Source organism: Mesorhizobium sp. M9A.F.Ca.ET.002.03.1.2 (assembly GCF_003952365.1).
Classification (GTDB): Bacteria; Pseudomonadota; Alphaproteobacteria; order Rhizobiales; family Rhizobiaceae; genus Mesorhizobium.
This window is the reverse complement of sequence record NZ_CP034443.1, coordinates 57,672-168,121: the sequence shown is the minus strand read 5'-3', so window position 1 is coordinate 168,121 and position 110,450 is coordinate 57,672. Positions and strand designations below refer to the sequence as shown.

The 110,450-nt window shown below is 63.2% G+C and carries 115 protein-coding genes and 1 pseudogene (2 of these 116 cut by a window edge); 52 read left to right on the top strand and 64 right to left on the bottom strand.

Translation table 11 applies throughout. From position 1 onward, the window contains the following. From corA to EJ066_RS00855, 6 genes are all read right to left on the bottom strand, one after another. On the bottom strand, positions 1–807 hold the 5' portion of the coding sequence (gene corA / locus EJ066_RS00880) for a magnesium/cobalt transporter CorA (RefSeq protein ID WP_126034383.1). The gene continues 168 nt to the left of window position 1, outside the view; the window shows 807 of its 975 coding nt (coding positions 1–807); its start codon is at positions 805–807; its stop codon lies beyond the left edge, outside the window. Between the two features lie 224 nt (positions 808–1,031). Continuing rightward, a complete protein-coding gene (gene ychF, locus EJ066_RS00875) occupies positions 1,032–2,135 on the bottom strand; it encodes a redox-regulated ATPase YchF (RefSeq protein ID WP_126034382.1) in 1,104 nt (367 codons plus the stop codon). A gap of 77 nt (positions 2,136–2,212) precedes the next feature. Continuing rightward, entirely contained in the window at positions 2,213–2,752 is a 540-nt protein-coding gene (locus EJ066_RS00870; protein ID WP_126034381.1) for a hypothetical protein, read from the bottom strand. Positions 2,753–2,779: 27 nt separating this feature from the next. Beyond that, complete coding sequence (gene pth, locus EJ066_RS00865; RefSeq protein ID WP_126034380.1) at positions 2,780–3,511, bottom strand: aminoacyl-tRNA hydrolase; 732 nt, start codon at positions 3,509–3,511, stop codon at positions 2,780–2,782. Positions 3,512–3,696: 185 nt separating this feature from the next. Beyond that, positions 3,697–4,341 carry a 50S ribosomal protein L25/general stress protein Ctc gene (locus tag EJ066_RS00860; RefSeq protein WP_126034379.1) on the bottom strand — a complete coding sequence of 215 codons (645 nt, stop codon included), beginning with the start codon at positions 4,339–4,341 and terminating at the stop codon, positions 3,697–3,699. A gap of 337 nt (positions 4,342–4,678) precedes the next feature. After that, complete coding sequence (locus EJ066_RS00855; RefSeq protein ID WP_189644410.1) at positions 4,679–5,935, bottom strand: MFS transporter; 1,257 nt, start codon at positions 5,933–5,935, stop codon at positions 4,679–4,681. 110 nt (positions 5,936–6,045) lie between these two features. Here EJ066_RS00855 and EJ066_RS00850 point away from each other — a divergent pair, with 110 nt between their 5' ends. Continuing rightward, a complete protein-coding gene (locus tag EJ066_RS00850) occupies positions 6,046–6,894 on the top strand; it encodes a helix-turn-helix transcriptional regulator (protein WP_126034377.1) in 849 nt (282 codons plus the stop codon). A 7-nt stretch (positions 6,895–6,901) separates the two neighbouring features. On the opposite strand, the gene EJ066_RS00845 is transcribed toward EJ066_RS00850, so the two are convergent. From EJ066_RS00845 to lgt, 6 genes are all read right to left on the bottom strand, one after another. After that, entirely contained in the window at positions 6,902–7,837 is a 936-nt protein-coding gene (locus tag EJ066_RS00845) for a ribose-phosphate pyrophosphokinase (RefSeq protein ID WP_006202540.1), read from the bottom strand. A gap of 164 nt (positions 7,838–8,001) precedes the next feature. After that, entirely contained in the window at positions 8,002–8,622 is a 621-nt protein-coding gene (locus EJ066_RS00840) for a hypothetical protein (RefSeq protein WP_126034376.1), read from the bottom strand. Between the two features lie 53 nt (positions 8,623–8,675). Next, on the bottom strand, positions 8,676–9,827 hold the full coding sequence (locus EJ066_RS00835; protein WP_126034375.1) for a Xaa-Pro peptidase family protein: 1,152 nt from the start codon (positions 9,825–9,827) through the stop codon (positions 8,676–8,678). Next, complete coding sequence (pgeF, locus tag EJ066_RS00830; RefSeq protein WP_126034374.1) at positions 9,827–10,621, bottom strand: peptidoglycan editing factor PgeF; 795 nt, start codon at positions 10,619–10,621, stop codon at positions 9,827–9,829. Before pgeF ends, EJ066_RS00835 begins: the two co-directional genes overlap by 1 nt. A gap of 119 nt (positions 10,622–10,740) precedes the next feature. Further along, the gene (locus EJ066_RS00825; RefSeq protein WP_126034373.1) at positions 10,741–11,829 is read right to left on the bottom strand and encodes a class I SAM-dependent methyltransferase; all 1,089 of its coding nucleotides are present in this window, start codon (positions 11,827–11,829) and stop codon (positions 10,741–10,743) included. 72 nt (positions 11,830–11,901) lie between these two features. Further along, on the bottom strand, positions 11,902–12,777 hold the full coding sequence (gene lgt, locus EJ066_RS00820; RefSeq protein ID WP_126034372.1) for a prolipoprotein diacylglyceryl transferase: 876 nt from the start codon (positions 12,775–12,777) through the stop codon (positions 11,902–11,904). 131 nt (positions 12,778–12,908) lie between these two features. Here lgt and EJ066_RS00815 point away from each other — a divergent pair, with 131 nt between their 5' ends. From EJ066_RS00815 to EJ066_RS00805, 3 genes are all read left to right on the top strand, one after another. Next, positions 12,909–13,211, top strand: a complete 303-nt coding sequence (locus EJ066_RS00815; protein ID WP_126043701.1) for an accessory factor UbiK family protein — start codon at positions 12,909–12,911, stop codon at positions 13,209–13,211. Between the two features lie 317 nt (positions 13,212–13,528). Then, complete coding sequence (locus tag EJ066_RS00810) at positions 13,529–14,029, top strand: YbjN domain-containing protein (protein WP_126034371.1); 501 nt, start codon at positions 13,529–13,531, stop codon at positions 14,027–14,029. An 18-nt stretch (positions 14,030–14,047) separates the two neighbouring features. After that, positions 14,048–14,407: a tRNA-binding protein gene (locus EJ066_RS00805; protein WP_126034370.1), complete on the top strand. Its 360-nt coding sequence runs from the start codon at positions 14,048–14,050 to the stop codon at positions 14,405–14,407. A 59-nt stretch (positions 14,408–14,466) separates the two neighbouring features. Here the strand turns inward: EJ066_RS00805 and EJ066_RS00800 are convergent, their stop codons facing one another. From EJ066_RS00800 to EJ066_RS00785, 4 genes are all read right to left on the bottom strand, one after another. Continuing rightward, positions 14,467–15,552 carry a glycosyltransferase family 1 protein gene (locus tag EJ066_RS00800; protein ID WP_245455054.1) on the bottom strand — a complete coding sequence of 362 codons (1,086 nt, stop codon included), beginning with the start codon at positions 15,550–15,552 and terminating at the stop codon, positions 14,467–14,469. Between the two features lie 279 nt (positions 15,553–15,831). After that, positions 15,832–17,244, bottom strand: a complete 1,413-nt coding sequence (locus EJ066_RS00795) for an ATP-binding protein (RefSeq protein ID WP_126034369.1) — start codon at positions 17,242–17,244, stop codon at positions 15,832–15,834. 52 nt (positions 17,245–17,296) lie between these two features. Continuing rightward, a complete protein-coding gene (locus EJ066_RS00790; RefSeq protein ID WP_095491594.1) occupies positions 17,297–18,016 on the bottom strand; it encodes a response regulator transcription factor in 720 nt (239 codons plus the stop codon). Then, positions 18,003–18,536, bottom strand: a complete 534-nt coding sequence (locus tag EJ066_RS00785) for a MarR family transcriptional regulator (protein ID WP_126034368.1) — start codon at positions 18,534–18,536, stop codon at positions 18,003–18,005. Before EJ066_RS00785 ends, EJ066_RS00790 begins: the two co-directional genes overlap by 14 nt. 241 nt (positions 18,537–18,777) lie before the next feature. On the opposite strand from EJ066_RS00785, the gene EJ066_RS00780 reads away from it, so the two are divergent. The 3 genes from EJ066_RS00780 to EJ066_RS00770 all read left to right on the top strand — a co-directional run bounded on the left by EJ066_RS00780 (position 18,778) and on the right by EJ066_RS00770 (position 20,973). After that, a complete protein-coding gene (locus EJ066_RS00780) occupies positions 18,778–19,671 on the top strand; it encodes a branched-chain amino acid aminotransferase (protein ID WP_126034367.1) in 894 nt (297 codons plus the stop codon). A 146-nt stretch (positions 19,672–19,817) separates the two neighbouring features. After that, positions 19,818–20,135: a hypothetical protein gene (locus EJ066_RS00775; RefSeq protein ID WP_126034366.1), complete on the top strand. Its 318-nt coding sequence runs from the start codon at positions 19,818–19,820 to the stop codon at positions 20,133–20,135. Between the two features lie 196 nt (positions 20,136–20,331). Continuing rightward, on the top strand, positions 20,332–20,973 hold the full coding sequence (locus tag EJ066_RS00770) for an MBL fold metallo-hydrolase (protein ID WP_126034365.1): 642 nt from the start codon (positions 20,332–20,334) through the stop codon (positions 20,971–20,973). Positions 20,974–21,141: 168 nt separating this feature from the next. On the opposite strand, the gene EJ066_RS00765 is transcribed toward EJ066_RS00770, so the two are convergent. The 3 genes from EJ066_RS00765 to EJ066_RS00755 form a co-directional block, all read right to left on the bottom strand. After that, positions 21,142–21,561: a BA14K family protein gene (locus EJ066_RS00765; RefSeq protein WP_126034364.1), complete on the bottom strand. Its 420-nt coding sequence runs from the start codon at positions 21,559–21,561 to the stop codon at positions 21,142–21,144. A 220-nt stretch (positions 21,562–21,781) separates the two neighbouring features. Further along, positions 21,782–21,994, bottom strand: a complete 213-nt coding sequence (locus EJ066_RS00760; protein WP_006202521.1) for a cold-shock protein — start codon at positions 21,992–21,994, stop codon at positions 21,782–21,784. A gap of 258 nt (positions 21,995–22,252) precedes the next feature. Next, entirely contained in the window at positions 22,253–22,465 is a 213-nt protein-coding gene (locus EJ066_RS00755; protein WP_023799871.1) for a cold-shock protein, read from the bottom strand. Positions 22,466–22,990: 525 nt separating this feature from the next. On the opposite strand from EJ066_RS00755, the gene EJ066_RS00750 reads away from it, so the two are divergent. Then, positions 22,991–23,392, top strand: a complete 402-nt coding sequence (locus EJ066_RS00750) for a Kazal-type serine protease inhibitor (protein ID WP_126034363.1) — start codon at positions 22,991–22,993, stop codon at positions 23,390–23,392. A 110-nt stretch (positions 23,393–23,502) separates the two neighbouring features. On the opposite strand, the gene EJ066_RS31220 is transcribed toward EJ066_RS00750, so the two are convergent. Next, positions 23,503–23,790 (bottom strand): hypothetical protein, encoded by a 288-nt coding sequence (locus EJ066_RS31220; RefSeq protein ID WP_189644586.1) that lies wholly within the window; start codon positions 23,788–23,790, stop codon positions 23,503–23,505. 96 nt (positions 23,791–23,886) lie between these two features. Here EJ066_RS31220 and EJ066_RS00740 point away from each other — a divergent pair, with 96 nt between their 5' ends. Next, a complete protein-coding gene (locus EJ066_RS00740) occupies positions 23,887–25,521 on the top strand; it encodes a sulfotransferase (protein ID WP_126034362.1) in 1,635 nt (544 codons plus the stop codon). A 294-nt stretch (positions 25,522–25,815) separates the two neighbouring features. Here EJ066_RS00740 and EJ066_RS00735 read toward each other — a convergent pair whose 3' ends face one another. The 6 genes from EJ066_RS00735 to EJ066_RS00705 all read right to left on the bottom strand — a co-directional run bounded on the left by EJ066_RS00735 (position 25,816) and on the right by EJ066_RS00705 (position 33,633). Continuing rightward, a complete protein-coding gene (locus EJ066_RS00735; protein ID WP_126034361.1) occupies positions 25,816–26,169 on the bottom strand; it encodes a DUF1428 family protein in 354 nt (117 codons plus the stop codon). A gap of 10 nt (positions 26,170–26,179) precedes the next feature. Then, on the bottom strand, positions 26,180–26,608 hold the full coding sequence (locus tag EJ066_RS00730; protein ID WP_126034360.1) for a glyoxalase/bleomycin resistance/extradiol dioxygenase family protein: 429 nt from the start codon (positions 26,606–26,608) through the stop codon (positions 26,180–26,182). Positions 26,609–26,727: 119 nt separating this feature from the next. Further along, positions 26,728–26,913 carry a hypothetical protein gene (locus tag EJ066_RS00725; RefSeq protein ID WP_126034359.1) on the bottom strand — a complete coding sequence of 62 codons (186 nt, stop codon included), beginning with the start codon at positions 26,911–26,913 and terminating at the stop codon, positions 26,728–26,730. Positions 26,914–27,040: 127 nt separating this feature from the next. Then, entirely contained in the window at positions 27,041–28,570 is a 1,530-nt protein-coding gene (locus EJ066_RS00720) for an ABC-F family ATP-binding cassette domain-containing protein (RefSeq protein ID WP_126034358.1), read from the bottom strand. Between the two features lie 544 nt (positions 28,571–29,114). Then, a complete protein-coding gene (uvrB, locus tag EJ066_RS00710; protein ID WP_126034357.1) occupies positions 29,115–32,267 on the bottom strand; it encodes an excinuclease ABC subunit UvrB in 3,153 nt (1,050 codons plus the stop codon). 112 nt (positions 32,268–32,379) lie between these two features. After that, positions 32,380–33,633, bottom strand: a complete 1,254-nt coding sequence (locus EJ066_RS00705) for a hypothetical protein (RefSeq protein WP_126034356.1) — start codon at positions 33,631–33,633, stop codon at positions 32,380–32,382. Between the two features lie 318 nt (positions 33,634–33,951). On the opposite strand from EJ066_RS00705, the gene EJ066_RS00700 reads away from it, so the two are divergent. The 3 genes from EJ066_RS00700 to EJ066_RS00690 all read left to right on the top strand — a co-directional run bounded on the left by EJ066_RS00700 (position 33,952) and on the right by EJ066_RS00690 (position 37,724). Continuing rightward, entirely contained in the window at positions 33,952–35,001 is a 1,050-nt protein-coding gene (locus EJ066_RS00700; RefSeq protein WP_126034355.1) for a CapA family protein, read from the top strand. Positions 35,002–35,090: 89 nt separating this feature from the next. After that, positions 35,091–36,062 carry a DUF3137 domain-containing protein gene (locus EJ066_RS00695; protein WP_126034354.1) on the top strand — a complete coding sequence of 324 codons (972 nt, stop codon included), beginning with the start codon at positions 35,091–35,093 and terminating at the stop codon, positions 36,060–36,062. A gap of 42 nt (positions 36,063–36,104) precedes the next feature. Continuing rightward, the gene (locus EJ066_RS00690; protein ID WP_245455053.1) at positions 36,105–37,724 is read left to right on the top strand and encodes an FAD-binding oxidoreductase; all 1,620 of its coding nucleotides are present in this window, start codon (positions 36,105–36,107) and stop codon (positions 37,722–37,724) included. 7 nt (positions 37,725–37,731) lie between these two features. On the opposite strand, the gene EJ066_RS00685 is transcribed toward EJ066_RS00690, so the two are convergent. The 3 genes from EJ066_RS00685 to EJ066_RS00675 form a co-directional block, all read right to left on the bottom strand. Then, the gene (locus EJ066_RS00685; RefSeq protein WP_126034353.1) at positions 37,732–38,238 is read right to left on the bottom strand and encodes a hypothetical protein; all 507 of its coding nucleotides are present in this window, start codon (positions 38,236–38,238) and stop codon (positions 37,732–37,734) included. 166 nt (positions 38,239–38,404) lie between these two features. Beyond that, on the bottom strand, positions 38,405–39,535 hold the full coding sequence (locus tag EJ066_RS00680; protein WP_126034352.1) for a hypothetical protein: 1,131 nt from the start codon (positions 39,533–39,535) through the stop codon (positions 38,405–38,407). A 6-nt stretch (positions 39,536–39,541) separates the two neighbouring features. Then, positions 39,542–39,976 (bottom strand): DUF4383 domain-containing protein, encoded by a 435-nt coding sequence (locus EJ066_RS00675; RefSeq protein WP_126034351.1) that lies wholly within the window; start codon positions 39,974–39,976, stop codon positions 39,542–39,544. A gap of 752 nt (positions 39,977–40,728) precedes the next feature. Between EJ066_RS00675 and EJ066_RS00670 the strand changes: the two genes are divergently transcribed. Further along, positions 40,729–41,667 (top strand): diacylglycerol kinase family protein, encoded by a 939-nt coding sequence (locus EJ066_RS00670; RefSeq protein WP_126034350.1) that lies wholly within the window; start codon positions 40,729–40,731, stop codon positions 41,665–41,667. Positions 41,668–41,817: 150 nt separating this feature from the next. On the opposite strand, the gene EJ066_RS00665 is transcribed toward EJ066_RS00670, so the two are convergent. From EJ066_RS00665 to EJ066_RS00655, 3 genes are all read right to left on the bottom strand, one after another. Continuing rightward, positions 41,818–43,029, bottom strand: a complete 1,212-nt coding sequence (locus tag EJ066_RS00665; protein WP_126034349.1) for a mandelate racemase/muconate lactonizing enzyme family protein — start codon at positions 43,027–43,029, stop codon at positions 41,818–41,820. Next, positions 43,026–44,642: a GMC family oxidoreductase N-terminal domain-containing protein gene (locus EJ066_RS00660; RefSeq protein WP_126034348.1), complete on the bottom strand. Its 1,617-nt coding sequence runs from the start codon at positions 44,640–44,642 to the stop codon at positions 43,026–43,028. The genes EJ066_RS00665 and EJ066_RS00660 overlap by 4 nt, the downstream gene beginning before the upstream one ends. A gap of 163 nt (positions 44,643–44,805) precedes the next feature. Then, positions 44,806–45,234 carry a nuclear transport factor 2 family protein gene (locus EJ066_RS00655; RefSeq protein ID WP_126034347.1) on the bottom strand — a complete coding sequence of 143 codons (429 nt, stop codon included), beginning with the start codon at positions 45,232–45,234 and terminating at the stop codon, positions 44,806–44,808. 432 nt (positions 45,235–45,666) lie between these two features. On the opposite strand from EJ066_RS00655, the gene EJ066_RS00650 reads away from it, so the two are divergent. Beyond that, entirely contained in the window at positions 45,667–46,062 is a 396-nt protein-coding gene (locus EJ066_RS00650) for an acyl-CoA thioesterase (protein ID WP_126034346.1), read from the top strand. 445 nt (positions 46,063–46,507) lie between these two features. Here the strand turns inward: EJ066_RS00650 and EJ066_RS00645 are convergent, their stop codons facing one another. Beyond that, positions 46,508–46,876, bottom strand: coding sequence for a helix-turn-helix domain-containing protein (locus EJ066_RS00645; protein WP_189644501.1), 369 nt, complete (start codon positions 46,874–46,876; stop codon positions 46,508–46,510). 92 nt (positions 46,877–46,968) lie between these two features. Here EJ066_RS00645 and EJ066_RS00640 point away from each other — a divergent pair, with 92 nt between their 5' ends. The 5 genes and pseudogenes from EJ066_RS00640 to EJ066_RS00620 all read left to right on the top strand — a co-directional run. Continuing rightward, positions 46,969–47,574 carry an NAD(P)H-dependent oxidoreductase gene (locus tag EJ066_RS00640; protein ID WP_126034344.1) on the top strand — a complete coding sequence of 202 codons (606 nt, stop codon included), beginning with the start codon at positions 46,969–46,971 and terminating at the stop codon, positions 47,572–47,574. A 230-nt stretch (positions 47,575–47,804) separates the two neighbouring features. Next, the gene (locus tag EJ066_RS00635) at positions 47,805–48,626 is read left to right on the top strand and encodes an N-formylglutamate amidohydrolase (RefSeq protein ID WP_245455052.1); all 822 of its coding nucleotides are present in this window, start codon (positions 47,805–47,807) and stop codon (positions 48,624–48,626) included. Continuing rightward, positions 48,623–50,491 carry a flavohemoglobin expression-modulating QEGLA motif protein gene (locus EJ066_RS00630; protein WP_126034342.1) on the top strand — a complete coding sequence of 623 codons (1,869 nt, stop codon included), beginning with the start codon at positions 48,623–48,625 and terminating at the stop codon, positions 50,489–50,491. The genes EJ066_RS00635 and EJ066_RS00630 overlap by 4 nt, the downstream gene beginning before the upstream one ends. A gap of 13 nt (positions 50,492–50,504) precedes the next feature. Then, complete coding sequence (locus tag EJ066_RS00625) at positions 50,505–51,551, top strand: glutathione synthetase (RefSeq protein WP_126034341.1); 1,047 nt, start codon at positions 50,505–50,507, stop codon at positions 51,549–51,551. Between the two features lie 196 nt (positions 51,552–51,747). Further along, positions 51,748–52,044, top strand: a pseudogene (locus tag EJ066_RS00620) (NADPH-dependent FMN reductase); the annotation flags it as partial. 284 nt (positions 52,045–52,328) lie between these two features. Here the strand turns inward: EJ066_RS00620 and EJ066_RS00615 are convergent. The 5 genes from EJ066_RS00615 to EJ066_RS00595 form a co-directional block, all read right to left on the bottom strand. Continuing rightward, a complete protein-coding gene (locus EJ066_RS00615) occupies positions 52,329–52,709 on the bottom strand; it encodes a RidA family protein (protein ID WP_126034340.1) in 381 nt (126 codons plus the stop codon). 274 nt (positions 52,710–52,983) lie between these two features. Beyond that, positions 52,984–54,297, bottom strand: coding sequence for a hemolysin family protein (locus EJ066_RS00610; protein ID WP_126034339.1), 1,314 nt, complete (start codon positions 54,295–54,297; stop codon positions 52,984–52,986). Between the two features lie 66 nt (positions 54,298–54,363). After that, positions 54,364–55,071: an LssY C-terminal domain-containing protein gene (locus EJ066_RS00605; protein WP_126034338.1), complete on the bottom strand. Its 708-nt coding sequence runs from the start codon at positions 55,069–55,071 to the stop codon at positions 54,364–54,366. An 89-nt stretch (positions 55,072–55,160) separates the two neighbouring features. Further along, positions 55,161–55,976 carry an extensin family protein gene (locus EJ066_RS00600; RefSeq protein WP_126034337.1) on the bottom strand — a complete coding sequence of 272 codons (816 nt, stop codon included), beginning with the start codon at positions 55,974–55,976 and terminating at the stop codon, positions 55,161–55,163. A gap of 192 nt (positions 55,977–56,168) precedes the next feature. Then, on the bottom strand, positions 56,169–57,056 hold the full coding sequence (locus tag EJ066_RS00595; RefSeq protein WP_245455051.1) for an extensin family protein: 888 nt from the start codon (positions 57,054–57,056) through the stop codon (positions 56,169–56,171). On the opposite strand from EJ066_RS00595, the gene EJ066_RS31680 reads away from it, so the two are divergent. Further along, positions 57,049–57,189 carry a hypothetical protein gene (locus EJ066_RS31680; RefSeq protein WP_245455050.1) on the top strand — a complete coding sequence of 47 codons (141 nt, stop codon included), beginning with the start codon at positions 57,049–57,051 and terminating at the stop codon, positions 57,187–57,189. The two genes, EJ066_RS00595 and EJ066_RS31680, sit on opposite strands and share 8 nt — an antisense overlap. A 65-nt stretch (positions 57,190–57,254) precedes the next feature. Here the strand turns inward: EJ066_RS31680 and EJ066_RS00590 are convergent, their stop codons facing one another. Then, positions 57,255–57,680 (bottom strand): DUF3775 domain-containing protein, encoded by a 426-nt coding sequence (locus tag EJ066_RS00590; RefSeq protein ID WP_126034335.1) that lies wholly within the window; start codon positions 57,678–57,680, stop codon positions 57,255–57,257. Between the two features lie 199 nt (positions 57,681–57,879). Between EJ066_RS00590 and EJ066_RS00585 the strand changes: the two genes are divergently transcribed. Together EJ066_RS00585 and greA are read left to right on the top strand one after the other, a co-directional pair. Next, positions 57,880–58,434, top strand: coding sequence for a tetratricopeptide repeat protein (locus tag EJ066_RS00585; protein ID WP_126034334.1), 555 nt, complete (start codon positions 57,880–57,882; stop codon positions 58,432–58,434). A 282-nt stretch (positions 58,435–58,716) separates the two neighbouring features. Next, positions 58,717–59,190, top strand: coding sequence for a transcription elongation factor GreA (gene greA / locus EJ066_RS00580; protein WP_126034333.1), 474 nt, complete (start codon positions 58,717–58,719; stop codon positions 59,188–59,190). A 263-nt stretch (positions 59,191–59,453) separates the two neighbouring features. On the opposite strand, the gene waaC is transcribed toward greA, so the two are convergent. Genes waaC through rfaD form a run of 4 tightly spaced genes read right to left on the bottom strand, consistent with a single transcriptional unit; the run spans position 59,454 to position 62,405 of the window. Beyond that, positions 59,454–60,479, bottom strand: coding sequence for a lipopolysaccharide heptosyltransferase I (gene waaC / locus EJ066_RS00570; protein ID WP_126034332.1), 1,026 nt, complete (start codon positions 60,477–60,479; stop codon positions 59,454–59,456). After that, positions 60,476–61,000, bottom strand: a complete 525-nt coding sequence (waaF, locus tag EJ066_RS32330; protein WP_281035447.1) for a lipopolysaccharide heptosyltransferase II — start codon at positions 60,998–61,000, stop codon at positions 60,476–60,478. The genes waaC and waaF (EJ066_RS32330) overlap by 4 nt, the downstream gene beginning before the upstream one ends. Next, the gene (gene waaF, locus EJ066_RS32325) at positions 60,955–61,482 is read right to left on the bottom strand and encodes a lipopolysaccharide heptosyltransferase II (protein WP_281035446.1); all 528 of its coding nucleotides are present in this window, start codon (positions 61,480–61,482) and stop codon (positions 60,955–60,957) included. The genes waaF (EJ066_RS32330) and waaF (EJ066_RS32325) overlap by 46 nt, the downstream gene beginning before the upstream one ends. Then, positions 61,455–62,405, bottom strand: a complete 951-nt coding sequence (gene rfaD / locus EJ066_RS00560) for an ADP-glyceromanno-heptose 6-epimerase (RefSeq protein WP_126034331.1) — start codon at positions 62,403–62,405, stop codon at positions 61,455–61,457. Before rfaD ends, waaF (EJ066_RS32325) begins: the two co-directional genes overlap by 28 nt. A gap of 873 nt (positions 62,406–63,278) precedes the next feature. On the opposite strand from rfaD, the gene EJ066_RS00550 reads away from it, so the two are divergent. The 6 genes from EJ066_RS00550 to EJ066_RS00525 all read left to right on the top strand — a co-directional run bounded on the left by EJ066_RS00550 (position 63,279) and on the right by EJ066_RS00525 (position 68,233). Then, positions 63,279–63,707, top strand: a complete 429-nt coding sequence (locus tag EJ066_RS00550; RefSeq protein ID WP_126034330.1) for a thioesterase family protein — start codon at positions 63,279–63,281, stop codon at positions 63,705–63,707. After that, on the top strand, positions 63,700–64,581 hold the full coding sequence (locus EJ066_RS00545; RefSeq protein ID WP_126034329.1) for an alpha/beta hydrolase: 882 nt from the start codon (positions 63,700–63,702) through the stop codon (positions 64,579–64,581). Before EJ066_RS00550 ends, EJ066_RS00545 begins: the two co-directional genes overlap by 8 nt. A gap of 130 nt (positions 64,582–64,711) precedes the next feature. After that, complete coding sequence (locus EJ066_RS00540) at positions 64,712–65,359, top strand: LysE family translocator (protein WP_126034328.1); 648 nt, start codon at positions 64,712–64,714, stop codon at positions 65,357–65,359. Between the two features lie 151 nt (positions 65,360–65,510). Next, positions 65,511–67,001 (top strand): D-glycero-beta-D-manno-heptose-7-phosphate kinase, encoded by a 1,491-nt coding sequence (gene rfaE1, locus EJ066_RS00535; protein WP_126034327.1) that lies wholly within the window; start codon positions 65,511–65,513, stop codon positions 66,999–67,001. A gap of 7 nt (positions 67,002–67,008) precedes the next feature. Then, on the top strand, positions 67,009–67,581 hold the full coding sequence (locus EJ066_RS00530) for an SIS domain-containing protein (RefSeq protein ID WP_126034326.1): 573 nt from the start codon (positions 67,009–67,011) through the stop codon (positions 67,579–67,581). After that, positions 67,574–68,233 carry an HAD family hydrolase gene (locus tag EJ066_RS00525; protein WP_126034325.1) on the top strand — a complete coding sequence of 220 codons (660 nt, stop codon included), beginning with the start codon at positions 67,574–67,576 and terminating at the stop codon, positions 68,231–68,233. The genes EJ066_RS00530 and EJ066_RS00525 overlap by 8 nt, the downstream gene beginning before the upstream one ends. A gap of 1 nt (position 68,234) precedes the next feature. Here the strand turns inward: EJ066_RS00525 and EJ066_RS00520 are convergent, their stop codons facing one another. Beyond that, positions 68,235–68,720: an Lrp/AsnC family transcriptional regulator gene (locus tag EJ066_RS00520; protein WP_126034324.1), complete on the bottom strand. Its 486-nt coding sequence runs from the start codon at positions 68,718–68,720 to the stop codon at positions 68,235–68,237. 261 nt (positions 68,721–68,981) lie between these two features. Between EJ066_RS00520 and trxB the strand changes: the two genes are divergently transcribed. Both trxB and EJ066_RS00510 read left to right on the top strand, forming a co-directional pair. Then, the gene (gene trxB / locus EJ066_RS00515) at positions 68,982–69,956 is read left to right on the top strand and encodes a thioredoxin-disulfide reductase (protein WP_126034323.1); all 975 of its coding nucleotides are present in this window, start codon (positions 68,982–68,984) and stop codon (positions 69,954–69,956) included. A gap of 74 nt (positions 69,957–70,030) precedes the next feature. Continuing rightward, positions 70,031–70,927 (top strand): LysR family transcriptional regulator, encoded by an 897-nt coding sequence (locus EJ066_RS00510; RefSeq protein ID WP_126034322.1) that lies wholly within the window; start codon positions 70,031–70,033, stop codon positions 70,925–70,927. A gap of 52 nt (positions 70,928–70,979) precedes the next feature. On the opposite strand, the gene EJ066_RS00505 is transcribed toward EJ066_RS00510, so the two are convergent. Together EJ066_RS00505 and EJ066_RS00500 are read right to left on the bottom strand one after the other, a co-directional pair. Further along, a complete protein-coding gene (locus tag EJ066_RS00505; RefSeq protein ID WP_126034321.1) occupies positions 70,980–71,477 on the bottom strand; it encodes an isoprenylcysteine carboxylmethyltransferase family protein in 498 nt (165 codons plus the stop codon). Between the two features lie 842 nt (positions 71,478–72,319). Continuing rightward, positions 72,320–74,371: an elongation factor G gene (locus EJ066_RS00500; protein WP_126034320.1), complete on the bottom strand. Its 2,052-nt coding sequence runs from the start codon at positions 74,369–74,371 to the stop codon at positions 72,320–72,322. Between the two features lie 352 nt (positions 74,372–74,723). Here EJ066_RS00500 and EJ066_RS00495 point away from each other — a divergent pair, with 352 nt between their 5' ends. Both EJ066_RS00495 and EJ066_RS00490 read left to right on the top strand, forming a co-directional pair. Then, entirely contained in the window at positions 74,724–75,119 is a 396-nt protein-coding gene (locus EJ066_RS00495) for a cupin domain-containing protein (RefSeq protein ID WP_126034319.1), read from the top strand. A gap of 94 nt (positions 75,120–75,213) precedes the next feature. Then, positions 75,214–76,731: a DHA2 family efflux MFS transporter permease subunit gene (locus EJ066_RS00490; protein WP_126034318.1), complete on the top strand. Its 1,518-nt coding sequence runs from the start codon at positions 75,214–75,216 to the stop codon at positions 76,729–76,731. Between the two features lie 131 nt (positions 76,732–76,862). On the opposite strand, the gene EJ066_RS00480 is transcribed toward EJ066_RS00490, so the two are convergent. After that, a complete protein-coding gene (locus EJ066_RS00480; RefSeq protein ID WP_126034316.1) occupies positions 76,863–78,065 on the bottom strand; it encodes a pyridoxal phosphate-dependent aminotransferase in 1,203 nt (400 codons plus the stop codon). A gap of 220 nt (positions 78,066–78,285) precedes the next feature. Here EJ066_RS00480 and EJ066_RS00475 point away from each other — a divergent pair, with 220 nt between their 5' ends. The 3 genes from EJ066_RS00475 to EJ066_RS00465 all read left to right on the top strand — a co-directional run bounded on the left by EJ066_RS00475 (position 78,286) and on the right by EJ066_RS00465 (position 80,781). Beyond that, positions 78,286–79,179 (top strand): EAL domain-containing protein, encoded by an 894-nt coding sequence (locus EJ066_RS00475; RefSeq protein WP_126034315.1) that lies wholly within the window; start codon positions 78,286–78,288, stop codon positions 79,177–79,179. Next, a complete protein-coding gene (locus tag EJ066_RS00470) occupies positions 79,176–80,045 on the top strand; it encodes an EAL domain-containing protein (protein ID WP_126034314.1) in 870 nt (289 codons plus the stop codon). The genes EJ066_RS00475 and EJ066_RS00470 overlap by 4 nt, the downstream gene beginning before the upstream one ends. Before the next feature lie 124 nt (positions 80,046–80,169). Further along, positions 80,170–80,781: a glutathione S-transferase family protein gene (locus EJ066_RS00465; protein ID WP_126034313.1), complete on the top strand. Its 612-nt coding sequence runs from the start codon at positions 80,170–80,172 to the stop codon at positions 80,779–80,781. A gap of 251 nt (positions 80,782–81,032) precedes the next feature. Here the strand turns inward: EJ066_RS00465 and EJ066_RS00460 are convergent, their stop codons facing one another. Continuing rightward, on the bottom strand, positions 81,033–81,245 hold the full coding sequence (locus EJ066_RS00460) for a cold-shock protein (protein WP_023678332.1): 213 nt from the start codon (positions 81,243–81,245) through the stop codon (positions 81,033–81,035). Positions 81,246–81,640: 395 nt separating this feature from the next. Here EJ066_RS00460 and EJ066_RS00455 point away from each other — a divergent pair, with 395 nt between their 5' ends. Then, positions 81,641–81,967 carry a hypothetical protein gene (locus EJ066_RS00455; protein WP_126034312.1) on the top strand — a complete coding sequence of 109 codons (327 nt, stop codon included), beginning with the start codon at positions 81,641–81,643 and terminating at the stop codon, positions 81,965–81,967. Positions 81,968–82,080: 113 nt separating this feature from the next. Here EJ066_RS00455 and EJ066_RS00450 read toward each other — a convergent pair whose 3' ends face one another. Beyond that, on the bottom strand, positions 82,081–82,650 hold the full coding sequence (locus EJ066_RS00450; protein ID WP_126034311.1) for a methylated-DNA--[protein]-cysteine S-methyltransferase: 570 nt from the start codon (positions 82,648–82,650) through the stop codon (positions 82,081–82,083). A 181-nt stretch (positions 82,651–82,831) separates the two neighbouring features. Between EJ066_RS00450 and EJ066_RS00445 the strand changes: the two genes are divergently transcribed. From EJ066_RS00445 to EJ066_RS00430, 4 genes are all read left to right on the top strand, one after another. Then, entirely contained in the window at positions 82,832–83,647 is an 816-nt protein-coding gene (locus EJ066_RS00445; RefSeq protein WP_126034310.1) for a lytic transglycosylase domain-containing protein, read from the top strand. Beyond that, positions 83,640–84,128 (top strand): GNAT family N-acetyltransferase, encoded by a 489-nt coding sequence (locus EJ066_RS00440; RefSeq protein WP_126043699.1) that lies wholly within the window; start codon positions 83,640–83,642, stop codon positions 84,126–84,128. Before EJ066_RS00445 ends, EJ066_RS00440 begins: the two co-directional genes overlap by 8 nt. Before the next feature lie 129 nt (positions 84,129–84,257). Next, positions 84,258–85,001, top strand: a complete 744-nt coding sequence (locus EJ066_RS00435) for a DUF899 family protein (protein WP_126043698.1) — start codon at positions 84,258–84,260, stop codon at positions 84,999–85,001. A 95-nt stretch (positions 85,002–85,096) separates the two neighbouring features. After that, positions 85,097–85,639: a DUF4142 domain-containing protein gene (locus tag EJ066_RS00430; RefSeq protein WP_126034309.1), complete on the top strand. Its 543-nt coding sequence runs from the start codon at positions 85,097–85,099 to the stop codon at positions 85,637–85,639. Between the two features lie 32 nt (positions 85,640–85,671). On the opposite strand, the gene EJ066_RS00425 is transcribed toward EJ066_RS00430, so the two are convergent. Continuing rightward, entirely contained in the window at positions 85,672–85,992 is a 321-nt protein-coding gene (locus EJ066_RS00425) for a DUF1476 domain-containing protein (RefSeq protein ID WP_126034308.1), read from the bottom strand. Between the two features lie 628 nt (positions 85,993–86,620). On the opposite strand from EJ066_RS00425, the gene EJ066_RS00420 reads away from it, so the two are divergent. Then, complete coding sequence (locus EJ066_RS00420; RefSeq protein WP_126034307.1) at positions 86,621–87,010, top strand: DUF6152 family protein; 390 nt, start codon at positions 86,621–86,623, stop codon at positions 87,008–87,010. Then, on the top strand, positions 87,011–87,478 hold the full coding sequence (locus tag EJ066_RS00415; RefSeq protein ID WP_126034306.1) for a DUF6644 family protein: 468 nt from the start codon (positions 87,011–87,013) through the stop codon (positions 87,476–87,478). Between the two features lie 357 nt (positions 87,479–87,835). Here EJ066_RS00415 and EJ066_RS00410 read toward each other — a convergent pair whose 3' ends face one another. The 5 genes from EJ066_RS00410 to EJ066_RS00390 all read right to left on the bottom strand — a co-directional run bounded on the left by EJ066_RS00410 (position 87,836) and on the right by EJ066_RS00390 (position 94,220). Beyond that, positions 87,836–88,144 (bottom strand): hypothetical protein, encoded by a 309-nt coding sequence (locus EJ066_RS00410; RefSeq protein ID WP_126034305.1) that lies wholly within the window; start codon positions 88,142–88,144, stop codon positions 87,836–87,838. Continuing rightward, entirely contained in the window at positions 88,141–88,935 is a 795-nt protein-coding gene (locus tag EJ066_RS00405; protein ID WP_126034304.1) for a hypothetical protein, read from the bottom strand. Before EJ066_RS00405 ends, EJ066_RS00410 begins: the two co-directional genes overlap by 4 nt. Before the next feature lie 53 nt (positions 88,936–88,988). Further along, entirely contained in the window at positions 88,989–89,534 is a 546-nt protein-coding gene (locus EJ066_RS00400) for an HD domain-containing protein (protein ID WP_126034303.1), read from the bottom strand. A gap of 120 nt (positions 89,535–89,654) precedes the next feature. Further along, complete coding sequence (gene carB, locus EJ066_RS00395; protein WP_126034302.1) at positions 89,655–93,152, bottom strand: carbamoyl-phosphate synthase large subunit; 3,498 nt, start codon at positions 93,150–93,152, stop codon at positions 89,655–89,657. Between the two features lie 204 nt (positions 93,153–93,356). Continuing rightward, positions 93,357–94,220 carry an SH3 domain-containing protein gene (locus tag EJ066_RS00390; protein ID WP_348629280.1) on the bottom strand — a complete coding sequence of 288 codons (864 nt, stop codon included), beginning with the start codon at positions 94,218–94,220 and terminating at the stop codon, positions 93,357–93,359. Between the two features lie 412 nt (positions 94,221–94,632). On the opposite strand from EJ066_RS00390, the gene EJ066_RS00385 reads away from it, so the two are divergent. Continuing rightward, the gene (locus EJ066_RS00385; protein WP_126034301.1) at positions 94,633–94,863 is read left to right on the top strand and encodes a hypothetical protein; all 231 of its coding nucleotides are present in this window, start codon (positions 94,633–94,635) and stop codon (positions 94,861–94,863) included. On the opposite strand, the gene EJ066_RS00380 is transcribed toward EJ066_RS00385, so the two are convergent. After that, positions 94,830–95,588: a metallophosphoesterase family protein gene (locus EJ066_RS00380; protein WP_126034300.1), complete on the bottom strand. Its 759-nt coding sequence runs from the start codon at positions 95,586–95,588 to the stop codon at positions 94,830–94,832. The genes EJ066_RS00385 and EJ066_RS00380 overlap by 34 nt on opposite strands. 59 nt (positions 95,589–95,647) lie before the next feature. Then, a complete protein-coding gene (locus EJ066_RS00375) occupies positions 95,648–96,004 on the bottom strand; it encodes a helix-turn-helix transcriptional regulator (RefSeq protein WP_126034299.1) in 357 nt (118 codons plus the stop codon). Between the two features lie 193 nt (positions 96,005–96,197). On the opposite strand from EJ066_RS00375, the gene EJ066_RS00370 reads away from it, so the two are divergent. Next, positions 96,198–97,376, top strand: a complete 1,179-nt coding sequence (locus EJ066_RS00370) for an MFS transporter (protein ID WP_126034298.1) — start codon at positions 96,198–96,200, stop codon at positions 97,374–97,376. Positions 97,377–97,405: 29 nt separating this feature from the next. On the opposite strand, the gene EJ066_RS00365 is transcribed toward EJ066_RS00370, so the two are convergent. After that, positions 97,406–97,864, bottom strand: a complete 459-nt coding sequence (locus tag EJ066_RS00365; RefSeq protein ID WP_126034297.1) for a MarR family winged helix-turn-helix transcriptional regulator — start codon at positions 97,862–97,864, stop codon at positions 97,406–97,408. Between the two features lie 215 nt (positions 97,865–98,079). On the opposite strand from EJ066_RS00365, the gene EJ066_RS00360 reads away from it, so the two are divergent. Then, positions 98,080–98,874, top strand: coding sequence for an SDR family oxidoreductase (locus EJ066_RS00360; RefSeq protein ID WP_126034296.1), 795 nt, complete (start codon positions 98,080–98,082; stop codon positions 98,872–98,874). A 22-nt stretch (positions 98,875–98,896) separates the two neighbouring features. Here EJ066_RS00360 and EJ066_RS00355 read toward each other — a convergent pair whose 3' ends face one another. Further along, the gene (locus tag EJ066_RS00355; protein WP_126034295.1) at positions 98,897–99,496 is read right to left on the bottom strand and encodes a LysE family translocator; all 600 of its coding nucleotides are present in this window, start codon (positions 99,494–99,496) and stop codon (positions 98,897–98,899) included. Between the two features lie 97 nt (positions 99,497–99,593). Here EJ066_RS00355 and EJ066_RS00350 point away from each other — a divergent pair, with 97 nt between their 5' ends. Further along, complete coding sequence (locus EJ066_RS00350) at positions 99,594–100,463, top strand: LysR substrate-binding domain-containing protein (protein WP_126043696.1); 870 nt, start codon at positions 99,594–99,596, stop codon at positions 100,461–100,463. 64 nt (positions 100,464–100,527) lie between these two features. On the opposite strand, the gene EJ066_RS00345 is transcribed toward EJ066_RS00350, so the two are convergent. From EJ066_RS00345 to EJ066_RS00335, 3 genes are all read right to left on the bottom strand, one after another. Then, complete coding sequence (locus EJ066_RS00345) at positions 100,528–101,181, bottom strand: dihydrofolate reductase family protein (RefSeq protein WP_126034294.1); 654 nt, start codon at positions 101,179–101,181, stop codon at positions 100,528–100,530. Positions 101,182–101,328: 147 nt separating this feature from the next. Next, positions 101,329–102,171 (bottom strand): protein-L-isoaspartate O-methyltransferase, encoded by an 843-nt coding sequence (locus tag EJ066_RS00340; protein ID WP_189644499.1) that lies wholly within the window; start codon positions 102,169–102,171, stop codon positions 101,329–101,331. 84 nt (positions 102,172–102,255) lie between these two features. Then, entirely contained in the window at positions 102,256–103,623 is a 1,368-nt protein-coding gene (locus tag EJ066_RS00335) for an Nramp family divalent metal transporter (RefSeq protein ID WP_126034293.1), read from the bottom strand. Between the two features lie 242 nt (positions 103,624–103,865). Here EJ066_RS00335 and mntR point away from each other — a divergent pair, with 242 nt between their 5' ends. The 4 genes from mntR to EJ066_RS00315 all read left to right on the top strand — a co-directional run bounded on the left by mntR (position 103,866) and on the right by EJ066_RS00315 (position 107,294). Beyond that, positions 103,866–104,321 carry a manganese-binding transcriptional regulator MntR gene (mntR, locus tag EJ066_RS00330; RefSeq protein WP_189644408.1) on the top strand — a complete coding sequence of 152 codons (456 nt, stop codon included), beginning with the start codon at positions 103,866–103,868 and terminating at the stop codon, positions 104,319–104,321. A 96-nt stretch (positions 104,322–104,417) separates the two neighbouring features. Further along, positions 104,418–104,606, top strand: coding sequence for a hypothetical protein (locus tag EJ066_RS00325; protein ID WP_126034291.1), 189 nt, complete (start codon positions 104,418–104,420; stop codon positions 104,604–104,606). A gap of 312 nt (positions 104,607–104,918) precedes the next feature. Beyond that, positions 104,919–105,857 carry a neutral zinc metallopeptidase gene (locus EJ066_RS00320; RefSeq protein ID WP_126034290.1) on the top strand — a complete coding sequence of 313 codons (939 nt, stop codon included), beginning with the start codon at positions 104,919–104,921 and terminating at the stop codon, positions 105,855–105,857. A gap of 189 nt (positions 105,858–106,046) precedes the next feature. Further along, on the top strand, positions 106,047–107,294 hold the full coding sequence (locus EJ066_RS00315; protein WP_126034289.1) for a TCR/Tet family MFS transporter: 1,248 nt from the start codon (positions 106,047–106,049) through the stop codon (positions 107,292–107,294). A 7-nt stretch (positions 107,295–107,301) separates the two neighbouring features. Here EJ066_RS00315 and carA read toward each other — a convergent pair whose 3' ends face one another. Next, positions 107,302–108,507 carry a glutamine-hydrolyzing carbamoyl-phosphate synthase small subunit gene (carA, locus tag EJ066_RS00310; RefSeq protein ID WP_126034288.1) on the bottom strand — a complete coding sequence of 402 codons (1,206 nt, stop codon included), beginning with the start codon at positions 108,505–108,507 and terminating at the stop codon, positions 107,302–107,304. A 280-nt stretch (positions 108,508–108,787) separates the two neighbouring features. Between carA and EJ066_RS00305 the strand changes: the two genes are divergently transcribed. Both EJ066_RS00305 and EJ066_RS00300 read left to right on the top strand, forming a co-directional pair. Beyond that, positions 108,788–109,237: a GatB/YqeY domain-containing protein gene (locus EJ066_RS00305; RefSeq protein ID WP_126034287.1), complete on the top strand. Its 450-nt coding sequence runs from the start codon at positions 108,788–108,790 to the stop codon at positions 109,235–109,237. Between the two features lie 50 nt (positions 109,238–109,287). Next, the gene (locus EJ066_RS00300; RefSeq protein ID WP_126034286.1) at positions 109,288–109,845 is read left to right on the top strand and encodes a GNAT family N-acetyltransferase; all 558 of its coding nucleotides are present in this window, start codon (positions 109,288–109,290) and stop codon (positions 109,843–109,845) included. A 9-nt stretch (positions 109,846–109,854) separates the two neighbouring features. Here EJ066_RS00300 and EJ066_RS00295 read toward each other — a convergent pair whose 3' ends face one another. Then, on the bottom strand, positions 109,855–110,450 hold the 3' portion of the coding sequence (locus EJ066_RS00295; RefSeq protein WP_126034285.1) for an MFS transporter. 586 nt of this gene lie beyond the right edge of the window; the window shows 596 of its 1,182 coding nt (coding positions 587–1,182); the start codon falls outside the window, past its right edge — the gene reads right to left on this strand; the stop codon is at positions 109,855–109,857.

Sequence of the window (110,450 nt, the reverse complement as noted above, 5' to 3'; positions counted from 1 at the left end):
GACGGAAAAGATCTTGATGATGGCGTTCTGCTCGATCGAGATCATGCCGAGCGTCGCGTCGAGCAGGAAGTTGATCTTCTGCGACAGGAAGGTGGCGTGGTCGGCGAGCGACAGAACATCGCGCGACAAGGTCTTGATGCGCGCGCGGAGGTCCTTGCTCATCCTGGTCTGGGTCGAGGCGTGGGCGAGGAAGCCGGCGAGCCGCTGCAGCGAGATCAGGCTGTCGCGGATCGAGGAGGCGATGTCCTCCTTGCGGCCGATGGCCTTCAGCAATTCCTGGAAGTCGCGGTTGCGCTTGGAAGCCTTGGTCGAGCTTGCTTCGAAGATGTCGCGCGAGATCGTCTCGATGTCGCGGCCGGCGCGCTCCAGAATGTCGGCGAGGCGGTCGACGATCGCCTCCAGCAGACCGATCAGGATGGTGTCGCCGCTGGTGCAGCCGGTCGCTACCTTCTCGGCGCGCAGCGGAAAGGTCTTGAAGGCCTTCGGCTCATGGTAGCGCACGGTGATCAGCCTGTTGCCGGCCAGCACGAAGGTGACCGGCGACATCAGGGGATCGTCGGCCTCGGTCTGGGCCGGCAGAATGGCGGTCATGAAATAGGCGCCGTCCTCGATATAGAGGCGGCTCGAAATCTCGATCTCCTCCATCTCCTCGCGCGTCGGAATGGCGACACCGAGCCAGGCCTCGATGGCCGCTTCCTCCTCCTTGGTCGGGCTCAGAAGGTCGGCCCAGACGACCTTGTCGCTGCTTTCCAAGAGATCGTCGGCGAGGCGCAGGCGATCATTGTCCACGACGAATGCCTTGATCATCGCCGGGTCTCCCTTGCTGTGGCCAAAGAGCGGTATGTTCGGTAGCGATGCGTCGTTTCGGATTGCACGGGACAGGCGCTTTCGATGAAAGCCCGAGCCGGTGCAGACGCCCCTTAGACCGGGCATTGCGGGCAGTCAAGCCGCGCGGAAAGGGCTCGTGCATGGTGCACGAGGCTGTGGTCGCGCCGACGGCCATGACGGCTGCCGACGCGCCGTCGGTCGGGTCAGGTGTTGAACTTGAACAGCATGATGTCGCCGTCCTGGACGACATACTCCTTGCCTTCGTCGCGCGCCTTGCCGGCTTCCTTGGCCGCCACTTCGCCGCCCAGGGTGATGAAGTCGTTGTAGGCGATGGTCTGGGCGCGGATGAAGCCGCGCTCGAAATCGGTATGGATGACGCCCGCCGCCTGCGGCGCCTTGGCGCCCTTGTGCACGGTCCAGGCGCGTGTCTCCTTCGGCCCGACGGTGAAATAAGTGATGAGCTGCAAAAGCTCGTAGCCGGCGCGGATCACCTTGTTAAGGCCGGGTTCCTCGAGGCCCATCGTTGCGAGGAATTCCATTTCCTCCGCATCGCTGAGCTGCGCGACCTCGGCTTCGATGGCCGCGGAAATCACCACGGTGCGGGCACCTTGCGCGGCAGCCATCTGTTCGACCGCTTTGGTGTGCGCGTTGCCGGTGGCGGCGTCGGCCTCGGCGACATTGCAGACATAGAGCACGGGGTGCGACGTCAGCAGATTCAGCCCCTGCAGGATGCGCAGATCCTCGGGCGCGATGCCGTTGAGCAGGATGCGGGCGGGCTTGCCGGCCTGCAGGAGTTCGAGAGCGGCTTCCATCATTGGAAGCACGGTCATCGCCTCCTTGTCCTTGCCGGAAGCGCGCTTGCGGAACTGCACGATGCGGCGCTCGAGGCTGTCGAGGTCGGCGAGCATCAGCTCGGTCTCGACGGTCTCGGCGTCGGCGACGGGATCGATGCGGCCCTCGACATGGGTGATGTCGTCATCCTCGAAGCAGCGCAGCACATGGACGATGGCGTCGACCTCGCGGATGTTGGCCAGGAACTGGTTGCCCAGCCCCTCGCCCTTCGAGGCGCCGCGCACCAGGCCGGCGATGTCGACGAAGGAGATGCGGGTCGGGATGATCTCCTTCGACTTGCCGATCGCCGCGATCTTCTGCAGGCGCGGGTCGGGCACCGCCACCTCGCCGGTGTTCGGCTCGATGGTGCAGAACGGATAGTTGGCGGCCTGCGCCGCCGCCGTCCTGGTCAGCGCGTTGAAAAGCGTCGACTTGCCGACGTTGGGCAAGCCAACGATGCCGCATTTGAAACCCATTTTTGTCCGGTCCTATCGGGAAATCGAAATTTGATGAGGGCTATGGGCGAAAGCGCCGACGATCGTCAAGGCGCAATTCAGTTCAGGGGCTGCGCAATGTCGTCGGTGCCTATGGCCAACGAGCGGACGCCGGACCTGCTCAATACCTGTAGGAGATGCCAGAACGCGTCGGCCTCGGCGGTTCCGAAATCAACCGTCAGCTGCCCATCGAGCAATTGCGTGCTGTGAATGATGTTTCCGACGACCTCAATCGTTTCACGCTCGCCATCGATATCGAACCAAGTGCGAAACCATTCATCGAAGAGATCGTCGTCAAGGTCCTTTGTATCGAACTTGAAATGGACGTCGTCCCACTTGAACGGTGATATGAAAACGTCCATTCCGCCGATCTCGGCGCGAATATCCGGAGAGAATTTCAGATAGGTATCGCTATTGATGAATTGCGGATTGGGCTGTCCGTCATTGGCAACGAAATCAACTGCGATGAAATTTCGATAGAAGGAATCGACGTTCGAGAACTTGACTTCGGTCGCATGCGATCCTTGGCTGCTGGCAGCAAGTTCGCCGACAGCTGAGACGAAGTGATCGACATATTTCTGCCTGACGCGGCGGACCAATTCCTGAACGTCATCCGTATTCATGACTCAATCCTTGCCGCCGAAGAGCTTCTTCAGCATGGCGGCCATCGGGCCGGTTTCAGGCAGCTTGATCGCCGGCTGCTGCGGCCGCGCCTGACGGACGTGGCTCTGTTGTTTTGGGCCCTGTTGTTTCGGGGTGGGCTTTTCGGACTCGGGCGCGGCACCGGTCTTGCCCTGAACGGCGAGGCTGAGCTTGTTCATGAAGCCGGATTCGTCGCCCCTGACGATCATTTCGGCATGAGCACCGATGGCATCGAGCAGCGGCTCCAGCCATTCGCGATCGGCCTTGGCGAAATCGCCGATCACGTGATGCTGAACGAACTCCTTGACGCCGGGGTGGCCGACACCGATGCGTACGCGACGGTAAGCGTTGCCGACGTGGCCGTCGATCGAGCGGATGCCGTTGTGGCCGCCGGCGCCACCGCCGGTCTTCACGCGGACCTTACCGTCGGCGAGGTCGATCTCGTCATAGAAAACGGTGAGCGCCGAGGGAGCAAGCTTGTAGAAGCGCAGCGCTTCGCCGATCGACTGGCCGGAATTGTTCATGAAGGTCTGCGGCTTGATCAGGATGATCTTTTCGCCGCCAAGCGTGCCTTCGGCGATCAGGCCCTGGAACTTCTTCGACCAGGGCGAAAAGGAATGGCGGCGGGCAATCGCGTCCGCCGCCATGAAGCCGACATTGTGCCTGTTGTCAGCGTATTTCGCGCCCGGATTGCCGAGGCCTGCAAACAGCAGCATCGTCACCTCTAGTGTGGTGGATTTGAATTTCCTGCCACTTTGACGGCATCAGCGGCCAGGAACTTCAAATCCAAAAACCACACTAGAACGTCACGGTTGCTAGTGTGGCCTTAGGTTCCGAAATTCGCCCGGTGCGGCTCCAAAATGATGGGAATTTCGGATTCGCCACACTAGGGCGGAAAGGATTACTTCTCTTCGTCGGCAGGAGCCGCCTCTTCGGTCTCAGCCTCTTCGACCGCCTCTTCCGTCTCCGGCTTCATCGCCGCGGAGCCGGCAATGGTCGCGACGGTGAAGTCGCGGTCGGAGATCACCGGCTTGACGCCGGCTGGTAGCTTGACCGCCGAGATGTGGATCGAATCGCCGATGTCGGTGCCGGCGAGATCGACGGTGATGAATTCCGGGATCGCATTGGCCGGGCAGTGGAACTCGACCTCGTGACGCACGATGTTGAGCACGCCGCCGCGCTTGATGCCGGGCGACTTGTCCTCGTTGATGAAGTGGACCGGCACGTCGACATTGACTTCTGTGTCCTTGCCGATGCGCAGGAAGTCGACATGGACAGGGAAGTCCTTGACCGGGTCGAGCTGGAAGTCCTTGGGCAGGACCTGGATTTTCTTGCCGTCGACATCGATCGTGGCGACCGTGGTCAGAAACCCGCCGCCATGGATCTTGTAGTAGATGTCCTTGTAGGTGAGGGCAATCGCCAGGGGAGGCTGCTTGTCACCGTAGATTACTGCAGGCACTTTACCGTTACGGCGAACTGCACGGGCGGACCCCTTACCGACCTGTTCGCGCGCTTCGGCCTTGAGCTCGTAAGAACCGTGGCTCATGGCATTTCCTTTCGCGTTGTTCTGGAGCGTTCGCGGCCGGCGAAGATGCCTGGGCCGTAAACGTCGAAAGCCGCCATGGCTATGCATGATCTGGTCCAAAATCTTTTGGGATCACGCAGGCCGGACAGCCTTCCGCCGCGTTGCCTCCAAGGGTGTCTACGCGGGTGGCGGCTCTATAGCGGAAGGCGGAGCGCGGTGCAAGGTGGGCGGACAGTATGGCGGCTTCCGCTCGGTAGCGCGATTCAAGCCAGCGCAATGGCGTCAACGTAGAAGTTCGAATCCTGCATGCCCCGCCTGGCGAGATTCGAACTGCAACGCGAAGGTCAAAAGCCGAAATCTAAACTGAGGCCTCACCTGTGGCGGTCCCAGTCGCCACCTCTCTCGCCTGCTTCATGTTCGGCAGGAACACCGTCAACAGGCCAAGCAGCGGCAAATACGAGCAGACCTGAAAGACGAAGTCGATGCCTTTCATGTCGGCGACGATGCCGAGCACGGCTGCGGCGATGCCGCCCATGCCGAAGGCGAAGCCGAAGAAGATGCCGGCGATCATGCCGACGCGGCCGGGCACCAGTTCCTGCGCGAAGACGACGATGTTGGAGAAGGCCGAGGACAGGATCAGGCCGATCAGCACCGTCAGGATCATCGTCCATTCGAGATTGGCGTAGGGCAGGGCCAGCGTGAAGGGCAGCACGCCGACGATCGAGAACCAGATCATCGCCTTCTGCCCGTAGCGGTCGCCGAACGGGCCGCCGAGCAGGATGCCCAGCGCCGAGGCGCCGAGGAACAGGAACAGCATGACTTGCGACATCTGCACCGAAACGCCGAATTTATCGATGGCATAGAAGGTGTAATAGCTGGCGAGGCTGGCGACGTAGGCATTCTTGCTCAGCACCAGCAAGGTCAGCACCGCCAGCGCGCCCATCACCCTGCGGCGCGGGAAGGGCGAGACGAACCCTGCCGCCTTGCGGTTGGCGAGCGAGGCGCGCAGGCGGCTGTACCAGCCGCCCACCCGCCACAGCACGATGATGCCGATCAGCGAGCCGACGGCGAACCACGCGATGCTGGCCTGGCCGAGCGGCACGACGATGAAGGCAGCCAGCAACGGCCCGATGGCCTGGCCGAGATTGCCGCCGACCTGGAACAGCGATTGCGCCAGGCCGAACCTGCCGCCCGAGGCGAAGCGGGCGATGCGCGAGGATTCCGGATGGAAGATCGCCGAGCCGATGCCGATCAGCGAGGCGCCGATCAGCAGCAGCGAATAGTGTCCGGCATAGGCCAGCACGATCAGGCCGATCAGCGAGGAGGCCATGCCGTAGGGCAGCGAATAGGGCATCGGGCGCTTGTCGGTGATCATGCCGATCAGCGGCTGCAGCAATGACGCCGTCACCTGGAAGGTGAAGGTCAAAAGGCCGATCTGCCAGAAATCGAGACCGTAATTGTCCTTCAGCAGTGGATAGATGGCCGATAGCAGCGACTGCATGGTGTCGTTGACACAATGGCAGAAGCTCACCGCCAGAATGACGGTGAAGGCCGTCGCCTGCGCCGAAGCGTGGCTGGCTGACGTGGCCGGGGCTGTCGCTGTGGTATCGGTCAAGGCAGGCTCCGTGTCTTTTGGCAGGCGATGCCGCGGGAGCGCTTATAGTCCCGTTGCGAAGCGACTTCTTTCGTGGTTTGGTCCAATAGTTTCGCAAGTGGGCCACGACCATGGCAGAATTGATATCGTTTCTGGAGGCGCCGCCCAGCGATCTCGGCCGGTTGCACCGTGAGCGGCTGGCCTGGCTGGAGGGGACCAGCGGCCCGATCGTGGCGCTGCCGTCGGAATATCCGGACGGCTACAACGTGCCCAACCATCATCACAGCCGCAGCCAGTTGCTGCACGCGCTGCGCGGCGTCGTGCTGGTGACGACGCAGCAAGGCCGCTGGATGGTGCCGCCCGACCATGCCATGTGGATACCGGCGGGCATCGAACATTCGGTCGAAATGCTGGGCAATGTCAGCATGCGCTCGGTCTATGTCACGCCCGATGCGATAGAAGGCCTGCCCACAGGGCTGCGCGTGGTCGGCATGACGGACCTGATGCGCAGCCTGATCATCGAGGCGGTGACGCTGCCGGCCGAACCGCGGTCAACCGGTCGGACGGGCCTGGTGCTCGGCCTTTTGCTGCACGAGATACCGAACCTGCCCGAACAACCGCTCGGGTTGCCGTTCCCGTCCGACCCCAGGCTGGCAGCGCTTTGCCGGCGTTTCGTCGCGGCACCCTCGCCGCATGCGACGATCAACGAGTGGGCCGATATCGTCGGCATGAGCCGCCGCTCCTTCACCCGCGCCTTTCATCGCCAGACCGGACTGTCGCTGTCGACATGGCGCCAGCAGGCCTGCCTGTTCGCGGCCTTGCCGAGGCTGGCGGATGGCGAGCCGATCACAAGGGTGGCGCTCGACCTCGGCTATGACAGCGTGCCGGCCTTCACCACCATGTTCAGGCGCATGCTGGGAACCTCGCCGCGCGGCTATATGCGCGGGTCAAGGGACAACATCGTGGCGTCGAAGAGGTAGCGAGATTTCAGTCGAACAGGCTCGACACCGATTCCTCGGTCGCGGTGCGCGAAATCGCCTCGCCCATCAGGTCGGCGATGGAGATGACGCGGATGTTGGGGGCGTCGAGCACGCCTTGCGTCGGCTGGATGGAATCGGTGATGACCAGCTCCTGCAGCTTCGAGCCGCTGATGCGGGCAACGGCGCCGCCCGACAACACACCATGGGTGATATAGGCGGTGACGCTGGTGGCACCGTTGGCAAGCAGGGCATCGGCGGCGTTGCACAGCGTGCCGCCCGAATCGACGATATCGTCGATCAACAGGCAATCCTTGCCGGCGACCGCGCCGATGATGTTCATGACTTCCGATTCGCCGGGGCGCTCGCGGCGCTTATCGACGATGGCGAGTTGCGCATCGAAGCGCTTGGCGAGCGCGCGAGCCCGGACCACGCCGCCAATGTCGGGCGATACGACGACGACATTGGCAAGCTGCTTGTACTTTGCCTTCACGTCGCGGGCCATGACCGGCACGGAGAACAGATTGTCGGTCGGAATGTCGAAAAAACCCTGGATCTGGCCGGCATGGAGATCCAGCGTCAATACGCGATCGACGCCCGCCCGCGTGATCATGTTGGCGACCAGCTTGGCCGAGATCGGTGTGCGGCCCGAGGCGCGGCGGTCTTGCCTGGCATAGCCGAAATAGGGAATGACCGCCGTGATGCGCTTGGCCGACGAGCGCATGAAGGCATCGATCATGATGAGCAGTTCCATCAGGTGATCGTTGGTCGGGAACGAGGTGGACTGCAGGATGAAGACATCCTCGCCGCGCACATTCTCCTGGATCTCGACGAAGATCTCCTGATCGGCGAAGCGCCTGACGCTGGCTTTGCCCAGCGGGATGTTGAGATAGCGGGCGACCGCTTCGGCCAGCACCCTGTTGGAATTGCCCGCGAAGAGCTTCATGCACCGTTCCTGGTGAAGGATGGAGTCTGACAGACTCTCTTGAGCCTCTCAGTCGGGCTTTTAGCGGCCCGTGCCGGTATTGCAAGCGTCGTGATCGGGAATCCGCCGGCTAATCTCAATAAACGTTTTCGGCGAGGGAAGCCGGCAACATGTCAGCCCGCCTGTCAGCCCGCTTGACCGCCAAGCCATGTGGCAAACTGGTCGATCGTCTGGTCGGCGATCGTCTGCATGGTCTCCGGCGCGACCGCGGCCCAGCCTTCGCCACCATTGGCCGAGGGCGCCTTCTGCTGGCCGTTGATGCGATGCAGCCGGTTGCCTGCCGGGTCATAGACGTCCCAGACATAGATGACGGTGGTGTCCTTGCCTTCCGACATCGTCGAAAAATAGCCTTTCAGCACGTGCGTGGGGGTCTGGCCGGCGCTGCCGGCCAAGGTGATGCCGCGTTGCTTGGCTCGGGTCTGAAGCTCCGCGGTCAGTGGTGTCGCGGCTTCCACCGAGGCGCCGACGATCGGCGCCACCTGCAGGCGGGTCCGTGCGATGACGGCTGCGCTCGTTGCGGGCGTTGTTGCAGGCTGCGCAGGGGCGGAAGGTTGTGCCGTTGCGGAAGGCTGGGCAGTCGTTGCGGGTGGGGTGTTCGTTGCAGTCGCGTCGGTCCCGGCCGTGGTCACGGCCTGTGTCGACTGCGGGGCGATGGCCGAGGGTTCGAGAACGTCCTTCGCACTGGTGCAGGCGGCCAGCGTCAGCGCCGCGAGCAGTGACACGGTCGTCACATGCGATCGCCTCATTGCCTCAAAACTCCCTGGCGATGAACGCCCCTTGCATTCTTGCCATTATGGATTCACCGTACGATCAAGTCGAGATCATGGCGGGACAGCGGCTTCGGCTGCGACTCGGTCGTCAGATAGGTGCGGCCAAGCGTCATCGCGGTCTCGGTTTCGGAATCCATGATGATCATGTGGGCGAACAGCGTCATGTTCGGCGCGATGGGTTCGGGATTGCCCTGATAGAACATCGGCATGTCCATCCAGGACGGGGTGAAGCGGGCGCCGAGCGAATAGCCGCAGGCATTGAGCCGGTGCTTGGTCAAATTGTGCGCCTCGAGCGTGCGGGCATGCTCGTCGAACACGTCGCCGAAGGTATTTCCGGGCGTCATCGCCTTTTCGACGGCCAGAAGTGCGGCGCGCGCGGCATCGAACAGTTCCTGGTGACGTTTCGACACCTTGCCGGTCAGCACCGTGCGCATCATCGCCGCATGGTAGTGATGGAAGACGCCGGCCCATTCGAGCGTCAGCTGATCGTTCTTGGTCAGCTTGCGGCGCCCGGCCTTGTAACGGCAAAGCAGTGCGTCCACCCCTGAGCCGATGATGAACTCGTTGGCCGGATAGTCGCCGCCGCCGGCAAAGATCGCGCCCTGCATGGCGGCAAGGATCAAGGCTTCGTCGCCACCCTGCTTGATCAGTGGCAGGGCCGCGTCCAGCGCGTCGTCGGCGAGATTCGCGGCCTTTTCCGCCTTGGCGATCTCGGCCGGGCTCTTGAACAGACGCAGCCGGTTGATGATGCCGGAGGCGTCGGCGATCTGGCCAAAGGTCTGCAATTGCTCGTCCAGGCGTCGGCCATTGTAGGCGGTCAGGCCGTGGGTATCGTATTCGACGCCGATGCGGGCGCCGAGCAGGTCGAGGTCGTTGAGCAGATTGCGCAGGTCGATCGCCGGATTGGCGCCGTCGCGATCGGTCCACAGCACGATGTTGTCGATGATCGAGGTGTGGCGCGCCTGGCGCAGATCGGCCGAGCGCGTGAGCAGTATCATCGAACCGTCCGCCTTCACCACCAGGCACTGGAAGAAGCAGAAGCCGAACGTATCGTAGCCGGTCAGCCAGTACATGCTCTCCTGCGCAAACAGCAGGACGGCATCGAGCTTCTTCTCGGCGATCTCGATCATCAGCCGATCGCGCCGTGCGTCAAATTCCGACCGTTCGAAATGCAGCGCCATTATTCCGTCTCCAAAACGATTGCCGAAATCTGCCGTCCGTAATCCGGCTCCTTGCGATGCACGGTACGCCGATAGGAATAGAACAGATCCTCCTCGGCGTAGGTGCAGCGGCCGAGCCCGTCGGCGGTCACACCCGCCCGGGTCAGTCGATCGACCGTATAGAGGTTGAGGTCGAACATTGCATGTCCCGGCTTCGCGGAAGCCGCGAAATAGCGGATGTTGTCAGCACCGGCCTCGACGAAGCGGGCGACGAATTCCGGCCCGACTTCGTAGTTTTCGGGGCCGATGGAAGGACCGAGAACCGCAACGATGCGCTCGCGCCGGGCGCCAAGGCCTTCCATCGCCGCAATGGTGTTTTCCAGCACGCCTGACAAGGCGCCCTTCCAGCCGGCATGGGCAGCGCCGATGACGCGCGCCTCGGCATCGGCGAACAGGACCGGTCCGCAATCGGCGGTCGAGGCGCCGATGGCGATGCCCGGCCGGTCGGTGACGATGGCGTCGGCTTTCGGCCGCTCACCGGAAAAAGGCTCCCTGGCGATGACGACGTCGGGCGAATGGATCTGATGGGCGGTCAAGAGATGGGTTGGAGGCACGCCCATCCAGTCGGCGACGCGGCGGCGGTTCTCGGCTACCTGAGTCTGGTCGTCACTCGAGCCGGTGCCGATGTTGAGGCCCTGATAGATGCCGCCGGAGACGCCGCCGATGCGGGTGAAGTAGCCGTGGCGAATGCCTTGCGCCCGCGCCTTTTCCAGAAAGAGCGACCGAACGGGATCCGGTTTGGTCTGATTCAGCATGGCGGCGTTGTTGTCCGTGTGGGCGATTTCGTCAAGCTACAGTCCAAAGATCGATCGGCGACAGTCTAAGATCGGCGACGGTCGAAAGTCGGGAGAGTGGGAGAGGCGGCAGCGAAAAGTCAATCCGCCGTTGCAAAGGGCTGAACGGTGACGCCGGCGGGCAGGACGGCAAGCACCTTGAAGAGGTCACCCATGGCCTGCGGGCCGGCGAGGCGTTCGACCTCGCCCGCAATCTTTTCGCGGGTCGCCTCATTGGCATTGGCGCCGAGCTGGCCGGCGCGTTCGAGAAGCCCCATTCCAACCAGGAATTCGCCTTGCGTGGAGAGATGGGCATCGAGGCCATGCGCCCGCACAATCGCGGCAAGGGCGGCGAAGTCGACATGGGCGGTGAGATCGGCTTCGCCCGGATTGGCCAGCACGTCTTCGTGATCGTGCTTGCGCAGGGCCTGCAACGTGTCGCCGACTCCCGGTCGGAGGTAGCCATAGTCGAGGAACAGGCCGGCGCCACCGCGCCCAGCCAACCGCTCGGTGATGGCCGCCATCAGCGCGGCCCGGGCCGGCGCGACCTCGACGATCGCGCCCTGTGGCGCGCCTTCGGCATCGTTCGGCAACAGCGTCGGATCGACCGAGCCCGCGCCGGCGAAGAAGCGCAATTCGTCCGCGCCGTCGAGGCCGATCGTCCGTTCGCGCCAGTCTGGTCCGGCGCGGACGAACTGGCGGATGGGCACCGCGTCGAACAATTCGTTGCCGACGATGAAAAGCGGGGTCTGCGGCAGCGTGTCGATGGTCTCGTGCCAGCCGACCTTGCCCGGCATGGCGGCCAGCGTTTGCTTCTGGACATCGGCCAGCCGCGGGCTGGTCTCGATCATGGCGAAGGAGGCGCCGGCGGTCAGCGCCGGATCGAGCTTTGAAAACGTGCGCAGCATGTCCTTCATCAGCGTGCCGCGGCCGGGGCCGATCTCGGCGATGATGACCGGCATCGGCCGGCCGCTCGCCAGCCAGGCTCCGTAGAGCCAGACAGCGACCAGCTCGCCGAACATCTGACTGATCTCCGGCGCGGTGACGAAGTCGCCGGCAGCCCCGAACGGCTCGCGCGTCTTATAGTAGCCGTCCCGCGGATCGAACAGGCAAAGCGCCATGTATTGGTTGACGGGGATCGGCCCCGCCGCACCGATCAGCTCGACGATGCGGGTTTTCAGCCGAGTCATACCGGCTGCGATTTTGTCACCGGGCGAGGGCGACGCGCGTCCATTTGGAAAGTACGCTCTAGCACTATGATTTTACGCATCGTGCTTCCCCAAAATCGATTCCGGTTTTTGGGTCGATGCGGTCGCCGTCGCCATCGCCCAGATGCCGGCCAGCAGCATCGGCAGCGACAGCACCATGCCCATCGTCAGCCAGCCGGTGCCGAGGAGGTAACCGAGCTGTTGGTCGGGCTCGCGGAAGAATTCGACGAAGATGCGCGAGAGGCCGTAACCGGCGATGAAGGCGCCGCCGACGAAGCGCGGCGTCTTCAGCTTGAGCCTGGAATGGGTGAGGAAGCGCAGGATCAGGAACAGCACCAGGCCTTCGAGCAGCGCCTCGTAGACCTGGCTCGGATGGCGCGCAAATGGGCCACCATTGGGGAATTCGACCGCCCACGGCACGTCGGCCGGCCTGCCCCAGAGTTCGGAGTTGATGAAATTCGCCATGCGGACGAGGCCGAGCCCCACCGGCACGCCTGCCGCCACCACGTCGAACAGCGACCACGTGCGGATGCCGCGAGACCAGGAAAACAGCGTCATGGCGAGAATGACGCCGAGCAGCCCGCCATGGAACGACATGCCGCCCTGCCAGACGGCAAGGATATCGAGCGGATGGGCGATGTAGCGCGGCAGGTCGTAAAACAGCACGTAGCCAGTGCGCCCGCCAAGCACCACGCCGATGGCCGCCCAGACGATGAAGTCGTCGAGATCCTCGGGCTTCATCGGCAAGGCGCCGTCGGGCCAGAGCCTTGCATTGGTGACGAGCCGCTTGGCATACCACCAGGCGAAGAGAATGCCGACGATGTAGCCGACGCCATACCAATGCACCGCCAGCGGCCCGATCTGGACGATGACCGGGTCGATCTTGGGGAAGGGCAGGGCGGCCAGCGGCAGCATAAGATACTCGCTCAACAGGATCTCCCGGTTGCGATCGCGTTTGGGCGCGGACCATGCGGCAGGGTTTTGGCGGGGTCAAGGCGACGTGGATGCTTGCATTCCGCGTCGTGCGCCACTACGTCAAATCGACCAAGCGAGGATTTGCCATGTCGACCGGACCGAACCGCATTCTCGATGAATTCGCCAAGCTGATGACCGACGCCGCGGGCGCCGCGCAAGGGGTGCGACGCGAGGTGGAAACCGCCTTCAAGGGGCAGGCCGAGCGCGTTCTCAACTCGATGGACCTGGTGCAGCGCGAAGAATTCGAGGCCGCCCGCGACATGGCTGTGAAGGCCAGGGAAGAGAACACCCGTCTCGCGGCGCGCATCGAGGCACTCGAGGCGAAGCTCGCTGAATTGGCCGGGCAGGCCGCACCTGCGGCTGCGGCAAAGCCCAGATCAAAAAAATAATCGTTAAACTTTTCCACAAAGCACGATCGCAAAAAGCGCTTTGTCGTGAATCGCTTACCGGCATTGCGTGAATCTTTGTGACAGCGGCTTTCCACATGCGAATGACGCAGTGCGAAAAATTGGGCTGGTCACGCGACTCCCGATCAATAGACTGAATTTGTTGCATGATTCGGAGCAGGGTCATGCGCCGGGCGGTGGGGTCCGGTCTGGGTCTTTGCGTTGACGAAGTCCCGGCCGTCCGAGTTTCTAGACAAGATTGTTCGTCGTGTGTGCCCCGCGGAGCGTGTGGCGCTCCCCTGAACGACAGGAAGCATTCCATGGAACTTCTCGAACTCGAATTCTCGCGCGAAATCCATCCGGTGGATGTTATCGAGCAGGTAGCCCACAACAACGACTGGTCCTTCGAACGGGCCGGCGACGATGAGATTTCGATTTCGGTTGCCGGAAGCTGGACCGACTACCACGTCTCATTTTCCTGGATGGAGGATTTCGAGGCGCTGCATCTGGCCTGCGCTTTCGACATCAAGGTGCCGGAGGGGCGCGCTCTCGAAGTGATGCGGCTGCTATCCCTGATCAACGAGCAGATGCTGTTCGGCCATTTCGACCTCTGGGAGCAGGAAGGCGCGATCATGTTTCGTCAGTCGCTGCTCTTGGCCGGCGGGGTAGAACCGTCGAGCCAGCAGGTCGAGGTGCTGCTGTCATCGGCGCTGGAGGCCTGCGAATGCTATTTCCAGGCATTCCAGTTCGTCGTCTGGTCGGGAACCTCGGCCAAGGACGCGCTGGCCGGCGTCCTGTTCGAAACCTATGGAAACGCCTGAGTCAGGTCCCGACCCTCAATGAGTTCGAGCAGCCAGCGCAAGCCCGAGATCAGCTTCGCCGATTTCGACCGTGTCGATATCCGCGCCGGCACGATCGTCGAGGCCGAACCTTTTCCCGAGGCGCGAAAGCCGGCATTCAAGCTGAAGATCGATTTCGGTCCGGCGATCGGGGTGAAGAAATCGTCGGCGCAGATCACCAAATATTATGCGCCCGAGACGCTGATCGGCCGGCAGGTGTTCGCGGTGGTCAATTTCCCGTCGCGGCAGATCGGACCGTTCATGTCGGAAGTGCTGACGCTTGGCTTTCCCGACGAGGAGGGCGCCGTCGTACTCGGCGCCATCGAACGCAGGGTGCCCGACGGCGGCCGCTTGTTTTAGCTTCGTGCGGCTCGTCGCCTCAACCCAACAAGTTCTTCACCGAAGGGGTTGCTCGCAGGTCACGGAATGGATCCTCGGGTCTGCGCGTCGGCTTCGCCGCCGCTTCGCCCGTGGAAGACGAAAGGTGGTGCCAACTTCCGCGTCGCGCCGATCGCTTCCTCGACCGTGTCGAGAAACATTTCCGCGCAGGCCCTCCAGCTATAGCGCATGGCGCGCTCGCGCGCCTCGGCGCGGTCGACGTGGAGCGCGGCAAGCGCGGCCTCACGCAAATCGCTGGACACCGCTCCGCCAACGCCGTCGCCGACAATGTCGATCGGCCCTGTCACCGGATAGGCCGCGACCGGCGTGCCGCTGGCCAGCGCCTCGATGATGACATTGCCGAACGTGTCGGTGCGGCTGGGGAAGACGAAGACATCGGCAGAAGCGTAGATTTCGGCCAGTTCGTCGTTCGGGCGGTGGCCAAGGAAATGGGCATCGGGGTATCTGGCCTTGAGCCTGGCCAGTTCTGGCCCCTCGCCGACGATCACCTTGCTGCCGGGCAGGTCGAGGTCGAGGAAGGCTGTCAGGTTCTTTTCGATCGCGACGCGGCCGACGCAGAGGAAGATCGGTCCCTTGAGCCCCAGATCCTTCCTCTTGTCAGGCCGGAAATGGCCGGTGTTGACGCCGCGCGTCCATGGCCTGAGCTTGGTGAAGCCGCGCGCCGACAGATCGTCCGCCAGCGACTGGGTGGCGACCAGCGTGCCTCGTCCGGAATTGTGGAAATCGCGAAGCCAGCGATAAGCCCAGGCTTCCGGTATCGGCAGCCGCGCGCTCAGATATTCGGGAAAACGCGTGTGATAGCTTGTCGTGAACGGCCGGCCCGCCTTGCGGCAGTAGCGCCGCGCCATGATGCCGAGCGGCCCTTCGGTGACGATATGGATATGATCGGCGTTGCGCGCCGCGATCAGGCGCGCGACATGGCCTGGCGTCGTCAGCGCCAGCCGGATGTCCGGGTAGGTCGGCAGAGGCAAGGTGCGAAAGATGTTCGGCGTCAGGAAACCCGTCTCGACGTCGAAGGATTTCAGGGTTTCCGAAAGCCGTTCCAGCGTGTGGACGACGCCATTGACTTGCGGGCGCCAGGCGTCGGTGACCATCAGGATGCGCATAGCAGCCCTTTGCTTGAAAGGTCGTCGGTTTCCTTGATGCGAGGCCGCAAGGCCGAATCAATCAGGATCGCGCGCTTCATGCGCGCTCTTCAGCATGGTTTCATGACGGGCCGATGAAGGCGTAGGCCGGTGGCCGTCCGCAACCACCAAAAGCAGACGCATCGGCCCGAAAATCGAATTCGATTTTTGCTGCGCTGACCTTCGGTTCGGAAAGCACGATACGTAGGTTCAACGTGTTAGGGCCACTTTGTGCGTCCAATTGGACGCACGTCGCTCTAATCAGGCCGGAACCTTGATGACGGCGCGCAAGCCGCCGAGCGGGCTCTTGTCCAGCATGATGTCGCCACCATGGCTGCGGGCGATGTCGCGTGCGATGGAAAGGCCAAGGCCGGTGCCGCTGGCGTCGAGGTTGCGGGCCTCGTCAAGCCGCACGAAAGGCTTGAACACGTCCTCGCGCTTTTCAGGCGGGATGCCTGGACCGTCGTCGTCGATCGTGACGAGCAGCGTGCCGCGGCCATGGTTGGCGTTGATCTCAACCGTCTTGGCGTAACGGAAGGCGTTGCCGACGACATTGGAAAGCAGCCGGGCAAAAGCATGGGGCCGCACATGCAGGTGCGGATCGCCGGTGAGCGTGGTCGACAGTTTGCGCTTGCGCAGCGTGGCCTCCTCGCCGAGCTTCTCGAAATAGGCTTCAAGATTGAAACGGCCGGCGTCTTCCGCCGCTTCGCCGCGGGCAAAGGCGAGGTAGCCTTCCAGCATCGACTGCATGTCGTCGATGTCCTGGCCGAGCGCCTCGGCGTCGGCCTTGGTCCCGGTCAGCGCGAGCTGCAGCTTGAAGCGGGTGAGGATGGTTCTCAAATCGTGACTGACGCCCGTCAGCATGGCGGTGCGCTGCTCGAGCTGGCGTTCGATACGTTCACGCATCTGGATGAAGGCAAAGCCGGCGCGGCGAACCTCGTCGGCGCCGCGCGGACGGAAATCGCGCGGCATCGGCCGGCCCTTGCCGAAACTTTCGGCGGCCTCGGCCAGCGTCAGGATCGGCCGAATCTGGTTGCGCAGGAAGGGGATGGCGATCATCAGCAGCACCAGCGACGTGCCGACCATCCAGATCAGGAAAATATGCGTGTTCGAGGCATAGGCCTGGCTGCGGCGCACGAAGGCGCGCAGCACCTTGCCCTCGAGCTGGACGCGGACCTCGATGATGTTGGAATTGCCGACCGTATCGATCCAGAACGGACGGTTGATCTGATGGGTGATCTCGGACGAGAGGATCTCGTCGAGGATCGAGAAGAACGGCTTTGGTCCGGGCGGCGGCAGCGGCTCGGGCGGCAGCAAGTCGATCTTCAGCTGCATGCGATCCTGCGCGATGCGGATGACGTTGGCGTAGTCGGCGTCGTTCGGATAGGTTTCCACCAGGTCGACGATCGCGGCGATGTCGCGGACCGTGGCCTGCGACAGGCGCTGCGTCACGGTCTGCCAGTGGCGTTCCATGAAGACAAAGGCGAGGACCGATTGCAGCAGGATCATCGGCGCGATGACGATGATCAGCGAGCGGGCATAGAGCCGCTTCGGCATGTAAAGCGAAACGAGGCGCCAGAACCGTTTCCAGGCACGCGGCACGGCCTTCAGCGCCCGCGTGGCGCGAGCGCTGAAGCCGCGATCTCCCGGCCGTTCCAGTTGCGTGGTCGCCATTCGCCCTTCTTGCTCATCTGCAGCCACTCAACAAGGGGCCGCGGGCGGCAGTCTATTCCACGCTGAGCCGATACCCAATACCGCGCACGGTCTGCAGCCAGACCGGATTGGACGGATCGCGTTCGATCTTGCGGCGCAGCCTGTTGATCTGGACGTCGATGGTGCGCTCGCCGACCTCGGACTCGTCGCCGACAAGTTCATGGCGCGGTATCGTCTCACCGGCCCGCGCCGCGAAGATCGCCAGGATCTCCTGCTCGCGGTCGGTCAGCTTCAGAGCCTCGCCGCCGCGCTTGAGCTCCCGCCTGGCGATCTGGAACGTGTAGGGGCCGAAGACCAGTTGCTCGACCTTGGGCGTCGTTGCCGGACCGCCGCGGCGCAGGATGTTGTTGATGCGCAGGATCAATTCGCGGGGATCGAAAGGCTTCGGCAGATAGTCGTCGGCGCCAGCCTCGAGCCCGGTGATCCGGCTGTCGGTTTCGGAAAGCGCGGTGAGCATCAGGATCGGCACGTTCTTGCTTGCCCGCAGCGCCTTGGCGAGGTCGACGCCGGTTTCGCCCGGCATCATGATATCGAGCACGAGCAGATCGAAATCGAGGCCAGCGAGCTTGCGCCGCGCTTCGCCGGAATTTCCGGCAACGGTGACGCGAAAGCCGTTTTCGGTCAGATATTGTTTGAGAAGATTGCGGATACGGGTATCGTCATCGATCACCAGCAGATGCGGCGCATCGTCGTCCGGTGCTGCCGGTCGATCAACCCTTTCAATGGTCTCCATGGCTTTTCCCTGACATTTTTGTTGGCACAGTTTCGATCTGCGCCCTTAGTTCCGGATTGACCATCGCTTCCAGGAAACGTTCGATCAAGGCGCGTTCGGTGGCTCCGGAATCTTCCAATGCAGCATGGATGCGGCGCGACTGTGGCCGTGCCAGCGCTAGGGCCAGGGCGCGACCTTTGGCCGTCGGATAGAGTTCGCGCTGGCGGCGGTCGCGCGGACCCTGCAACTGGACGACATGGTCGGTGTCGATCAGTTGCTTGAGCACGCGCGCCAGGCTCTGCTTGGTGATCTTCAGCACATCGAGGAGTTCGGCGACCGTCAGGCCCGGCCTGCGGTTGACGAAATGCAGAACCCGATGATGGGCGCGGCCGAAGCCATAATCGGACAGGATCTGGTCCGGATCGGAGGTAAAATCGCGATAGGCGAAGAAGAACAATTCGATGATGGCAAAGTCGATGCCATCCTCGTCGGAGATCGCCGTCCTGATCGGTTTTCCGGCTGGGTGGCTACGATCGGTCATCTTTTCTCCGTGCGAAAGGGAAATTATGTCAGCACTATTGACGTAATTTTCCACCGATGGTAATTTTTGGCAAGCTTTTCGGCGGATTGCGAACGAAAAGGCAAGGGAAAGCCGTTTTTCCGGAACTTCCTGTGTTTGCCAGAGCTTTAATATCCGCCTACGCTTCAAGATACCGGTCGCACGGTGCGGCTGACACGCAACGACACAATAATATGCGGGCGGCCGCCCGCGGGAGGTTACCATGACATCCGTTCCCTTTGACCAAATGGATGGCTTTATCTGGATGAACGGCGAGTTCGTCGAATGGGCCAACGCCAAGATCCACGTGCTGACCCATGGTCTGCACTACGCCAGCGCGGTGTTCGAGGGCGAGCGCGCCTATGGCGGCGAAATTTTCAAACTAACCGACCACAGCGAGCGCCTGCATGAATCGGCACGCCTGCTCGGCTTCAAGATTCCCTATTCGGTCGCCGAGATCGACGACGCCTGCCGTACGCTGTTGAAAAAACAGGGGTTCCAGGATGCCTATGTCCGGCCGATCGCCTGGCGCGGCAGCGAACAGATGGGCGTTTCGGCGCAAAACAACCGGATCAACTGCGCCATCGCCATCTGGCAGTGGCCGAGCTATTTCGATCCGGCACAGAAGCTGAAGGGCATCCGTCTCGATCTGGCCGAATGGCGCCGCCCCGATCCGCGCACCGCGCCGTCGAAATCGAAGGCTGCCGGCCTCTACATGATCTGCACCATGTCCAAGCATGCGGCCGAAGCCAAGGGCTATGCCGACGCCATGATGCTCGACTGGCGTGGCCAGGTTGCGGAAGCGACGGGCGCCAACATCTTCTTCGTCAAGGACGGCAAGATCCACACACCCACGCCCGATTGCTTCCTCGACGGCATCACCCGCCGTGCGGTCATCGGTCTTGCCAAGGATCGCGGCTTCGAGGTGATCGAGCGCGCCATCATGCCGGAAGAGCTCGAAGGCTTCCAGCAGTGCTTCCTCACCGGGACGGCGGCCGAGGTGACGCCGGTTTCCGAGATCGGCCCGTACCGATTCGAGGTGGGTGAAATCGCCAAGACATTGATGAACGACTATTCTGCGGCCGTTCAACCCAACCACGCGATCGCCGCAGAATAACGAAAGTCACAGCTTTTTTTAACAAGCAGGGGCGGTTTTCGGGCCGCCCCTTTTATTTAAGCACTTCTGCATTTGACTTTCGCCCAATTCCGCGTCTCATCTTGGTGTCGGCCCGGGAGGCTGGCAGCTAAGGAGGGACTGGTAATATGGACATGAACACGCTTCTTCCGATCATTATTCAGGTGATTACGGGTATCATCGGTGGTCAGGCGGTGGGCGCGGCGCTGAAGACAGCGGCAATGGGTCAGCTCACCAAAATCCTGGGCGGCGCCGTTGGCGGTGTTGGCGGTGCGGCCATCCTCGGCAGCCTGCTCGGCGGTGGCGCGGTCGATCCGGCTGCGGCCGCAGCGGCAACGAGCGGGTTGGGCAGCGCGCTGAATCTGCAAAACATCATCGGCGGTGCCGGTGGTGGCGCCATTCTGACGGCCATCATCGGCGCGGTCATGAATGCGATGAAGAAGTAAGCTTGGCGGTTTTGGGTTTTTCGCATGGGCGGCTTCGGCCGCCCATTTCGTTTTTGCCATTGCCGCGACCGGTTTGTTCGAGCATTGGATTTTCCAAACCGGCTCCCGCCCACGGGGCAGGCCTTGGGCGCTCGGCGACGGTGGACGCTGTAGGCATGAGCCTCTACATCAAGGGCGACACAGCGAAAGGACGATCATGGGTCAGCTCAATGCCGGTATCGTGCCGGTCACGGCCTTCCAGCAAAACTGCACCATCCTCTTCGACATGGACGACAGACAAGGCGTCGTCGTCGATCCGGGCGGCGACATCGACAAGGTGCTGGCAGCGCTGAAGGACAATGCGATCGACGCCGGCGCGATCTGGATCACGCATGGTCATATCGACCATGCCGGCGGCGCGATGGAGTTGAAGGAGGCGCTTGGCATCGAAATCATCGGCCCGCACGAAGCCGATCGTCCATTGCTCGCCAATCTCGAGAACCAGGCGAAACGCTACGGCATCACCGATCCCGTGCGCAACTGCGTGCCCGACCGCTTTCTCAGCGAAGGCGAGACCGTCTCGTTCGGCCAGCACGCGTTCGAGGTCTTTCATTGCCCCGGCCACGCGCCCGGCCATGTCGTCTACTACAATCGTGCCGCGAAGTTCGCCCATGTCGGCGACGTATTGTTCCGCGGCTCAGTCGGGCGCACCGATCTGCCGGGTGGCGACCACGCCGCGCTGATCGCCTCGATCAAGGACAAGCACTTGCCGCTCGGCGACGACATCGGCTTCATCTGCGGCCATGGTCCCGGCGGCCGCTTCGGCGAGGAGCGCCGGACCAATCCATTTCTCATCTGAAGCCGGCCCGGCTGCAGCGCAAAATTGATCGCGAAGAAAAAAGCGCTGGTCTTTCGGACAGCGCTTTTGGTTGGGGCAGGGGAGCTTTAAAGCGCTTCGCGCTTTAAAGTCTTGTCCTGGTGCATGTCGTTATCCCAAAACCGCTATGCACTTTTGGGCGACATGCATCTAGTTGGCGGTGCAGAAATGCTGTTCGCCGTCATAGCCGGTGAACGTGCCGGTGCGGGCATTGAACGTGCGATAGCGGTCCGAACAGTATTCATACCAGCCACGGGTCCAAGGCTCGGCGTAGCCGTCATTGTAGACGACCCGCGGTTGGGCGTAGTAGCGGCGCACCGGGGCCTGCCGCGGGTAGCGATTGTAATCGTCATAGCCGGGATCGTAGTAGCTGGGCTGCGGGTTGTTGAGCGCGCCAACGATCAGGGCGCCGGCCGCGAGGCCAAGGACGCCTGCCGCGATCGCGTCGCCATTGCCACGATGGTGGTGCCGGTGGTGGCGCCACTCACCAGCGCTGGCCGCCGGCAAGGTCGCAAGCGTGGTCGCGACAATCGCGGCTGACAGGATAGCGGTCTTGAAAATTCGGTTCATGTCGGTCTCCTTCGTTCCGGCCCGCGTAATCTGGGGATGCGGTCCGGCTTTACCGAAGACTAATAGGCGACCGTGGCTGAACGGGGGCTGAACGAAATTGGCAGGTTGAGACCAGTCGACATTCATCGATCAGGCACGGCGCGACCAACAAATACCCGCACGCTCACCAAGGAGCGGACCTGCCCCGCAAGGGCCTGTCCGATGCTGTCTCGAGTTCGGCTTAGCCGATCGACAGGTTGACGGCTTTCGGACCCTTGCCGCGCTTGTCCGGCTCGGTGTCGAATGTTACCTTCTGCCCATCCTCAAGACCGGGAAGACCCGACGCCTGCACGGCCGAAATATGGACGAAGACATCCTTCGCGCCATCATCCGGCGTGATGAAGCCGAAGCCTTTGGCATGATTGAAGAATTTGACGGTGCCGGTCTGCGGCATGGGAAGCTCCTTTGATCCCATCAAGTCCAGTCTCGGGCCGGCAAATGCCCGAGTGGAAATTTGTCCTTTATTTTAGCGTCATCGGCAAGAGAAAGTTTTTGCGAACATTGGCTTGCCTCCCGGGCACGAAAAAGGCGCGACGAAAACCGCCGCGCCTTCGAAAACTCGGATCCGGCGCTGAAAGCCGGTTCAAGGCGTTTGGAGCGCCCTCGGATACGTTCCTGCGCACGCTCGAGTGGACATGCGCGAGCCGACGGCTCAGTCCGCGCGGAGATTGACCGCCTTCGGTCCCTTGCCCATGCGGTCGGGCTCGACGTCGAAGGTGACCTTCTGGCCATCGACGAGCGTGCGCAGGCCCGAAGCCTCGATCGCGGAGATGTGGACGAACACGTCCTTGGCGCCGTCATCTGGCGTGATGAAGCCGAAGCCTTTGGTAGCGTTGAAGAATTTAACGGTGCCGGTCTGGGCCATTGGGGAAACTCCTTCACCCGTGTCAGTCTTGTGGTTTGCCCGCCGCCTGGCGCCGTGGGCAAGTCCCGGTGGTTGCTTCGGCAGTCATGCATTGGCGCATGATCAAAACCCCTCGCCGAAAAACGGGGCCGTCAGAGATTCACAATGTATCGGGGAAAGGTCGTCCAAAACGTTCCGCTCTCCGGGTCGCAAATGCCCGAACGCAAAATTTATCGCACGGAAACGTGGTGGTTGCAAGGTAGCGCCGCGGGCCGCCTTATAGGCGCACTCCGACGCACGGTATCGATAGACTTGGGTCCTTGCCCGGTCATCGGCCAAAGCCCGGCCACGCATGGTCCAGCGCGCTGGGGCGGCTTGCAAACAGGGGTTGCATTTGGCGGTGGAATAGCGAGGATCGGCGTGGAGGGGCGTTTTGCACTTTCTTGTGCATGTCGTTATCCCAACCGCTGCGCACCCTCGGGTCGGGCCCGCGGGCGTGCTTTTGGGTGACATGCATTGGAGCGGGGGCTCGAGGGAGCTATAGTCATGAAGTTTCTTGCGGCAATCTTCTCGCGGCAGGGTTTTACCATCCTGTTGCTGTCGGCAGTTCTTGCAGCTTGTACCGCGGTGGTGGTGGATGAAGGACCGGGGTACCGCCCGCCAAGGCCCGGGCCGCAATACTGCACCAGGCAGTATGATCCGGTCTGCGCCCGGCGCGGTGGCGACCGCCAGACCTTCGCCAATGCCTGCCTTGCCGAGCGGGCTGGGTACCGCATCATCCGCGGCGGCCAGTGCCGCGACGACGGCGGTTATGGCGAGGAGCAGACGTTCTGCACGCGCGAGTATGCCCCGGTCTGTGCAAGCCGCCGGGGCCGGCTGCGCACCTTCCCCAACGCATGCGAGGCCCGCGCCGCCGACTATCGCATCGTCGACAATGGTCCCTGCTGAGAGGCTGGGGTCCCTGCTGAGGGGCTGGTTTCCTCTCCGTTTCCGGACGGGGGTCTCCGGACGGGGAGGGGCGGGCAGATGAGGTGACGCTTGCGCGGCGCCTCAGGGCGCTAGCCCTTGGACTTCGGCTTCAAACCGGCTTCCGCCTGCTTGACGGCCGAGCCGAAGGGCGAGGCCGGCTTTGCCACCGCCTTGTCCTTCTTGGGCTTGCGTGTCTCGCGGTTGCTCAGCGCGTTCGATGCGGAGCGTTCGTCGATCCAGGATGTTGCGCGGAAGCCTATTCGCACGGTCTCAAGAACATGTATGTGCTGACCCAGGCCGATTTCCGGTAAGCTGGCCTGCGAACCCTTGAACCTGACGCGCCAATGGCCTAGATCGCGGCAGGCGGACAAAAACACGGCAGGTTTCCCATCAACAGAGATCAGAGAAGACCGGCAGGCGCTGGCGCTAAATTCGGCTCAGGCGGACAGCCGCCGCTGGGGCTCGACCAGCGCGTGCAGCAGGCGCTGCAACTGCATCAGGCCGGGCGCCGGCAGGAAGCCGAGATGCTCTACCGGCAGGTGCTTGCGCAAAAGGCCAATCACGCGGCGGCGGCGCATTTCCTCGGGCTTCTGCTGCACCAGACCGGGCGCAGCGCCGAAGGGCTCGATCTCCTCGAACAGTCGGTGCGCCTGCAACCCAAGAATCCGGATTTCCTCAACAATTTCGGCACAGTTATGCGCGATCTCGGCCGCGTCGCGGCGGCCATCGATTTCTTCCGCGGCGCGGTGGATATCCGGCCGGACCAGCTCGCGGCGCGCGACAATCTCAGCTCCTCGCTGAAGCAAATGGGACAGTTCGAGGGCGCGGAGGAGATCTATCGCGGCACCATCGGCCGCAATCCGTTCCATGTCCGCGCCCGCATCGGGCTTGCCGAAACGCTGCAGGAGGCCGGGCGGCTCGACGAGGCGCTCACCGTCTTCCGCGAAGCATTGGCGATCCGGCCGAAGGACGCCGATTTGCTGCACGGGCTGGGCGTCGGACTGATGGAGAAGGGCAGCCTCGCTGAAGCTGCGGAGCATTTCCGCCAGGCGCTGGCGGTCGATCCCGGCATGGCCAGGGCCTGGCTGATGCTCACTCAGGTCAAGCGCCAGCAGGAGCGCGACGCTGAGCTTGCCGGGATGGAGGCGCAGCACGCCAAGGCGCCCGAAGGCAGCCTGGCGCGGATGCAGCTTTCGTTCGGCCTCGGCAAGGCCAATGACGATCTGAAGGATTATGGCCGTGCCTTCGACTATTTCTCCGAAGGCAATGCGATCCGCCGCAAGGGCATCGACTATGATGCGGGCAGGACGCGCGCCGAGTTCGAAGCGATGAAGGCGGTGTTCGACAAGGCGTTCTTCGACGAGCACAGACCGAGCGGGATAGCCGACGACACACCGATCTTCGTCGTCGGCATGCCGCGCTCCGGCACCACGCTGGTCGAACAGATCATAGCCAGCCATCCCCAGGTCTATGGTGCGGGCGAGCTCGGCATATTGAAGACGGCGGTGGGAAAACAGTTTCCGCCGGGCATGAAGGGCGGCTTTCCCCAGGGGATCGCCGACATGTCCGACAAGGTCTATGCCGAGGCCGGCCAAGCCTATCTAGACCTGCTGCACGCCCGCTATCCGGGTTTCCGGCACGTCACCGACAAGATGCCCGGCAATTTCCTTTTGGTCGGCTTCATCCACCTGATGCTGCCCAAGGCCAAGATCATCCACTGCGCGCGCGATGCGGCGGCGACGTGCCTGTCGATCTACAAGGTGCATTTCCGCGGCGACAGCCACCGCTATGGCTACGACCTCGGCGAGCTCGCCGATTTTCACAATCTCTACACCGACATCATGGCGCATTGGCATTCCGTCTTGCCTGGTGTCGTGCACGATGTGCGCTACGAGGATTTCGTCGCCGACCAGGAAGGGCAGACGCGGGCGCTGCTCGCCCATCTCGGTCTGCCATGGGACGATGCGGTGCTGTCGTTCCACGAGACCAACCGGCCGGTGCGCACGGCCTCGGCGGCGCAGGTGCGCCAGCCGATGTATAAGGGCTCGGTCGATCTGTGGAAACGCTATGGCGACCGGCTCAAGCCGCTGCTGGACAGGCTGAACTAGCACACAGGTCGCCAATTGGCCGAAGCGCCAGAACTCGTCATCCACGGGCGGAGCGGCCGCGAAGCGGCGTCGCGAAGACCCGAGGATCCATGCCGTGACCTCGCGCGAAGGGTAAAGGCGGCGCAGAACAGAGGTCGTTCTGCACCGCCGTGACGCTTATAGATAACGGCATGGATCCTATGGTCTGCGCCGTGTCGCTTCGCTCCTTGCTTCGCCATAGGATGACGACATCACGAGCGTTTCGGCCAGTCGCAAAGGGTTGCAATCTGCCAACCCTGTTGTTGCGCCAGCTCCTCAAAGCTCCATGAACGGCTGAAAGCCGCCGAAGATCATGCGCTTGGCGTCGAACGGCATCGCCGACCAGTCGGAGTCCATGCGTGGGTCGGCCATCACCTTGGCCATTACCGCATCGCGGCTCTGCCGCGATTCATAGACGACCCATGAGAAGACGACGATTTCGTCGTCCTTGGCCTGCACGGCGCGCGGGAACGAGGTCAGTTCGCCGTAGGGCACGTCGTCGCCGATGCATTCGACATAGGCGAGCGCGCCATGCTCCATCCAGACAGTGCCGCCTGTCTGCGCCATTTTCTTGTAGGCATCGAGATTTGCCTTGGGTACGGCGAGAACGAAACCATCGACATAGGACATTGTGCTTCTCCTATGCCTTTTTCACCGGCGCGTTCATCGCCCACTCGACGCCGAACGGATCGGTCAGCTGACCCCAGCGGTCGCCCCAGAACATCACCTGCAGCGGCGTGCCGACTTTGCAGCCGGCGTCGACGGCCCGCTGCCACCAGGCGTCGATATCGTCGCTGCGCAGATGCAGCTGCATGGTGAAGCCCTGCGGCTTCACCGCGGCCATTCCGTGCTCGGGATAGAAGTCGGAAATCATCAAGGTCGAACCGTTGATGTGGAGATGGATGTGCATCGTCCGCCCCTTCTCATCCGGCGGGTAGAAGAAGACCTGCTCGGCGCCGAAGGCCTTCTGATAGAATTCTGAAGCCTTGAACGCGCCGTCCAGTTGAAGGTAGGGCGTCAATCCGCCGAGGACTTTCGCGGCAGGCTGGGTTTGGGGCTGATCGTTCATCTCTGTTCCTCCTTGATACCGGGTTTTGCCGTTGCGGCCATTCGCAGGACGAATGAGGCGGCGGCGATCCTACACCGTCGACGCGCTTTTTTAATGCCGGGACCAGATGCGCCGGGCCGTTATCTTGCCTCGGACAAGGAGATTGCGATCCGGGGGCTGTTTTGCGCGTCGACGACGATTTCCGGCCAGCCGATGTCCTTGCGCAATTCGATCGGCAATGAAAGGAGCGCGCGCTCGCTGCGGTAACGGGCGCGGGCCGCCGAGTAACGGGTCGCGATGCGACCTATGGATGACAGAATAGACATGATGCTCTCTCCTCGATTGGCGCCGGCATCACCGTGTCGGCAACCCAAGGACGTGGCGCGCGGCCATGATCCGACAGGCCGGCGAATTTTTTTGCCGCAAGACTGGCGGACCGGCGTTCGCAACTGTTCAGCCACCCGTCCCGGCGACCTCCCGGAAAAAATCCTCCGGGTCGTCGACCTCGGTCAGCCGCCGCCTTTCGATCAGCCAGAAGCGGTTGCCGATCGCCCTGATGAAGGAGCGGTCGTGCGAGGCGAGCACGCAGCTTGCCTCATGAGCGAGCAGTTCCGTTTCCAGCGCTTCCTGGCCGTCAATGTCGAGATGGTTGGTCGGCTCGTCGAGCAGGTAGAAATTGGGATTGGCGAGCCTGAGCGCCAGCATCATCAGCCGCGCCTTCTGCCCGCCCGACAGCACGCCGATCCTGCGACCCTGCATCTCGACGCTGACGCCAGCACCGGCCAGCAGTGAACGGGCGCGCTGCTCGCCGACATCGAATCTGCGCGAGAGCATCGCCAGCGGCGTGTCGTCGCCGCTGATGCCCGACAGCGCCTGGTCGCTGTAGCCGAGCACCGTCGACGGCGTCACCTTCACGCGGTGCGCCGCCCTGTCCGGTTCGACGATGGCGTTCCTGATCAGGCCGATCAGCCATGACTTGCCGACGCCGTTGCGGCCGAGCAGCACGATGCGGTCGCCCTGGCAGATGTGGCGCTTGCCGGTCCTGAACAGCAGCATGCCATCGGGCGTTTCAACCGCCACATCGTCGAGCGTGATCAGCACCTTCGCATGGGTGCCGCGATTGGCGAGCTTGATCGCGCCCGCTGATTTCTCGCGGTGCGCGGCTGCTGCTGCTTCTTCCAGCCGCTCCGCCCGCTGGTTGAGCTGCTTGGTCTTGACCGTCAGGAGGTCGCTGCCCGAATTGATGCCGATGTTGTTGAGCTTGGCCGCCTGCCGGCGCAATTGCTGCGCCACCTTCATGTCGCGCTGGAACTTGCGCTCCGTCGAGGCGTCGACTTCGCTCAACGCATCGCGTGCCCGCGAATAGGGCAGCGAGAACACCGGCGACTGTTCCGGGCGCAGGAACAGCGTCCGGTTGGTCGTCGCGTCGAGGAATGCCCGGTCGTGGCTGGCGACTACCACCGGCACCTCGCGCGGCAGCGCGTTCAGCCAGGTTTCGAGCTGACCGATCTTGGCGAGGTCGAGATGGTTGGTCGGCTCGTCGAGAAGCAGGACGTCGGGATCGGTGACCCAGACGCGGGCGATCAGCGCCAGCCTTTGCCAGCCGCCGCTCAAGGCCCGCATCGGCCGTTCACGCATCGGCTCAGGTACGTCGAGGGAGTCGAGCACCACGTCGACGCGCCACAGCTCGCTTTCGACTTGCTCGGCCGGCAAGGCGTCGGCCACCACCTGATGGAAGCTGCGTTCGGCCAGTTCAGCGGGAACGGCTTGCTCGACATGGCCGACGCGCAGGCCGCGCGTGCGGATGATGTCGCCTGATGTCGGCTCCATTTCGCCGGTCAGGCACTTCAGCAAAGTGGACTTGCCGCGGCCGTTGGCGGCGACGATGCCGAGCCGGTCGCCGGCGCCGATGGTGAGGTCGAGGTTGGAGAAGAGCGGCGCACTCATGGTGACGCCGAGGGACTTCAGGCTGATCATTGCCATTTGGATTTCTCTGGTCTTGCCGGAGCCCGGCTCAATGCACTTTGACGGTGCGCGTGCTGGCCACCAGGCTAAGCGTTGCGGCACCACGAAGGGCAGACCAAAAAATCGAAGCGGGAAAAACCCGGACCGTCCCTGGTCAGCCCTGCAGGCAAGCTCGCAGGGCAGGGACAGGGCCGCGCTGACGGTGGTGGTCGAAAGTCACGCAGCCCTCCTTTCAAGACGTTCGAGTTGGGGAATTGGCTACACCAGGGAGGGGCCGATAGCAAGTGCCACACCCCTCCCGTCCGGGCAGTCGCTTCAGACAGATAACAACCCATGCGTGGAGGCAATTGACCATCAATGTCGGTGCTGCCCCTCATCTGCCTGCCGGCATCTTCTCCCCGTATAGAGACGGGGAGAAGGGCGCCTTCGCTGACGGTTTCGCCAATCTCCAGCGTTGCGGAAAGGGTGCCGAGGTTGCGGCCAGCGGGCTTCTCCCCGTTTACGGGGAGAAGGTGCCGGCAGGCGGATGAGGGGCAGCGCGACCTGAAGCGATTGCCCGGTCCTACCGTCCAGGCCGCCCTGTCTTGCCGGGACGGCGCTTCTCACGGCGGGCGTCGGCCGGATCCTCGTAGGAGCCGATACCACTGCGCTGGCGGACGATTGGCTTCGCGGAATCGTCGCGTTCCTTCGCGCCCCCCTCTGTCCTGCCCTCTTTGCCACCACTTGGCATCTGCCCCACAATGGGGAAGATCGGCTGTGGCTTGGCCGGCACTTTTCCCTCAACAGGCTTTTCGGTCCGGCGCACCGTCATCTCGTCGAGCGAGTTCTTCTTGAACAGGCGCTTGGTCGGCTCTCCGGGAATGCCGAAATCGGAACCGTGCGCCTCCTCGGCTGATTGTTTCTTGAACAGCGAGCGCGATACCGCCCCGGCTGGAGTCTGCATATCGGTGCCCGGACCCATGGCGTCGAGCGAGGGTTTGGCGAAGAGCGGCTTCTTGACCGGCACGGCGCCGTCGGCGCCCATCTCGTCGAGATGCGGCTTGCGGAAGAGACTCTTGCCGTCATCGTCGACCGTCCGGTGCACCGCGCGGCCCTTGTTGTGCTTGCCCTTTTCGCGGCCCGAAACCGGGCTTTCCATGTCGGCATATTTGGCCAGTGGGTCGTCGGAGATGGACAGTTCCATCTCGCGCAGCCGCTTGATCTCGTCGCGGATGCGGGCGGCCTTCTCGAAGTCGAGATTGGCGGCGGCGTCGCGCATCTGCTTGTCCATCGCGTCGAGATGGGCTTTCAGATTGTTGCCCATCATCGCGCCGGCGCTGTCGGTGAACTGCGAGATGTCGGCGCGGACATGGTCCTTCTCGTAGACCGAGTCGAGGATGTCGGAGATGCGCGACTTGACCGATTCCGGGGTGATGCCGTTGGCCGCGTTCCATTCCATCTGCTTTTCGCGACGGCGGTTGGTCTCGGCCATCGCCCGCTCCATCGAGCCGGTGACCTGGTCGGCATAGAGGATGACCTTGCCATCGACATTGCGCGCGGCGCGGCCGATGGTCTGGATCAGCGAGGTTTCGGAGCGCAGGAAGCCCTCCTTGTCGGCATCGAGGATGGCGACGAAACCGCATTCGGGGATGTCGAGGCCTTCGCGCAGCAAATTGATGCCGACCAGCACGTCGAAGGCGCCGAGGCGCAGGTCGCGCAGGATCTCGATGCGCTCCAGCGTGTCGATGTCGGAATGCATGTAGCGGACGCGGATGCCCTGCTCGTGCAGGTACTCGGTCAAATCCTCGGCCATGCGCTTGGTCAGCACGGTGACCAGCGTGCGGTAGCCGGCTTTTGTCGTGTCGCGGATTTCGCCGACGACATCGTCGACCTGGGTCTTGGCCGGGCGCACCTCGACCGGCGGGTCGATCAGGCCGGTCGGGCGGATGACCTGCTCGGCGAAGACGCCGCCGGACTGTTCCATCTCCCAGCCGCCGGGCGTCGCCGAAACCGCGATGGAAAGCGGGCGCATGGCGTCCCATTCCTCGAAGCGCAGCGGCCGGTTGTCCATGCAGGACGGCAGGCGGAAGCCGTATTCCGCCAGCGTCGCCTTGCGGCGAAAGTCGCCGCGGTACATGCCGCCGATCTGCGGTACGGTGACATGGCTTTCGTCGACGAAGACCAGCGCGTTATCGGGGATGTACTCGAACAGCGTCGGCGGCGGATCGCCCGGCTGGCGGCCGGTGAGATAGCGCGAATAGTTCTCGATGCCGGCGCAGGAGCCGGTCGCTTCCAGCATCTCCAGGTCGAAGCGGGTGCGCTGTTCCAGCCGCTGCGCCTCGAGCAGGCGGCCGGCCCGTTCGAGCTCCTGCAGGCGATGCTTCAGCTCTTCCCTGATCGACTTGATGGCCTGGTTCAGCGTCGGGCGCGGCGTGACATAGTGCGAATTGGCGTAGATCTTGACGCTTTTCAGCTCGCCGGTCTTCTGGCCGGTGAGCGGGTCGAACTCGGTGATCGCCTCGATCTCGTCGCCGAACAGCGAGATGCGCCAGGCGCGGTCCTCAAGGTGGGCCGGAAAAATCTCGATCGTGTCGCCGCGCACGCGGAACGAGCCGCGGACGAAGTTGACGTCCTGCCGCTTGTATTGCTGCGCGACGAGGTCGGCGAGCAGCGCGCGCTGGTCGAGCCGGTCGCCGATCTGCATCTGGAAGGTCATCGCCGTGTAGGTCTCGACCGAGCCGATACCGTAGATGCAGGACACCGAGGCAACGATGATGACGTCGTCGCGCTCCAGCAGCGAGCGCGTCGCCGAATGGCGCATGCGGTCGATCTGCTCGTTGATCGAGGATTCCTTCTCGATGAAGGTATCGGTACGGGGCACATAGGCTTCCGGCTGATAGTAGTCGTAGTAGGAGACGAAATACTCGACGGCGTTTTCCGGAAAGAATTTCTTGAACTCGGAATAGAGCTGCGCGGCGAGCGTCTTGTTGGGGGCGAGGATCAAGGCGGGGCGCTGCGTCTCCTCGATCACCTTGGCCATGGTGAAGGTCTTTCCCGAGCCGGTGACGCCGAGCAGCACCTGAGTGCGGTCGTTGTCGTCGACGCCTTCGACCAGATCCTTGATTGCCGTCGGCTGGTCGCCCGCCGGCTCGAAATCAGACACCATCCTGATGGCGATGCCGCCTTCGGATTTTTCCGGCCGGGCCGGGCGGTGCGGCGTCCACAGCACGCCGTCCTTGTGCAGCGGATTGCCGGATTCGATCAGCGCCGACAGCGCGGCGACGGTGGCGGTGACGCCGCCGGAGGCCATGGTCTCGGCTTCTTCCAACGAGATATCGAGGCCGGCGACCGGGTTGAGGCCCGCCGCGGTGCGCTCCCTGGCCGACGCCGCGCCACCCATCGAGGTGCCGCGTGCCGTGCGGCCGGGGGAGGCGGAGCGCCCGGGGATTTTTTTCGCCGCCTTCGGCGATTTGCCGCCGTCCTTGCCACCATTCTTGTCGGAAACGACTTGGCGTCCTTCCTTCTCGGCTTCCTGCTCGATCTGCTCGGCCCAATCGGCGATCGAACCGGTCAGCGGCGCGCCGGAGAATTCGGCCTGCGGCGCCTCGGCGAAGCCGCCCTTGTGCAGCGGCTCGGACGCATCGAGGAAATCGGTCAGCGGGCTGCGCCGCTTGGGCGGCGAAGCGCGATCGTCACGCGCCGGTGGCGGCGTGTTTTTATCGGGAAGTTTGGCCATGCCCCGAATATGGGAGGTATCGGCCAAAATGGAAAGAGCGGAGTGGCGAGGGACGCGGGACGAAAAGAAGCTGCTGACACAAGGGTGTCAGGAGCGATGTCGAAACACGCCCTCAGTTGAACCACAGCGCAAAGGTCAAGAATCCGGCACCGCCGAACTGGCGCTGGATCTGGTCGAGCTCCTCGCCGGTGAGGATCTTTCCGCTCTCGAGATAGGGCGCGATGGCCGGGCCGGTGATCGACAGCACCAGGTCGAAAGGTTTTGGTTCGTCGAAGAAGCGCTTCATGTCGATGCCTTTGTCGGCGATGCGGAAATGCGGCAGCAAGGTGCGGCCTTCGAGCAGATCCTCGGCCATATCAAGCGCGGCGTGCCAGGCCTGGACCTGCTCTTCGCCGACTTCCAGGCCGGTGAGCGGGCTGGCGCCTTTCTGCTGCGGGCCGGGCAGCCATTCACGGTCGTTGTCGGTCTCGGCGCGGATCGCCTTCCAGTCCTCACGCGACAGCCGGATCATTTCCATGAGATGGCGGCGCGCCGCCTGCCGGCGCTCCGGCTCGACCACTGGCCAGTTGACAAGATGAACCAGCGAAATGAAGTCGGCGATGCGCCATTCGGCCGACAGCATGCCGCCACCCATGCCGCCGTCCGGCGGAACGAGCGTGTCCTGCAGCGGCAGCTTGGCGCGCGGGAACAGCATGTGGAACGAGCCGTCGAAGGCGTTCCTGAAATCATGCGCCAGCCAGAAATCCGCTTGCGCCATCAGGAATTCGGCATAGCCCTGCAGCCAGTAGCCATCGGCGCGGTCGAAGCGGAAGGTGAGGGCGGGCGCGGCGGCGTCCGGCGTGACCCCTCCACCTGACAGAGACGCCATGATCGCGGCCGCACTTTCGTCCGGCGCGATCTGGCCGTCCTCGTTGAGATCGATGCCGACACGGGTGAGGTCGACCTCCATGCCAATATCGGCATCGGCAGGCACGGACCCAAGCGTGGCGGCGGACTTTTCCAGCCGGTCGCGGAAGGCGACCAGGATAGCGCGGAAGCCGTCATAGGTCAGCGGTTGAGGATCGGGATTTTCCGGCACCGGCAGCCGCATCAGCGGCAGCACCAGGGATTGCGGGCTTTCGAAACCATGGCGGTGAAGGCCGCCGGCCAGGATTTCCAGCGCGGTGAAGAACTCACCGGCGCCGGCGGCATAGGCGGCCGCGGGGTCACCGGGCGCGGCGGCCTCGAGCGCGGTGAGCGTGCTGTCGCGCTCCGCCACGGTTCTTGCCTCGAACAGGGCGGCCGGTTCGGGGGCTGCGGCACCGGCGGAAGCAACCGGCAGCAGCAGAATAAGGGCGGATGCCAGCAGGCTCGAAAATCGCGTCATCTAGGTCTTCCTCCAGTATTCCACGCCGACCATGCATGCATTTCTGCATGGCGCCTGTGGGTTATTTGTGGCCCTGCCATGAGCCCTCGAACGGTTTGATATGCCAAGGTGAAGGTGCGCAAGCCTGCTGTTCATCGCCTTGTGAAGGAATAGCGCCGAAGCCTGAAATGAAAAACCCGCCTCGACGGGCGGGTCGTTGGCGCAAATCAGCACCATGAATAAATTCCTAGCATAACTGCCGTCACCTGTCAAGTTGAAACTCTTCGCTATGGCAGGCACATCGTCTACCTTGGCCGTTCATTCCGGTACAGGTTGCGCGTGTCGAACTATCCGCTCTCCTACAAATTGTCGTGGCTGCCGCGCTTCCTCCGGCCTTCGCTCGGCGGCGATCGACAAGGCTTTGCGCCGGCGGCCGCAGCGACGATGGAGCCGCCGGCCAGCGCGGTGCGACTGGCCTTTGTCGGCGATATCTCCGCGGTGGCCAATCGCAGAGCGCCGGAGTGCGATCCGGCGATCAAGGCGCTGCTCGGCTCCGCCGACCTGGTGATCGGCAATTGCGAAAGCCCGGTGGTGGAGCGACCGAGCGCGGCGATGGGCACGACGCTCGGCACCCATCATGCCATGACAGAGCGGTTTCTCGCCGAGGCGCTGGCCGCCGTCGGCATCCCGCATGAGAAACTGGTTTTGTCGCTCGCCAACAATCATGTGCTCGACCAGGGCGTCGAGGGGTTCGACGAGACGGTTGCGGCGCTGAAACGGCTCGGCATCCGCACCATCGGTACCGCCGCCGACGGTCCGGTCGAGCGCCTTGCGGTCGGGCCGCTGACGATAGGCTTTGCCGCCTTCACGCTGTGGCGCAATGCCGACGCGGCGGCGTTCGCGAGCCGGGCGTCGATGCAGGGCGACCCGGCTCAATGGCCGCGCGGCGCCGCCGACGGTGTCGATCTCGTCTGCGCGGTGCCGCATTGGGACTGGGAGTTCCGGCATTTTCCGCGAGGCGAGACGCGGGCACTGGCACGGCGTTTGGCCGCGCAAGGCGTCGGGCTGATCGCCGGCCATCATGCCCATGTCGTGCAGCCGGTGGAACGGATCGGCAAGGCGCTCGTCGCCTATGGGCTCGGCGATTTCCTCGGCACGGCCTTTGCGCGCCAGCCATGGCCCGGCCGCATCGGGGGCATCCTGACCGTCGATATCAGCGCCGACGCCGGCACGCGGGGCGCCATTGCCGCCTACCGGCTGCACGCCTTCATGCGGCTGCGGGAGGGCGGGCATGAGCGGCTGGTTCCGGTTGAGGCGCTGAAAAGCCGAATGCGCGGCAAGGTCGAGGGTCGGTTGAAAGCGATCTTCCCACAAGAGGAGAACGGATAGCCAACGCCGGCGCCCATCCGACAGGCGACTTTCCCGCAAAAGCAGCTATCATACCTGACGCGGCCAGGTTTTCGACGGCGGGGGTGGCGATGGAAACAGCGGATTTCATGCCTGATGAAGCTGACATCGCCGGCATCAAGAGAAATCTCGAGGCCTATGAGGCCGGGAGGGCTTTGGCCTACCGGCAAGTCCGCTGGCGGGTGCCGCTGTTCGTCGGGCTGGTGCTGGTGTTCGTGGCGCTGGTCGCCTGGCTCTTCAACACGGTCGCCGATCCCAACGAGCAATGGGTCTCGACGCCGCATGTGTTGCTCTATGTCGTCGGGTTCGTAGCGGCGATCCTGCTCTATTTCCAGGCGATCAAGCCAGCGAGCAAATTGCAGCAATCGTACCGCAAGACCCTGCTGCCGATCGCCTTCGGCTTCATCAGGGATATTCGCTACGAGCATGACGTGACGCCGAATTCGTTCGGCCGGCTGCCGCGCGAGACGATCGGCACGTTCAACACCAAGCGCTTCGACGACATCGTGTCCGGCCGCTACGAGGGATTTCCGTTCGAGCTTTACGAAGCCGATCTCCGGCAAGGCACCGGCAAGAGCGAAACGACCGCGTTCAAGGGCGTCGTCGTCGCCTTCGAGACCATCGTGCCGTTCCCCGGCATATTGGTGGCGACGCGCCGGACAAATGCGGTCGTCGGCTTTTTCCGCGGCATCTTCGCCGGCAAGATGCAGGAACTGTCATGCGGCGTGCCGGAACTCGATGCGGCCTACGACTTCCGCACCGACAATGTCGAGGCGGCGCAGCCGCTGGTGAGCGGCCGGCTGGCGCAGGCTCTGACATGGCTAGGCGAGACATGGCCTGATGATCCGGCGCGGGTTGCGCTCAACGGCAGCGACGGTTTTCTGCTGTTGCCGCAGACGAAGAATTTCTTCGGGCTGCCTGATATCTCCGTGCCGATCGACTACGCCAAGCATGTCGCGCCGATGATATCAGACATGGGCGCGATCCTGGCGACGGCGGCGCTGGTGCGCAAGATCGGGGCGAAGGACGAGGCGGCGGGTTAGCCGGATCGAGGCGTCACCCTTGGGATGGGCAGTGGGAGCATCATGATAGAGCAAAAAGGATTTCGCCTGTCGCGGCGGCTGCTGCTTGGTGCGGCCGTCGTCGGCGGCGCCATGCTGTGGGGCGGGACGACGGTGGCGCGGCTGGCGCGCGGCCCGTCGGGGCAGAAGAATGCTGGACGCATCGCCGACATAGACGGCATTTCCTTGCCGCTGAGGCCGCTGGAGAACGCGCCGGCCCATGATCCATCGCTGCCATGGTCGGCCAAAGGCGGCGACATCAACGATGCCAGCGGCCTGTCGATGACGCCGGTCTATGGCGTGGTCGAAGTGCGCGAGGAAGACCACGTCGCCAAGGCATTGGCCTTCGCCCGCGCCAACGGCTTGAAAGTGTCGGTGGCCGCGGTGCGCCATTCGATGGGCGGCCACGCCTTCGACGACAATGCGCTGGTGCTCGACATGCGCGCCTTCAACAAGGTGACGGTCGACACGGCGGCGAAGACGATGACCCTGCAGCCGGGTGCGTGCTGGCACGATATCCAGAACCTGCTGCATCCGCGCTTCGCGGTGAAGGCGATGCAGTCGACCGACATCTTTTCGGTCGGCGGATCGCTGTCGGTCAACGCGCATGGAATGGACCATCAGTCCGGCTCGGTGGCGAGCTCGATCCGCTCGATGCGGGTGATGCTGGCCGACGGGTCGGTGACGAGTTGCACGCCGACCGAGAATGCCGAACTGTTCCGCCATGTCGTCGGTGGTTACGGCCTGTTCGGCGTGGTGCTGGAGGCGACGCTCGACATCGTCGACAACGCCGTCTACCGGACCTCGCGCGAGATCATCAAATCGGATGATTTCCCGAAATTCTTCGCCGAGGTGCTGGAGCCGAACAAGGATATCGGCCTGTTCTACGGGCACCTGTCGACGGCGCCGGGCAATTTCCTCGAGGACATGATCGTCTACCGCTACGACAAGGTGGCCGACCAGCCGCCGGCCGGGCAGCCGGTCCTCGGCGAACCCGGATCAGTCGAGTTGAAACGGGTGATTATGAACCTGGCGAAATGGGGAGACCTGTTCCAGGAGCTGAAGTGGTTTACCGAAAAGACGCTGGAGCCGAAATTCGAGAGCTGCACGGTGGCGCGGACGGCAGCGATGGGAGAAGGCGAGGCCTGCCTGGTCACGCGCAACAACCCGATGCACGATTCAGTGCCCTATCTGTTCAACGATCTCGTAGACGAAACAGACATATTGCACGAGTATTTCATCCCACGCGCAGCCTACACTCCGTTCATCGCGGAAGCCCGGGAGATCCTGCGCAACCAGTCATTACCGGTGCTCAACGCCTCGGTGCGCATCGTCCACAAGGAGGATGTGGCGCTGAATTACGCGCCGGAACCGGCCTATTCGCTGGTGCTCTACATCAACCAGCCGACAGATGCCGGCGGCAATGCGAAGATGCGCGCACTGACACGGGCGCTGATCGACGTGACGACCAGGCATGGCGGGCGGTTTTTCCTGCCCTACCAGCTGCATTATACGGGCAAGGAACTGCTGGCTTCCTATCCGGAACTGCCGGCCTTCCTGGCGAAGAAGCGGGAGTACGATCCGGAGGAGCTGTTTTCGTCGACCTTCCACCGTGCGATCAAGGCGTTGAGCGGGATGGCCTGAAGGTCACTCACAGACCATCCGGCATCTTCGCCGCCAGCCAACTCGCCGACCGCTTGGCCATGCCGATCGTTGCGGATGCGGCGCGGCCAAGGTCGGTCCTGACCACGGCGTAACCGCTCTGCGTGCGATACAGCACCGCGCGTTCGCCATCGGCCACGGATTCATAGGCGACGGGCAGGGCAGCTTCCGGTTCCGTCGCCGTTGCCTGCGACCCGACAGCGACGCTGGGCCGACGGCTCAATTCCGAGGGAAGCGGGCCGGTCGCGGTCTGCATCGCCGTCGTCAATTCAGGATCGGTCGCGGCAAGCTGCGACGACTGCGTTTGCGTCGTGCGGCAGATGCCGGAGACAAGCGGGTAGTTGAAATTGCGCTCGTGCAACATCTGGCTTTTCATCGCCGCTTCGCAATCGGCGATGGTCGACCACTTGGCCGGCGTCTCGCCGATATATTCGCAAAGCCTGGCGTCGCAGTCGCAGCCGACGATGGTCATGGCGACAAGGGCGTTCTTGATCACGGTCTTGTCCTTCGAGCTACAGCGTTCCTCGCGCGACGGAAAAGATGCGCGGCGCTGGAACGTCTTCAATCGCCGTGGAACAAGGCGGGATTTGGCCGCGATTGCGGAATGAGCGTGGCGAAGCGTTACGGAATGTTTTGGGAGCACCGGCTGTGGCCGAAAAGCCTCAATAGTCGTAGACGTGCTCCAGCCTGGCGCCTGCCTTGGTCAGCGCCGGCAGAGCTGTGTGCAGCTTGCGCACGGCCACGGTCAGGCCGGTGCGGCGCGTGGCTGGCTCTGCCGGAACCTCGTAGCTGAACAGGGCGCGGGCGCCATCGGGAACGGCGATCTCGTCATTGGAGAGCATGGTGACCATGATCTCGTCATTGCCGCCGATCTCGACGAAGGAGACGCCCTTGCCGATCAGGCGCGGGATCATCTGCGTGAACACCTGGTAGCGCCTGGTGACGAAGATCGCGCCGTCGGCACCGTAGTCGCGTTCGAGCAAGGTGTCCGGCTCGTTGCGCGTCGCTTCGCCGACCGGGCCCTTGGCCCAGACGTGGATGTCGAGCATGGCCGGGTCGGACGTGGCGGCCAGCGCCTGTTTGATCAGGTCGGCATAGCCCTGCTTGATCGTATCGGCGAGGCCGAAGGCGAGCTTGCGTTCGCCAGTGCGGACGGCGCCGTCGCCCGGTGCCGGCTCGACGGCAAACAGGCCGGCGCGCTTTTCGGCGTAGGGAAACTCGTACCACGGCACCTGGTCGAGAAAGCCGGCATATTCGCTCGCCACCTTGGCCTGATAGATGTCGACGGCGGCGCGCTTGCCTGATGTCGCCTCGGTGATGCGGCCGACCGTGTTCTCATAGGCCCACTGGATGGCGTGCTCGATCGTATGGCTGATGCCGATGACCGTCAGCATCTGGTGGTTGGCGAGGTTGAATTCGTAGTCGGAGGTGGCGCGGAGGACCATCGCATAGTCCTGCCAGTAGCGGCCGATATACGACCAGTACGGGAAGCCGCTCGGCTGGTTCCTGTCGACGAAACCGGCATAGTCGCGGGCGGCGTAGACGATCGCCCATTCCGGATAGGTGAGCCAGGTCGATTCCTCCGGCCGCTGGTAGCCGGGAATCTCGGCGCGCACCTTGTCGGCCAGCTTCGCCGGCGGGGCGCCGTCGGCGATACCTAGCAGCGGTGCCGTGTCCTGCGACGGCGTGGTCAGGAAGCCATAGGCCAGCCCGGCGATCGGGATGAACACGACGATGACGACCAGCCAGAGGATCGCCTTGACGATGCGCTTTACCAGGCGGAACACGAACATGGCCGGTCAGGCCGCGGCAAAATGGTCGTGCACGCGCTTCGACAGCCGGAAGCCGACATAGACGGCGAAGCCGCCGATGACGAGATGCGGCAGGTTGGCGAAGAAGCGGGCCGGGAATTCGATGTCGTCAAGTGAGCGGAAGCCGTTGATGAAGATGCCGGCGTCGAGGCAGCCGGAACCGGTGATCAGGCCGAGCACGCCGTCGAACAGATAGACCGAGCCGAACAGCTTGAAATAGAACACCGCCTGGCGGTGCGAGATGAAGGCGGCGGCCAGCGCCCAGACGCCGGAGAAGGCGTGCAGAAGATCGTCGTACCATTGCAGCGAGAACAGGCCGAACAGATTGCCGCCGGGGTCGTTGAATGCCGGGATGTAGCCGATGGCGACGACGCCGAAGAACAGCAAGGCATAGGCGACGGCAAGCTTCTGGATCAACGTCATGAAGTATCCCCCTCCAAGTGACGCTAAACGTTAGCTGATTTTGCTGCCAGTTGCAGCCCCAACCGGAAAGACCGTAAAAATTGTGGGGGAATGCCAGGTCAGGGATTCATGACCGAAAAGACAGTCGGCGCCGGGATTTCTCCCAGCGCCTCCCTGTCAGATCAGGACACGGTTGCGGCAGCAACTTCCGTAAAGACGTCGCGCCTTGCCAGCCTTGATGTTGACGGTCCTGCCAGCCACCGCCCAAGGGCAGCGTCCGTTCGGGACCACGCCAGTCTCCACCCTTGCGAGCTTCTTCCAGCGTGCCATCGAAGGTTTTCGCCGTCCTTCATGGCAGCATCGGTCCGCCGTTGGCGTTCGCACGCTTTCCGCGGCCCCGTAGGTCTCGGCGTCCCTCCTCAAACAGGCAAGCCTGCTGTCATTGGGGCCGTACGGGCCTCAGGAAATCCGCCGTTTCGCTTTGCCTTTCGGCTTGGCGATTGGTAGCCGCCTGAGATGGGTTGAATATACGCCGGATAAGCTTTTGGCGAAACAGCCGCGGGCCTGTGGATAGCGGGATTATCGGGGACCAAGTTCGGCGGCGGAGCATTTTTCTCGACCAGACGCCGCCGCGGGCGCTGGCACGGCCCATACCATTTCTGTGGCGAACCGAGATTGCCGGACAATCGACCTTGCCCCGCCGGCCGGCGCGGGTTTCAATGCCGGCAAAGGATCCAGGGCGGCGTGGCTTGGTTCCCTGGGGGAGGATGTGCTTGAAGGTCGGGGTGGTTCTCAATCCGATTGCCGGTGGCGGCCGGCTCAAACGACATTGGCCTGAGGTCGGTGCTTCGCTGAAAAAGCATTTTGGCGATTTCGAACTGCGCGAGACGCAAGCCGAGGGCGACGCCGAACGGCTGGCGCTCGACCTTGCCGCCAGCGGCTTCGACCTGGTGATCGCGGCCGGCGGTGACGGCACCGCCAGCGAAGTGGCCGACGGGCTGTTGCAGGCGTTTGGAGAAAGCGGCCGGACGGCCGCGCTCGGCGTGCTGCCTTGCGGCACCGGCATCGATTTCGCCCGCGGGCTCGGCCTGCCTGATGAGGTCGACCTGACGCTGAAGCGCATCGCCGGGGCCAAGGCCCGGAAGGTCGATGCCGGCCGCGTCTGCTATGTCGACGACCATGGCGCGCTGGCCAGCCGCCACTTCATCAACATCGCCAGCCTCGGTCTTTCGGGCGCCACCGACCGCGCGGTCAACGCCGACAAGCGCAAGGGCAAGGTGTCGGCCAAGGCGCTGTTCTATTGGCGCACCGTGTGGGAGTTCATCCGCTACCGGTTCCAGGACGTCAGGATATCAGTCGACGACGGCGCTCCGGTCGAGGCGCGCACGGCGCTGGTGGCGGTGGCCAACGGAAAGTTCTTCGGCGGCGGCATGATGATCGCGCCCGATGCCGAACTGGACGACGGGCAGTTCGACATCATCATCCTGCGGGCGGCGGGCAAGCTGAAACTGATCTGGGATATCAGGCTGCTCTATGGCGGGCGGCACCGCAACCATCCGGCAATCACCATTTTGCGCGGCAAGAAGGTGGTTGTCGAACCGCTCGGCGATGTGGCAGAGAACGGCGCGCTGGTCGACATAGACGGCGAGTCGCCGGGGCGCATACCAGCGACCTTCGAGATCCTGCCCGGCGCGCTGACGCTCAGATATTGAATCAAGGTGTTGAGAGACTGATTCAAGTCCCTTCGGATGTGATTCGAGCGATCCGGCCAATATGCTGAAATCGCGTGATAATTGCCCGATGTCAGATATCTGGCCTGGCTGGGAAACCGGGCGAACGAAGGTCGGCCAAGCGCGGCGCGCTCACGGCGTCAACGGCGTCTGCATCATCTGCAGATGCAAGTCCTTGCCGGTCCAGGGATGCGCCTCGCAGACGGCTTCGTTCAGCTCGACGCCGAGGCCAGGCTCCTTCGACGGAATGACGTTGCCGTCCTGCCACTCGATTTTCTTCTTCAGCAGCTTCTCGTGAAAGCCGTCCCACTGCTTCAGCGATTCCAGGATGAGGAAGTTGGGCAGGGTCACGGCAAGCTGGATGTTGGCCGCACCGACGATCGGCCCGCAATAGCAGTGCGGGGCGATCTGTATGTGATAGGCTTCGGCCATGGCGGCGATCTTCTTGGTTTCGAAAATGCCGCCGGAGCGGCCGAGGTCGGGCTGCAAAATGGTCGCGGCGCGGTTCTCGATGACACGGGCGAATTCGAACTTGGTCGTCAGCCGTTCGCCGGTGGCGATGGGGATGGAGGTCGCGCGGGCGACCTGCGCCATGACTTCTGGCATGTCGGGCGGCACCGGTTCTTCGAACCACAGCGGATCGTAAGGCTCGATGGCGCGGGCCATGCGCAGCGCTCCCGATGCGGTGAACTGGCCATGCGTGCCGAACAGGATGTCGGCCCTTGTGCCGACCGCCTCGCGGATCGCCCTGATCATGCGGGCGGAGAGGTCGATGTCGACGAGGCGCGGCTGGTGGCCGTCAAAGGCGGTGTAGGGACCGGCCGGGTCGAGCTTGACGGCGTTAAAACCCTGCTCGACATATTCGAGCGCGCATTCGGCCGCCAGGTCGGGATCGTTGTAGACGTTCTTGCCGCGCGCGTCCTCCGAATGGACGCTGCCGGTATGCGGGTAGAGATAGGTATAGGAACGCAACGTTTCGTTCACCTGGCCACCGAGCAGCTTGTAGACCGGCTTGCCGGCCTCCTTGCCGATGATGTCCCAGCAGGCCATTTCGAGCGCCGAGAAACAGCCCATGCCGGAAACATCGGGGCGCTGGGTGAAGCCGGAGGAATAGGCGCGGCGGAAGAAATTCTCGATGTCGTGCGGATCGCGGCCGACGAGATAGCGCTCGGCCATGTCCTCGACCATCTTCGCGGTGACATGAGCGGAGAAGGTGGCGTTGTAGGCCTCGCCATAGCCAATGACGCCGCCGTCGGTGGTGAGCTTGACGAAGATGAAATACTTGCCGCCGATGCCGGGCGGTGGATTGCCGACAACCCAGGTTTTTACGTCGGTGATTTTCATTTCTGATCCTCCAGAACCAATTCCGCGCCCTTCCATCCGGTCATGATCGCGGCGGCGTTGGTGTTGCCGGTGATATTATCGGGAAAGATCGAAGCGTCGATGACGCGCAAGCCGGCGAACCCGTGAACTCGCAGGCGTGGGTCGACGACGGCGCGGGCGGCGTCCGGCCCCATGCGGCAGGTCGAGACCGGGTGATAGACGGTGCCCGAGCGCTTCCTGAAATCCTGGATCAGATCGGCGTCGGAGGTGATCGATGGACCAGGCAAAACCTCTTCCTCGATGATGTCGGCCATTGCCGGCATCGAGGCGATCTTGCGAACGAACTTCACTGCCGCCAGCATTTCGGCGACATCCGCTTCGGTCGAGTAGGCGTTGGCGACGATCCGGGGATAGTCGCGCGGATTCTTCGAGCGGATCATGATCTCGCCACGGCTCGACGGACGGCAGTTCGACAGGCCGATGGAAAAGCCCGGCCACGGGTCGGGCGTCAGGATCGGACGCTCGCCGCTCTTGGGGATGACGGTCGAGAACGCCTGGAAATAGAGCTGCATATTGGGCCGCGAAAGCGCCGGGTCGGTGCGGAAAAAGCCGCCGGCGTTGTTCATCGACAGCGACAGCGGGCCGGAGCGCATCAGCATGTATTGCATGCCGACCATGAGCTTGCCCCACCACGGGCGCAGGATCTGGTTGAGCGTCGGCAGCCTGCCCTTGAACGTGTAGTTGATGCCGACATGGTCCTGCAGGTTCGCCCCGACATTCTCGTTGGCGTGAATGACGGGAATGCCGAGAGCGCCGAGCAGCGCCGAGGGACCGACGCCGGAGAGCTGGAGCAGTTGCGGCGAATTGATCGAGCCGCCCGACAGGATCACTTCGCGGCCGGCGCGGGCGGTCCTGGTCTCGCCGTTCTGCAGATATTCGATGCCGACGGCGCGCTTGCCCTCGAACAGGACCCTGGTCGCCAGCGCATTCATCTCGACACGGACATTTTTTCGCTGCATCGCCGGACGCAGGAAGGCGCGGGCGGCCGACATGCGGCGGCCGTTCCTGGTGGTGATCTGGTATATGCCGACGCCCTCCTGGGACGCACCGTTGAAATCCGGGTTGAGCGGCAGGCCGGCCTGGGTGGCGGCCGCGAGATAGAGCTTGGTCAGCGGGTGGACGGCGTTCGAGCAGTCGGTGATGTGCAACGGACCGCCGACACCGCGCCAGCGGTCGGCTCCGGCTTCATTGTCCTCGAGCGCCTTGAAGGCGGGCAGGAGATCGTCAAAACCCCAGCCGGGGTTGCCGGCCGCCGCCCAGGCGTCGAAATCCTCGCGCGCGCCCCGGATCCAGACCATGGCGTTGATCGAACTGGAGCCGCCGAGCAGTTTGCCGCGCGGCCAGTGGTCGACATTGTTGCTGAGCCCCGGGTCCGGCTCGGCCTTGTAGTTCCAGTTGACCGCAGGGTCGAAGAAGGTCTTGCCGTAGCCTAGCGGCATCTGCACGTAGAAGCGGCGGTCGGTGCCGCCGGCTTCGAGCACCAGGACCGAGAAGCGGCCCGAGGCCGACAGTCTTTCGGCCAGAACCGAGCCGGCCGAGCCGGAGCCGACGACGATGAAATCATAGGTCTGCATGGTGGATGCGGCCGGCTCCGGAATTCTGGTTCTACCCTAGACGGCGCACGCCTCTGACGTCACTGAGCCTTCCGGCATCCCTTGTGAAAAAAGCGACTGGCCCTCAAGTCCAGGCGTGTAGAAACGACATCAAAATCCTCTCTCGAACGTCGTTCCAGCGACGCTATGGGGTCAAGTCCAGGACTGCTGTCCCGCTCCGCATGTCGACGGGGAGGGAAACGTGCTCGTGCGTGATGGTCCATCTGTCTCCAGATCGACGAAATGCATTGCTCACGCGCACCCAGTAGTCGACATTCGCGCCGGTTTTCAGCGTGCCATGCGCTCGGATAAGCATCCATGCGGCGGCAACCGCGTCGCCGGCTGCAACATCCAGTTGGCCAAGCTCCTGGCCAATCGGACCAGACCAGCGGGGAAACCAATCCAGGAACCGCTCGCGAAGGGCGTTGGATCCCACATAACGAAGCGGCGGCACGAGGTCGAAATAGGCTATGTCGTCGGCGTAAAGGGACATAAGCCACTCGATGTCCTTGGCGGCCATGGCAGCCGATCTATTCTCCAGCAGTTCCCTGATCGCGGCTTCAACGCCTGGCATCGTCTCCTCCGATCTCAGTATTTCTCCCGCTTGCCGGGCATGAGGCTGTCCTCCCACATTGTCATCAAGATAATGCCGATGTGCTCCCCGACAACCAGCGTTCACCACCAGGCAATTGCGGTGGACGTCATAACGGCCGAAGCCCCCAACCTCGTCATCACCCTAAACGCAAGGCTCCGAGACGCTACCATTCCTCAGAGTTGATGACGAAGCGACGGGCGTTTCCGCTAATCGCCAAGGCATCCGTCAACGCAAGCCCATCCGGTCGTCAAATTCCATGCCGAGGAACTAATGCGATACCGGGCAAGGAAGGTCAGTTCCCCACCCCTGGCCGAATTTCAAACCCCGCCATCACCCGGCTGGCGGCGCGTTGACGCATTGGTGCCATAACGGTACGGGATCAGGACTACCGATCTCGAAGGGATTTGGCGCATGGTGCATTACGCGGATGGACGGCCGATCGGCGATCTGACGCTCAGGACGCTGGCCATGCCTTCGGACGCCAATGCGGCGGGCGATATCTTCGGCGGCTGGGTGATGGCGCAGATGGACCTTGCCTGCGGCATCCGCGCCGCCGAGCGCGCCAAGGGCCGCGTGGTGACGGCGGCGGTGAAGGAAATGTCGTTCGCCAAGCCGATGAAGGTCGGCGACACGCTGTGCATCTATACGCATGTCGAGCGCGTCGGCCGCACCTCGATGACGCTCAAGGTCGAGGCCTGGGCGCAACGCTACCTCTCCGACCTGATGGAGAAGGTCACCCACGCCGACTTCGTCATGGTGGCGCTGGACAGCGAAGGCAGGCCGAAAGCGATTCCGGCGGAGGGCTGACTGGCCCGGTTTCCGAGGTCCTGAATTGACTTTCCGTCCCTAGTAGCTTTGCACAGGGATTTGACGGGTTGCAGGCCTGTTGGCAGCCAAGATGTCATCGTTCGTGTTGGTGGACCATCACAGACATTCGAGATTGGCCGAAGCCTCCCCAACTTCGTCATCCCAGGGCGAAGCAGGAGCGAAGCTCCGTCGCGCAGACCCTGGGATCCATGCCGTAACCTTAGCCGAAGAGTGCAGCGGAACAGAATTCTGCACCGCAGCAGCGCTCTGAAGTCGCGGCATGGATCCTGGGGTCTGCGCCGCGTCGCTTCGCTCCTTGCTTCGCCCCAGGATGACGAAGCGATGGGCGTCTGCGCTAATCGCCAAGGCATGCGGTTCGTCAACGCAAGCACATCCGACACGTCAAAACTCCCGTGCTGCCCTGAACCCTTGCAAATCAAGGGTTTCAAGCGTGCATACTGTCGAATTTTTCGCGTGCCACCTTGACCCGTTCGGTGTTCTTGCGCGCCCACTCGCCGAGTGCGCCGACCGGCACCAGAAGCTCGTAGCCCAGATCGGTCAGCTCATAGTCGACGCGCGGCGGGATGGTCGGGAACACGGTGCGGGTGACGAAGCCGTCGCGCTCCAGCCCGCGCAAGGTGGTGGTCAGCATCTTTTGCGAGATGCCGCCGACGGCACTGCGCAATTCGTTGAAACGCATCGACCCGTCGCCGAGCTTGCCGACGACGAGCACCGTCCATTTGTCGCCGACGCGCTGCAGGATTTCCGAGATGGCGCGGCAGTCCTCGGTGCGGTGCGGGTGCCTTGGTATCAAAAAGGTGCCTCCTTGCGCCTCGTGCGCGTAGTCACTCATATAGCTCAGGTATCCAAACGATACCAGAAATTTGCCTAAAGGAGAGCCCCTCTATGTCCAAACCCAAAATCGCCATCGTCATCGGTTCGACCCGCGCCGCGCGCTTCGCCGACATCCCCGCCGGATGGATCGCCAAGATCGCCAAGTCACACGCCGACATCGACGTGGAAGTGGTCGACCTGCGCGACTTCCCGATGCCGTTCTTCGACGAGGTCGCATCGTCCGCCTGGGTGCCGTCGCAGAACGAAGTGGCGCTGCGCTGGCAGAAGAAGGTCGCCGAGTTCGATGGCTTCATCTTCACCGCCGCCGAATACAATCATGGCCCGACGGCGGTGCTGAAGAACGCCATCGACTACGCCGCCAACGAATGGAACAAGAAGCCGGCCGGCTTCGTCGGCTATGGCGCCGTCGGCGGCGCGCGTGCCGTCGAGCAGCTCCGGATGCATGCCGTCGAGTTGCAGATGGCGCCGGTCAAGTCCGCCGTCCACATTTCGTGGGGCGACTTCCTCGCCGTCAGGCAAGGCGAAAAGAAGCTCGACGAGATCGAGCACCTGAACCAGTCTGCCACCGCCCTCATCAACGACGTCGCGTGGTGGGCGAAGGCATTGAAGGCAGCGCGTCAGGCCGACGCGATCAATGAAGAAGTCAAGGCGGCCTGAACCGCCGGTTCGAAATCATCCTCCCAAGGATCCGGGGCGGCGCTTGCGTCGCCCTTTTTCAATTTCTGGAAGCCGGTTGCATGTTCTGTGCCTGTTTTGGCCCGACGACGCAATCGGCTGCACGATCCAGCTCGTTCAGCCCGTCCGCATGGTGCTGGCCCCATTCGCAGGGCGCCAGGCTCGTGCGATGAACCGGAACCGCCCGCCCCCTCCGTGCATTTCGGTGGATCGTGAACAAGACCACTTTCAACAATGCTCCGGGCGGGTCACCGGCAGGCTGGACAATCAAGCTCGGTGATTCCCCCGTCATTGGCACGGCGATCCACAGCGGTTCCGACGTCGGACGCGCTTGCCAATCGCTCCTGTGCATCGCCGACCCTGACCGGCTGCGGGAGGAGGACCCCTTCACCGAGCACTTTATCGCCGATTTTCCAACCCAGATCATCGTTCACAGATCGCGCTTTCAAGTCGATCTGAACCGCGCGCGCGAGGCTGCGGTCTATCGGTCGCCGGACCAGTCCTGGGGTCTGAACGTATGGCGAGAGCCTCCGGCCGAGGACATTGTGAACGAGTCTCTCGCCTTTCACGACGCATTCTACGGCGAGCTCAAGCGAGTGCTGGCCGATGTCGAGAAGCGTTTCGGCAGGTTCGTCCTTGTCGACGTCCATAGCTACAACCACCGGCGCCAAGGGCCGAAAGCAGTGCCTGCGTCGCAAGATGTCGCGCCCGACATCAATATCGGCACATCCTCGATGGACCGCGCGCGCTGGGCGGCGGCCGTCGACGCCTTCATGGAGGCGCTGCGCGGCCAGCGTTTCAACGGCGAGCTGATCGACGTGCGCGAGAATGTGTCTTTCCAGGGGAAGGGCGAACAGACCCGTTTCGTCCATGCCAATTTCCCCGAGACCGGCTGTGCCATCGCGGTCGAGTTCAAGAAGATCTTCATGGACGAATGGAGCGGCGACCCCGACTGGGCGGCAATCGAACGGCTGCGCGCCATGCTGGCGTCCACGGTGCCTGTTCTCGAGGCCGCGCTGCGGGGCATGACATGAAGCCGAAACTGATTGAGGCTGCGTCTCCGCTGACCGACATCGAGGCGGACCTGGACGGGCTCTTGCGGGACGGCAAGCCGATCCGCCGCGAGTTCGGCGACGGCAACCGCTTGCACATCGATCGGCCGCTGCCCTTTCTCTGCGTCCATGCCGGGTCGCATCAGGATGCGGCGTTCCACGTTGTCTCCGCCAACGCATCCTATCTGATCGTGGCCGATATCGGCTTCGCCGGCGTGGTTGCGCGGTTGGTGGCGCGAAGGATGCGCGAGCATTGCGGCGCATTCCTCGTGCTCGACATCGGTGAGTTGGCCGAAGACCGGTTCCTGACCGAGGACGTACCGTTTCTGCCGCCTTTCGAGATTGCACTGGCCAGCGGCGACACGGCGGCGGAGAAGGCGGCGCTCAAGCGCTTTGCCGCCGCCGCATCCGGACGCGAAGCAAAGTACCGCACGCCCCGCGTGGAAGAATTTAATCCCACGACACGCGCCCAAGCACGGCTTTCGGATGATCTCGGTGATGTGGCGGGCCTTACGGTGCGCTTCGCGCCGATCTACAGGGTGCCCGGCACGGAGCGCGTCTATCCTGAATTGCGAGACCTTATCGTCGCCAACATGGTGGATTCCGCGCTTCAGGCCGTCAGCGCCTTTCTGAAGGCATCAAAGCTGGAACAGCCGGCAACCCATCGTTCGCTGGGGCGGCGAGCCTACATCGACGCTGTCGTGCGGGCCGACCGGGCAATCGACAGCGTCGCGTCGACATTCGATTTTCTGCTTGCCGTCACACCGATCAACGCCGAACCAGCCTGGCGGGAATTCCGGGCAGGCAGCTTCGAGCATGTGCCCAGACTGCTCTACAGGCCGCTCGAGTTCGAGGTCGCCGCCCAAAAGCGGAAGCTCTATTCGATCTCGCTCGATCATCTGGAAGATCCGCTGCTGACCAAACTGCTTTCCGAAAAGCAGCAGGAACTCGATCTCCAGCTGTCGATGCTCGCGGCACGCGAAACCCCCAGTTTCGTCGAACTCGGACGAGCACTCTATGGCAGCGTCGAACCGAACCTGGCGGCGAGGGCACACATCATTCTTGAAAAGACGCCTCGCGGTGCGTCGGCGGTCCAGCAGGGGGGCCTAGGCGCCGACGCTGTCGCCGCGGCCGCGCGAGACATGATCGCCGGATACCGTGCCACCTACTCCGATTTCGACGCTTCCGTGGAGATCCGCGGCGACCTGCCTGCCGGCCTCCTCGTCTCCCGAAACCAGCTGCTGGTTTCGCGCGATACCAACCTCCCATCGGGGCGTCTGACCGCGCTGCTCAGTCATGAGATCGGTGTTCATCTGCTGACCTATTTCAACGGCGACGCGCAGGGGCTCGCCATCTTCCGCAGCGGGCTCGCCGGCTACGAGGGCATGCAGGAGGGACTGGCGGTGCTGGCGGAATATCTGGTCGGCGGCATGACCGCAGCGCGGCTGCGGCTGATCGCGGCCAGGGTCCTTGCGTGTCGGGCAATGCTCGACGGCGCAACGTTCGAGGAAACCTTCCGCATTCTCCATGGGGATTTCGGTATCGATGATCGCAGCGCCTTCAACGTCGTTCTGCGCGTCTTTCGAGGTGGCGGCCTTGCAAAAGACGCTATCTATCTACGCGGCGTGGCGCAAGTCCTCGATCATCTGAAAAACGGCGGCAGCCTCACGCCGTTCTGGATCGGCAAGATCTCCGCCTCGCATTTTAGCGCGATCCAGGAACTCAATGCGCGCGGCTTGCTGCGGGCGCCGCGCCTCGAACCCGCGTTTCTCGCTTCCGACGCAGCGCGTTCGCGCCTCAAGAAAGCGATGGCGGGAATCGATCCGATCGATATGGTTGAGACTTGAGCGGAGCTCCCCAATGCGCATTGCGTTCTTCGTCAATTCGATTGAGAGCGAGACGCCAGACTACACGACGACAACGCTGGCGCTGAGTGCAACCCAGCGCGGCCATTCCGTTGTCTATGTTGAACCAGGCGACTTCATACTGCGTCCGGACGACAGTCTGGCTGTCAGCGTCGCGGTTCTGCCGGACGCTCCCTACAAGACGAACGACAAGGTGTATGCTGCGCTGAAGGAGGCCGCGAAGCAGAAAAAGACCTTCGCGATAAGCGATATCGACATTTTGTTTCTGCGCAACGATCCGTCACTCGACGCCACCGATCGACCATGGGCCGCCAACGCAGGCCTCATGTTCGGGCGGCTCGCGGCGCAACGCGGCGTGATAGTCGTCAACGATCCGGACGGTCTGGCGCAGGCACAAAGCAAGCTCTACCTTCAGAGCTTTCCCGAGGCGGTCAGGCCAGCGACCCTGATATCGCGCAGCGTCGCCGAGATACGCGCGTTCATCGACAAACACTCGAAGGGTTGCATCGTCAAACCACTCCAAGGGTCGAGAGGCAGGAACGTTTTCCACATTGCGACGCCTACCGATTCCAACCTCAACCAGATTTTCGAGGCGGCCAGCGGTGACGGCTATCTCATCGCGCAGGTCTATATTCCCGAGGCCAAGGCTGGCGACGTGCGTCTTTTCCTGATGAACGGCCTGCCGCTGGTGCGCGATGGCAGTTACGCCGCGTTTCGCCGCGTCCCAGCCAAGGGCGATGTTCGCTCCAACATTCACGCCGCCGGAACCGCCCGCAAGGTCAAGGTAACCGACACGATGCTAAGCATTGCCGAGATGGTACGCCCCAAGCTGGTCGACGACGGCATGTTTCTGGTTGGGCTCGACATCGTCGGCGACAAACTTCTGGAGATCAATGTCTTCACACCAGGCGGCCTGACACGGCTCGCCGCCATGTACGAGACGGATTTTGCCACACGTGTCATCGTTGCGCTGGAGGAGAAGCTGACGCTGCGCCGGGCCTATGGAAAAACCATGCCGAATTCGCGGCTGGCGACGCTTTGAGGAACGCAGGCAAGTCGGCCGTCGGAGCAGCCGGTGCGGCAAGCGGCCGGCTTGGCGGGCGGGTGGCGATGAAACTTGTCGATGCGGCGGCCGTCAGGCCGACCATCTCGAAGCGCCAGCCCTGCGCATGGATCAGCATCATGGGCTAGTCATCCACGCGATGTATAGTTGGATACAATTCTGCCTGATGCGGCTGCGCTGGCAGAAGAAGGTCGCCGAGTTCGACGGCTTCATCTTCACCGCCGCAGAATACAATCACGGCCCGACGGCCGTGCTGAAGAACGCCATCGACTACGCCGCCAACGAATGGAACAAGAAGCCGGCCGGCTTCGTCGGCTATGGCGCCGTCGGCGGCGCGCGTGCCGTCGAGCAGCTCCGGATGCATGCCGTCGAGTTGCAGATGGCGCCGGTCAAGTCCGCCGTCCACATTTCGTGGGGCGACTTCCTCGCCGTCAGGCAAGGCGAAAAGAAGCTCGACGAGATCGAGCACCTGCCGTGATTGGCCGACGGGAATCGGCGCGGGCACTACCGCTCGGGGGCCGTAAACGGACCGGCGGCTTTGCTAGAGGGCAGCAAGAACAGCAGACAGGTTCTTGCGTCAAAAACTGAGGGGAGGTTCGAAATCTCGACAGGCGCGCCAATCCATCGCAAGACAGTCTTGTGATCGATATGGTGCTGCAAGCGCGACTTCTGTGGAGAAAGCTGACACCGCAGACCGGCTCGAAAGCCTCGTAGCCAAGCGCGGCGTCCAACGCCGCCGCTATTGCAAGGCTGTGCTCATGCCTCGGCGATCATTGCTATCGAGACTTTCATTTCCGGAATGCGCACCGGCATCTTGGCGCCCTGTCGGGCAGGTGGATTGCGTGGAAACCACTTAAGCCATTCCTCATTGGCACCTGCGAAGTCTTCCTCGTCGGCCACAATCAGCGTCGCACTGACCGCCTTCTCCAAACTGCTCCCTGCGGCTTCCAGAATAGCGGAGATGTTGCGAAGACATTGTGCGACCTGCGCCTGCACCGGCCCCCTCACAACCTGCCCTGTTGACGGGTCGATCGGCGCAGTCCCTGACACGAAAACCAATCCTGCGGCCTTGACGGCTTGGCTGTAGGAAGCTGGCGCCGCTGGTGCGGCCGGGGTGGTGATTATCGTGCGCGACATGAAGCTTATTCAGTGAGATTTTGATCTAGGCCGACTAAGCTCGGCCAAACAGGGCCAAAGTCAAGCATCAGAATCCAAAGCTGGATGGAGCGGCCCGTTTTCAGTCGCAATAGACCGCCGCCATTAATCAACCGGATATCCGCTTGTGGAGTGCAGCCGCGGTCAGCTGTACGACCGAGATGAGGGCGCAAAGCAGTCGTCCACGTTGCAGCAGAGGTTGTCGCCTTCGGGGTCCGAGACCCGACACCCGAACAGCCCACACGTCGCGTGCTTGTCACCGCACCACTTCGCGGTGGCCGCCGGGCAGGCGGGTGGCGATGAGCTTGTCGATGCGCCGGCCGTCGAGGTCGACGACCTCGAAGCGCCAGCCCTGCGCATCGACGCTTTCGCCGGTCGTCGGCAGATGGTGCATGTGCGACAGCACGTAGCCGGCGACGGTCTCGTAGTCGCGGTTCTCGGGCAGGTCGATGCCGAGAACGTCCGCCATCTCGTCGGCCTGCATATAGCCGGCGAGCAGCCATGACCCGTCCTCGCGTTTGACGGCGTTTTCCTCCTCGTCGCCGGCGTCGAGGTCCGCCCGGAAGACGCCGGTGATGGCTTCCAGTATGTCCGCCGGGGTGACGATGCCCTCGAAATGGCCATATTCGTCATGGACCAGCGCCATCGGCACGTCGGATTCCCTAAGCGTCGAAAGGACATCCAGCGCGTCGGCCTGGTCATGGACGATGGGAGCGGTGCGCACATGCCGGCGCGGGTCGAGCGCGCGGCCGCCAAGCATCGCGGCCAGCACGTCGCGGGTCTGGACGACGCCGATCATGGCGTCGACGCTGCCATCGCCGGCCGGCAGGCGCGAATGCTGGGTCTCCATCAGGAGCTTGCGGGTCGCCGCGTCGTCGGACTGCAGGTTGATCCAGTCGACCTCGGTGCGCGGCGTCATCACCGCGCGCACGGCGCGGTCGCCGAGCCGCATGACGCCGGCGATCATGCGCCGCTCGTCCGATTCGATGGTGCCGTGATGCTCGGCCTCGGCAACCAGCATCTTGATCTCCTCGTCGGTGACCTTCTCCTCGCTTTCACCGTGCTGGCCGAGCAGCCACAGCATTGCGCGGCCGGAGATGTCGAGCAGGAACACCAGGGGCGCCGAGACGGTGGCAAGGATGGTCATCGCCGGAGCAACCCTGGCCGCGACGCGTTCGGGATCGCGCAGCGCGATCTGCTTGGGCACAAGTTCGCCGATGATCAGCGAGCCATAGGTGATGAGGGCGACGACGATGCCGACGCCGATCGGGTCGGCAAGGCTTTCGCGGACGCCGGTCGATGCCAGGAACGCCGACAGCCGCTCGCCAAGCGTGGCGCCGGAAAAGGCGCCTGATAAAACACCGACCAGGGTGATGCCGATCTGCACCGACGACAGGAACTTGCCGGGATTGGCGCCGAGCGCCAGGGCGCGGCCGGCGCCCTTGACGCCGCGGTCGATCATCCCCTTGAGGCGGGCCGGCCGCGACGAGACGATGGCAAGTTCGGACATTGCCAGAAGGCCGTTCACGCAGATGAGGACGACCACGATGGCGATTTCAACGTAAAGCATGCGGGGTCAATAGCATTGCGGGTGCATGCTCGAAAGGCCTGCGAGCAATCTTCGCCGCGATCGGGCCTATGGCAATTGCAGCAGCACGCCGACGACCGCCTTGCCGTCGGTGAAATAGGGGTCGCCACCGCCATTGCGCCCGGTCCTGGTCGCGCCGATGCCTGATATCTCGCTGGTCGAGACCAGCATGCCGGCGGCTGACAGGTCGCGGATCAGGAAGTCGCGCTCGGCGTCGATGTCGGGAGCGATATGGTGGGTGATCGCGCCGGTGTCGTGGCTGAGGCCGACACCGCGATCGAAGCTCGCCGAACCCAGCCACAGCGGCCGGCCGTCGTCTCCGGTCGCATCGGTCTGCCAGAAGCGGACGTGATGACGCCGGTCGGCGCTGATGCCGACCGGTTTTTCGAACGCCATGTCCTGCGCACGCCCATCGAACAGGAGACGGCTGACCGGCGCGTCGGGATAGGGGCGGCCGAACAGCACGCTTTCGCCGATCTCGATGGCGGTCTTCAGCGTGACGGCGTCGGCCGTGTCCCATCCGGCGATGGCGAAGGCGTGGACCAGCTCTTTTTCGGTGCCGACGAGGCCGACATTGATCGGGTCGCCAGGAATGCCTTGCGGCGTGTGCGTCACCATCTCGAAGCGCTGCGTGCGGAAGTTGCGGTTTCGCAGGCTCCAGAATTCCGGCGCGGCGAAATAGGCGAGCACGAGATAGCCGGCGCAAAACGCCGCCAGCCAGATCGTTGCGCGTCGTCGAAGGCTTCGTCGGCTCACGAGATACCACCCAAGCGATATGGCACCACTTCATGTGGCGTCATTCTACGCGGCGCCACGGACCTTGGGCAGAGGGCAACCGCCACGGCTCAGCGGCAGGCGCGGTAGCCGTTCTTGCGGTTCTTGACGTCGAAATGGAAATGGTTGCGGTGGTCGTAATTGTAGCCGGGACCAAGCACGGTGGTGAAATACTGGCAGCCGTCGGCGCGCACGGTGTTGAGGAAGCCGCGCGTGCGGAAGGCGAACAGGCCGGGCTTGCGCACGTCGATATCGTTGCCGTTGTTGAGCTCTATGCTCATGATGTCGAGGGCGTTGCCCTTGCCGTGCTCCGACAGCACGCCTTCGCCGGCGATCCTGCGGCAGGAATAGCTCGAACCCTGGCGGATGGTCTTGACGCCGGAGAAATAACGCCAGCGGGCGGACGGGATGAGTTCGTTCCTGGTCCAGCCGGCGAAAGTGGCGGCCATGTCGCAGGTCAGCGTCGCGGCCGGCTTCATCCCGATGCTGCCGATGGACGAGACCTTGACCGGATAGTCGATGCCGCATTGGCCTTCACGGATCGGCGCAAGGTCGGTGTAGACGACGCCGAGGCGTTTCAACTCCTTGCGGCAGTCGACCTCGCTGGCAGGCATCTGTTCGGTCGGAGCCATCGGCTCGTCCATGCGCGGATAGGCGGCGGTCATATACGGGTTGGACGGGACGAGGGTCTGCATGCCAGTATATTTTGGGCCGGAATATTGCGGCACTGCAGCTGTCTGGGATCCGACGTCGACGGCCGGCTGCAGCGACAGCACGCTGCCGGTGTTGCAGGCCGAAACCGCAGCGAGAGCAAGGCCGGCGGCAACGGTGCGCGCGCGTTTCGTTTGCCGCACGGCGACAGACGCGGCGCGAAATATCCCGGCCATAGGCAGGTTCCCTGTCCCCGAACCTGATCCCGATCAGGTTCTGCCTGTTTGTTTGACCATGATCTTTTCCGAAAACCGGTTCCCACTTTTCGGAATCATGATCGGATGGCAGGCATTTTAACGATCAAGGGTAAAGGAAAACTCAGCGCCGGCGTTCAGGCCTGCGGCCAAATTGCGGCAACTTGATCAGGATCACTGGCAGAAGGTGCCGCCGTTGCGGCGCGGTGCGAGATCGAGATGGAAATGCAGCGAATGATCCGCATCGCTGCCCGGGCCGAGCACGGTCCTGAACGGTCCGCAGGCTGCCTTGCGCAGTGCGTTCAGGAATTTTGCGTCCTTTTCCGGCGGTGCCGGGCCGATGTCGATCCTTTTCCCGTCCGAAAGCGTGAAGCTGGCGATGTCGAGCGCGTTGCCGAAGGCATGCTCCGACAGTTTCCCTCCGCCATTGCGCTGTCGGCAGACGAAAGCGGATGCCTGGCCGACCGACTTGAGATCGGCGCCGAACTCGGCCTTGGCCGCCGGCTGGATGATATCAGTGGCAAAGCGCGCGGCGGCCTCGGCCATCTGGCAGTTCAGCTCGGTTTCGGGGCTGATATCCAATGACTTGCCCAGCGTCTTCAGCGCGATCGGATAGGGGATCGAGCAGCCGACCGCCGCATCGTGCTCGGCCTTGCGTTCCTCGAAGTCGACGCCCATCGACTTCAGCCGCCTGCGGCAGGCAAGTTCCTCCTCCGGCAGTTTTTCCTGCGGCACGGAGGCCGAGCGCGGGTCGGGGGGGATTTCTTTCTCCTGCGTTTGCGTCGGCTTCTCCGGTGGTTTCGGGGCGGTGGCCGGCGGCTCCGCCTCAGCGGGCTTTTCGGCCGGCTTTGGAGCGACTGCCGGCGGCTCCGGCCTGGCTTCCCCGTGCTGATCGGGTTTCTGCTGGTCCGGTTTGTCGGTCGCGGGTTGATCAGGCGTTGGCGCATCCGCCGGACGCGACTCGGGGACCGGCACGTCGGCAGGCGCGGCTTTCTGCGCTGGTTGCGATCGATTGAGCTGCGGGACGGGCACGGTTTCAGGCAATTTTGGAGCCTTGGCCAAGGCCGCTCCTGCGCACAGCATGGCCGCCGCCAAAGGCAGCACCAATCCGCTCGATCTGGCCAATCCGGGCAATCTGATCGATCGGGTCAATCTGATCAATCGGGGAAGGGTCAGCGCCGCCATTCGCCCTTAACGGCGGGCGCGTGCGGAGGTTGCCGCGAAGGCAGGTTTGGCCGATCACGAACAGTAACCGCGGTGTTACGCGCCGATCGCTTCCAGCCCTTCCTCCAGCCAATCGGCCAGGAGCGGCATGCCGAGCAGATATTTCGCCGTGCGCTTGCTGACGCGCTCGCGCGCGGCGGCCACCGCGTCCGCCCATTCCGAGGCGTCATAGTCGCCGCGGCCGACCCAGGCCAGCGCGATGAGTTCGGCCGCCTCGTCGACATTGAGGTCGTTGATCAGTTCGCGCAGTTCTTCTTCGGTGAGGTTTTCGGAACTTTCTTCTGCGAGGCCGTCATGATGGTGGTTGTCGTGCGCCTCGCCGTCGAGTTCTATCTCGTGCTCGGCGCCATCGGCATAGTCTTCGTTGACGGCAGCACTCAGCGCCTTCGCCTTGAGGATAAACAGGCGCACGGTGTCGGGACCGATGGAAAGTTCCCATTCCCTTTCAACGCGCCGCCGCACTGGCCTTCTCCGCATGCTCCGTTTGCCGTATGCTGGATGATAGCGAATTTGCGGCGCTCGTCACGTCACCTTCGGCTCTTCAATCTTGCGGCCGTTGCGGACGGTTTCGAAAAAGCTTTTGGCGGCCGCAATCTTTTCCGGGATGAAACGGCTTCTGCCCGGCGTTAGCCTCGCACTATCGTGTTTCAAGGAGGTTTCGATGCGCAGACGATTGCTGATCCAGGTTCTGGCGCTTGCCGCCCTGCCGCTGTTTGCGGCCCCGGTGTTTTCGGCGGGCGAGGGTGGCGGAGGTGGCGCCGGAGGCGGTGGCGGCAACGAGACCGTCACGAAATGCAAGAAAGGCTACGTCTACGACAAGAAACTGAAGAAATGCGCGGCACCCAAGCAAGGCATGCTGGACGACGACAACATCTATGAGGCGGGCCGCGCGCTGGCGATGGCCGGCCGTTATGACGAGGCGATCGCCGTGCTCAGCCTGGCTGCGGACAAGAAAGACCCACGCATCCTCAACTATCTCGGCTACTCGCATCGCCATTCCGGCCGCGTCACCGTCGGCCTCGGCTATTACGAGGAAGCGCTGCGCATCGATCCGAACTACACGCTGGTGCGCGAATATCTCGGCGAGGCCCACCTGCAGATCGGCGATCTCGCCGGCGCCCAGGAACAGCTCCGCGAGATCGAGAAGCGCATAGGCAAAGGATCTCGCGAATACGGTATGCTGTCCGAGCAGATCGACCATTTCACGAGGAGCTGACTCGACTCCCGAACGCTCCTCACACCGGCTGTGGGCAATCGCAGCCGGTTTTTGTCGCCGCTCGTCCTGCCAGCCGCGATGCCGCGATGGCATTTCCACAAATGAGGGTGAATTTTTCAAAACCGATTTTTTTGGCGTGAAAAACCCGCGAAGATTGCTATATTGGGAAAAATTGTGGTGAGACGGTTCCGTTAGCCCGAGGCTGCCGGACCGTTTTCTTTTTGTACCATCGACAAGGTCGCTCCCGGAAAGCGGGGGCGGCTGCAGGAAAGGGCAGGCATCATGAACAAGGTCCCGATGACAGGCGAGGGGTTCGCGTCGTTGAAGGAAGAGCTGCGCTGGCGCCAGCAAGAAGAGCGGCCGCGCATCATCGAGGCAATCTCCGAAGCGCGCTCGCATGGTGACCTTTCCGAAAACGCCGAATACCACGCGGCCAAAGAGGCACAGAGCCTCAATGAGGGCCGCGTCCACGAGCTTGAGGATTTCATCGCGCGCGCCGAGGTGATCGACATCACCAAGCTCAGCGGCGAGAAGGTCAAGTTCGGCGCGACCGTGGTGCTGGTCGACGAGGACACGGAAGAGAAGAAGACCTACCAGATCGTCGGAGACCAGGAAGCGGACGTGAAGTCCGGCCGTATCTCGATTTCCTCGCCGATCGCGCGGGCGCTGATCGGCAAGGAAGTCGGCGACGCGATCGAGGTCAACGCGCCGGGCGGCGCGCGGGGTTACGAGATCGTCCAGGTGCAGTTCATCTGAGGGGATTGGGAGGCTCGGCTTCGCGCGGACCCGCGCTTTTTAAACCAAGGCTTGCGCCGCCCCTCATCGCCCTGCCGGGCACTTCTCCCCGTATAGTGGCGGGGAGAAGGACGCCGTCATCGCTGATTTCGCCAATTTCTTACGTTGTAATGAAAAGTGCCGAGGCTGTGTTCAGCCCTTCTCCCGTCCCTATACGGGGAGAAGGTGCCGGCAGGCGGATGAGGGGCAGCGCTGGCCTTTCCGATTGAATTGATTGAATGAAATCAATTCTTGCCAACTTTGGCCTGATCAAGCGCTTGTCGTTCCAGCAGCCTCTCCGCCTCCGCCACCACCTCAGCGGGTGTGAGGCGACCGCCGGGCGCGGCAAGTAGCGTTGACGAGAATGGCCCGCGCGGGCCGGTCAGGCCGGGTTCCGTCGCCAGGAACACGGCGACGGTCGGCAGGCCGAAGGCACTGGCGAGGTGGGTGAGGCCGGTGTCGGCGCCGATGACCAGCACCGACCGGCCGATGATCGCGGCGATCTCGGCAAGCGGTGATTTCGGCACCAGCACGGTCTGCGGAACGGCCTCGGCGACCGCTTCGGCAACCGCCTTTTCCCTGTCGTTCGACCAGGTGGTGACCGGCGTCATTCCTCTCGCAACGAGAAGCCGGGCGGTTTCGATCCAGTCGCTGGCCGGCCATTTCTTGTCCTCGCGGCTGGTGCCGTGCAGCAGGAAGGCGGAGTTTTCGCCGACAAGAGTCAAATTGCCGGCTGGGGTCGAATTGCCGGCTGGGGTCGAACCGCCGGCCGGCGGCACAATGCCGGACTCGATCCCGGAAAAATCCGGTTCATAGCCGAGCGCCAGCCCGAACAGCCGCCTAGTGCGTTCGATGGCGTGCAGGTCGCGCGGCACAGCATACCGGCGGTCGTAGAACAAAGCCGCCGAAGGTTCGCGGGCGCTCGAGCCGTCGAAGCCGGCGATCGGCGCCGCTGCCTGTTTCGCCACCAGGGCCGATTTCAGCAGTCCTTGCGCATCGATGACGAGATCGTAGCGGCAATGCCGCAAGGCGCGGCGCAAGCCCGCCGCCTCGCGCCATGTGCCGCGGCCGAGCGGGCTTGTGCGCCAGCGCCGGATCGCCACGGTGTGGATGGTCGCGATCGCCGGATGCAGCGCCACGATGCCGGCAAAAGCCTCCTCCACGCACCAGTCGAACGACACATCGGGCCGGTTGCGGCGCGCATCCTCGACGGCCGGAAAGGTATGGATGACGTCACCCATCGAGGATGTCTTGACGATGAGCACCTTCATGCGGCGGCCGGTATTTCCAGCAGCCGCTCCACTGCCGCCGCGACCTGTGCGACTTCAAGCGTCTTCAGGCAGTTGAGATGACCGAGCGGGCAGATTTTCTTATGGCAGGGCGAACAGGACAGGCCGAGCCAGACCAGTTCGCGGTGCTCGGCGAGCGGCGGCGTATTCTGCGGCGAGGTCGAGCCGTAGACGGCAACGATCGGCGTGCCGACCGCTGCCGCAACATGCATCAGCCCGCTGTCGTTCGACACCGCGAGCCTGGCCGCGGCGATCAGGTCGATGGCGTCCTCCAGCCGCGTCTGGCCGGCGAGGTCGACAGCGCCTGGTGCAAGCGCGGCGATTTGCGCCGTGACGTCGGCGTCGTTCTTCGATCCGAACAGCGCGACCTTCAGCCCTTTCGCCATCACGTCGCGGGCAAGGCCGGCATAGGCTTCACTCGGCCAGCGTTTGGCCGGGCCGAATTCGGCGCCCGGCATCAGCGCGACGAATTTTTTCGCCTCCAGCCCGAAGCGACCCAGCAATGCCGCCTGGTTTTTCGTGTCGACAGCAAGCCTTGGGGGCGGAACGTGCCCCCTTGCGCGAGGCCGAAATAGGCCTGCGCGGTGCGCCGTTTCACACCATCGGGCAAGGGAACGATGTCGGTCAGCAGCCCATAGCGCATTTCCTTGAGATGGCCGACACGGCGCGGGATGCGGGCAAAGAACGGGACCAGCGCCGACTTCCAGCTTCCCGGCATGACATAGGCCATGTCATAGCGACCGCGCAGCAGGCGGCCGAACCGCTTTCGGACACCGAAGGCGAGGACGCCGGATTTCAGCGGCAGATCGATCTGCTGGCGTATCTCGGGCATACGCTTGACCATCGGCGCCGCCCATGCCGGGGCCAGCACGTCGATCGCGGTGTTCGGGTGAAGCTCTTTTAGCGCCGAGAACAGGCACTGCGCCATCACCATGTCGCCCACCCAGCGGGGGCCGATCACGAGGATCGCTGGGCTTTCAACCATTCGACATAGTCTCTGACGCCGGTTTCCACTGTGCGAAACTGACCATTGTAACCGGCAGCGCGCAACCGGGACATATCAGCTTGGGTAAAACTCTGGTAGCTGCCCTTGAGGTGGTCGGGGAAGTCGATGAACTCGATCTGCCCTTTGCCCAGCGTGCCGATCACCGTTTCGGCAATGGTGCGGAACGGCTGGGCGCGGCCGGTACCGCAATTGAAGATGCCGCTCAATTCGCGTTTCCACAGCCACAGATTGACGTCGGCGACATCGCTAACATGGATGAAATCGCGGCTCTGCTCGCCGGGTCCGAACCCGTCATGGGCGCCGAACAATTTCGGGTTCTGGCCCTGCTCGACCTGGTTGAACAGATGGAAGGCGACCGATGCCATGGCACCCTTGTGCGCCTCGCGCGGTCCATAGACGTTGAAGTAGCGCAAGCCGGCAACTGGCGAATGATCGGTGTCGAAGACTGTGCGGCGGACGTAGTCGTCGAACAGCTTCTTCGAATAGGCATAGACGTTGAGCGGGCGTTCGCATTCCGGCTCCTCTCGAAACTCGGCGCCGCCGCCATAAACCGAGGCGGAGGAGGCATAGAGGAAAGGCACGCGCAGCGCGAGGCAGGCATGCAGCAGCCGCTTCGAATAGGCGTAGTTCACCTCCATCATGAACTTGCCGTTCCACTCGGTGGTGGTCGAGCATGCGCCCTGGTGGAAGACGGCCTCGATGCGGCCGAGCCCGCCTTCTTCGAGGCGCGGCAGGAAATCGTCCTTGTCGAGATAATCGGCGATCTGCAGATCGGCGAGATTGGCGATCTTGTGGCCGTCGGTCAGGTCGTCGACGACGAGGATGTCGCTGAACCCTTCGGCGTTGAGCGCGGCGACGATGTTGGAGCCGATCATGCCGGCGCCGCCCGTGACGATGATCATGTTAATAGGCCCTGACCTGCGGTTGCTTGCCGAATCCGGCCCTTATAGGGGACGCTGGCAGGCCTGTCGATAAAGCAGGCTGGAAGACCAGGCAGCACATTCAGGTCGATGCCTTGGTGGTTGCGGATTGGCCGTCCGGCACCGCTGCCGACCTTTTGCGGGGGGATGCGCCCGAATAGAGGGCGGTGGGAGAACGCGAGTTCAGGGCACAGGCCAATTGTCGACGCCGCGCTGCCCCTCATCCGCCTGCCGGCACCTTCTCCCCGTATAGTGACGGGGAGAAGGGGTTTGTCGCGACCCTCGGCGCCCTTTCTGCAACGGTGGAGATTGGCGAAATCCTTTGCGAAGGCGTCCTTCTCCCCGTCACTATACGGGGAGAAGTGCCCGGCAGGGCGATGAGGGGCAGCGCAAACCTGAAGCGATTGTCTTGCAACCGTGGGCGGTTTCAACTTGACAGGTGACCGCACTTATGCTAGGAATTTATTCAAGGTGCTGATTTGCGCCGACGGCCCGCCCACAGAGGCGGGTTTTTGATTCAGGTCCCGACGCCATCCCCGATTCCGGCTCTTATAGGAGAGGCCGGCCGGCCTGCCGATAAGGCCGCTGGCTGCCTGGACCGGCTGGACGCCGTAATTGTGCCAGTAGTCCATATTGATCCCTGTTCAAGTTCGACGGCGGCATGCCCGAGATTGTCGAGACCAGGTACGACGAATGTAGGGATGGATCGACCGAACCGTTTTCGAAATAAGGTCTGCCGTACAGGTGGTTGAATCGCTCTTCATTTCCGTTGGAAGCCTTACACCGGGTTTTCATCAACGCCGAGCGGCAGCCGCGCTATCGGCGGTCAAGCTCTCGCCTGTCTTCAATGCAACCATGACATCAAATCTAGAGCCCGGTCTTCGCTTCCTCCAGAGCCTGCGTGTCGACGGCACGCTCACGGTTCCGGCCATGGCGCCGGCCTTCACGGGCTTCGGCGACATGCCTCCGGTCTTTGCGACGGCCTTCATGGTCGGCTTCATAGAGTGGGCGTGCGTCGAGGCATTGCGCCCGTTTCTCGGCAGCCACGAAAGAACCGTAGGCACCCATGTCGACGTCAGTCATATCGCCGCCACGCCGGCCGGCATGACGGTCACCGCCGAGGTCGAACTTGTCGCCGTGGAAGGGCGCAAGCTGCGCTTCAAGGTGTCGTGCAGGGACGAATGCGGTTTGATCGGCGAAGGCTTCCACGAGAGGGCGGTCATCGACCATCTCAAATTCCTGGCGCGCGTTTCGGCCAAGTCGGAGCAGACCGGTCATGTTTGAGGGCTTCGAGCACAAGATCGTTTCGGTCGAGGGGACAGATATCGCCTGCGACGTGGGTGGCTCCGGGCCGCCAGTGCTCCTGCTGCACGGATTTCCGCAGAGCCGGGCCATGTGGGCGCGGGTTGCTCCGCAACTGGCAAGCCATTTCACGGTTGTCTGCGCCGATCTTCGCGGTTACGGCGATTCTGCGAAGCCGAAATGCTTGCCGGATTGTTCGAACTACGCCTTCCGCGCTTTCGCGGCCGACCAGGTTGGCCTGATGCGTCATCTTGGATTCAACCGCTTTCACATGGTTGGCCATGATCGGGGTGGGCGTACCGGACACCGGATGGCGCTCGACCATCCCGACGCGGTGCTGTCGCTCACGGTGATGGACATCGTGCCCACCTACGCGATGTTCATGGACACCAACCGGAAGGTTGCGGGCGCCTATTGGCACTGGTATTTTCTTTCGCAGCCCGAACCTTTCCCCGAACGCCTTATCGGCAACGATCCCGATTTCTTCTATGAAACCTGCCTTGTTGGCTGGGGTGCGACGAAGATCTCGGATTTCGATCCCGAGATGATGGCCGAGTATCGGCGTGCGTGGCGCGCTCCCGGCATGGTTCACGGCTCATGCTCCGACTACCGGGCGGCCGCGAGCATCGACCTCCAGCACGATGCAGCCGATCTCGACCGGAAGGTCGCTTGCCCGACGCTCGTGTTTTACGGCTCGTCCGGCACAATGGCGTCCCTGTTCGATATTCCCTCGGAGTGGCGAAAGCGCTGTTCCAATGTGACCGAAGCCTCGCTTCCGGGAGGCCATTTCTTCGTCGATCAATTTCCGGTAGAAACGGCGCGGCGCCTGAGAGAGTTTTTGTCCGATCTCGCGTGAGTTCGGGAGCCGGGCCTACTTCGCGACCATCCCCATCGTCACAAGACCGGTGCTGGAGCGCCACAGTGCCGCCGCAAAGCTCTCGCTTCAGTCGGCGATCCACCGGCGAAGCGCGACAGGAGCAAAGGCAATGCCGTCGACCGAACTGCTTATCGCCTTTTTCGCCACCACGGCGATCTTCGCCTACATTCCCGGCCCGGCCATGCTTTACGCTGCTGCGCAAACCATGGCGCGCGGCCGCTGGTCCGGCCTGACAGCTGCCTTGGGTATTCATCTTGGCGGCTACGTGCATGTCGTCGCCGCCGCTGCCGGGTTGTCCGTGCTTTTCCACGCCGTGCCGACGCTCTACGTCGCGGTCAAGCTGGCCGGCGCGCTCTATCTGATCTGGCTGGGCATCTCGCTGTTTCGCGCCAGGGCGCAAGACGATGCCGTCATCTCAGGCTCCGTCGCCTCGGGTACTGTCCCGAAATCTGCCCGCCGCGCCTTTTTCGAGAGCATCACCGTCGAGGTGCTCAATCCCAAGACGGCGATCTTCTTCATGGCGTTCCTGCCGCAATTCATCGACGCGTCGGCGGCGTTTCCCGTCTGGCTGCAATTCCTCGTCCTCGGGACGATCGTCAACCTGATGTTCTCCTCGGCGGATGTCGTGTGCGTGGTGCTGGCCGGCGCGCTGATCACCAGGCTGCGGCGTTCGAGCCACGCGCAGCACCTCATGCGGCGTGCCGGCGGTGTGGTGCTCGTGGGATTGGGCGTCCATGTCGCTTTGCAGAAAAGCTGATTCGCCAGCCGCCATTGGCTGTCACCCGCTCGATGCCTGCCGTTGCGCTGCGCCGAATTGCAGTATATCGGCTTCGCCATGAACGACCAGCCCTGCCAGTCCGGCATTTTCACAGCATCGGGACCGGCTTTCATTGCACGTCGCGGATGACATGAGCCAGCAATACCTGCCTTCTCCCGAACCCCTTCACCGTGCCATCTCGCGGTTCGGCAACGTCACCGTGCTGGTGGTCGGCGATTTCATCCTCGACCGTTTCGTCAACGGCGTCATCGAGCGGATTTCGCCTGAAGCGCCAATTCCAGTGCTGCGCGGGCGTGGTGAGACGTTGGCGATGGGCGGCGCCGGCAATGTCGTCTCCAACATCGTCTCGCTCGGCGCTGCCGCGATACCGGTTTCGGCGATCGGCGACGATCAGGCCGGCGGCAATCTCATGCGCATGCTCGGGGAATCTGGCGTCGACACCGGCGGCCTCGCGCAGGACGCGAACCGCATGACATCATCGAAAAGCCGCTTCAGCGCGCAGGGCCAGCAGGTGCTGCGCTTCGACGAAGAGGAAATCAAGCCGCTGGACGACGCGGAGCGCGCGACGCTGATCCGGCATTTCCGTGCTGCGCTTACGCAAGCCGACATCGTTATCCTGTCCGACTACGGCAAGGGCATGTTGCTCGACGGCGTCGCAAGCGAGCTGATCTCGACCTGCCGCGGGGCCGGAAAGCCGGTTCTGGTCGATCCGAAGGGGCGCGACTATGCGTGCTATGCCGGGGCGACGGCAATCACGCCCAATCGCAAGGAACTCGGCGAGGCGGTTGGACGTGAAGTGTTTGCCGACGACGAGATCGTGGCCGCGGCGCGTGAGCTGATCGCGGCACATGGCTTCGATTTCGTCGTCGCGACGCGCAGCGAAAAAGGCATGAGCGTCGTCGGCTCGGACGATGCCCGGCACATCACCACGCAGGCGCGGGAAGTGTTCGACGTTTCGGGCGCCGGCGACACGGTCATCGCGACATTTGCGCTGGCTCTTGCCGCGGGCGCCGACCGCATCATGGCCGCCGCCATCGCCAACGCGGCGGGCGGCGTGGTGGTGGGAAAGCGTGGTACCGCGCGGCTGACGGTCGAGGAACTCACCGGCGCGCTGTTTCGCTCGCACGGACCGATTGCCCACAAGGATGCGATCCTCGATGCCGCTGCCGCCGCCAGGCTGGTGGCGACGTGGAAGGACGAAGGCCTGAGCGTCGGCTTTACTAATGGCTGTTTCGACATCCTTCATGCCGGTCATGTCAGCCTCTTGCATGCGGCGCGCAGCCAGTGCGACCGGCTGGTTCTGGGCCTCAACAGCGATGCCTCGGTGCGCCGGCTGAAAGGGCCTGGGCGCCCGGTCAACGATGAGCATGACCGGGCCTGCGTGCTGGCGGCGCTTGCCTCGGTCGACGCCGTCGTCGTCTTCGAGGAAGACACGCCGCTCGCCCTGATCGAGGCGCTGACGCCCGACATACTGGTCAAGGGCGCCGACTACACGATCGATCAGGTGGTCGGCGCAGATGTGGTGCAGAAGGCGGGTGGACGCGTCGTGCTGGTCGATCTCGTCGCCGGCAAAAGCACGACAGGCACCATTGGCAAGTTGCGCGCCGGCAATACAAACTGAGGTTTTCATGTCCGAACTGAACGATTACCTAGTCCGCTCGGCGGCCGCGATCTCGGCGATGGTCGAGCGCGACCTCACCAGCGAGATGGAGCGGGCCGTTACCGCCGTGGTTGCGGCGCTTTCACAGGGCAAGGCGCTGCTGATCTGCGGCAATGGCGGTTCGGCCAGCGATGCCATCCACATCGCCGGCGAACTGGTCGGCCGTTTCCTGAAGGAGCGCAAGGCCTACAATGTCATCGCGCTGCCGGCCAATGCGGCGGTGCTGACCGCCTGGGGCAATGATTACGGCTTCGACACGGTGTTTTCACGCCAGGTCGAGGCGCATGGCTCGGCGGGTGCCGTGCTGCTCGCCATCTCGACCAGCGGCAACTCGGCCAGCATCCTTGCCGCGGCCGAACAGGCGCGCATGATGGACATGACGGTGATCGGCCTGACCGGCGATACTGGCGGCAGGCTCAAGCCGCTCTGCGACATCCTGCTCAACGTGCCGTCGACCTCGACGCCGATCATCCAGCAAGGGCATCTGTGCCTCTATCATCATCTGTGCGAAATGGTCGAAGCGCGCCTCTGCGATGGCTGACAGGGACGCTGTCGCGAAGCGGTATCCGCTCGAAGAGCTCGGTTTGTGGGTCGAACGGATCGGCACCGCGGTTTTTCCAGCTGGCACGCCGGCGCTGTTCCTCGATCGCGACGGCACCATCAATGTCGATTCCGGCTACCCCAGCGATCCGGCCGACATTGTGCTCAGGCCGGAGATGCTGCCGGTGATCCGAACGGCCAACAGTGTCGGCCTTCCTACGATCGTAGTCTCCAACCAGTCAGGCATAGCTCGCGGCTATTTCGGCTGGCCGGATTTCGCCGCAGTCAATGCTCGGCTGCTGGTGCTTCTCGAAGCGCAGGGTTGCCGGATCGATCTGATGCTCGCCTGCGCCTACCATTCGAGCGGGACGGGGGATCTGGCGATAGCTGATCATCCGATGCGCAAGCCCAACCCGGGCATGCTTCTGCGCGCCCGCGATCTGCTGGGCGTGGATATCAGCCGATCGATCATCGTCGGCGACAAGGCCGACGACATGGAAGCTGGACGGCGAGCCGGGCTGCGCGAGGGCTGGCTGGTGCGCGGCAGATCCAATCGGATCGCCGGCGATGGTGCCTTCGCGACGCGCAAGCTGATGACCGGCAACGATCATAGAAAACTCTGCGACGCCATCGCCGAACTCGGCAGGGCTTAAATCAGGTTCTCACTTCGTTGAAAGCCACCAGGCCTTCGTCCTTGACGCGGCGGATGGTCAGTGCGGTGCGCACCGTATCGACATTCGGCGCCGAGGCCAGCTCCTCGATGACGAAGGTCTGGAAGGTGCCAAGGTCGCTCGCAACGCAATGCAGCAAAAAGTCGGATTCGCCCGACACCATCCAGGCGTCGCGCACGATCGGCCAGCCGCGCGTGCGTTCGGCGAAGGTTTTCAGCTCGGCGTCGGCCTGGTGATGCAGGCCGATGAGGCAGAAGGCGACGACGTCCATGCCGAGCGCCGGTGCATTGAGCAGGGCGCGGTAGCCGCGGATGATGCCGATCTCTTCCAGCCGCCTGACACGGCGCAGGCATGGCGGCGCCGAAATGCCGACGCGGCCGGACAGCTCGACATTGGTCATGCGCCCGTCCTGCTGAAGCTCGCGCAGGATCTTCCAGTCGATGGCGTCGAGATCGGCTTTGAGCGGCATGGATACCTTCGGCGCTTCACGCAAGAATCTTTCGTGATTTTGTAATTAAACGACTTTGGTGTCCATTCCATCCCCTTCAGCCGGTGATTTTCGGACAGTCACAGTGCAAGATGTTCATGGATCGCCTGTTTGTGTCCAAGCTTTCCGGGGACGAAGGCCAGGTCGTCTTGCTGGCGTCGTCTGCAACACCTAGATTAGGGCCGATATTCGACCCCTGTGCCGGACGCTTCATTCGCGTCCGGTTGTTGTGAAGGCTTGTCCATGACCACCAAGCACGCACCCGTTCTCATCATCGGCTCCGGCCCCGCCGGCTATACGGCGGCAATCTACGCCGCCCGCGCCATGCTGAAGCCGATGCTGGTCGCCGGTCTGCAGCAGGGTGGTCAGCTGATGATCACCACCGACGTGGAAAACTATCCGGGATTCGCCGATCCGATCCAGGGTCCGTGGCTGATGGAACAAATGCTGAAGCAAGCCGAGCATGTCGGCACCGATATCATCAACGACATCATCACCGAGGTTGACCTCAATGTGCGCCCGTTCCGGGCCAAGGGCGATTCCGGCACGATCTATACAGCCGACGCGCTGATCATCGCCACCGGTGCGCAGGCGAAATGGCTGGGCATTCCGAGCGAACAGACCTTCATGGGCTTCGGCGTTTCGGCCTGCGCCACCTGCGACGGCTTCTTCTATCGCGGCAAGGATGTCGCGGTGATCGGCGGCGGCAATTCGGCGGTGGAGGAGGCGCTCTACCTCTCCAACCTGGCAAAGAGCGTGACGGTCATCCACCGGCGCAGCGACTTCCGCGCCGAGCGTATCCTGAGCGAGCGGCTGTTCAAGAAGGACAATGTCCGCGTCATCTGGGACACCGTCGTCGACGAGATCACCGGCCAGTCCGGCAAGATGCCGCTGCCGCCTTCGGTGGAAGGGCTGAAGCTGCGCAATCTGGTGACCGGCCAGGAGATGCATCTGACGGTCGACGGCGTGTTCGTGGCGATCGGCCATGCGCCGGCGGTCGAGCTGTTCGCCGGCAAGCTGAAGCAGAAGCCGAACGGCTATCTGTGGACGGCGCCGGATTCGACCTGCACCGACGTGCCGGGCGTGTTCGCCGCCGGCGACGTGACCGACGACATCTATCGCCAGGCGGTGACGGCGGCGGGGCTTGGCTGCATGGCCGCGCTCGAGGCGGAAAAGTACCTCGCCGGGATCGAAGTTCACCGCGAAGCGGCGGAGTAAGCAAGCGCGCCGAGAGAAGCCGCGCAAAAGCCTAAATTTTCATTCAGACGCCAAAAAACAGAACGAGGGGCATCATGGCGTTGGACTGGGACAAACTACGCGTGTTTCACGCTGCGGCGGAAGCAGGGTCGTTCACCCACGCCGCCGAGACGCTGCATCTGTCGCAGTCGGCGATCTCACGGCAGGTCAGCGCGCTCGAACATGACGTCGGCGTGCCGCTGTTCAACCGCCATGCCCGCGGCCTGGTGCTGACCGAGCAGGGCGAGATGCTGTTCCGCACGGCGCATGACGTGCTGATGAAGCTGGAGACGATCAAGTCGCGGCTGACCGAGGCCAAGGACCGGCCCTCCGGCGTGCTCAGGGTGACGACCACGGTGGGGCTCGGCGCCGGCTGGCTGACTGAGCGCGTGCAGGAATTCATCGATCTCTATCCCGAGATCAGCCTGCAGTTGATCCTGGCGAACGAGGAACTCGACCTCACCATGCGCCGGGCGGACTGCGCGATCCGGCTGCGCCAGCCGCAGCAGCCGGATCTCATCCAGCGCCGCCTGTTCACCGTGCATTTCCACCTCTACGCGGCTCCCTCCTATGTGAACAAATATGGCAAGCCGGAGTCGATCGCCGAGCTGAGAACCCATCGCATCGTCACCTTCGGCGTGCCGGTGCCGGCGCATCTGTCGGAATTGAACTGGCTGGAAACAGTCGGCGATTTCGAAGGCGGGCAAAGGGTGCCGACGCTGCAGATCAACGACATCTTGTCGATCAAGCGCGCGGTACAGGGTGGCGCCGGCATCGCCATGCTGCCCGACTATGTCATCAGCAAGGACTCAGGGCTGGTGCAGTTGCTGCCGGAGACCGAGGTGCCGTCCTTCGACACCTATTTCGCCTATCCCGATGCGATGAAGAACCAGGCGAAACTGCATGTCTTCCGCGATTTCATTATCGCCAAGGCGCGCAGCTGGTCGTTCTGATCCAAGGTTGGCGGCCGAACTCTTGGCGTCGCGCTTGTTCTTCTAGCTAAAATCATCCACGCCACGGCGTCAGGCGAGGCAGCCAGCCGGGAACGGCATGGCGGTAGGCCTCGTAGTCGGCGCCATAGCGGCGGGCAAGCGTCGGTTCCTCATGGAACTTCACGAACGAGACCATGGCGATGGCGGCGATAGTGGCATAGGCGACGAGCACCCAGCTCGAAAACAGCAGCGCCTGGCCAAGGATGATCGACAGCACCGCCAGATACATCGGGTTGCGGACATGGCGGTAGATGCCGCCGACGACCAGTCGCTCCGTCGGCGCGACCGGGGCCGGTGTGCCCAGGCCTTCGAGCGCAAAACGGGCGAAGGCATGAAGCAGCAAGGCCGTCGCGACGACAACCAGAACCCAGCCGACCGGGACCAAGCCGGGCAGGGTCGACCATGGCAGACGATAGCGATCGGTCAACAGCCAGGGCAGCAATCCCGCGACCACGCCGGGCGCTGCGACGAGGAACAGCGCGCTGCCGGCGATCGCCTGACGTATCCTCATCGAAGCTCCTTCTAGAGCGACGTGCGTCCACTTGGATGCGCAAAGTGCGCTCTTGCGTTTTCGAATCTGCGCATCATGCTTTCCGAGCCGAAGGTCAGCGCAGCAAAATAGGAACCGATTTTCGGGGCGATGCGCGATTGCCGCAAAAATAAACGCGTGCTGCCCGATTCGACGTCATTCGTTGTTTACAGCGCCTTGGAGCGAGAATCGGCTCTGATTCGCTGTTTTCGCAATGATTCTTGGCTGGCTGAGCACTGCATTTCGTCGATTCTGCTGGTCCTATGGGATCAAGGAATGGGTTAGACCACAGCCTGCGTCTTTTTGCATGCGTGTGTTGCAAAATAGATGCTTGTTTCTTGGGCATGATGAGCACATATATAGATCATCTCCTGGGCGCGTTCTCCTCCCATTAGTGCCCTTGAGTGTTCCCCTCTGGAGGTTAGCCTTAACAGGCACTTCCAATCAAACTCAGCCGGATCTTCGTTGATCCGGCTTTTTTGTTGCCCGAAAGCTGCCGGCGCCGATGGAAAGCCGGCCGAAATTGTCACGTAACAGTGACATGTAACCTCAGGTAACATATCGCAAGCGTCCGGCATCGACTAAGCAGATCATAGGACGCGGTGTGGTTCGTGCGGGAGATGGGGGCATCACTCGGACGAATCGGGCTCAGGCGGCTACCGCGTCCGAACCATTCTTCCGCTGCAGCCATCAGGCGCTGGCGGTGCATGCGGCGGACCTGCCGTTTCGCCTCCCACGAAGACGGTCCGCAAGAGAGCGGCGTCCGGATAATTCCGGACGCCGCTTGCGTGTATTGGCCGAGATACTGCCGGCAAAATCCAGTGTCAGGCAGCCTTGCCGTTGGCATTCAGTGCCTCGTCGGCCAGGCGACCGGTGAGTTCGGCCATATGGTCGAAGGCGGCACGATAGCTGGCTACGCCCGCGGTCGCCGAACGCAGCTCGATGATCAGGTCGCCGATCTCGGCCTGCGGCATGGTCGCCTCGACGACATCCCATCCCGACCAGCCGGGCCGCGCATCGTAGCCGAGAATCTGGCCTCGCCGCTGCGGGATCAGGGCGATGATCTTCGAGGTCGCATCGGACGGCGTGACGATCTCGACCTTCATGACCGGTTCGAGCAGCACTGGCGAGCAGGCGGCCATGCCTTCCTTCATCGCCAGCTTCGCCGCCATCTGGAAGGCCATGTCCGACGAATCGACGGAATGGTAGGAGCCGTCGGAGAGGTTGACGGCGACATCGACTACCGGAAAGCCAAGCGGGCCGGATTTCAGATAGTCGCGCACGCCGGTTTCGACCGACTGGATATAGGTTTTCGGCACGGCGCCGCCGGTGATGGTGTCGGTGAACTGGAAGCCGGAGCCGCGCGGCAGCGGCTTGATCTCGATCACCACGTCGCCGAACTGGCCGTGGCCGCCCGACTGCTTCTTGTGGCGGCCACGCTGCTGCGCCGTTTTGCGGATCGTCTCGCGATAGGGCACGGCCGGCGGATGGCCTTCGACCGGGATCTGGTTCTTGCCCTCCAGCCGCTCGCGCACGACGCGCAGATGCATCTCGCCATGGCCCGACAGCACGGTTTCGGCCGAATCCTGATTGTGGCGCAGGCCGAGCGAGGGATCTTCCTCGGCAAGGCGCTGGATGGCCGCCGACATCTTCACCTCGTCCTTGCGCTCCTTCGGGCGCAGCGCGAAGGCGAAGACCGGTTGCGGCGGCGCCAGCGTTACCAACGACTTGATCCCGCCCTTGACCGAGCTCAGCGTCTGGCCGGTCGTGACGTCGTCCAGCTTGCCGAGCGCGACCGTGTCGCCGGCCTTGGCCGAGGTGAGCTTGGACTGATCCTTGCCAAGCATTCTGTAGATGCCGGAGACTTTTGCCGTGGCGCCGTTCGAAAGGAAGAGCTCGGAGGCGTCGGCAAGCTGGCCGGACAGGATGCGCGAGACCGACAGCTTGCCGCCATGCGCGGTGTGAATGGTCTTCATCACCTGGACCACCGTCGCGTTGCCATCGGGTGCGCCGAGACGTTTGCGGGTCGCCTCGACGTCGGGCGCGTCGTGGCGGATCGTCTTCAACAGGCGCAGCACGCCGTTGCCCTTCTCGGCGGTGCCGATCAGCACTGGCGTCACCGCGCCGTCACGCAGGTCTGCGGCGAGGTCGTCGAAGATCGCGTCCTTTGGCGGCTCGATTTCTTCGAGGAGTTGCTCCATCAACTGGTCGTCGTGATCGGCGAGCGTCTCCAGCATGGAAAAGCGCGCCTCCAACTCGCGCGCCTTGTCGTCATCCGGAATCTGGGCGATCTCACTTTCGGCATATTCGCGATAGATGTAGGCGCGCTCCAGCGCCAGATCGATCGAGCCGATGACGACGCTGTTCTTGCGCAGCGGAATCTGGCGCAGCAGCAACGGCACCGAGCTTGCCGGCTGCAGCATCTTCAGCGTGTCGCGCACGCCTGATATTGCCTTGTCGACCTTGTTGAGGAACAGGATGCGCGGCACGCCGAGATCGTCGAGCTTGCGCATGATCAGCTGCAGGGCAGGGATCTTCTTCTCATCGGCTTCGGCGACGACCACGGCGATGTCGCAGGCGGCGAGCACTGGCTCTGCCTCGAAGGAGAATTCGATGGAGCCGGGACAATCGACGAAGGTCAGCTGCTCGTCCATGAATTCGGTGGTGGCAAAGGTCGCCTCGACGCTCATGGCGTGGGCACGTGCCTCGGGCGAATGATCGGAAACGGTGTTTCCCGAGGAAACGGGATTCTGGCGGGGAATGGCGCCCGTGCGGGCCAATATGGCTTCGAGAAGTGTCGTCTTACCGCTTGCAAAGGGACCGACTATGGCAATGCATTTCGGTCCCGTGCGTCGTCCTCCGGCGCGAGTTCCCATGACTGACCTCCACTCAGGCGTTTCCCTGGGAGCGGCGGCCGGCCTGTCGACCGTCGCGGGCGGGGCTTTTTTCAGTTCGCCACCTACCCAAGAGCATCGTCCCACGGGTTAGCCGGGAGGGCAAGGGATTTGAGGATGGCCCGATGTCGCGGATGTTGAGCCGTGATCGGCGAAACCGTCGGATGCGAGGCTAATTTTAGGCTTTCCCGTCAATCCCGCGACAGAGCCAGTCGCCGAGAAGCCGCAAAAGCGGTTGCGCCATGAGGGTTATCGGACGAAAGTGCCCGTTTCTTGCGACAAAAAGGAACGGTCGTCGCCGACCGATCCGCCGTCAGCTTGAGGAATCGCGACGATGAAGATCATTGCCTGCGGCAGCGTGCCGACCATCATCGCGCCGGAAAAGTACTTCACCGGCCGTGTGTTGCAGACGCCGATCATCGAGAAGGAAGCGCCGGCGCGGCTGCGCGCCGTCATGGTCGGTTTCGAGCCCGGCGCGCGTACCCACTGGCATACGCATCCGCTGGGCCAGACGCTCTATGTCATATCGGGCGCCGGCCTCGCGCAAAGCTGGAACGGACCGATGCGGGCAATCAGGGCCGGCGACGTCATTTCATTCGCGCCCGATGAAAAGCACTGGCACGGCGCCGGCCCGAAATCGGCGATGGAGCATATCGCCATGCAGGAGGCGCTCGACGGTGTTCATGCCGAATGGCTGGAGAAGGTGACCGACGAACAATATGGCGGCTGAGCCGGGGCGTGACGGGCGATTGTGATCGCTCTTAATACGCGTCTGGCCGGCTTGGTGCGCGGCCTTGGTGTCCACACTCATGTTGGGAGTCGTCATGTCGAACCGTCGCCTGCCTCTTGTTGCCGCCGTCTATCTCGGCACATTCGTCGCGCTGCTCGACATCAGCATCGTCAACGTCGCCCTGCCGACGATCCAGATTGCACTCGGCATCGACTTCGCCGGGCTGCAATGGGTGATCGATGGCTACACGCTTTGCCTGTCGGCCTTCATGCTGTCGGCAGGCCTGATCGGCGACCGCTACGGGCGCAAACGTTCCTGGCTGGCGGGCGTTGGCATCTTCATGGCCGGTTCCGCCATCTGTGCAATCGCGCCCAACCTGCCGGTGCTGCTGGCGGGCCGGGTGGTGCAAGGGATAGCCGGATCGGTGCTCATTCCGGGTGCGCTGTCGATCCTGACGCAGGCGTTTTCCGACGGCCGCGAGCGCGCCGGCGTCATCGGCGGCTGGGCTTCCTTTGCCGCCGTCTCGCTGCTTGCTGGTCCGATCCTTGGCGGTGTCCTGGTCGAAACCGCCGGATGGCAGAGCATTTTCCTGATCAACCTGCCGCTCGGCCTGGCCACGATCGCGCTGGGTGCGGTTTCGATCGGGGAAACCGCACATCCTGAGCATGCCCATCTCGACCTTGTCGGCCTGGCGCTCAGCATTCTGTGGCTCGGCGCGCTGACCTTCGGCCTGATATCGGCGGGCGAAAACGGCTGGGGCGATCGGCGGACGGTCACGGCCCTTATTGTCGGCCTGGCCGGCCTGGCAGCCTTCCTGGTCTTCGAGGCGCGTACGCCAAGGCCGATGCTGCCGCTTGGCCTGTTTCGCGACATTCGCTTTGCCGTCACCAATGTCGCCTCGTTCGCGCTCGGCTTCACCTCCTACACCGGCGTCTTCCTCTATTCGATGTTCCTGCAGCAAGCACAGGGCTGGTCGCCGACGCAGACAGGCCTGCGCATGGCGCCGCTGTTTCTCGTCCAGATGGTCGTGTCGCCGGCAATCGGCAGGCTCAGTCATCGCTATGGACACTCGGCGCTGATGACATCAGGCTATGTTTTGACCGGTCTTTCCATGCTGGGCATGTGCTGGGCCGGACCTTCGACAACCTATCTGACGATCGGCCTGCTGTTTGCCGTCGGCGGCCTCGGCAACGCGCTGGCCATCCCGACAGGCAGCGCCGCCGCGATGTCGTTTGCACCACGCGACCGTTCGGGCATGGTGTCGGCGGTGATCAACGCGACCCGTCAGGGTGGCGCCGCCATCGGCATCGCGCTGCTCGGCGCCTTGATGAGTTTGCGGGCAACAACCCTGCTGACGGCGCATCTTGAAAATGCCGGTGCCGCCAATGCCGAAGCGGTGGCACGCGCCGCCGTTTCAAGGCATGATTTCGCAGCCGATGTGGCGATGGGCGAGGAGGGCCTGCGCGATCTGTTCGCGGCCGCCTATGCCGGGGGCTTCCATGCGGCGATGCTCACGGCGGCCATCGTTTCGTTTGTCACGGCCGGGCTGCTGGTTGCCGTTCTGGCGCCGGCCGAGGCACGTTCGGCGCGCGAAACCAATCAGCAGGGATGAGGCTGGTGCCTGTCGCCACGAAAAACCCGGCTCGCGGCCGGGTTTTGGTGTTCAAGATGCGCTTTAAGCCCTTGTTTTTATGCATGTCGTTATCGCAAAACCGCTGCGCACTTTTGCGCGACATGCATTAGTCAGGTCAGCGAGGCGGTGAAGCGCTGGATGCGCGTGCAGGCCTCTTCGAGCAAGGCCTCGGACGTGGCGTAGGAGATGCGGAAGTTCGGGCCGAGGCCGAAGGCCGAACCGAAAACGACCGCCACGCCTTCGGCCTCGAGCAGTTCCGAGCAGAAGGCTTCGTCGCTGTCGATCACCTTGCCGGCTTTGGTCTTCTTGCCGATCAACTGGGCGCAGGACGGATAGACATAGAAAGCGCCTTCGGGCGACGGGCAGGTGATGCCGCGCGCCTGGTTGAGCATCGACACGACGAGATCGCGCCGAGCCTGGAAGATCGCCTTGTTCCTGGCGATGAAGTCCTGCGGGCCGTTCAGGGCCTCCACCGACGCCCATTGCGCGATGGTGCAGGCGCCGGACGTCTGCTGGCCCTGGATCATGTCCATCGCCTTGATCAGCGCCACGGGCCCGGCTGCATAGCCAATGCGCCAGCCGGTCATGGCGTAGGCCTTCGACACGCCGTTCATGGTCAGCGTGCGCTCGTAGAGGTTCGACTCGACCTCGGCGATGGTCCTGAAGACGAAGTCGCCATAGGTCAGGTGCTCGTACATGTCGTCGGTCAGCGTCCAGACATGCGGGTGCTTGAGCAGCACGTCGGCCAGAGCTCGAAGCTCTGCTTCGGTGTAGGCGGCGCCAGACGGGTTCGACGGCGAGTTCATCAGCAGCCATTTGGTCTTCGGCGTGATCGCCTTTTCCAGTGCCTCCGCCGTCAGCTTGAAGCCGTTGTCGATCGAGGTGTCGGCAAAGACGGATGTGCCGCCGCAGATCGCCACCATTTCCGGGTAGCTCACCCAATAGGGACGGGGAATGATGACCTCGTCGCCGGGGTTCAGCGTCGCCATGAAGGCATTGAACAGGATCTGCTTGCCGCCGGTGCCGACGATGGTCTGCTCCGGCCGGTAGTCGAGATTGTTCTCGCGCTTGAATTTTTTCGCGATCGCCTCACGCAGCGGTACGATGCCGGAAACCGGCGGATATTTCGTTTCGCCACGGCGGATGGCCTCGATCGCGGCGTTCTTGATGTTGTCCGGCGTGTCGAAGTCCGGTTCGCCGGCACCCAGCCCGATGACGTCACGGCCGGCGTTTTTCAGCTCGCGCGCTTTCTGCGTCACCGCGATGGTCGCGGAAGGCTTAACGCGGGAAAGGACGTCGGCAAGAAAGGCCATGACGATGGTGTCTCCTTGTGGGCCTGGGGTGGGCTTGGGCGGTCCGTCCGACCGCAGCGTCTCTCATGTCGCATCATTCCGCCAAGCGCAAGCATTGTCGGATGCGCCAGACCGCAAATCCTCGGCAACGACAAATCCGGCAACAATAAATTCACCTACTGGCGGTAAAACCCCGGTGGCCGGATCACACCATTCCGCCAGTCTCGCAAAGCGAGGAACCGTGTCGCGCAGCATCGGGCTTGCCCAGATCATCCGTCATGATGACGGCACCGCCAGCGGTGTCTGGGGCATCTACACGCTGCAGAGCGCTTTCCAGCCGATCTTCGCCTTCAGCAACGGCAAATTGTCCGTTACCGCGTTCGAGGGGCTGATCCGGCCGTTCCGTGACGGCGAGCCGCAGTCGCCGATGAGTTTTTTCAGCACTTGTCAGACAGCCGACCGCTTGCATATCGAGGCGCTGACAAGGACGCTGCACCTTTTGAACGCCGGCGCCTGCCTGCCGCGGGAGGCATCCATCTTCATCAATTTCGATCCATCGGTGTTCACCGAGCGCAGCATCGCCGACGGTGCACTGCGTGACATGCGGCTGGTGCTGCATGAAGCTGATATCGATGCGAACCGCGTCGTCTGCGAGGTGACCGAGCAGAAATCGGCGTCACAGGAAACCCTCTACAATTTCATCGAGGCGCTCAGGGCCAATGGATTTCGCATCGCCGTCGACGATTACGGCGCCGACGAGTCCGACATCAACCGCGTCAAGGAACTCAGGCCTGACATCGTCAAATTCGATGCCCACTGGATCATGCAACTGATGGAATCGGGCGCCGGCTTCGCGCTGCTGACCGCCATGGTGGCAAGCTTCGAAGAGCAAGGCATCCGCACGGTGTTCGAGGGCATCGAGGAAGGCTGGCAGCTTGAGCTGGCCGAGAAATCGGGAGCCTCGATGGTGCAGGGATTCGCGCTGGCGCGCCCGGAGCTCGCGCCGACCAGCTTTCACGTCTTCAGCAAGGACAAACAGGCGACTGTGACAGTGCCCGATGCCGGCGAGGCGCCTGCGACTGTCTCGCCCTCGCCGCGGCCGAAACGGGCTTTCGGGCGCAAGGTGGCGCCATGACCGGGCGGCCAGACAGGCGGCGCCCAGACAGGCGGCGCAATGTCGGCGAGGCGATCTTTGCCGACGAGGTTGGCATCGAATACGGTGTCTATGGCGCATTCCGGCTGCGGAGCGCCTATCAGCCGATCTTCGCGCCGCGCGGCAGGTTTTTGAAGGCCGTTGCGGTCGAAGGCCTGATCGAGCCGCACCGCGCCGGCAGGCCGGTCGCGCCACCCGTATTCTTCGAGGGAGTACCTGCGCCGGATCGCCTGTTCGTCGAGACGATGTGCCGGGTGCTGCATCTCAGGAACTTCCGCAACATCGGCGTCGACGGGCTCGACCTGTTCTTCAACTACAATCCGCTGATCAACGATCATGCCGGCCGGGCGCTGGCCGAGATCAGGCTGATGACCAGGCATCTCGCCGAGTTCGACCTCTCCCCCGACATGCTGGTCTGCGAGATCACCGAACAGGCGGCCGACGACAAGGTGCTCGTAAGCCTGGCGCGTGAGATGCGGCGTGACGGCATCCGCATCGCTATCGACGATTTCGGCACCGGGCATTCGACGGCAGAACGGGTCGCCCTCGTCCGGCCCGATATCGTCAAGATCGACGGCACCTGGTTCGCGGAATTCTGCCGCCATGCCGCCGCCGAACGATTTTTCCGGCCGCTGGTCTCCGCGCTGCACGACCGCGGCACCAAGGTGCTGGTCGAAGGGATCGAGCACTCCACGCATCTGCGTGTCGCGCTCGGCGGCGGCGTCGACCTTTTGCAGGGTTACCATCTGGCGCGGCCGGCGCTGGCCGGTACGATTTTCGATGAAGAGCCGCTGCCCATCGATACGCTGCTTGGCATGGACAACAAGGTCGTGCCGCTGTTCGGGTGATGTATCAGCGGCGCTGATGGTTGCGCCAAAACAAATCACTGGATGAAGTCGTTGCTGCCGGGATAGAGCGTTGGGACTGGACTCGGGCCTCATGGGCTGTCGTTGCACGAGCGAGGGAGCACCAATGACCATACTCTACGGAATGATCGACAGCGGCAATTGCTACAAGCCGCGCCTTTTGATGGCCAAGCTCGGCATCCCCTTCACCAATGTCGAGGTGAGCTCGCATACCGGCGACACGCGCAAGCCCGACTATGTCGCCAAGAACCCGAACGCGATGGTGCCGCTGCTCGAGCTCGACGACGGCCGGCGGCTCGCTGAATCCAACGCCATCCTGCTCTATCTCGCCGAAGGCACGCGGTTCCTGCCGGCCGACAAATACGAGCGGGCGCTGGCTTATCAATGGCTATTCTTCGAGCAGTACAGCCACGAGCCCTATATCGCTGTGCGTAAGGCTCTGCTGACCTTTCCCGAACGCGCCAAGGACGCGACGCCGGAACGGCTGGCGGCGACGCTGGAGCGCGGCAACAAGGCGCTCGGCGTGATGAACAAGCATCTGCAAGGCAGCGCGTTCTTTGCCGGTGAGGCAACGAGCGTCGCCGATATCGCGCTCTATGCCTACACGCATACGGCCGAGAAGGGCGGCTTCCAGCTCGACGCCTATCCGGCGGTGGCGGCCTGGCTGAAACGAGTCGAGGCCGATCCAGGGCATGTGCCGATGGAATGGCTGGGGTGAGCAACGTCGGCGATTGGCGAAAGCGCCAATTGTCGGCGTCTAAAACCCGGACAGCAAAAAGGCGGGACAAAATCCCGCCTTCCCATGCTTGGTAGCCTGATCGGGAGCGTTTTGGCCGGGCCGGCAGCAATCTGCTGCTTCGGCTTGTCGGGGTCTTTCCGCTCCGGCGCGCTTCTCGCGCGACCGTCAGTACATCCGTGACTTGCCGCGCGCGCCCCGAGCTGTCGCTCCGGCGCGCGCCATTCGCAAAATCAGGCTGCCTTGCTCAGAGACCCAGCAGACGACTTGCCTGTGCGGCGGTCCTGCTCGATCTCGAAGTTGATCTTCTGGCCTTCGACCAGGGTCGACAGCCCAGCGCGCTCGACTGCGGAGATGTGGACGAAAACGTCCGCGCCGCCGCTGTCAGGCTGGATGAAGCCGAAACCCTTGGTGGAGTTAAACCACTTGACCGTACCTGTTGCCATTTCGATAGTCCTTCACATTTGCTTTAGTTTGACCGAACCGAAGTCCCGCCGGTGTGTATCGAGATTTTGGAGATAGACGTCAGCAAACGCGAAGATCGCGAGGCCCGGATCGATCGGCCGAAATATCAATGGAAGGCATATAGTCCGCTTTTGCACCAAAAACAAGACTGCGCAAAAAAACGCGCCGATGCGGCACGGCATAACGGCCGCCTCAATCGCGTGGACGCGTCGCCAGATACCACAGCGCCGCGCGTCTTTTTGGACGTGCAAAGGACGTTGTGGCAGGTTGTATCTGCGCACGATCCTTTCTGAAAGCCGATTCCGGTTCAGGGTCATGCGCGCGCCTCGGGGACAAAGCCGTCCTTCGGGCGCCGGATTGGTTTTGGGAGAGGACCATGAAAATTGTTCTGCTTGCTGTCTGCCTGACGTTGGTGGCCGCCGAGGCGCAGGCGATCTCGCGCTATGACCCGAGCCGCATGAGCTGCGGCAGGGTGCGGGCGGCGATCGCGCGGGAGGGCGCGGTCATCCTGCGTTACGAGTCGACGCGCACGCCGGGATTGCCGCTCTACGACCGCTATGTGCGGAGCCAGCGTTTCTGCAGCATCGGCGAGGTAAGGGCGCGCGCTTCGGTGCCGAGCGCCGACACGAAGTCCTGCATCGTCTACAAATGCAAACGGGTGGATACAGACCGGCGTTTCCGCCGGCGCATCCTGCAGGACTAGAGCGTTCACCGTTTCACGGAAACGGCGAACCGCTCTATCTCTTTGTTTTGACGCAATTCCGGGCGGAAAACCGCTACGCACTTTTCCTGGAATTGCTTTAGCTCCGCCCGGCCTTAGAAACCGAACGACACTTGCGCCGGCGGCGGCGGGCCGACGCGCACGCCTTCCATCGCCAGCATCTTTTCCTTGGTGGTCGAGCCACCCGGCGCGGAAAAACCGCCGATCTTGCCGCCGGCGGCAAGGATGCGGTGGCAAGGGATGACCAGCGGCACCGGGTTGGCGCCAAGCGCCGCGCCCGTCTCACGGGCCAGACCGGCATGACCGGCGCGCCTGGCCAGCTCGCCATAGGTGGTGGTCTCGCCGAAGGCGAGCTTTCGCGCCGCGTCGTAGATGGCAAGGCGGAAATCGTCGACGCCGGTGAGATCGACCGGCACACCGGAGAAATCGACGTCTTCGCCGGCTGCATAGGCCTGTATCGACGCGATCAGCTCGGTGACCCATTGCGGTCGGGCGCTCGACGCGGCGATGCCGGCATGGTGCAAGAGCCGGCGTTCCACGGCGTCGCGGTAGCGCTGGGGCAGGCAGAGCCGGGTCAGTCCGGCCTCGCTCCAGGCGATGCCCATGAAGCCGATCACGGTTTCGAAGACCGCGTGGCCGGCGGTGGCCCGAGAGGTGCTTTCCATGATGTGCTCCTTTCCGAAGAAACGGATGGGAATCCGGTACATATCGAGAACGAGATATCGCATTTTCAGGCTGCCGTTGCCACCCGAAAACCATCCGAAGTCCACAACAGGCTGCGGATTGCCCGGGCAAAGGCGCTGGTGTAAGGACTTTCTTAACAGACGAACCGGACCCGAGCGCGGCTTGCCAGCAAAAATCATCTTTCCCGCGATCGGCGTGATGCTCGCTGCGGCCGGTCTCAGCGGCTGCACTTCGACCTCGCAGACGAAGGCCGTGCCTTCCCTGACCGAAACCGCCGCAGCGGACGCTGATGCCGGTTTTACGCTGGCGCTGCCCGACACGGTTTCGGTGCTGCCGGAAACGTCCGGCGTCGCGCCTGTCCAGACGTCGGCGCTGCCAGCCGACCCCGCCGCGACACCTGCCCAGCCGGCCGCCTTCGCCGGCCCGACCCCGCTGGCTGCACCTGCAGCCATGACGGCCGCTGTCGCCATGCCGGCCACCGGTGAGACAGGCAAGACGATGCCCGGCGTTCAGCAGGTCGCCTATGCCGTGCCTCAGAAACCGTCCGCCCTGCTTTCGACCAGCCCTGCCAGGGAGTATTCGACGGGGCCGCGCGGTGAGATCGAGCGGCTGATCGCCAAATATGCCGCCCTCTATGAGGTGCCGGTCGATCTGGTGCGCCGTGTCGTCAGCCGCGAAAGCACCTTCAATCCCAAGGCCTACAATCGCGGCCATTGGGGGTTGATGCAGATCAAGCATGCGACGGCGCGCGGCATGGGCTATGACGGGCCGGCGAGCGGGCTGTTCGACGCCGAGACCAATCTGAAATATGCGGTGAAATATCTGCGCGGCGCCTGGCTGGTGGCCGGCGGCAACGCCAAGCGCGCCGACCGGCTCTACCAGAGCGGCTATTATTACGACGCCAAGCGCAAAGGCATGCTGGAAGAAACCGGCCTTGGCCGCGACCGCGCCCGGCGTCGCCTGCAGCCCGATGCCTGAGCCGCGCCCGCCGGCGCCAAACGATATCAGGCTGCGCAAGATCCTCAACGATACGCTTGCCCCGCCGCGCTGGCCGGAAGGCTTCGTCATGCGCGGCTTCGAGGCCACCGACGCGCTTGCCTTGCATGCGCTGCTGACCGCCGTGTTCGACGATGGCGCCGACGGGCCGTTCGACGAATGGTGGCCGCGCGTTTCAAGCGACGCGGAATTCGACCCTGCCTTGTGTTTCCTGGTTATCGACGGCAAGGGGCGGCTTGCGGGCGCGGCGCTGTGCTGGACGAGGGCGTTCGTCAAGGACCTCGCCGTCCACCCCGATGCGCGCGGCCGAGGCATCGCCGAAGCGCTGATGTGGCACGTCTTCGCCGCCTTTCGCGCACGCGGTGCCGCGCATGTCGATCTCAAAACCAACACGGTGGAGAACGCCGCCGCCGTCAGGCTCTACGAGCGGCTGGGGATGTTCGAAGTCGACTGGGCGGGGTGAGGAGCAGCGCTAACCTGAAGCGATTGCTCCTCGCCTGCGCAAAATGTCGGAACCCTCCTTCACCATACGTCCTTGAGAGGTAAGGCGCGTTGCCGCGCGCCGCCAAAAGCACGGATGATGGAGATGACGATGATCACCTTTCCCAACGAATCCGCTGAATACCGAACCGCCCGCGAAACCCTCTTGCAAAAGGAGATCGAGCTGCGCCGCGCCATGGAGGATGTGGCCGTCGCCCGCCGCGCGCTGCCGCCCGGCGGGCTGGTGCCTGAGGATTATGTGTTCGACGGTTTCGACGCCGACGGCAAGCCGGCCCGCATAAAACTGTCGGAGCTGTTTTCGCCTGGCAAGGACACGCTGATCGTCTACTCGATGATGTTTCCGCGCCATCCGCAGGAGACGCGCGACGTGGCGACGAGCGGCGGCACGGCCAAGCTCGCGCGGGCCGATCAGCCATGCCCGTCCTGCACGGCGCTGCTCGACCAGTTCGACGGCGCCATCGGCCATCTCGAGGCCGCCGGCTTCAACTTCGCCGTGGTGGGCAAGACCGCGCTCGAAAACCTGATCACGCTCGGCCGCGACCGCGGCTGGAAGAACATGCGGCTGGTCTCCTCGGCCGGCAACAGCTTCAAGCGCGACTACCACGCCGAGGCCGAGGACGGCGCGCAGCTTCCGGTTCTGTCGGTGTTCCATCGCGATACCGAGGGCATCCGCCATTTCTGGAGCTCCGAGCTCGGTTTCGCGCCGTCCGAGCCCGGCCAGGACCCGCGCGCTGTCGGCACCTGCGAGATCCTGTGGAACCTGATGGATTTTACCCCGGAGGGCCGGCCGGACTGGGACGAGCAGCTGCAATATGCCGGCGCCTGCTGCCATTGAGGCCCTGCCTCTCCCACAAGGGGGAAGGCAGGCGCGCAACTTCGCCGCCTGTGTCGCGTTGGAGACTCCGAGGATCACAAACTCGGAGATTTCCCGTGAAAACGCATCTCACCATCGCCATGGCCGCTCTGTTTGCCGGCGCGCCGGCGGCCTTCGCCCAATCCGCCGACATACCTGCTGTCGAGGAAACCAAGGTCGATACCGAGACCTTCTCCAAGACAGCCGCCAGCGCCAACCGGTTCGAGATTGAAGGCAGCAGGCTGGCCGAACAAAAGAAGGTCGCCGCCGATGTGAAGGAGTTCGCCGCGCTGATGGTCAAGGACCACACCAAGGCTGCCGAGGATCTCAAGGCAGCGCTCGAACGGAGCCAGACCACGGCCTCGGTGACGCCGAGCGGCCCGGCTCTGGAGCCGAAGGACCAGGCGATGCTCGACCAGCTCAAGACCCTCGACGGCGACGAATTCCAGGCGAAATACATCCTCCTGCAAACCGAGGCGCACAAGCAGGCATTGGCGCTGTTTTCCACCTACGCGCAGTCGGGCGGAGACCCGGCGCTGAAGGAATTCGCCAAGAAGACGCTGCCGACGCTGCGGATGCACGAAAAGCACCTAAAGAAGCTGGCGTCCGCCCACAGTTAGGCTGGAGAGCGAGTGTTCAGACCGAGCGCTGGTCAGCTCGTTTTGATCTGCTCGACCGCGGTCGCCAGCAGGTCGGCCATGGCGCCGCGAATCTGATGATCCGACTGGGCCACGCCGGCCGCGTCGAAATCGGCGCGCACCTTGCGGAACACATCGTCGTCGCCTGCCTCTTCGAAGTCCGCGCGCACCACCTCCTTGGCATAGGCATCGGCGTCCTCACCGGTCTTGCCGAGCTTTTCAGCCGCCCACAGGCCGAGCAGCTTGTTGCGGCGCGCCATGGCCTTGAACTTCGTTTCCTCGTCCATCGCAAACTTCTTCTCGAAGCCTTCCTGACGGTCTCTCATACTGCTCATGCTTTGCCTCGTTCAGGTGTTGGGTCTCCGACCCGGTGGACTGGAAGAGCGGGGGGCCGAACATGGCGTGCATATACGTCATAAGCAAGACCGGACCGTTCATGCCGCAGGGCAATCGCGCGAGGCTTGCGCTGCTCCTCATCGCCCTGCCTTCCAACGCTGGCGGATTAGCGACATCCGATCTCCCCCTTGCGGGAGGTGTGGAGTGGTCCGCGCAGCGGATGGCTTTCCGAACGACGAATGTCCGGCAGGACAGAGGGGCTGGGTGCTGTCCCTCCAACTTCTCAAGGCCTGGGTTCCTCGCCCCCGCGAGGCGGGGGAGAGGTGGCCGCGAAGCGGCCGGAGAGGGGGCCTTCGTAGGGCGCAGCCCCCTCTCCGTCTCGGCTTCGCCGATCCACCTCTCCCCCACTTTCGTGGGGGCGAGGAACCCAAGCTGGAATGAGGCCGCTGCCCTGGCGGACGTTCGTCGTTCGGAAAGCCAAGCAATTGGCTTTTCCGTCCGTCGCGCGGACCACTCCTCTCCTCCGCAAGGGGAGATCGGCAGCTTCGCCGACGGCCTTCGCACCGATGTGATTTGACGTTGCCACGCCGTGACCTACTCTCGAATGACGGGATGAGGAGACGAGTGATGCAGTCACCTTTCAACGAGATTCGGAGCGTCACGCTGGCAGCGGCGGCGATGCTTGCCGCCGGCACCGCGGCCTACGCGCATCACGGCTGGTCGTGGACCCAGGACGGGTTTTTCGAACTCCGGGGCAAGATCACGGCCATCTATATCGGCAATCCGCACGCCACGCTGGATGTCGACGCGGAGGGCGAGGTCTGGCGGGTGGAGATGGCGCCGCCATCGCGCACCATCGCCGCCGGCTTCACGGAAGAGGTCGCCAAGGTCGGCGACGAGGTGACCGCGATCGGCAACCGCTCGCTCTACGAGAAGGAAAAGCGCATGAAGGCGGTGCGCATCATCGTCGGCGGCAAGACCTACGATGTCTATCCCGACCGCGTGCCGCCGGCCTGAATGGACGGGCTGCTGGCCGGCATCGAGCAACTCGCTCTCGTCAAGGGGCTGAAGGCCTCCTTCGTCGCCTACCCCATCGTCAACGCGCTGCACATCATGTCGATCGGCGCGCTGCTGACCAGCGTCTGGCTCATGGACCTCAGGATTTTGGGCGCCTTCCGCTCGCTGCCGCAGGCGGCGTTCGTCGCGCTGTTGCGCCGCACAGCATTCGTCGCGTTCACCGGCGCGCTTGTCACGGGGGCGCTGCTGTTTTCGGTCAGGGCGAGCGAGTATGCGGCGATGCCGATTTTCCTCGCCAAGATGACACTCATCCTTCTCGCCGGCGTTAACTTCCTTGTGTTTATGCGGTTGTGCCGCGCGAGGGGTGGTGAGGAGCCGGCTGGTGGAGCCGCAACGATGTTGGCGGGGCTTTCGCTGGTGTTGTGGATGTCGGTGCTGTTCGCCGGGCGGTTTATTGGTTTTCTCTGACCGCCGCGAGCGCTGGCCGGTCGCGCTTCTGCAATGCCAACTATTTTCGACGAACCAACCGGCACACAGCTTCGTGCCGGTGGTGTCGTGGCCGATGAGTTCGATATCGATATCGATATCGAGATCGAGTGAGTAGCGGAGGTGCGAGGGGTAGAGCGGTCTCCAATCGTTCGATGAATTAAATTTTTTCCAGCTCACTAAGCAGTTTTTTTGCTTTCTGCACCCTCTCTTGTGTCGATTTATCTTCCTTTCTTTTAATTGTCTCTTTCCATGGATCATTTTCAAATCCATTTTTGGACAGGAAATCTGCAGTTGCAGCCAATTCTATCGATATCGAATCATATTTCGAAAGGATCTCTAGTATAGACTTTCTTTTATCGTCTTTTTTTCTTCTTCGGGTTTTAAATTTGACGTAAATACGGCGTATTTGGCTCCGTCCTTCGTTGATCTCCACTCTAGATTTAGATAGCCGAGGGCCTTTGCATCATCCATTCCTATGGAAACTTCGTCACTGTATGGCCCATAGTAATGGTACTCAAAAATGAATTCATTCCCTACGCCAAACTCCTCTAGAAAGTAGGCTGACTTTTGTAGTCGTGTTTTTCCAACGATTGAGCCGCCATTCAACGAAACAATTTTTGCGACATAAGAGGCGATGTCACTCATTTTCCCATCCTCCGAATAAGTTCTTCTATCTTTGCCTTTGCTTTTTCATCGCGCACGTATACGCGATAGATCGATTTTTCTTGGAGTGCCCTTACAACATCCGAGCGGTCGCTAAGGTCGTCAGGTCTCGATCCGTCTGCTCGCATGATATGGATTTTAGAAAGCGCATCGGGAGAGCCATAACCTCGCCGTTTGTAGGGATTTCGCGATGGTTGATCTTCGAAAATTTCAACCTCGTCGAAATCGCCATTCTCTTTCGCCTTAGTCAGTTCAGCGCGAAAGTGAGCAACCGCATTGGCGTCGCCGCGACCTTCAAAATGGTCAGAAATGTCGAGGGCCTTGTACAATTTTCTGGAGAGCAATCGCTGGGAGAGTTCGCTTAAAATGGCATCCTTCGACTCTGCCATGACGGAAAGGCTACCCCACACGACGAAATCGTCGGCCTTCAGGTATGAACTAAGGTCGCGATTCTGAACGAAAGTCAGTATCGGATTTCCTTCACTCAACGCAGTCAACGGGGCGTTTCCTTCAGCGCACAGTGTTCCAACCCTACGTAGGACAGCCGACAGAATTTTCTCGGCTGAGCGGGTCGCTTTGTGGAAATATACAGCAAAATAGAGATGGAACAAACCAAGAACATACGATTCTGCAGCTTGAAATGCCTTATGCCCTAAAACCAGGCTATCGACCGTCGAATATGTCTCATCGTCAATGGCAAGCGGGATCGATCCAACCTCTAAGTTGGCCAGTATCCACGAATAATCAAAGCCTCCATGCTTGGCGCCCGTCATCAGTCGGTCACGACGGACGTAATCCAGCCTGTCCGCATCAAATTGACTTGAAACTACTGCGGCGTAGATGTCACCAGGTGTATCAGCGATTTTAGGAGCTTCGACACGGCCTCTTGAAAGTCAGCGCTGCGGGATCTGAGAGCATTGCCGACCTCAGTGTCTCCTAGGACAATATCGGAGGTCCATTGCTCGTGCTTCTTAAGCTTCGGGGGGACTTTTTCTCCTTTGCGCCTGGCATTGTCCTTGTTTAGAAGCTTTATTGCCTCTTCGAATGCATGGCTGAACGGACCATGCCCTAAGTCGTGGACTAATGAAGCAGCTAAGGCGATTTCAGCCTTCTCCTGTTCAAATTTTTCGCCAATCCTATCTGAGATTAATGTCACTAGTTCGCGCGCAGTGTGAAATACTCCAATACTGTGAGCGAAGCGCGTATGCGTTGCGCCTGGATAGACAAGCTCCGAAAAACCAAGCTGCTTTACACGCCGGAGTCGTTGAAATTCTTTTGTGTCGATCAAGCTCCAAAGAAATTGATCAAATTCGTCTGTACCGAATTCAATGAGATCGTGTAGGGGGTCTCGAATTCGTTGAGTTTTGGACATAGTGGAGCGAATCACCCGAGGGCATTTCGGCGAAGCATAACAAAGACGCGGAGAAAGTTAAAATTTATAAATATTTACTTTCATGGCCATGGGGATGGCGGGGAATTAGTCTGATCCGCGTCAGGCAAAATACTCCTGCAGCGGCCGCACTTCCAAACTCCCCGCCCGCAGCGCAGCAATCGCCTCGGCCACGGCAGCCGCGCCGGACAGCGTCGTGTAGTACGGCACTTTCTGCATCAGCGTTGCGCGGCGCAGCGATTTTGAGTCCGACACCGCCTTCTGGCCATCAGTCGTGTTGAAGACGATCTGAACCTGGCGGTTGCGGATGGCGTCCTCGATGTGCGGGCGGCCTTCCAGCACCTTGTTTATTTTCTCGGCGACGACGCCGTTTTCGGCGAGGAAGCGGGCGGTGCCTGACGTGGCCATTACCTTGAAACCCTGGCCGGCTAGGCGCTTGACCGCCGGCAGTATGCCCTTCTTGTCCTCGTCGCGCACCGAGACGAACAGCGTGCCCGCGCGGGGGAGATCTACACCCGCCCCTAACTGGCTCTTGGCGAAGGCCAGCGCGAAGTCGCGGTCGAGGCCCATGACCTCGCCGGTCGAGCGCATTTCGGGGCCGAGCAATATGTCGACGCCAGGGAAGCGGGCGAAGGGGAACACCGCTTCCTTGACCGCGATGTGGCCGGGATTTCTGGGGTCGGGCATGGCACCGTAATGGGCGAAGGCATTTTCCAGTTCCTCGCCGGCCATGATGCGGGCGGCTATTTTTGCAATGGGACGGCCGATGGTCTTGGCGACGAAGGGCACGGTGCGCGACGCCCGCGGGTTGACCTCCAGCACATAGACGGTGCCGTCCTTGATCGCGTATTGCACGTTCATAAGGCCGCCGACATTGAGCGCGCGGGCAAGTGCGGCCGTCTGGCGCTCCAGCTCGTCGACAAGCTCCGAGGGCAGCGAATGCACCGGCAGCGAGCAGGCGCTGTCGCCGGAATGAATGCCGGCCTCCTCGATATGCTCAAGAATGCCGGAGACGAAGGTCGACTTGCCGTCGCACAGGCAATCGACATCGACCTCTATGGCGCCCGAGAGATAGGTGTCGAACAGCAGCGGGTTCTTGCCCAAGAGCGTGTTGATCTGGCCCGTTTTGTCGTTGGGGTATTTCTGCTTGATGTCCTCCGGCACCAGGCCGGGCACGGTGTCGAGCAGGTAGGTCTGCAGCATGCTTTCGTCGTGGATGATCTGCATGGCGCGGCCGCCGAGCACATAGGAGGGGCGTACCACCAGCGGGAAGCCGAGCTCGCCGGCGACAAGGCGGGCCTGCTCGACCGAATAGGCGATGCCGTTCTTCGGCTGGCTGAGGCCGAGTTTGTGCAGCAGCTTCTGGAAGCGGTCGCGGTCCTCGGCGAGATCGATCATGTCGGGCGAGGTGCCGAGGATCGGGATGCCGGCCTTCTCCAGCGCGTCCGCCAGCTTCAGCGGCGTCTGGCCGCCGAACTGGACGATGACGCCGACCAGCTCGCCCGACGCCTGTTCGGCCCGCAGGATCTCCAGCACGTCCTCCGGCGTCAGCGGCTCGAAATAGAGCCGGTCCGAGGTGTCGTAGTCGGTCGAGACGGTCTCCGGATTGCAGTTGACCATGATCGCCTCGAAGCCGGCGTCGCGCAACGCAAACGCCGCGTGGCAGCAGCAATAGTCGAACTCGATGCCCTGGCCGATGCGGTTCGGGCCGCCGCCGAGGATGACGACCTTTTTTCGCGCTGACACCTGCGCCTCGTTGGCGAGCGCGCCGGCGAAGGGCGTCTCATAGGTCGAGTACATGTAGGCGGTGGGCGAGGCGAACTCGGCGGCGCAGGTGTCGATGCGCTTGTAAACCGGATGAACGTCGAGCGTTCGCCGAATTTTCTCGATCTCCTCCACGTCCTTCCTGACCAGGGATGCGAGGCGGGCATCGGAAAAACCCATCGCCTTCAGCATGCGCAGATTGGCGGCGTCCTCGGGGATGCCGTGCTCGCGGATGCGGTCTTCCATGGCCAGAATGCCGGCGATCTGCTCGAGGAACCACGGGTCGATCTTGCACATGGCGTGCACGTCTTCGAGCGAGGTGCCCATGCGGATCGCCTGCGCCACCATGCGCAGCCGGTCGGGCGTCGGCGTGCCAAGGGCGGCGCGGATGGCGTTGCGGTCGTCGGCATGATCGGCCGCACCGTGCGCGATGCCGGGGATCTCGATCTCGTCCAGACCGGTCAGGCCGGTTTCCAGCCCACGCAGCGCCTTCTGCAGCGATTCCTGGAAAGTGCGGCCGATGGCCATGACCTCGCCGACCGACTTCATCGCGGTGGTCAGCACCGGCTCAGCGCCGGGGAATTTCTCGAAGGCAAAGCGCGGGATTTTGGTCACGACATAGTCGATGCTCGGCTCGAACGAGGCCGGTGTCGCGCCACCGGTGATGTCGTTCTCCAGTTCGTCCAGCGTGTAGCCGACGGCGAGTTTCGCGGCTATCTTGGCGATGGGGAAACCGGTCGCCTTGGAGGCCAGCGCGGAGGAGCGCGAGACGCGCGGGTTCATCTCGATCACCACGAGCCTTCCGTCGGCCGGGTTGACGGCGAACTGCACGTTGGAGCCGCCGGTCTCGACGCCGATCTCGCGCAGCACCGCGATCGAGGCGTTGCGCATCATCTGGTATTCCCTGTCGGTCAGCGTCAGGGCCGGGGCGACGGTGATCGAGTCGCCGGTGTGCACGCCCATCGGGTCGATGTTCTCGATCGAGCAGATGATGATGCAATTGTCGGCCTTGTCTCGAACGACCTCCATCTCGTACTCCTTCCAGCCGAGTACGCTTTCCTCGATCAGCACTTCGGTGGTCGGCGAGGCGTCGAGGCCGGACTGAACGATGTCGTAGAATTCGGCGCGATTGTAGGCGATGCCGCCGCCGGTGCCGCCCATGGTGAAGGACGGGCGGATGATGGCGGGCAGGCCGACATGGTCGAGCGCTTGTGCGGCGATCGCCATGGCGTGGCTGATATAGCGCTGCTTGCGGTCGCCTTCGCCGAGGTTCCAGCGCGTTTCCAACGCATCGAGCGCGGCGTCGAGATTGGCGGGCTTCTCGGCTTTCAGCGCGGCGCGCTCGGCCTCATGCGTCTTGCGGTCGGCGTTCTTGACGTCGGTGGCGTTGGCCAGCATCGACTTCGGCGTTTCCAGCCCGATCCTGCTCATCGCCTCGCGAAACAGCGCGCGGTCCTCGGCCTTGTCGATGGCCGTGGCGTCGGCGCCGATCATCTCGACATCGTAACGGTCGAGCACGCCCATGCGGCGCAGCGACAGAGCGGTGTTGAGCGCGGTCTGGCCGCCCATGGTCGGCAGCAGCGCGTCCGGCCGCTCCTTGGCGATGATCTTGGCCACCACTTCGGGCGTGATCGGCTCGATATAGGTGGCGTCGGCTAGCTCCGGGTCGGTCATGATGGTGGCCGGGTTGGAATTGACCAGGATGACGCGAAAGCCCTCTTCCTTGAGTGCCTTGCAGGCCTGGGTGCCGGAGTAGTCGAACTCGCAGGCCTGACCGATGACGATGGGGCCGGCCCCTATGATCAGGATCGACTTGATGTCGGTGCGTCTTGGCATATCGAGGTCCGTTCGGCGGGCGGCTTGCACGAAAAACCGGACGGGAAGACCCGGCCGGTTGTGCTCGCGATTCTGGTATCAGGCTAGGAGGGCCTTATAGGGAAGAGTTTTGCCCGATGTAACCCCCTAAAATGCAGGTTTGTGTGGGCTATTGCGAATGAGCGAACGAGCGTCTCATTCCTTCGCCAGCGTTCCGAAAGACGTCTAACCTCCGGCCGCCAAAGCATCTGTGATCTCGAAACGCTCGGAGACGCCGACGCGGATCATGTTCAGGCTGCCTTCGCGGGTAAAGCGGAACTCGCCCGGTGCATCGGAACTGGCCGGCAGGCCGGCGGCGAAGCTGATGACGCGCGTGCCGCCGTCGGGCCAGGTCACGGTCACCTCGGCCTTGTCGCCCGTGTGCACAACGCCTGCCTTGCAGCTGGTCATCGGTTGGCCGAGATAGCGCGCGCAAGGAATCTTGTTGCCGGCACCGGGGGCTGGCGTCCCTGGCGGCTGCAGCCGCGCGACGGCTTGTGCGTCTGCCGGAGGCGCCGCACTGGCAGCGCGATTCTGTACGGGCGCCTCCGCCGTCGCTATCTCCCCGGTCGACGGGTTTCCGCTGGCCGCGAGCGCCAGGCGGTAAGCATCCTCGATGGCGGCCCTGCCAATGGCCTCAGCCGCCGTCATCGTGGGTTCGGGACCGGTCGCGCCCAGGCGCGCCGTCAGGTCGGGCAGCGGCTGATCCACGGCTGCCGGGTTCGAGGCCTCGGCTGCAGGGGCAGCGCTTTCGCCGGTCGTCTCGGTATCCTCATCCGAAACGGCCGCCGGATTCTCGGGGTTCAGGTAGCGCGCGGGCGCCCATCCGGTCAGTTGCGGGTTGTCAATCTCTGCAACCTTGCACCAGCGGTAGCCGTTGACGTCGTTGCAGCCGAGATTGTTGACGCTCGTACCATTCGGCAGCCGGGCCATCACCTTGCCCATCGCCGATGCCGTGGCGCGGACATTCAGGAGATCGCCCGGAGCGAGGTCGGTCACGATCGAAACGACCTCCTCGGCCCTGGCCGGCAGCATCGCCGTCAGCAGCATGGCAATCAGCGCGTGCAGCGTCGTTCGGAGCGAAATTGTGCGCCTCATCACCTGGCCGTGGGCGATAGATTGCATTACCGAAGGGCGCGGCCGGGCACGGAAGCGCCACCGCATGCCAAGCCGGTTTATAAGGGACGACACGGCGCTAGGTAACCCCGAAAATGCGGCGCCGGCATGAAGGTGTTCCGCCGGGCATGAACAAGTTCAGCTCTCGCTCGCCGGACGGTATGAACGCATTCAGCCTGGCGGCATGAACGCATTCAGCCGAGCATGAGCTCGTGCCTCGCTCAGCCGGGCATGAACGCATTCCGCGTTCTGAGGCATGAGACGCGTTCCGCGTTCAGCGTGGGGTATGAACTCGCACCTCGTTCAGCCGGGCGGCATGAACTCGTACCTCGTTCAGCCGGGCGGCATGAACTCGTACCTCGTTCAGCCGGGCGGCATGAACTCGTACCTCGTTCAGCCGGGCGGCATGAGCTCGTACCTCGCTCAGCCGGGCGGCATGAGCTCGTACCTCGCTCAGCCGGGCGGCATGAGCTCGTACCTCGCTCAGCCGGGCGGCATGAGCTCGTACCTCGCTCAGCCGGGCGGCATGAGCTCGTACCTCGCTCAGCCGGGCATAAATCCGGTGCGCAGCGCGTAGGCCCATTCCGGCCGTCCCGCCTGTTCGGCCTGCCGTGCCGCCGTCTCGTGGTCGTAGTCGACGGCTATGGCCTCGAAGCGGTCGGGGCGGCCCGGTCCACCCAGTTCGACGATGCCGTAGCGTGCGTGCGGCGAGCCTTGCTCGGAAACATGTGCCGGCGGCGTTGGGTCGTCATAGGCAGGGCAGCCGATGCTGCCCGGATTGAAGATGACCGGGCCGTCGGGGATGCGGATCAGTTCGCCGCGGTGGCTGTGACCGCACAGCACGATGCGGCAAGCGGGGTCGAGCGCGGCCAGCCGCCGCTTGATGGCGGCAAGCGGTGCGCGCACCAGCCGGCCATCGGCCATCGTATCGGTCAGATATTTTTCGTCGTGGTCGGGTCGGGCGTGGAAGGCGGTGACACCCGGCGCGATCTCCAGCGTGAGAGGCAAGGCGAACAGCGCCTCGCGCTGCGCCGGCGTCAGCCGGTCGTACGCGTAGCGGTCCGAGGGCCACATCGCGTCGTCGAGCGGATCGCGGGCGACACGGCGGTCGTGATTGCCTCGCACCGTCGGCAGATCAAGCGCCTCAAGCCGCGCAAACGTCTCGCGCGGCCAGAGCGGGCCGGAGACGCAATCGCCGAGATTGACGACGAGGTCGGCGCCGCCGCGCTGCCGCAGATCGTCAAGCACGGCGTCCAGCGCCTGGATGTTGCCGTGGATATCGGCGAGGACGGCAACGCGCATGTGGGCAGCTCCGTAGGCAGGGCAGCGTTTCTCCCCCGCTTTGCGGGAGCGAGGAACCTTCAAGCGTGAGTTTTGATCTCGTGGGCACCGACCACGGGCAGCGCCGTATCATCGACGGCAGCGGCAATGACGCTGTCGAGCAGGCCTGGAAAGCGGGCGTCGAGATCGTCGCGGCGCAGCGTGATCAGCCGGCTGGTGCCGACCACTTCGGCGCGGGTGACGCCCGCCTCGCGCAATTTGGCCAGATGATAGCTCAGATTGGTCTTCGAGCCGAGATCGAGGAACTGGCTGCAATTCAGCGGCACGCCCTCCTTGCTGGCGAGGTAGCGCACGATGGCAAGCCGCGTCGGGTCGCCGAGCACGGCAAGCACGTTCGGCAGGCTGATCTGGTCGACGGTGGGATGGGGCAGGCTCATGCCCTGGAATTAAGCACAGCTTGGGCAGATTTCAACGCGTATCCTCCTTGGTGGGGCGTGGCGGTTTTTGACCTCATTCGGGCCTGTCCTGACACCGGGCTGTCAGCAGGCTTCGATTAATGTGCGTGAGCTCATTGACATCATGCGCTGTTATGTCCAATTGTTCAATAACTTTTGAACTAAGGACTTTGACATGGACAAGCGCCTCATCTGGCTTGCGCTCGGGTCATTCACGATCGCGACCGAAGGCTTCGTCATTTCAAGCCTGTTGCCCGACATCGCTGCTGATGCCGCCATCTCCGTTCCACTCGCCGGGACGCTGATCACCGCCTTTGCGCTCGCCTATGCGATCGGTGCGCCGATCCTGGCGACGCTCACCGGCGAATGGGACCGGCGGCGCGTCATCTTGTGGACGCTGGTGTTCTTCGTGCTGGGCAATCTGGCTGCGGCGCTGAGTTCCTCCTTCGAACTGCTGCTGATCGCGCGCATCGTCATGGCGCTGTCGTCCGGCCTGTTCGCGGCAACGGCGCAAGGGACGGCCGTGGCGCTTGTCGACGATCATCACCGCGCCCGCGCCATTGCCGTCGTCGTCGGCGGCACCACGGTGGCGGTGGCGGTCGGCGCGCCGCTCGGAGCGCTTGTTGCGACCGTCGCCGGCTGGCGCGGCACGTTCTTTGCCATCGCCGGGCTCGGCGCGCTGGCCGGCGCGATCCTGTGGTACCGGCTGCCGCGCGGCATTGTCGGCACCAGGCTGCCGCTCAGGCAACGGCTGGCCGCAAGCCTTCGCCCCGGTGTGCCATCGATCCTGCTGACCACGCTTTTGGCGCTCACCGGCGCCTTCACGGTCTTTGCCTTTATCGCGCCGCTGGCCATCGAAGGCGGGGGATTGAGCCCGATCGCGCTGCCCGGCATGCTGCTGGCGTTCGGTGTCGGCGCCGTCATCGGCAACATCGTCGGCGGGCAGGCCGCCGACCGCTTCGGCGCAACACGCACCGTCAGCTGGTCGCTGGCGCTGAGCGCGGTCATGCTGGTCACGTTTTCGCTGATCCCGACATTCCTGCCGCACAGCGTCGCCGGTCCGGCGCTGATGGCCATGATGGTGCCGTGGGGCATCGTCGGCTGGGCCTTCCCGCCGGCGCAGGCCAGCCGCATCATCAGGCTGGCGCCCGACGCAGCGCCCATCGTGCTGTCGCTCAACGCCTCGGCGCTCTATCTCGGCGTGGCGCTGGGCGCCGTCGTCGGGGGCGCGGTGCTGCGCTACGGCGCGCCGGCTGATCTCGGCCTGGTGGCGGCAGTGTTCCCGATCGCGGGTCTTGGCGTCGTGCTGGCAGGCCATCGGGCGGCCCGGGCGGTTGCCATGCCGGCCGAATAAAGTCTGGCTGCTGCCGGCCGCCTGAGATCTCAGGTCGCTGCCGGCGGCAGGTCAAAATCCAGCGCGGCGATGTCATCCAGCGCCGCGCGCAACCTCGCCGCCTGCTCCTTGCCGACCATGTCCTCGAAACGCTGCTGGGCGACGCGCCACAGCTTCATCGCTTCATCGAGCTTGACCAGGCCCTGCGGCGTCAGCCGCACGCGCTTGATGCGGCGGTCGTCCGGATCGGCGAAGGTCTCGACATAACCGTCGCGGATCAGCGGCTTCAGCGTATGGCCGAGTGCCGACAGGTCCATGATGAGGGCCGCGGCAATGGCGCCCATGGCCGGCTCGTCGCCGATATGGATCTGGTAGAGCAGGCCCTGCTGGGTGGCCTTCAGGCCCGAGGGAGCCAGCACATCGTCATAGAACTGGCCGAGCTTGCGCGTCGCGCGGCGCAGCATGGCGTTGTTGCAAACGGTCAGGCCGGGCAGGGTGTCTTTCGGCATCGTGTTTCCTTGGCGGCGGCATGATGTCCAGCCGCCGCACAAATAATCTTCGGTTCCATCATTGACAAGATAATGGCATATGCCTACTTCGCAAATAGTGGCATATACCACTAAATGAGATCGGATAGCTAGCCGGCGACGCCAGTGGCGATTGCTCATGGCACCGGCGCCCAGGTTGAAGCGAAGCAAATCAGTCAAGCAGAAGGAACAGGACAATGAGTGGACAAAGCAACAAAGGTACGGCGGTCGTCACCGGCGCCTCGTCGGGTATCGGCGCGGTCTATGCGGATCGGTTGGCGGGGCAAGGCTATGATCTCGTGCTGGTGGCGCGCCGCGCCGACCGGCTCGAGGAACTGGCGGAGACGTTGCGCTATGCCTATAGAAGCAAGGTCAGCGTCATCAGTGCCGACCTCGCCGACGACAACGATGTCCGCCTCGTCGAGCAGGCCATATCGTCCGACGAGAGCGTCACGCTGCTGGTCAACAATGCCGGCCTCGGCGGGGCGCAAGTGGTGGCGACAGCCGATGCCAACCTCGCCGAGCGTATGATCAAGGTCAATATCGTCGCCTTGACGCGGCTGACGCGCGCGGTGCTGCCGGGGCTGCTGTCGCGCAACCGCGGCGCCATCGTCAACATCGCCTCGGTGCTCGCCTTCGACACCTCGTTCGGCGGCATCTACAGCGGCACCAAGGCCTATGTCGTCAATTTCACCGAGGCCTTGCAGCGCGAAGTCGCCGGCACCGAGGTGAAGGCGCAGGTCGTGCTGCCGGGGGCTACCCGAACCGATTTCTGGGACGTTGCCGGAAGCGATATCGATAGCCTGCCGAAGGAGATCATCATGACGGCCGACGATCTGGTCGACGCCGCACTTGTTGGCCTGGCCAGGGGCGAAGCCGTTACCGCGCCGGCGCTTGCCGATGCGGCCAAGCTCGACACTTTCCTTGGCGCCCGGCAAGCCTTCTACGGCAGCCTGCACGCTGACAAACCGGCTGCGCGCTACGCGGCTTGAACCAAGGCGTGGCGGTTGGCGTCTACGCCGACCGCCACATCGGAATGATCGAGGCGGCGAGCAGCAGGCCAAGCACGGCGTTGAGCACGCGCCACTGCCGCTCGGTTCTCAGCAACCGGGCGAGCAGCGTGCCGGCCATGCACCATGCCGACAGCGACAGCGCGGCTGCCAGGCCGAAGACTGCGCCGAGCAAAAGGGCAAGCTGCAGCGGTCCGCTGGCGAGTGCTGCAAAAGATGCCGCCGCCCCCAGTCCCATCGCCCAACCCTTCGGGTTCATCCACTGCAGACCGACGCCACCGAGAAAGCTGTTCGGCTTGGTCATGGTCACGTCCAGATTGGGTGGGCCGCTGCGGCCGATCTTGAAGGCGAGCCAGATCAGGTAGAGCGATCCGGCGATCTTCATCGCCAGTTGCAAGGACGGGGCAGCCGCCAACAGGCCGGCGAGCCCGGCCGCACCTGCCGCGGCCACCGTGGCCAGGCCGGCCGCACTGCCGGCCATCAGCGGAACCGAGCGACGAAAGCCGAACTGTGCCCCGGACGCAGTCGACAAGGTCGTGGCCACGCCGGGCGTGGAGGTCGAGACCAGCGCAAACAGAACGAGCGGAAAGATGGTCTCAAACATGCTGTTTCCTCTGCTGGGAACCAGCATGCTAAGCATGGGCACGCATCAGTAAATACAATGTTTGTCATAGTCGATATTAGAGAACATAATGCAAATCATGATCCGCAATCTAGACACGGCCTTGGTCCGGACCTTCGTCACTGTCGCCGACAAGGCCAGCATGACGGCGGCGGCGAACGCGCTGCATCTGACGCAAGGTGCCGTCAGCCAGCAGATCAAGCGGCTGGAGGAGGTTCTTGGCTGCAGCCTGTTCGAGCGCGGCCGGCGCGGCCTGAGACTGACCCGTTCTGGGGAGCGACTGTTCGGCAAGGGCAAGCGCCTGCTCGCCCTGAATGACGAGATATGGGCCGAGATGGCAACCAGCGCTGTCGCGGGTGAGGTGCGGGTCGGCGTGCCGTATGATCTGGTTGGCACTACGCTTGCGCCGGTGCTGAAGACCTATGCCGAGACCTATCCGCAGATTGAGATTTCGCTGGTCTGCGACTCGTCGCCGGAGCTCGCGGCGGCATTGGCAGCTGGCACGATAGACCTTGCGGTAATCGAGGAACCGGTCGGTCCGTCTGCCGGCGAATGCCTCGCCATCGACCGGTTGGTCTGGGTCGGCGCCAAAGGCGGCATAGCCCGCTGCAAGCGGCCTTTGCCGGTTTCGATGGTGGCCGACACCTGCGCCTTCCGCCCAGCGGTGCTGGCGGCGCTCAACGAGCATGGGCTGGAATGGCGGACCGTGTTCGAGAACGGCAACCTCGACGCGACGACGGCGACGGTGCGTTCGGACCTGGCCGTCACCACCTGGCTGGCCTCCACCGTGCCGGCCGATCTCGATATTCTGTCCGCCGATCCGGAGCTTCCAGCCTTGCCGAATTTCTCGATCAATTTGCACCTGCCGAAGCATGGTGTCGGGCCGGCAGCGCGGGAATTTGCCACTTGCATCCGCGACGGGCTGGCGCGGCGGCAACAGGCGGCGTGATCGACAAAATTGCAAAGGGACGGCCGGTGCCCGGCCATCCCCTGTTAACACAGTGGCGCGGCGTCTACTTCCAGGTCCGGCGCCTCTCGATCTCGGCTTCGGACGGTTGTTCCTGGGCGAAGGAACCAATCTTGATCTCACCGGCGCGCTCATAAGTTGCCATGATGACGCCGGTAGTCGATGACTGCGAGCGGTTCAGCTTGAAGGCCGCCGGCATTGCGCCGCTGCCGAACAGCCGCTTGCCCTTGCCCAGCACCAGCGGGAAGATCAGCAAGCTGATCTCGTCGATCAGGTCGTTGGCGAGCAAGGTCTGGATCAACTCGCTCGACCCCTGGACGAGCAGGTCGGGCCCATCCTCCTGCTTGAGTTGGCGCAGCGCGGCCACGACATCGTCGCCCAGCGACTGGCTGTTTTGCCACGACAGCGTATCGGGCCGGTGCGTTGCCACATATTTGGTGGCGGCGTTGAAGCTGTCGGCGATAGGACCGCTCTTCTGGTACGGCCAATGGGCAGCGAAGATGTCGTAGGTCTTGCGACCGAGGAGCAGCGCGAAGGGTTCTGCGAAGGTCTCACCAATAAAAGCGCCCCCGATGTCGTCCCAGTAATGGAACGTCCAGCCACCGAATTCGAAGCCGCCGACCGGGTCTTCGTCCGGTCCGCCAGGCGCCTGCATGACGCCGTCGAGGCTGACGAATGTCGCAGTGATGATCTTCCTCATCGGATTCTCCTTTCTCATCATCCGTGCCGTTGGAGCCGGATTTCGGCCAAAGGACGCGTGGGCGGATGCCTGCCCGACAGGGACCGGAAAAAATTCCGCTCCAGCCGGCGGCGAGCGGCAAGCACGGGATGCCTCGCCTTGGCAACTTCATTGCAATCGCCTGTCGCCAACACTTTGCGACGAGAACCAGACGTCGCCGATGATCGCGGTGGCGGTGCGGTCCGGTGCCTTGTCGGCGGTCAGCCAGATCGAGCGGCTGCGTGCGGCCTTCTCGCGGTCGGGGATTTTCGCCGCGGGGCTTGCCAGCGAGGCGCCGATGCAAGGGATGAACCATGACCGCATGAACGGGTCGCAGGCAAATCCCTTAGCCGTGCGGGTCGCCATCACCGCGAGGCCGACGCGCTCGGCCGGACGCCACGGAAAGATCATGCGGCCACCGGGCTTCAGCGCCTTCAGCCATTCGGCCGGGGGTGCCGCGACGCCGGCATTGACATAGATGATGTCGGACGGTGGCAGGCCGCCGACCACCGCATCGCTTGGGATGACGCTCACATTGCCATAGGCTTTGAGGTTCTCTCTCGCGCGGTCGGCGAGACTGGGTTCCAGCTCAAAGGCGGTGACCGCGCCGCCCGGCGAAACCAGCTGTGCCAGCAGGGCAGTGTAGTAGCCGGTGCCGGCGCCGACATGGGTGACGGTCTCGCCGGGCTTCGGCGCCACCTTGCCGATCCACATGGCGTGCAGGAACGGCTCGCCATTGTTGATGCCCTTGTCGGCGTCGAGTGACACCAGCACGTTCTGATAAATGTGCACCGGGTTGGCGCTCGGCGTTTCGACCTTGCCGCCGTTGGCGACCACGGTCCACGGTCCGGGGCCGAGAAAGGCTTCGCGCGGCACCGCGGCGAACGCCTCTTCGAGGCGCGGATCGGCCGAGCCTGCATTGGCGGCCATCAGTCGCGCGTAGAATTTTCGGGCTTCGGCAATTCCGGTCATGATGCGAGAGAGGATAGCGCAATTCACTGAATTGTCGCGCTAGCCTCAAGCCCACGATTTGTCCTCGATGCACGAGAGAATCCCTCAGCCGAAGCCGACGACGGTGTCGTAAAGCAGTTTGAAGTTGAGCACCAGGATGAGGGCGGCGACCGCCCAGGCCAGCACGGCGACGCCCCGGGGGATGGCCAGATTGCCCATCTTGCGCTTGTCGGAGACGAACTGCACCAGCGGCACCACCGCGAAGGGGAGCTGCATCGACAGGATCACCTGGCTGAAGACGAGGAGCTGGCCGGTTCCCTTCTCGCCATAGAGCGCGGTGACGATCACCACCGGGACGATGGCGATGCCGCGCGTCAGCAGGCGGCGCGCCCATTGCGGGATGCGCAGGCGCAAAAAACCCTCCATGACGATCTGTCCGGCGAGCGTCGCCGTCACCGTGGAATTCAGGCCGGAGGCAAGCAGCGCCACCGCAAACAGGGTCGAAGCGATGCCGAGGCCGAGCAGCGGCGACAGAAGCTCGAAGGCTTGGCCGATCTCGGCGACGTCCTGATGGCCGGTGCCGTGGAAGGCCACCGCCGAGACGATCAGGATGGAGGCGTTGACGAACAGCGCCAGTATCAAGGCGATGGTCGAGTCGGTGGTTGCCCATTTGATGGCGTCGCGCTTGCCTTTGTCGGTGCGTTCATAGGCGCGGGTCTGCACGATCGAGGAGTGCAGATAGAGATTGTGCGGCATCACGGTGGCGCCGATGATGCCGATGGCGATGTAGAGCATCGCCGGGTTGGTGACGATCTCCGACGACGGCACGAACATGGAATGCAGGATCGAGCCGACCGGCGGTGCGGCGGCAAAGATCTGGATGGCGAAGCAGCCGAAGATGATGATCAAAAGCGCGATGATGAAGGCTTCGAGGAAACGGAAACCCTTGTTCATCAGGAGAAGCAGCAGGAAGGCATCGAGGGCGGTGATGACGGCGCCGCCGACCAGCGGAATGCCGAACAGCAGTTGCAGGGCAATCGCCGTGCCGATGACCTCGGCCAGATCGCAGGCGATGATGGCCAGCTCACAAGCGATCCACAGCATGAAATTGACCGGTCGCGGATAATAGGCACGGCAGGCTTGGGCGAGGTCGCGTCCGGTGGCGATGCCGAGCCTGGCGGCGAGCGCCTGCAGCAGGATCGCCATCAGGTTCGACAGCATGATGATGAAGAGCAGCGTGTAGCCGAACTGGGCGCCGCCGGCGAGGTCGGTCGCCCAATTACCGGGGTCCATGTAGCCGACCGACACCATATAGCCCGGCCCCATGAAGGCGAACAGCCTGCGAAACCAGACCCCGGACTGCGGCACCGCGATCGAGGCGTTGACCTCGCGCAAGCTTGGCTGCTCGTCGTCTTCCGGCCGGGCAAATCGCCACATGGTTCGGGATGCTGCTGCGGCTTCGGCTTCTGACATGGGGGATTTTCCGCTGGATCGGCTAAGCTGCCACTCTATCTAGGTCAGGGTTGAACATTATGCAATATGCTATATTTCATTGTTTGTGCTTCTAAGTGACGCCTCTTGTTGGCGAGGCGCGGGTGAATCGGAAACGCTGGTTGCGCCTGCCGTCGAATGCAAATAAACGGCCAGAAGAATAGAAGCCCGTGCTATGAATGATAAATGCCGGCCCATCCGCGAAAGTCGAGGAGGAGCGCGTATTGGCGCTGAAGAACAGACCGGTCCCACGCGAAAAGCCGCTGCTTGATGCTGAAATTCACTCTGAGGGGTTCAGGCAGACGCGCGAAGCGCGCCGCAGTGCGCTGGTCGAGGACTATGTCGAGCTCATCGCCGACCTGATCGAGGACGGCAACGAGGCACGCCAGGTCGACATCGCGGCGCGCCTCGGCGTCGCCCAGCCGACCGTAGCCAAGATGCTGACGCGGTTGTGCGCGGATGGGCTCGTTTCCAGGAAACCCTACCGTGGCGTGTTTCTGACCGATGCCGGCCGCAAGGTCGCGGAAGAGAGCCGCATTCGCCATCAGACGGTGGAAGCCTTCCTGCGCTCGCTCGGCGTCAGCGCCGAGACGGCGCGTATCGACGCCGAGGGCATCGAGCACCATGTTAGCGCCGAGACGCTTGAAGCGTTTCGCAAGGCGATGACGGCGACACGCTAAGCCTACCACCATTGTCGACAGTCCTGCCGGAACCGCCGCGTTGCCGCTGCGTTTGAGATCGTGCCACGCGATTGGCGCGAGGCCGAGGAGGATATAATGGGCGTTGAACAGGCACCGACAGCGAAGGGCAAGCAAGCGGCAAAGGGATTAAAGCAAGCCGCGGCGAAGGATGAGCGCAAGACGGAAGCGGATACCGGCCGTCCGCTCAAAAAGGGCGCGGCCCGCTTCGACGAGCGCTCGAAAAGCTCGGACGGCAAGAGCGCCGGCGCCAAGCAGAAGATCTGAGCGTAGCCGCCAAGAGCCAGAAGGGAGCAGACAGAGTGTCCGCGGGCAGCGTGGCGTCCGGCATTCAACTGGCCGATAGTAGGGCTCGCTGCACGGTCGCGCTTCATGGTTACGCTCGGATTACGCCGAGAACTACGATGTTGCGATCGACCTGCCCCTCTGCCCAGCGTGCCCTGACGGCTGCAACGCGGCGGAGCCCCCTTCATGCGAAAAATACTGTGACTTGGCGCAACCATTGAGATAATTGTTTGTTGGGTCGGACCGGGCCACGGGATTGGCGGGTTGCCGATACATGCACCACGAGGATTTGCCATGCTCTGGAAGGGTCGTCGTCAGAGTGACAATGTCGAGGACGAACGCGGCCAGAGTGGTGGGTTCAACCTGCCGGGCGGCCGGCCCGGCCAATTCCGCATCCCTATTGGCGGCCGCTCCGGCGGCGGAATGTCGCTGTCGACCATCGTCATTCTCGTGGTCCTTTATTTCGGGCTGAAGGCGTTCGGCATCGACCCGCTGCAGATCCTGGCCGGCGGCGATGGCGGCTTGGTGCCGGGCGGTGGCGGTCAGATCACCGACAACAGCGGCGGGCAGGGCGGCGGCACCGGTGCGCCGGCCTCCGACGAGATGAAGCAGTTCGTCTCGACGGTCCTGGCCGAGACGGAGGACACCTGGACCGGCATTTTCCAGGCCGAGGGCCTGACCTATGAAGATCCGAAGCTGGTCCTGTTCAGCGGGCAGATCCGCTCGGCCTGCGGCTCCACCTCGTCTGCGGCAGGACCTTTCTACTGTCCCGGCGACCGCAAGGTCTATCTCGACACCACCTTCTTCCAGCAACTCGATCAGCAATTCGGCGCCTCGGGCGATTTCGCCCAAGCCTATGTGATCGCACATGAGGTCGGCCACCATGTGCAGAACCTCACCGGCATTTTGCCCAAGTTCAACCAGATGCGGCAGCAGATGGGTGAGGCCGACGCCAACCATATGTCGGTGCAGGTCGAACTTCAGGCCGACTGCTTCGCCGGCGTCTGGGCGCATTTCACCGGGCAAAAAGGCATCCTGGAGCAGGGCGACATGGAAGAGGCGCTGAACGCCGCCCAGCAGATCGGCGACGACACGCTGCAGAAGAGGATGCAGGGCTATGTCGTGCCGGAGAGCTTCAATCACGGCACCTCGCAGCAGCGGCAGACATGGCTGGCGCGTGGCTACAGGAGCGGCAAGCTTTCGGATTGCGATACCTTCAACACCCCGATCTGAGGTTTTACGACTTTCCTGTCGAACGACCGTCGAAGCGCTGGCGGCGATGCAGGATATCTCCGCATCGCTGTCGACAGTTGATGTCAGGATGAAGATCCTCAGCGTGTTCTCTTATTGTTCCGTGCGGCTGACTCACCTATAACAAACCTTCCGCCTTCGCTTGAGGCGGCTCCAGGAGTCGATACCGTCATGATCGAAGCCAAAACCGCCAGGCGGGGCCTTGCGCTTGTTTTCACCACGCTGCTGCTCGACATCACCGGCATCGGCATCATCATGCCGGTGCTGCCGGCCTATCTCAGGGAGTTGACCGGCGTCGGTGTCAGCGAAGCGGCGATCGAGGGAGGCTGGCTGTTCTTCGTCTACGCGGCCTTGCAGTTCCTGTTCGCGCCGCTGGTCGGCAATCTCAGCGACCGCTTCGGGCGCCGCCCGATCCTGCTGGCCTCGGTGCTGACCTTCGCCATCGACAATCTGATCTGCGCGGTGGCTTGGTCCTATTCGGTCCTGTTCATCGGCCGGGTGCTGGCCGGCATCAGCGGCGCCAGCTACTCGACCGCGTCCGCCTTCATCGCCGATGTCAGCACCGACGAGAACCGGGCGAAGAATTTCGGCCTGCTCGGCATCGCCTTCGGTGTCGGCTTCATCATCGGCCCGGTGCTGGGCGGGTTGCTCGGCGAATTCGGGCCGCGCGTACCGTTCTGGGGCGCGGCGGTGCTTGCTCTCATCAACTTCATCGTCGGCTGGTTCTTCCTGCCGGAAACGCTGGAGCAGCACCACCGGCGCCGGTTCGAGTGGCGCCGCGCCAATCCTCTCGGCGCCTTGAAGCAGATGCGCAATTACAAGGGGATCGGCTGGATCGGGCTGGTGTTCTTCCTGATGACGCTCGGCCATATGATGTACCCTGCCGTCTGGTCGTTTGTCGGCAGTTACCGCTACGGCTGGAGCGAACAGCAGATCGGCCTTTCGCTCGGCGTCTTCGGCCTTGGTGGGGCCCTGGTGATGGGTTTTGTCCTGCCGCGTGTCATTCCACGGCTCGGCGAATGGCGGACCGCCGCCATCGGTCTGACTTTTACCGCGCTCGCCGCCTTCGGCTATGCCGCGGCATGGAAGGGCTGGATGATCTATGCGGTGATCGTGGCGACCTGCCTCGAGGCGCTTGCCGACCCGCCGCTGCGGAGTCTGGCGGCGGCCAAGGTGCCGCCCTCCGCGCAAGGCGAATTGCAAGGCGCGATGACGAGCGTTTTTTCGATCACCAGCATCATCACGCCGCTGCTCTATACCGGAATTTTCGCATGGTTCACCGGACCGAGTGCGCCAGTGGTGTTCGGCGGCGCGCCCTTCGTTCTCGGCGGCATCTTTCTCGCTCTGTCACTGATCGCATTCGTGCTCAGGGTCGAAAGACCGGCCGCGCTGAAGGAGGTCACTGCGGCAACGGCGTGAACCTGAATCAGGCGCGCTCCGCCAGCGCCGGCTCACCGCGCTTTTCACGGATCAGATTGACGAAGCGGCGGAACAGATAGTGCGAATCCTGCGGCCCGGGTGAGGCTTCGGGATGGTGCTGGACCGAGAACACCGGCCTGCCGGTCAGCGCTATGCCGCAATTCGAGCCGTCGAACAGCGAGACATGGGTTTCCTCGACGCCCGCGGGCAGCGAGTCGGCATCGACGGCAAAGCCATGATTCATCGAGACGATCTCGACCTTGCCGGTGGTGTGATCCTTGACCGGATGGTTGGCGCCGTGATGGCCCTGATGCATCTTTGCGGTCTTGCCGCCCAGCGCCAGCGCCAGCATCTGGTGGCCGAGGCAGATGCCAAAGACCGGGATGTCGGTCTTCAGCAGGTCCTGGATGACCGGAACGGCATAATCGCCGGTGGCTTCAGGGTCGCCGGGACCGTTGGAGAGAAAGATGCCGTCTGGCCGCATGGCGAGGATCTCCTCGGCGCCGGTGCTGGCCGGCACCACGGTGACCTTGGCGCCAAGACCGGCAAGCAGGCGCAATATGTTGCGCTTGACGCCGTAGTCGATGGCGACGACATGCATGGACGGATCGATCTGTTCGCCAAAGCCCTCGTCCCAGACCCAGGGCGTCTCGCGCCAGACCGAGGACTGGCCGGACGTGACGTCCTTGGCGAGGTCAAGCCCGATCAGGCCGGACCAGGCGGCGGCGCGGCGCTTTAGATCGTCGAGGTCGAAAATGCCGTCGGGCGCGTGCGCGATGACGGCGTTGGGCATGCCCTTTTCACGGATCAGCGCGGTCAGAGCGCGGGTGTCGATGCCTGAAAGCGCTACGATGCCGCGTTTCTTCAGCCATTGGTCGAGACCAGCCGCGGCGCGATAGCTGGACGGGTTGGTGACATCGGCCTTGAACACGGCGCCGACGGCGCCGGCGCGGGCGACCGGGTTGAGGTCCTCGATGTCCTCGTCATTGGTGCCGATATTGCCGATATGCGGAAAGGTGAAGGTGACGATCTGGCCGGCATAGGATGGGTCGGTGAGGATTTCCTGATAGCCTGTCAGTGCGGTGTTGAAGCAGACTTCGGCGACGGCGGAGCCGGTGGCACCAAGGCCGCGGCCCTCGATGACGGTGCCGTCGGCCAGCACCAGCAAGGCGGTCGGCTTCTCGGTAGCCCAAGGGGCGGTCATCATTGCCATGGCGGCACTCCTAATAGGCTGCGACCTTCAACCGGTCCGGCGGACCACTCTGCGCAGCAAACCGCGCGCAGCAGCGATTTCGCAGCCAGCGCGCGCAACAAAAATTCAGCTCATGCAAGGCCCAGTACATAGGATAAGGTGCCAGAGCGGTCAATGAGGCCATGCCGTACGGCATGGATTTATTTCATTGAACGATATCAGGCATTTGCCGGTCAGTACTGGATTTGCCTTGAGCTCTGGGCAAGGCTATTGTCCGCGCCGGATCGAAGGAGAAAGCATCATGCGCGGCAAAATCGCCGAATCCCTGAAGAGCGCGATGAAGGCACAGGACAAGCGCCGGCTGCCGACATTGCGGCTGATCCAGGCGGCCATTCACGATCGCGACATCGCCAATCGCGGCGCCGGCAAGGAGCCGGCCAGCGACGACGAGATCCTGCAGATCCTGGCCAAGATGGTGAAGCAGCGCGAGGAGTCGGCCAAGGCTTTCGACGACGGCAAGCGGCCGGAGCTTGCCGCGCAGGAGCGCGACGAGATGGCCATCATCCGCGACTTCCTGCCGACGCAGCTCGACGATGCGGCGGTGACGGCGGCGGCGCGCGAGGCGATCACGGCGACGGGCGCTGCCAGCCAGAAGGACATGGGCAAGGTGATCGCCGCGCTCAAGCAGAAATATGCCGGCCAGATGGATTTCGGCAAGGCCAGCGGCATCGTCAAGGGCCTGTTGCAGTAGGGTTATTTGCCGCTAGCCGGCCTTGTGGATTGGGCAGCGGAGCATGGCCCATGGTCGAAATCGTCAAGCCGGCACTTGAACATCTGTGGTCCTACAAGGCCGCACTGGAGCGTGGCTGGTCGCCGGACAAGGTGCGGCTTGATGAAGCGACGCGCGAGCAGCTCGCGGCCATCGAGGAGGATCCGGTGGCCTTCCTGGCCAGCCTTGATGATCCCCTGGCAAAGGGGCCGCCGATCATCTTGCCCGACGGCAGGAAAGTGCCGCGGCTGCCAGGCTTCCGGCACTGGATATGGGACGGCGAAGTGTCGGTCTCGATCGGCTTTCGCTGGCAACCGGGCACGGCCGAACTGCCGCCGCATGTGCTTGGGCATATCGGCTATGCCGTGGTGCCGTGGAAGCGGCGGCGCGGTTATGCTACGGAGGCGCTGCGGCTGATGCTCGCCGAGGCGAGGGCGGTCGGCTTGCCCTATGTCGAAATCACCGCCAAGCTGGGCAATCCGGCATCGCATAAGGTGATCCTCGCCAATGGCGGCAGACTGGTCGGACGCTTCTTCGAGGATGCCGCCTATGGCGGGGCGGAAAGCCTGCGCTTCCGGATCGAATTGTAAGCCCTGACCTTATTCCGCCGCCGCCGGCAGTGGCGGTGCAGCCCTGCTGTGCCACTCCCGGATATGCGAGGCGAGCGCCACCGCTACGGCGACCAGCATGGCGATCGCGCCAACCACCGGCAGGCTGCGATAGCCATAACCGGCGTTGAGCATGGCAGCGCCGAGCGAGGCGGCCAGCGCGATGCCGACATTGAAGCCGGAGGGTATGAGCGACGAGGCAAGGTTGGATGCATCCGCCGTCCAGGTCAGGATACGGGTCTGGATCGGCGTGCCGATAGCAAAGCTGAGGCCACCCCAGACGATGATCGCCACGACCATCGGCACCGGGTATGGGCTGACCGCGTAAATGACGGCAAGCGTCACAGCCTGCATGAAAAGCATGGTGATGAGCGACGGCATCAGCTTCCAGTCGGCGAGCCGCCCGCCGAGAAAGACGCCAATCGTCGCGCCGACACCGTTGAGCAGGAGCACCCAGGGCACGAGACCCTCGTCGAGGCCGGTGATTTCGAGCAGCGTCGGCGTGATGTAGGTGAAGAGGCCGAACTGGCCGATCATCAGCATCAGCATGAGGATCAGCGACGTCCAGACCTGCTGGCGCGCGAGCA

Bases quoted from the DNA above. Each gene is read 5' to 3' on its own strand.
- ychF (WP_126034382.1), bottom strand. From the start codon at position 2,135: ATGGGTTTCAAATGCGGCATCGTTGGCTTGCCCAACGTCGGCAAGTCG.
- pth (WP_126034380.1), bottom strand. From the start codon at position 3,511: ATGCTGCTGTTTGCAGGCCTCGGCAATCCGGGCGCGAAATACGCTGAC.
- EJ066_RS00860 (WP_126034379.1), bottom strand. From the start codon at position 4,341: ATGAGCCACGGTTCTTACGAGCTCAAGGCCGAAGCGCGCGAACAGGTC.
- EJ066_RS00850 (WP_126034377.1), top strand. From the start codon at position 6,046: ATGGCAGAATTGATATCGTTTCTGGAGGCGCCGCCCAGCGATCTCGGC.
- EJ066_RS00845 (WP_006202540.1), bottom strand. From the start codon at position 7,837: ATGAAGCTCTTCGCGGGCAATTCCAACAGGGTGCTGGCCGAAGCGGTC.
- EJ066_RS00840 (WP_126034376.1), bottom strand. From the start codon at position 8,622: ATGAGGCGATCGCATGTGACGACCGTGTCACTGCTCGCGGCGCTGACG.
- EJ066_RS00835 (WP_126034375.1), bottom strand. From the start codon at position 9,827: ATGGCGCTGCATTTCGAACGGTCGGAATTTGACGCACGGCGCGATCGG.
- pgeF (WP_126034374.1), bottom strand. From the start codon at position 10,621: ATGCTGAATCAGACCAAACCGGATCCCGTTCGGTCGCTCTTTCTGGAA.
- EJ066_RS00825 (WP_126034373.1), bottom strand. From the start codon at position 11,829: ATGACTCGGCTGAAAACCCGCATCGTCGAGCTGATCGGTGCGGCGGGG.
- EJ066_RS00815 (WP_126043701.1), top strand. From the start codon at position 12,909: ATGTCGACCGGACCGAACCGCATTCTCGATGAATTCGCCAAGCTGATG.
- EJ066_RS00810 (WP_126034371.1), top strand. From the start codon at position 13,529: ATGGAACTTCTCGAACTCGAATTCTCGCGCGAAATCCATCCGGTGGAT.
- EJ066_RS00805 (WP_126034370.1), top strand. From the start codon at position 14,048: ATGAGTTCGAGCAGCCAGCGCAAGCCCGAGATCAGCTTCGCCGATTTC.
- EJ066_RS00800 (WP_245455054.1), bottom strand. From the start codon at position 15,552: ATGCGCATCCTGATGGTCACCGACGCCTGGCGCCCGCAAGTCAATGGC.
- EJ066_RS00795 (WP_126034369.1), bottom strand. From the start codon at position 17,244: ATGGCGACCACGCAACTGGAACGGCCGGGAGATCGCGGCTTCAGCGCT.
- EJ066_RS00790 (WP_095491594.1), bottom strand. From the start codon at position 18,016: ATGGAGACCATTGAAAGGGTTGATCGACCGGCAGCACCGGACGACGAT.
- EJ066_RS00785 (WP_126034368.1), bottom strand. From the start codon at position 18,536: ATGACCGATCGTAGCCACCCAGCCGGAAAACCGATCAGGACGGCGATC.
- EJ066_RS00780 (WP_126034367.1), top strand. From the start codon at position 18,778: ATGACATCCGTTCCCTTTGACCAAATGGATGGCTTTATCTGGATGAAC.
- EJ066_RS00775 (WP_126034366.1), top strand. From the start codon at position 19,818: ATGGACATGAACACGCTTCTTCCGATCATTATTCAGGTGATTACGGGT.
- EJ066_RS00770 (WP_126034365.1), top strand. From the start codon at position 20,332: ATGGGTCAGCTCAATGCCGGTATCGTGCCGGTCACGGCCTTCCAGCAA.
- EJ066_RS00765 (WP_126034364.1), bottom strand. From the start codon at position 21,561: ATGAACCGAATTTTCAAGACCGCTATCCTGTCAGCCGCGATTGTCGCG.
- EJ066_RS00760 (WP_006202521.1), bottom strand. From the start codon at position 21,994: ATGCCGCAGACCGGCACCGTCAAATTCTTCAATCATGCCAAAGGCTTC.
- EJ066_RS00755 (WP_023799871.1), bottom strand. From the start codon at position 22,465: ATGGCCCAGACCGGCACCGTTAAATTCTTCAACGCTACCAAAGGCTTC.
- EJ066_RS00750 (WP_126034363.1), top strand. From the start codon at position 22,991: ATGAAGTTTCTTGCGGCAATCTTCTCGCGGCAGGGTTTTACCATCCTG.
- EJ066_RS00735 (WP_126034361.1), bottom strand. From the start codon at position 26,169: ATGTCCTATGTCGATGGTTTCGTTCTCGCCGTACCCAAGGCAAATCTC.
- EJ066_RS00730 (WP_126034360.1), bottom strand. From the start codon at position 26,608: ATGAACGATCAGCCCCAAACCCAGCCTGCCGCGAAAGTCCTCGGCGGA.
- EJ066_RS00725 (WP_126034359.1), bottom strand. From the start codon at position 26,913: ATGTCTATTCTGTCATCCATAGGTCGCATCGCGACCCGTTACTCGGCG.
- EJ066_RS00720 (WP_126034358.1), bottom strand. From the start codon at position 28,570: ATGGCAATGATCAGCCTGAAGTCCCTCGGCGTCACCATGAGTGCGCCG.
- uvrB (WP_126034357.1), bottom strand. From the start codon at position 32,267: ATGGCCAAACTTCCCGATAAAAACACGCCGCCACCGGCGCGTGACGAT.
- EJ066_RS00705 (WP_126034356.1), bottom strand. From the start codon at position 33,633: ATGACGCGATTTTCGAGCCTGCTGGCATCCGCCCTTATTCTGCTGCTG.
- EJ066_RS00695 (WP_126034354.1), top strand. From the start codon at position 35,091: ATGGAAACAGCGGATTTCATGCCTGATGAAGCTGACATCGCCGGCATC.
- EJ066_RS00690 (WP_245455053.1), top strand. From the start codon at position 36,105: ATGATAGAGCAAAAAGGATTTCGCCTGTCGCGGCGGCTGCTGCTTGGT.
- EJ066_RS00680 (WP_126034352.1), bottom strand. From the start codon at position 39,535: ATGTTCGTGTTCCGCCTGGTAAAGCGCATCGTCAAGGCGATCCTCTGG.
- EJ066_RS00675 (WP_126034351.1), bottom strand. From the start codon at position 39,976: ATGACGTTGATCCAGAAGCTTGCCGTCGCCTATGCCTTGCTGTTCTTC.
- EJ066_RS00665 (WP_126034349.1), bottom strand. From the start codon at position 43,029: ATGAAAATCACCGACGTAAAAACCTGGGTTGTCGGCAATCCACCGCCC.
- EJ066_RS00660 (WP_126034348.1), bottom strand. From the start codon at position 44,642: ATGCAGACCTATGATTTCATCGTCGTCGGCTCCGGCTCGGCCGGCTCG.
- EJ066_RS00655 (WP_126034347.1), bottom strand. From the start codon at position 45,234: ATGCCAGGCGTTGAAGCCGCGATCAGGGAACTGCTGGAGAATAGATCG.
- EJ066_RS00650 (WP_126034346.1), top strand. From the start codon at position 45,667: ATGGTGCATTACGCGGATGGACGGCCGATCGGCGATCTGACGCTCAGG.
- EJ066_RS00640 (WP_126034344.1), top strand. From the start codon at position 46,969: ATGTCCAAACCCAAAATCGCCATCGTCATCGGTTCGACCCGCGCCGCG.
- EJ066_RS00630 (WP_126034342.1), top strand. From the start codon at position 48,623: ATGAAGCCGAAACTGATTGAGGCTGCGTCTCCGCTGACCGACATCGAG.
- EJ066_RS00625 (WP_126034341.1), top strand. From the start codon at position 50,505: ATGCGCATTGCGTTCTTCGTCAATTCGATTGAGAGCGAGACGCCAGAC.
- EJ066_RS00615 (WP_126034340.1), bottom strand. From the start codon at position 52,709: ATGTCGCGCACGATAATCACCACCCCGGCCGCACCAGCGGCGCCAGCT.
- EJ066_RS00610 (WP_126034339.1), bottom strand. From the start codon at position 54,297: ATGCTTTACGTTGAAATCGCCATCGTGGTCGTCCTCATCTGCGTGAAC.
- EJ066_RS00600 (WP_126034337.1), bottom strand. From the start codon at position 55,976: ATGGCCGGGATATTTCGCGCCGCGTCTGTCGCCGTGCGGCAAACGAAA.
- EJ066_RS00585 (WP_126034334.1), top strand. From the start codon at position 57,880: ATGCGCAGACGATTGCTGATCCAGGTTCTGGCGCTTGCCGCCCTGCCG.
- greA (WP_126034333.1), top strand. From the start codon at position 58,717: ATGAACAAGGTCCCGATGACAGGCGAGGGGTTCGCGTCGTTGAAGGAA.
- waaC (WP_126034332.1), bottom strand. From the start codon at position 60,479: ATGAAGGTGCTCATCGTCAAGACATCCTCGATGGGTGACGTCATCCAT.
- waaF (WP_281035446.1), bottom strand. From the start codon at position 61,482: ATGGTTGAAAGCCCAGCGATCCTCGTGATCGGCCCCCGCTGGGTGGGC.
- rfaD (WP_126034331.1), bottom strand. From the start codon at position 62,405: ATGATCATCGTCACGGGCGGCGCCGGCATGATCGGCTCCAACATCGTC.
- EJ066_RS00550 (WP_126034330.1), top strand. From the start codon at position 63,279: ATGACATCAAATCTAGAGCCCGGTCTTCGCTTCCTCCAGAGCCTGCGT.
- EJ066_RS00545 (WP_126034329.1), top strand. From the start codon at position 63,700: ATGTTTGAGGGCTTCGAGCACAAGATCGTTTCGGTCGAGGGGACAGAT.
- EJ066_RS00540 (WP_126034328.1), top strand. From the start codon at position 64,712: ATGCCGTCGACCGAACTGCTTATCGCCTTTTTCGCCACCACGGCGATC.
- rfaE1 (WP_126034327.1), top strand. From the start codon at position 65,511: ATGAGCCAGCAATACCTGCCTTCTCCCGAACCCCTTCACCGTGCCATC.
- EJ066_RS00530 (WP_126034326.1), top strand. From the start codon at position 67,009: ATGTCCGAACTGAACGATTACCTAGTCCGCTCGGCGGCCGCGATCTCG.
- EJ066_RS00525 (WP_126034325.1), top strand. From the start codon at position 67,574: ATGGCTGACAGGGACGCTGTCGCGAAGCGGTATCCGCTCGAAGAGCTC.
- EJ066_RS00520 (WP_126034324.1), bottom strand. From the start codon at position 68,720: ATGCCGCTCAAAGCCGATCTCGACGCCATCGACTGGAAGATCCTGCGC.
- trxB (WP_126034323.1), top strand. From the start codon at position 68,982: ATGACCACCAAGCACGCACCCGTTCTCATCATCGGCTCCGGCCCCGCC.
- EJ066_RS00510 (WP_126034322.1), top strand. From the start codon at position 70,031: ATGGCGTTGGACTGGGACAAACTACGCGTGTTTCACGCTGCGGCGGAA.
- EJ066_RS00505 (WP_126034321.1), bottom strand. From the start codon at position 71,477: ATGAGGATACGTCAGGCGATCGCCGGCAGCGCGCTGTTCCTCGTCGCA.
- EJ066_RS00500 (WP_126034320.1), bottom strand. From the start codon at position 74,371: ATGGGAACTCGCGCCGGAGGACGACGCACGGGACCGAAATGCATTGCC.
- EJ066_RS00495 (WP_126034319.1), top strand. From the start codon at position 74,724: ATGAAGATCATTGCCTGCGGCAGCGTGCCGACCATCATCGCGCCGGAA.
- EJ066_RS00490 (WP_126034318.1), top strand. From the start codon at position 75,214: ATGTCGAACCGTCGCCTGCCTCTTGTTGCCGCCGTCTATCTCGGCACA.
- EJ066_RS00480 (WP_126034316.1), bottom strand. From the start codon at position 78,065: ATGGCCTTTCTTGCCGACGTCCTTTCCCGCGTTAAGCCTTCCGCGACC.
- EJ066_RS00470 (WP_126034314.1), top strand. From the start codon at position 79,176: ATGACCGGGCGGCCAGACAGGCGGCGCCCAGACAGGCGGCGCAATGTC.
- EJ066_RS00465 (WP_126034313.1), top strand. From the start codon at position 80,170: ATGACCATACTCTACGGAATGATCGACAGCGGCAATTGCTACAAGCCG.
- EJ066_RS00460 (WP_023678332.1), bottom strand. From the start codon at position 81,245: ATGGCAACAGGTACGGTCAAGTGGTTTAACTCCACCAAGGGTTTCGGC.
- EJ066_RS00455 (WP_126034312.1), top strand. From the start codon at position 81,641: ATGAAAATTGTTCTGCTTGCTGTCTGCCTGACGTTGGTGGCCGCCGAG.
- EJ066_RS00450 (WP_126034311.1), bottom strand. From the start codon at position 82,650: ATGGAAAGCACCTCTCGGGCCACCGCCGGCCACGCGGTCTTCGAAACC.
- EJ066_RS00440 (WP_126043699.1), top strand. From the start codon at position 83,640: ATGCCTGAGCCGCGCCCGCCGGCGCCAAACGATATCAGGCTGCGCAAG.
- EJ066_RS00435 (WP_126043698.1), top strand. From the start codon at position 84,258: ATGATCACCTTTCCCAACGAATCCGCTGAATACCGAACCGCCCGCGAA.
- EJ066_RS00425 (WP_126034308.1), bottom strand. From the start codon at position 85,992: ATGAGCAGTATGAGAGACCGTCAGGAAGGCTTCGAGAAGAAGTTTGCG.
- EJ066_RS00420 (WP_126034307.1), top strand. From the start codon at position 86,621: ATGCAGTCACCTTTCAACGAGATTCGGAGCGTCACGCTGGCAGCGGCG.
- EJ066_RS00415 (WP_126034306.1), top strand. From the start codon at position 87,011: ATGGACGGGCTGCTGGCCGGCATCGAGCAACTCGCTCTCGTCAAGGGG.
- EJ066_RS00410 (WP_126034305.1), bottom strand. From the start codon at position 88,144: ATGAGTGACATCGCCTCTTATGTCGCAAAAATTGTTTCGTTGAATGGC.
- EJ066_RS00405 (WP_126034304.1), bottom strand. From the start codon at position 88,935: ATGACGGGCGCCAAGCATGGAGGCTTTGATTATTCGTGGATACTGGCC.
- EJ066_RS00400 (WP_126034303.1), bottom strand. From the start codon at position 89,534: ATGTCCAAAACTCAACGAATTCGAGACCCCCTACACGATCTCATTGAA.
- carB (WP_126034302.1), bottom strand. From the start codon at position 93,152: ATGCCAAGACGCACCGACATCAAGTCGATCCTGATCATAGGGGCCGGC.
- EJ066_RS00390 (WP_348629280.1), bottom strand. From the start codon at position 94,220: ATGCTGCTGACGGCGATGCTGCCGGCCAGGGCCGAGGAGGTCGTTTCG.
- EJ066_RS00385 (WP_126034301.1), top strand. From the start codon at position 94,633: ATGAACTCGTACCTCGTTCAGCCGGGCGGCATGAACTCGTACCTCGTT.
- EJ066_RS00380 (WP_126034300.1), bottom strand. From the start codon at position 95,588: ATGCGCGTTGCCGTCCTCGCCGATATCCACGGCAACATCCAGGCGCTG.
- EJ066_RS00375 (WP_126034299.1), bottom strand. From the start codon at position 96,004: ATGAGCCTGCCCCATCCCACCGTCGACCAGATCAGCCTGCCGAACGTG.
- EJ066_RS00370 (WP_126034298.1), top strand. From the start codon at position 96,198: ATGGACAAGCGCCTCATCTGGCTTGCGCTCGGGTCATTCACGATCGCG.
- EJ066_RS00365 (WP_126034297.1), bottom strand. From the start codon at position 97,864: ATGCCGAAAGACACCCTGCCCGGCCTGACCGTTTGCAACAACGCCATG.
- EJ066_RS00360 (WP_126034296.1), top strand. From the start codon at position 98,080: ATGAGTGGACAAAGCAACAAAGGTACGGCGGTCGTCACCGGCGCCTCG.
- EJ066_RS00355 (WP_126034295.1), bottom strand. From the start codon at position 99,496: ATGTTTGAGACCATCTTTCCGCTCGTTCTGTTTGCGCTGGTCTCGACC.
- EJ066_RS00350 (WP_126043696.1), top strand. From the start codon at position 99,594: ATGATCCGCAATCTAGACACGGCCTTGGTCCGGACCTTCGTCACTGTC.
- EJ066_RS00345 (WP_126034294.1), bottom strand. From the start codon at position 101,181: ATGAGGAAGATCATCACTGCGACATTCGTCAGCCTCGACGGCGTCATG.
- EJ066_RS00340 (WP_189644499.1), bottom strand. From the start codon at position 102,171: ATGACCGGAATTGCCGAAGCCCGAAAATTCTACGCGCGACTGATGGCC.
- EJ066_RS00335 (WP_126034293.1), bottom strand. From the start codon at position 103,623: ATGTCAGAAGCCGAAGCCGCAGCAGCATCCCGAACCATGTGGCGATTT.
- EJ066_RS00325 (WP_126034291.1), top strand. From the start codon at position 104,418: ATGGGCGTTGAACAGGCACCGACAGCGAAGGGCAAGCAAGCGGCAAAG.
- EJ066_RS00320 (WP_126034290.1), top strand. From the start codon at position 104,919: ATGCTCTGGAAGGGTCGTCGTCAGAGTGACAATGTCGAGGACGAACGC.
- EJ066_RS00315 (WP_126034289.1), top strand. From the start codon at position 106,047: ATGATCGAAGCCAAAACCGCCAGGCGGGGCCTTGCGCTTGTTTTCACC.
- carA (WP_126034288.1), bottom strand. From the start codon at position 108,507: ATGGCAATGATGACCGCCCCTTGGGCTACCGAGAAGCCGACCGCCTTG.
- EJ066_RS00305 (WP_126034287.1), top strand. From the start codon at position 108,788: ATGCGCGGCAAAATCGCCGAATCCCTGAAGAGCGCGATGAAGGCACAG.
- EJ066_RS00300 (WP_126034286.1), top strand. From the start codon at position 109,288: ATGGTCGAAATCGTCAAGCCGGCACTTGAACATCTGTGGTCCTACAAG.